We start from the raw sequence: 115,343 nt of genomic DNA, 5'->3' as shown, positions 1-115,343 counted from the left end.
CGCCAGCGTGGCCGGGGCGAAGCGCTTCGCATAGCCGATTCTGACGAGCGGGATCAGCCGTAGCGATGAATGCGGGCGCGCCGCAGGATCCTGTCTTCCAGTGAATAGTACAGCCAGATGTCTTCCCCGATCACCAGACAGGACGCGGCGAAGGCTATGTCGGTAGCGGCCCTGTCCTTCGCGGGCGGCGGCATCAGGATCGGCTCCACGCCGCGCCCGGTCACTCGGCTGAAGTCCGGCGCAAAGCTGATCCACCCGATCCGCCATCGCGCATCGGCGGTGGCCCCGTTGTAGAACATCACCGGGTCCTGCCCGTCTATCTGGACGATGGGCCCGGTGGAAAGGTGCCAGTTGTCCCAGCCATCTTCACGCACCGTAAAGGGGTCCTCGGCGACCTTCCAGGGGCCTTCCTCGGTGGGCCCGACAGCCATGCCGATGCGCGAAGCATCGTTCTTCGCGTATTCGTAGAACAGCCGGAACCGCCCGTCGGTACCCCGCGCAAGCGTGGCCTCCTTGATGTTCCCCTCTCCGGGCGGCGCCTTGAGCATGACGCGGTTCTCCCGCAAGTCGGTGAGCTTGGGCCCCTTGGCGACCAGCAGTGAACCTTGCGAGCGGGCCGCATCCACGCCCGTGTAGAAGATCAGATAGCCACCGTCCTTTCCCTGAACGACAGTCGGATCTTCACAGCCTCCGGCGTCGTCGGGGTTGGGGCCCGGCACGATCGCGGGCGCATCGGCGATGTGAAAGCAGACGCCGTCCGTGGAACTGCCGGGCCAGATCACGCCGGTTGGATCGTTCGGCCCAAGCGGATTGGGCAAGACCCTGACGAGCAGATGATAGATGCCCTCTTCCGTCCAGACGAACGGGCTCATGAGGTCGTGGCCCGCCAAGCGGCCATCGGGAGCCGCCGCATCGAGCGTGACGTCCTGCAAATCCTCCACCACATAGGCCGGCACGCGATCAGGCTCCTTGCGCAACCGTCAGCGACAGGGCACCGTCGATCGTCACGGTGGTTCCGGTGATATAGTCCGTCGCAGGTGAAAGCAGGAACAGCGCAAGTTCCGCCACTTCCTCCGGCCGCCCGGCACGGCCCCACGGAATGGCCGCCTCCTTGGCGCGCAGCTCCGCCGGATTGTCCAGCGCGCTCTGGTTCATCGGCGTAAGGATCATGCCGGGAGCGATGCCGTTCACCGCGATCCTGGCCGGCGCAAGTTCAAGTGCAAGCGTGGCCGTCAACTGCGCGAGGCCGCCCTTGGCCGCGTCGTAATCGGCGCCGCCCGCGCGCGGGGCCCGCTCGTGTATGGAGGAGATATTGACGATGCGCCCGCCCCGCCCGGCGGCCTCCAGCGCGCGCACCATCCGCCGGCAGGTCAGGAAGGGGCCGTAGAGATCCGCGCGGATAACGCCATCGAACTGCGCCAGCTCCATGTCGCGCAGCATCACGCCCGACATATTGCGTCCGGCAGAATTGACCAGAAGATCGACAGTGCCGAACGTCCTTTCCGCCAGATCGAACAGGGCCTCAACTTGCCGTTCGTCCGCGACGTCAGTTTTTGCCGCCACAGCGCGGCCACCCCCCGCCTGCACTTCGGCCAGAACCGCGTCGGCGGCCGCCTTGTCGTTGTGATATGTGATGACGACCGGCACACCGGCCTGCGCAAGCCTGACCGCGACCGCCCTGCCGATCCCGGATTCGCCCCCCGTCACGATGGCTACGGAATGTTCGGGCAGCGCTATGTTGAGAGTGGTCATACCCGCTAAACTCTCCAACGAGACAGCGGTGCCAGACGATCCTCCACCAAACCGCCTTGCTTTCCTGATCCTCCGGATGCCAAGTGGGGGCATGTTAGCTCACACTCGCGCGATGGTTGCTGCGGCGGCCTATGCCTTCATCACCGGCAAGAAGGTTGCAGGTATCTACGATCATTCGGCCGGACGGGATCTGCGCATCGCCGCCGAATGCCGGGGAGATCAACTGCAAGGCTTCGACGGCGGCCGCATGGCAAAGTTCGGCGGCACGCTTCCCGAACTCTACGATGCCGGCGACAAGACTTTCGTGTCTTTCGAGATCAACGGCACCATGGCGCAAGGCTACGACCGGGCCACATCAAGTGCCTATACGGCGCACGTCACCGACCGCGTCGTGCAGTTGTACGACCACGGCCAGGGCACATGGTTCCCGTTCGACATCCAGGACGTTGAGGCCGGCTACGATTTTGATCGCGACGCTCAGGCAAGCCGCTAACGCCGGCCCCGGCGTCAGGATTTAGGGCCGGAAAGAGCGAGCTGCCGATCATCGCAGCCCGCAAGAGGTAGTAGCTGGGCCGGGACGATCGTCACCTTGCGCAGATCGCTGCCCCGCGACACCAAAAGCGCGACGGGGCGCCCCGGCGGCACCAGCTTGAAGTAACTGCGCCAGTCGGACAGCGAGCGGTCCACGGCGCGCACGTTCGCGATGCGTTGTATGACATCGCCGTTCCGGAGCCCGGCCAAGGCGGCAGGTCCTCCCGTCATGATATCCATGACCTGAACGCCTTCTTTGGCGCCATTGATCCACATTCCGGCCCGGTCGGCCAGCGCCGTATCAGGATCGGGATTGCGCAGCGATGCGAGGTACATTGTCCGGTTTCCGTAATCGAACGTGACCTTGTAGCGCTTGAGCAAGCCGCTTCCGACATTCCCCTCGTAGTTCGGATCGCTGAAGGCCCCGCGCCGTGCCGAACTCAGGCCCGCGATCGGGCCGCAGACATCCACCGGACCCAGCGTCAGCATCGCAGCGCGCGTTACCGTCGATCGCGAAGGCCCGCCCACGCCCCACCCGTCGGTAACGGAGACCGCACCCGGATAGGCTGAGAGAAGCGCCGCTTTCTCGACGAAAGGCGCCGTCAGCGTAACGTCCGAGCGAGAGCCCGTATCGATGTTGAACCGCGCCGCCCTGCCATCGATGCTGCCCTGCACTTGCGGCATGTGCTCGTAAAACGTGAAAGGCACCGGAGTCCCGGCCCCGCGCCGCTCCTGTTCCGCGAAACAAGTACGGTCGATGATCGTCATGGTCTTGGCACCGTAATCCAGAGTGACCACGAAGCGCTCGAAGAACCCGACCCCCAACATGCCGCCCAGCCGGATCCCCTCGACATCCAGCGGACTGAAATCGAGCACGACGGCCAAGGGATCGTGCACTACCGCTCCGCCGGCGTCGAGCGTGGCAATGCGCGTGTAACCGGTCGTCACGGTCTTCTCACCGGCACCCGACGATTTGCTCTGACCAACAGCCGTCAGTCCCAATTCCTGCGCGAGCCAGGGCGTGACAATCTCATGCCCGCCGGTGTCGATGAGGAATGAAAACGGCCCGCGACCGTTCACCTTGATCTCGGCAATCACGTGATTGTTCAGCAGGCGGAAGGGGACGACCACACGTCCGGATGGGGGCAAGGACCAATCGGACGGCTGTTGAACCGGCATCGCGTAATAGGCAGAGCCCAGCGCGGCGGCGGGCTTCACCTCCAACAGGTCCATGGTCACGGGCGAAGCCTCGTCGCCATCGGTGATCGTCTCGATCCGCTGCGGGACCATCAGGCCGTTCGAGAGGGCATAGGCCGAATAGCGGACCTCTGCCGAATGTCCGAAAGTCGTTTGCTCAAGGACGGCGCGCAGCAGATGCGTCTGCGGATCGGAGCTGGCCTCAAACGGAGCGCCGCCCTTCGGCGTGATGCGCAGCCGGTCGCAGCCCAGCGATTCCACAACCGCTCCCGCGCGATCACTGCGCCACCACAGGCCGGCATTACGATAGGCCTCGTTCACCGCGAGCGGCCGCTTGTTCCCGCCGTCCTGCGGCAAGGCAAACCCGGTGAGATCGCGCGCCCATGCGCGCGCCCCGTCGAACCCCTCGGTTCCGCCGACCGGACCGGACCGGCTTTCCTCGATATACATGCCGGAGGCCCGGTCCACGGTAACGGTCGCCTCGCCGTCCAGCCCGGCATCGCTTGTGCGGTACCGGGAAACCACGGTTTCAGGAGCCGCCGTGCTCAGCAGCGTGGCTTGCCGGTTGGCATCCAGCAGTGCTGCGGGATTGGAAACGCAAGCGATTGCGGAAGCGGCAGCGAGAAGAAATTCCAATATTCGTCTCCAAACGGGCTGCCCAACTGGTAAGGTGGGGACGATGTCCGGTCTTGAACGAAATTCACCTGCACCGTGCACCTGCCTGCGCAACGCGCCGGCAGGACGAATGCGCCACCCTGCGCACCAATCGCTGGCCCGCCACCGGCACGACGCGCCCTTTGCCGCCGTCGTGATAAGCGGCAGATACGTCGAGGCGGGCGATACCGGGCGGCACGAAGTCGGGCCTGGAGAGGTCATCGTCCACCGGGCCTACGAAAATCATCTGGACCGATTTGCCGAGTGCGGCGCGGAAGTGCTGGTCCTTCCCTTGCCGCACGGCTGGAATGCGCCAGTATTGGGATCTATCGACAATATCGATGGGATCGTCCGCCTTGCCGAACGCAGCCCCGCCATGGCGGCGGAAAAACTGAAGGCGGAATTCGTCCCCAAGCCCGCAGTCGATCAAGACTGGCCGGCCTTGCTCGCCGCCGCTCTTCGAACCAGCCCGGATCTTTGCCTGCGCGATTGGGCCGAGGCGCACGGCCTGCATCACGGCAGCCTCAGTCGCGGCTTCCGGCAGGAGTTCTCCGTATCCCCCGCCCGGTTCCGGCTCATCTCGCGCATGCACAGAGCCTTGCAACTCATCGATCGCAGCACCGACAGCCTGGCGAATATTGCATGCGACGCAGGGTTTTCCGATCAGGCCCACCTCACCCGGACGGTCAAAAGCGAGACCGGCATGACTCCAATGCAATTGATGGCGCGGTCCGGAAACACTGCGGAACTTCTCGCAAAGTAGAGCAACTTGCGCCGCCACCGAAAAAAGTTTCGAGGGATCCGCCAAGCCGCCGCGTAAGCGGATCGCAACTTCGGGAATCGATTGCCATGGACGACATCGACACCATCCTATCCCGCCTCGGCAGGCTGCCGCTCGATCCCCGGCTGGGCGACATCGACGACGCCGTGCTGACCGGCCTGGCGGCGCGCGCGGCTTCGCGGGTGTCGGCACGAACCATGGCGACGGTGATTGTGCTGTCACTGGGTGTCGGGATCGTCGGCTCCGTGGTGCCCGCGCCCCCGATCCGTGCCGCCACCACGTTCCCGCTCGGCGCGCCGGCGGCACTGGCCCCGTCGACACTGCTCGGGGGCGATTGATGAACGAGCGCCTTCGTCTTGTCCTGATGGTTCTGCTGGCCTTCGGCGCGGCGATGGGCGGCGTGCTTGTCGGCCGCGCATGGATCGCGCCGCCCACGCCGGTAGAATCCGAACTGCATACCCTGCTTCATGCGCAGCTCGACCTCGACCCCGAACAGACCCGCAAGATCGACGCAATCGAGCACGAGTTCGCCTTGCGCCGTCAGGCACTCGAACTGGAACTGCGTGCGGACAATGCCCGGCTGGCCAGCGCCATCGAGGCAGAACGCGGCTACGGCCCGCAAGTCGCCGCCGCCGTCGATGCCTCGCACAGGGCGATGGGCGAGTTGCAGAAGGCCACGCTGGAGCACATCTTCGCCATGCGCAGCGTGCTGCGCCCCGATCAGGCGGCGCGTTTCGACGCGGCGGTCGTCAAGGCGCTCACCGCGAAGCAGCGCTAATGATCGATCTCGCCGCCTGCACGGACGGTGAACTGGCCGCGCTCGCGCTGGGCGGACGGCAGGCCGCCTATCGCGCGCTGATGGATCGCCATCGCGGCGCGGCGTTCCGCCTCGCCCGGCACCACTGCGGCGATGACGACACCGCGCTCGACGTGACCCAGCAGAGCTTCATCGCCGCGTTCGCCGCATTGCGGCGCTACGACGGCGCACGGCCGTTCGCGCACTGGCTCGCCCGGATCGTCATCAACAAGAGCCATGACTGGGCGCGGCGGCGCAAAGTACGGCAATTCTTCACTTTCGCGGTGCCGCTGGATAGCGCGCATGGCATAGCCGAACCCACGCCCGATGCCGAGCGGCAGACCGCCGACCGGCAGGAACTGGAACGCACGATGCACGCCATCGCCGCGCTACCGGCCAAGCTGAAGGAGGCGCTGATCCTGCGCGCCATCGAGGGGCTGAGCCAGACCGAGGCGGCCGCCGTGCTAGGCGTGAGCGAGAAAGCGGTCGAAACACGCCTCTATCGCGCCCGTGCACGGCTATCCGAAAATTTGAGCGAAAAATCAGCCGGAAAAATCTGAGGGGATAGGTGCCCGGTCGCGTATTGGGTGACGAACCGACTTTCAGGGGCATCTCTCGGCATGGAATTTCCACAAGTGACCCGCCGCAACCTCATCCGGGCGGGCGCGATCGGCGGCGGCGCGCTGGCGCTTCAGTCCTGGCTGCCGGCCTGGGCGCAGCCGGTCTCGGCCGGGCTGACGACGCTCAGCGGCGAGGACATCACCTTGCGGGTCGCCCGCGACACGCTCGACATCGACGGCAAACCGGCGCGCGCGATCAGCATCAACGGAACCGTCCCGGGCCCTCTCCTGCGGCTGAAGCAGGGGCAGAACTTGCGCCTGACCGTCGAGAATATGCTGGACGAGGACACTTCACTGCACTGGCACGGGCTCATGCTGCCGTTCCAGATGGACGGCGTTCCGGGCGTTTCGTTCCCCGGCATCAAGCCGCGCTCGAACTTCACTTACGAGTTCCCCATCGAGCAGGCGGGCACCTACTGGTACCACAGCCACTCCGGCTTGCAGGAACTGAAAGGGCTATATGGCCCGATCGTGATCGATCCGGCGGGCGCCGAGCCGGCGCCGTTCGACCGCGAGCATGTGATCCTACTTTCGGACCACAGCTTCGTCGATCCGGCGCGGATCCTGCGGAATCTCAAAGCCGAGCCGGGGTACTACAACTATCAGCGCCAGACGCTGGCCGGGTTGCTGGCCGGCAAGGACCAGGCACCTTCCGACCGGCTGGCCTGGGGCCGCATGCGGATGGACCCCACCGACATTTCCGACGTGACCGGCGCCGTTCTGCGCTATCTCGTCAATGGGCACGGGTCCAAATCCAACTGGACCGCGCTATTCAAACCCGGCGAACGCGTGCGCCTACGCTTCATCAATGCTTCGGGCATGACCGTGTTCAACATGCGCATTCCCGGCCTTGCGATGTCGGTGGTGAGCGCGGATGGACAGGACGTTCGCCCGGTCACGGTTGACGAATTCCAGTTCTCCCCGGGCGAAACGTACGACGTGATCGTATGCCCGACCGAAGACCGGGCCTTCACCATCGTCGGCGAAAGCGTCGATCGTTCGGGCATGGCCCTCGCCACACTGGCCCCGCGACCGGGCATGACGGCACCCGTTCCGCCACTGCGCGAACGCCCCGTGCTGACCATGAAGGATATGGGCATGGAAATGGAAGGCATGGACATGTCCGGCATGTCCATGCGCGACGGTACCCATGCCCCCCAAGTCAGGCTTGGGCCCGGCGTCGAGATGATCAACCCGATGCCGATGGACCGCACCGGCGATCCGGGGCTGGGGCTCGACAAAATCGGCCACAAGGTTCTCGTTTACCGCGACCTTGTAGCGCTCGACCCCAACCCGGATCCGCGCGCCGCCGAACGCGAGATCGAAGTCCATCTGACCGGCGCCATGGACCGCTACATGTGGTCGATGGACGGCAAGACCATGAGCGACGCCCATGATCCTTTGCCCATGCACACCGGCGAACGGGTGCGCATTACCCTGATAAACGACACGATGATGGCGCACCCCATCCACCTGCACGGACACTTCTTCGAATTGGCCACAGGCCACGGCGACCATTCGCCGCGCAAACACACGGTCAACGTCCTTCCCGGCGGCAAGGTCAGTTGGGACGTCACTGCGATCACCGGCGACTGGGCATTTCACTGCCACCTCGCCCTGCACATGGCGATGGGAATGATGCGCATCGTCTCCGTGCGGCCCATGGAAGGACATTCGGCATGAGGCGGTTTCTGACCATCCTGCTGCTGAGCCTTCCCGGCACCGCGCTAGCGCAAATGGCAGCCCCTCACGCGGGCCACCACATGGAGGGCGGAAGCATGCCGGGCATGTCCATGCCGGAGATGCCCATGCCGAAGACGTCGATGGCGCAGGACGGTGAACCTGCCGGCACCGACCAGTCTCCGGGCAGCGCGGCGCCGCCGGCAATGGCACACGATCGCCTTGCCGACCGCTATTGGGACCCCGCCGAGATGGCCGCCGCCGAGCGCACCGCAATGGGGGCATCGGTCACGACTTACGCCAAAGTCCTTTTCGATCTGGCCGAATACCAGATCCGCGACGGCAAGGACGGCTACCGCTGGGAGGGGGAGGCCTGGCTCGGTGATGTCGACCGCTTCGTCATCAAGAGCAAAGGTGAAGGCACTTTTGGCAGCGGCATCGACCATGCCGAGCTGCAGGCACTCTACGCCAGAGCGCTCGATCCCTGGTGGAACCTGCAGTTCGGCGTGCGGCAGGATCTCGGGCCCGGAGCCCAGCGGTCATGGGCAACAATCGGACTGGAAGGCCGCGCGCGCTATCAGTTCGAGTCTCAGGCCGCAGCCTTTCTTTCGGAAAAAGGCCAACTAACCGCACGGATCGAAACGGCCTACGATCAGCGGATCACCCAGCGCCTGATCCTGCAACCACGCGCCGAAGTAAACCTCTCGGCACAGGACATGCACGCCGAGCGCATCGGCGCAGGGCTGACCAGCGCGGAACTGGGCCTCAGGCTCCGTTATGAAGTGAAGCGCGAATTCGCCCCCTATCTGGGCATGAACTGGACATGGCTTTCGGGCCGCACCGCCGATTATGCCCGCGCCGATGGCAGAGACGCGAACGAAGCCAGCGTGGTTGCGGGCATCCGCGCGTGGTTCTGATCCCGATCCGCGCGGTGCACTGCGCCGCCGGATCAGAAGGCGTCAGAGCACTTCCCGCTCGCGTGTCTCATCGGCAATTTGCGCCAGACGCGCCGCGTGCGAGGGCATACGCTCCACCGCGCCAACAATGTTCCGCCGCAGATCATTCAGGGCAGCTTGCAATTGCGGCTTGGGCAACATGGCGGGCAACTGGTGATGCCTTTCAGGCCACACGCCCTGCCCCGTCAGCACGGCGACCCACGAATCCACCCGGAACAGATCATCCTGGCTCTGATAGGCAATGGCCGCCTCACGGAACAACTGAATGCGCGCGGCAAGGCTGTCCGGGATGGCCGCCGCTGCGCGTTCGCGCCAGAATGCCGTGTCGTCCCGATGGGTCATCGCATAGTGAAGCACGATGAAATCGCGCACATGCTCCCACTCATGGCGTGAGCGGGCGTTGAACCAATCGGCCACCGCCGTATTGTCCGGCCCGAACGGGAAGTTCTGGATCAACCAAGTCACCGCCACCATGACCAGATGGATACTCGTCGATTCCAGCGGCTCCACAAAACCGCTGGCAAGGCCGAGCGACAAGCAATTGCGATTCCACACACGCTTGCGCATCCCGGCGGTGAAACGCAGCAGGCGCGGTTCGAACAGCGGCGGCCCGTCCAGCGACTGTAGCAAACGATCGCGCGCTTCGTCGTCGGACAGGAAATTGCTGTCGTAAACGATCCCGTTGCCGACGCGGTGTTGCAGCGGGATCCGCCAGCGCCAGCCCTCTCCGTGCGCGATGGCTCGGGTATAGGGAACCGGATCGCCTGTCGCTTCGCTCTGAACGGCAAAGGCGCTGTCGGTAGGGAGCCAATGGCTCCAGTCCTCGAAACCGGTCTTCAGCGTCTGCTCGATCAGCAGGCCCCGAAAACCGGTGCAATCGATGAACAGATCGCCTTCGATGCGCTCTCCCGACGCCAGCACGAGAGCGGTGATATCGCCGCTTTCGCCATGCTGTTCGACGCTGGCGATGCGCCCTTCCACGCGCCGCGCCCCGGCCCCTTCGGCCACGCCGCGCAGGAACCGGGCATAGGCGCTGGCATCGAGGTGATAGGCATAGCCGAGCGAATTGTCTCCGGACGCGCCGAACCGGCCCGCCATCGCCGCCTGCTGTTCCAGCGAATAGTCACCGTAATCTCCGCCGAAACCGGCCTTTCTTCCTTCAAGCCAGAAGTGCTGGAAATCAGCCACGAACGTGGAGCGGCCAACCGAACCGAACGGGTGGAAATAGTGGTCGCCGAGCCGGTCCCAGTTTTCGAATCCAATGCCCAGCTTGAACGTGGCATGGGTGGCGCGAACGAAGTCATTCTCCTGCACGCCAATGAACTCGTGGAACGTGCGGATCGTGGGGATGGTCGACTCGCCGACGCCTACAGTGCCGATCTCCTCGGATTCAACCAGCGTAACATCGGTCAACCCGCTCAACTGGCGCACGAGTGCGGTGGCGGCGAGCCATCCGGCAGTGCCGCCACCGGCGACGACGACACGTTTGCGCGGTGTGTTCATCGGTTGATCCTGTTGGTAATCAGCGCCCGTAGCCGGCGGGCTATCAAAGGGTCGAGCGGTGCGAGAGGCCCGCGCGCCGCTTCCGGCAAATGGGCTGAGGCAGCCTCGGGCGGTCCGAACACGTAGTGATCGAACATACTGCGCCACGCAGCCTTCTCATGTGGGGGCCGTTCACGCAGGCTGAGCAAGCCGTGCAGCAAGGTCGTCATCGGATCGTCGACAAATGCCGGCACGGCGTTCCACCAGTAATTGATCAGCACATTGAAATCGCTCAGGCTTTCAACCTGATGCCACCACAATGCCGGATAGATGAGCACGTCTCCGGGCTCCAGTTCGGCCACTTCGCCGGCTGCGAGCGCATCCGCAAAACGCGAGTAGCGGGCAAAATCCGGAGATGCCGGGTCAACCATGCTGACGATCTGCCCGGCGGGGGTCGGTTCGATCGGCCCTGGATAAAGATTGCTCACCTGATCGGGCGGAAACAGCGTGAACCGCCGCCGGCCGGCAACGCACACGGCCATGTTGTTAGACATGTCCCAATGCGCGGCAGCGACGGTCCGGTTGCCGATCCAAATGCTGGCAATGGGAGAATGACGCGTGAATGTATCGTCGCCCAGCACGGCATCGTGCGACGCGCGGAGGCCGGGAAGATACGTGTCGAGATCGGTCGAGCCGATATAGAGCGACGGTGCATTCCCCGAGCCCCGCATGGCCAGAAGCCTGTCGAGAAAAGCCGATAGCGTGCCGCGCTCGGTGGTGAAATTCAGCCCCGTCAGTTCGGAATTGTAATGGTATCGTCCGCGAATTGCCGGATCCCCGACATAAGCGACTACGGGATGACCAGCATCGTGCTGCTTGAGCAATTCCGCGGCGTCTTCGGCGGACGCCAAGCCTGCCCTCGCAAGAGGCCAATGCAATGCGGCGCCCCGGACGATCACGGGCCGCCCGGCCTCGATCAATGCAGTCACGCCCAGCGTATTCAGCGGCAGGTCGTCGATCACCTGCGTGCGCCGCATCGACGCAGCGCCTGTCACGCGCTGATCGGCGTCAGCCACCACGGGCCAGCTTGCGATCAAGCAGCGCCGAAAGATTGTCCAGCGAAGACATCAACCACACGGCGCAGCGCAGGAAATCGCCCGCGTTGAGCCGTGCCAGTGCTGCGCCGTCCAATGCCGCAAAGCGCTCCTGCGACAGAGTCCAGACATCGGGAACCACGAAGCATCGGCCATCGGGTGCCTCCATCCGCAAAGTCACCGGTTCAAGCAGCCCGGCCTCGTCGAACGCCTCGATCATCGCCGGACCTATCTGCGTTCCGGCGTAAATCGAACGCAGCATGCCTGCGGCATAGTCGAGGTAGGGCGTATTGCCCCCATGGTCGAGGAAGATGCGCTGGCCTCGCTCACGCGAGATTCGGGGGTGATCCGGCGTGATATGGATCATCGCTTCGCCCGGTCCGCCGGCACTGGGCAGGCCGATCGAAAAGGGACCGCGAGTCATCAGGGCCGGGATGGCGCGTGCATCCCATTTTTGCCCGTCGAGATAGAGATTTTCGTCTGCCTCAAAGCCCAGCAGCGCAACAGCTCGAAAGGCTCCGGCCGCATCGCGCCGAAATACGATCGGGTATTCGCGAGACAGCGCCTCGAATTCGGGGGCGAAGACCGTGGTCTGGTTGACCGCGTCGCCCCATTCCGCGCCAAAATCCGTGATGACCCGCAGATCGTGATGATCGACATTGTTGAGAAGCACGGGGCCGGAAAGCACGGAATCGGACATTTTCAATCGCCAGTATCAGGTTCGGTATAGGCATCCTACACGAAGAAGACCGTGGCAAAACGGCCTTCTTCGCGCGGATGTTCAGGTTTTTAGAACTTGTAGCTGGCGCCCAGCAGGTAGCGGGCCGAACCTTCGGCTTCGTACCAGGTGTCCATCTTGTCGCGACCGTAGGTTCTCACGCCTTCTTCAAAGATATTGATGCCTTCGAAGCTGACGCTGATCTTCGGCGTGATGTCGTAGCTGACGCTGAAGTCAACCTGACTGTAGGGTGCCGTGAAGACCGGGTTGTGATAGCTGTCCCGGTTGAGCTGGCTGAGGTACTTGGCACGCCAGTTCCAGGCTGCACGGGCGGAAATCCCGTACTTTTCGAAAATCAGCGTCACGTTGGCCGTATCCGAGAGACCCACCAGCGCGAACTGGTTCACGGTCGGATCGGCAGCCACATCGATCCCCACGTTGCCGCGTACCAGCGTATAGCTGGCGGCAATGCCAAGGCCGGTCTCACCAAGGAAGTACTGACCGGCAAGCTCGACACCGTAGATCTCGGCGTCCTTGTTGTTGATCGGCGTATTGACCGAGAAGTTAAACAGCGGGTCGCTGCCATCGGCCGTGATATCGACCGCGGCGAGCGTGCTGTCCACGAAGCCCTGATCCAGAGCGCGGGTCTGGGTGTTGTAATGCGCCTGGAACTGGGCATCGGCGGCCGCAACGTTACCATTCGCCTGCTGGAGCAGCGCGGTATAGGTAAACAGGTTCACGTCGGTGATATCTGCACCGAACCCCTGCAATTGCGTCTTCGCGGTCCCCGAACGCGTCCCCGGCTGCCCCGAAGTCGGATCGGCCAGCCCGAACAGCGAACGGTTGACCAGGGTATTGCCAATGAAGTTGTGGACGCGCTTGTCGAAGAAGCCGATCGAGAGATAGACATCCTTGCGCGGATACCATTCGAGCGACAGATCGAAGTTATCCGAGCTCAAAGGATCGAGATCGGTGTTGTTTGCATTACCCGTCGCAACACCGCCGATCGCCGTGGGGCGAGGTGGTGAACTGACGGTGGTCGATGCGAACAGATTGCTATAAGGCGCACGCGCGATCGACTTGCCGTAGGAGAAACGCCCCTTCAGCTTCGGCGTGATGTCGATCGAGAAGTCGAACGCCGGCAGCAGGTTGTTGTAGGCACCCCGGTTCCGAACTTCCTGCTGATCGGGCGAATACTGGACATTGAAGTCGTTGTCAGCCTGCCACACGATCGCCAGCGGAATGGGCTGGAGCGAAACCGCCCTGACCTTCGTGCTTTCAAAGCGAGCACCCGCGACGAGTTGGGCGGTATGATCGCCGATCTCGCCATTCCAGGTCACCTGGCCATAGACCGACCAGATGTCTTCCTTGACGCGGTTGTCGTTATTGGCGTCGATGTTGTTCTGGTGGCCAACCTTATCGTTAGTGATGCCGCTGTAGTAGTCGTAGAGCGTGTTATAGAGCTTGGCCGCGTTCTCGGTCCGCCATGCCACTTGGGTATTGGCGTCCGCGTTCGGATTGTTGTGGTGGAACTGGCAAGCCGTGCAGAACTGGAAGACCTGGCCCGGTGCCACGGCGGCGATTTCAGGCGGAAGCGAGTTGCCCCAGTCGCCCAGAACCTGACGCGTGTTGTACTGCGTCTGGCGAGTGTCCGTGGTGCGGTAGTTGGCACCGAAATCGAAGTGGCTGTTGCCGCCCAGATCGTAAGCACCGTCAAGACGGAGTTCCTTGACCCGCTGGCTCTGCTCGGAGTCGAACTGGCGCTGGACAGCGCCGGACAGGTCGCCCTCGTCCAGCTTACCGTCGCAGTTACCCTTGGTGTAGGGGGTGCCATTCGGCGTGACGCTGTGCGCGCAATCGTTGAACGTGAATGCCTGCTGCGGGAAGCCGCCGGTCGTCCAATTGAGCGACTGCGACGTCACGACCGGCATGTTGAACGCCACTGTCGTGGAGGTCTGGCCGTTGGGGTTATCCCCTTGGCTATCGCCCTTGCCGAAGTGACCGTCGAGCGTGAACGCCAGCTTGTCAGTGGCCTGCCAGGCCACATTGGCGCCGATGTCGTAAAGGCGGTTCTTCTGGGCGCGATAGGCCTGTTCGAACGCCGTGTCCTTCACACCATTGATCGTCTCATGCAGGAACTGCGTGGTGGCGATCCCGTTCGATGCGTCGTCGAAGCCCACTTCGTCGAACGGACGGTTGAACCAGTTCGACTGGGTGGAACGACGCTCAGATTCGCGCAGCTGTGCGTAGAGGCCGTCCACCGTCACCGTCAGCGTGTCGGTCGGCTTGTACTGGAGTACAGCCTGACCGTTGATCCGCTCACGGCTGTCTTCGGAGAAGTGGTAACGGCTGTCGTTCGGAACGGCGACGAGCACGTTCGGATCGGTCGGCATGTTGGTATATTTGGTGGCCGCGTTGACGAAGCCGTTGGCCGGATTGAGAAAATCCGACAAAGTGCGGATGTTCCAGTCGTCGTTGGCCTGGCTGGGCACCGTAAAGTTGCGCTTCTGGTAGCTGCCGAACACAGTCACGCCGAACCGCTGGTCCTGATCCGTCCAGCTGGCGATGCCCGAAACTTCGGGCGTTACGTGCGAGCCGCAGCTGATGCAGTCGTCCGCGCTCGTGTCATAGCTTGCCTTGGCGCCGATGGACCCCTGAAAACCGCTGTCAGCGTTGTCGAACGGACGGCGGCTCTGGATGTCGATCGTCGCGCCGATGCCGCCCGAAGGTACCGCGGCGCGCGCCGTCTTGTAGACCAGCAAGGTCTTGACGCCTTCCGATGCCAGGTTCGAAAAGTCGAACGAACGACCAGTGCCCGATGCACCGTCGCCGCCCTGGTCACCGCCCACCGCAACGATATCCGAAGTCGCCAGCTGGCGGCCGTTCAAAGTGACGAGGTTGTACTGCGCGCCGAAGCCGCGGACCGTCACGGTCGAACCTTCGCCGTTGACGCGGTCGATCGAGACGCCCGGAATGCGCTGCAGCGATTCGGCCAGGTTGGTATTCGGGAACTTGCCGATGTCTTCGGCCGAAATGGCATCGACCACACCGTTCGAATTGCGCTTGATCTCTGCTGATCGCATCAGTGAGGCGCGCACACCGGTGACGACGATTTCATTGGCATCGACAGCACTATCCGGCGCAACCGCCGGTGAGGAAGCCGCCGCTTCCTGTGCAACGGCAACGCATGGCGCGACCAATCCCGTCAACAACGCGATTGCTGACGTCGAGCGCGCAAGCGTCGACACAAGGCCTGAACCCTTCATGATACTCTCCCCTGTTCTACTGCGTTTTATTCAGCAGCCGTCACGCAGCTTTGCACCGTCTGACGGGCGCATTGCTACAACTACCGACATCGATGTCAATTACTCTTGGTGATAGTCGCGGTTACAATTGATCCACTTTGGCGCCCGGATGGCCAATGGCCGCCATCGAGATGCACGAGTTTTTCGGCAATCACGTGTTCGGCATCAGTCGCAAGCGTCAGCTTGTAATCCCCAGCGGGCATCTGCCAGCCCTGCGCCGTCCAGCGTGCCAGCATGCGCGGATCGGCATCGATCGCGAGCGATGCACTCTCACCGGGTTTCAAAACGCGGCGAGACCAGCCGACAAGTCGGGGCGTCGCGGTGCCGGGAACCGTCGCGTAAAGCTGCGGAACGACCGTTGCCGGGCGCTTGCCATCATTGCGGACATCCACACTCGCGCGGGCAGCGGCGCCGCCGGAGAACCCGGCATTGGCGAAGGCAGGCCGGCCGTAGCTCAGCCCGTATCCGAACGGAAACAGCGGCTTCTGCTTGCTGGCGGCATACCAGCGATAGCCCACATCCGCGCCCTCCTGATAGGTCACTGGATAAGTTGGAAGCTTCGCAGCGTCGCCCATGGCGGCGTTGGCGCCCGCACCGTTGTCGGCAGGGCCGGTAGCGGCAAGCACAGGTTTCGTGCGCGGCAATTGCGCGGCTGCGACCGGGAAACTGATCGGCAGGCGGCCCGATGCATCGACTTCGCCAAACAGCACGCGCGCAATAGCCTGTCCGCCACGCTGCCCCGGATACCATGCCTCTACCACGGCCGGGACACGCTGTATCCACGGCATCAGAACCGGGCCGCCGGTCTCGAGAACGACGACGGTCCGCTTATTGGCGGCGGCGACCGCATCGATCAGCGCGTCCTGCCCGTCCGGAAGCGACAGTGACGGCGCGTCCTGCGCCTCGGTCTGCCACTGGGTGGCGAAGACGATCGCGATATCCGCTTCTTTTGCCGCCTGCGCCGCTGCGGCCGGATCGCTGCCGTCAACGAAGCGGACTTGTGCGCCCGGTGCCAATTCCTTGATGGCCTGCAACGGTGACGAGTTGTGATAGGTCACCCGCGCGAAGGACGCCGCGGCGCCGCTTGTCAGCGGAATTTCAATCGGCACGCCGCCCACCGAGCGGACCTGCGAGGACCCGCCGCCCGATAGCACGCCGACATCGGCGTGGCCGCCGATCACCACGATCGACTTCGCCTCACGCGCGAGCGGAAGGATATCGCCTTCGTTCCTGAGCAGGACGATGCCTGCCTCCGACACCTTCTGCGCGACTTGCGCATGCGCGTCATAGTCGATCGGCTGCGCGCTCACCGGCGTGGGGTGGTCGTAAAGGCCCGAGGCAATCACGCCCGTCAGAATGCGGCGAACCATCTCGTCCAGCCGTTCGGACGGAACCCGGCCTGCGGCAACCGCATCGGCGAGCGGTTTTCCGAAGAAGATGCTCGAATCCAATTCCTGTCCCGATTCCTGATCGAGTCCGGCGTTGGCGGCCTTCTCGGTCGAGTGGACCGCGCCCCAGTCCGACATCACGAAACCGGGATAGTTCCACTCCCCGCGCAGGACGTCGGTCAGCAGGAACTTGTTCTCACAGGCGTAATCGCCATTGATCCGGTTGTATGCGCACATCACCGAGGCCGGCTTGCCGTCGGCGATCGCGATCTCGAACGCGAGCAGATCGCTTTCCCGCAGCGCCACCGGATCGATCCGCGCATCGAGAACCATGCGGCCGGTTTCCTGGCTGTTGAGCGCAAAGTGCTTCACGGTCGCGACGATATTGTTCGACTGGACACCGCGAACCGAGGCTGCCGCCATCTTCCCGGACAGCAGCGGATCTTCGCCGTAATATTCGAAATTACGCCCGTTCCACGCGTCGCGCGTCAGGTTCATGCCCCCTGCCAGGAGGACATTGAAGGTCTTGGCGCGGGCTTCCGCGCCGATCATGGCGCCCCCGGCATAAGCCAGATCAGGATCGAACCCGGCAGCGGTGGACAGGGCGGAAGGCAATGCCGTTGCGACATCGCCCTTTCGCTGTTCCACCTGATTGGCGACGCCCAGAGAGGCGTCGCTTTCGCGCAGGATCGGAATGCCGAGGCGCGGCACGCCCGGCACATATCCGGCCGACGGGATCATGTCTGCCGGCGGGTTCTTGGTGTTCGGCGGGAACAGCCCGTGGACCAGCGAGAGCTTTTCTTCGAGCGTCATCGCCTTGACCAGCGCGTCGGCGCGCTCGGCCGGCGTGCGTGCGGTGTCTCGCCAGATCGGCATGGCAACGTTCCCCTGTGCTGGCGACGAGGTAGCAGCTGCCTGGGGAACAGTGGTCTTGGCCAATACGGACACCGGCGCAGCCGTGGCGAGCAGCGAGAGCGTGAGCCCTGCGAGCCGCGTCGACGTTGCAATAGTGCGCAGACGGCTACGCCGCCCCTGAGCTTTCGCTTGAGCTTTCATGATCCTCCCCGCCGCATCTTGGTCGGCTTGAGGGTCTGATCGCAAAGTCTGACATCGATGTCAACACGGTGTCCGTCACCCGGCTGCCACGGATCCGGTGAAAATGTAGTCATCCTGGAATTGGCGCGCGCGCGTTGCCGCGAACTTGCTTATGATTGACGCTCAAAAATAAAAATGAGGGTGCCCTTCATGACCATACAGTCCGGCGTGGCGGCGCTGGCTACGCACGCCCCGCAAACGGCCGCGCAATCGTCTGTTAAGGCCGCAGAACAATTGCGCGCTGCGCGGGTGTTCAACCTGTCCATCGGCAACTGCTTTATGGGAGGCTTCGTCGTATCGCTGGTGAGTCTGCTGGTTCCCCGGCTTAAACTTCTGATGGGGCTTGATTATACGCGCGCCTCGCTGGTGCAGTTGGCGTTCCATTCCAGCTATTTGCTGTTTGCCTTGCCGGTCACGGCATGGCTGGTGCGAATCGGCTACATGCGGGTGATGGCGCTGGGATGTGCGATCATGGCGGCCGGATGTCTCGGGTTCATCGCGGCGGCGGCGCTACACAACTATCCGCTCGTGCTGCTGGCATTGCTGGCGCTGGCGGGCGGCATTACGTTTTTGCAGATCGCCGGTAACGTCATGGTCACGCTTGTCGAACCCGCCGACCGGGCCGTGCCGCGCATTACCCTGCTGCAAGGCTTCAACTCCATCGGCACCGTTCTCGCTCCGTTGCTGGGTGCGTCGTTCCTCCTGAGCGACCGTAGCGTGGGGCACGATGCCGAAGCCTGGTTGATGGTGGCCCTTCCCTTCATCGGCTGCGTCGTCATCCTGCTCGGGATTGCATGGGCCTATGCGCACAATCGCAATCTTCTGGAAGGAACCGAGCCGCCGCAGCGGGTGCCACTGAATGCCTTGCGATGCGTGGTGGCCACGCCCCGTCTTCTGGCCGGCTCCATCGCGATGTTCGGCTATGTCGGCGCGGAAGTGACGATTGGCACGCTGTTGACCAACTATCTCGTGCTGCCGGAGATCATCGGCGCCGAGCCCGTGACGGCAGGCCGTCTGGTCAGCCTTTACTGGGGCGGCGCCATGGTCGGCCGCTTTTTGGGTGCGGCGGCACTGAGCCACTGGCCTCCTGCCCGCGTGCTCACCGCCACGGCGCTTACGGCAACGGGCCTCGTGGCCATCGCCGCTCTCGGGCACGGCATGCTGGGGGCGGCGACCCTGATTGCGGTCGGCCTGTGCAACTCGATCATGTACCCCACGCTTTTCGCACTTTCCCTGCCCGATGAGCAAGGCGCCGCACCCTATGCCTCGATGGCGCTGTGCATGGCGGTTGTGGGCGGAGCCATCGTCCCGATGATTACCGCAGCGCTTGCGGACAGCATCGGCCTCTTGCCGTCGCTGGTGGTTCCCGGCATCTGCTATGTCGTCATCGCGATGTTCGCGCTCGTCCGGGGCGGCTATCCCGCTGCGCTGGCAAGGAGAATGGCTTGAAGGTTGTTACGATCAAGGACGTTGCGGCGCGTGCGGGCGTGTCGCCCAAGACGGTGTCGCGCGTGATCAATGGCGAGCAGCATGTCCGCGCCGAGATTCGCGAACATGTGATGCGCGTGGTCGATGAACTGGCCTACAAACCCAATGCCTTCGCGCGCGGATTGTCGAGTTCGCGGTCCTTCCTGATCGGCCTTTTCGTAGACGATCCATTCTCTGGCTATGCGGCCGATTTGCAGCGCGGCGCCATCGACCAGTGCCGGATGTACAGCCACCACCTCGTCATCGAGGCGGTCGAGCGCGAAAGGCCGGATTGGCTTGCGCAGATCGATGCAACGCTGCGCGAACTGCGCCTCTCCGGCGCGATCCTGGCCGCGCCGGTCTGCGACTGGAGCGAAGTGCTGGAACTGTTCGAGAGCCATGACATCCCGGTCGTAAGGCTTTCTCCCGCCACCGATCCCGGCAGGGCGCAGCAAGTGCAGATCGACGACCGGGCGGCGGCGCGCGAAATGACCGAGCGGCTGATCGCGCTGGGCCATCGAGACATCGCCTTCGTCAGGGGCCATACCGCGCACGGTGCCGCGGCACTGCGCTGGCAGGGCTTCGCGGACGCCTGCGCGGATGCCGGGATTACCATTCCCGCGCGGCGCGTGCTGCAAGGCGATTTCAGCTTCAAGTCGGGTCTGGCCGCAGGTGAGGCCATCCTTGCCGACGATGACCGGCCGACCGCCATTTTCGCCTCCAACGATAAAATGGCATTTGGCGTCCTCATGGTCGCGATGCGTCACGGCATTGCCGTGCCCGGCGCGCTTTCCATCGCGGGCTTCGATGACGACGAAATCTCGCGCATGGCGTGGCCGCAGCTGACCACCATCAATCAGCCCAATGCCGAAATGGCGAAAGTGGCGGTGGACCTACTGATCGGCAACAATCCGCAGGTCAAAAAGGAACCGGGCGAGAGCGTCGAACTCAGCTATTCGCTGGTCGAGCGCGAAAGCTCCGGGCCAGTCATGAACGGCATGGCCTAGACGCCCTCACGTGTTCAGCAGCAGCGGCCACCGTTTCGGCCGCCGTAACGTGCCTCCTGCCGGTCGCGGAAAAATGCGGTGCGGTTCATGACCGGCCGGTCGGGGTGATGGTCGCGCATGTGGGCGAGGTAATCCTCGTAGGCGGGCATCCCAACCATCAAGTGGCACATCCGGCGCGCGGTCGAAAGCAGCCCGCTCATGCCGCCACCGCCGGGCCGACGACTTCCCGTACAGTGGGTACGGCGCTGCGACGCGAAACGAGACATGTGCGCAGCGCAAAGACCAGCAGCGCCACAACCACCGCCAGAAACGCGCCGACAAGCGCCGCATCGATACGGTCGTTGAAGATCACCTGCCGCATTTCCGCGATGGACTTGGCTGGGGCCAATAGCTGCCCCTCGTCCGCCGCCGCCGCGAACTTGGCCGCGTGGGCAAGGAACCCCACTTTCGGATCGGCGGAGAACAGTTTCAGCCAGCCGGCCGTACCCGTGCAGATCAGCAACCAGGCCGCCGGCAGCGCCGTCACCCAGACATAGCGGTCCTGCTTCATGCGGAACAGCACCACCGTCCCCAGCATCAGCGCGATGGCCGCGAGCATCTGGTTGGCAATGCCGAACACCGGCCACAGCGTGTTCACCCCGCCCAGCGGATCGGAGACGCCCTGATGCAGGAAGAATCCCCAGGCCGCGACGCATAACCCGGTCGCGACAAGGCCCGGAACCGGCCCCTCGTTACGACCGAAGCGCGACGATGGCGATGAGGTCCTGGAGCATGAACCGTCCGGCGCGGGTCCCGGCGTCGACCGCCGTCAGGATGAACAGCGCCTCGAACAGGATGGCGAAGTGATACCAGAACGCCTTCATCGCCGGTCCGCCGACAACGTGCGAGAAGATCTCCGCCATGGCGACCGCCAGCGTCGGCGCACCGCCCGCGCGGGAGATGATAGTATGCTCGCCAAGGTCACGCGCGGTCTGCACCAGCACCTCGGCGGAGAGAGGATAGCCCATTGCGGTTACGGTGTGCGCCACCTGCTGGGGGTCGGTTCCGATCACGGCGGCGGGGCTGTTCATCGCGAAATAGATGCCCGGATCGAGGATCGAGGCACCGATCAGCGCCATGATCGCAACGAACGCCTCCATCAGCATTGCGCCATAGCCGATCATCGCCGCGTCGGCCTCGGTCGCGATGAGCTTCGGTGTCGTGCCGCTGGCGATCAGGGCATGGAAACCGGACACCGCGCCGCAGGCAATCGTGATGAACAGGAACGGGAACAGTCCGCCCGCCCAGACCGGCCCGCCGCTAGCTGCGAACGGCGTGAGTGCGGGCATCCTGAGCGGCGGCGCCATGATGACGATGCCCACCGCCAATGCGCAAATCGCACCGATCTTCAGGAATGTCGAAAGATAATCGCGCGGAGCAAGCAGGAGCCAGACCGGCAGCACCGAGGCGACCGCGCCGTAGACGATCAGAACCCAGCAGAGCTGAATGGGCGTGAGCGTGAACAGGGGCCCCCAGAACGGCGACTGCGCAATCGCCTGTCCGTAGATCAGCGCCAGAACCAGCCCGACCAGCCCCAGCAAGGAGACTTCCCCGATCCGTCCGGGCCTGATCCAGCGCGTATAGGCGCCCATCGCCAGCGCCAGCGGAACCGTGGCCGCCACGGTGAACAGGCCCCACGGGCTGGCCGCCAGCGCCTTGACAACGATCAGCGCCAGGACCGCGAGAATGATGATCATGATGAGAAACGCGCCCAGCAGCGCGATCACGCCTGCTGCCTGCCCCATTTCCATGCGGACCAGTTCGCCCAGCGAGCGCCCGTCGCGCCGCATCGAGATGAACAGGATCATGAAGTCCTGCACCGCACCTGCCAGCACCACGCCGACGATGATCCACAGCGTCCCCGGCAGATAGCCCATCTGCGCGGCCAGCACCGGGCCGACCAGCGGACCAGCCCCGGCAATCGCCGCGAAGTGGTGGCCGAACAGCACCCGTCGGTCGGTCGCCACGTAGTCCAGCCCGTCCGCGCGGTAGACTGCCGGTGTCGGGCGGGCGGGATCGAGGCGGATGACCTTGCGCGCGATGAAACGCGCATAGAAGCGATAGGCGACAAGGAACGAACAGACCGCCGCCACGAGAATCCAAAGTGCGTTCACCGGCTCACCGCGCGAAAGCGCCACAACCGCCAGCGCCACCGTGGCCGCGAGTGCCATGGCTATCCAGCCAATTCGATGCATGGCCTGCTCTTCTCCCTCAAATCCTCGATTGCGGTTTGCGCAGGATTGTAGCGCGCCTGCAAGACCTCGTGTGCCCGGCCCGGGGGTTTCGAATCAGGGCGAATGCAGATGCATCCGCCCCACTCCACTCGGCGGGGGGAGTCGGGTGAGCCGGAAAAATGAGACAGAGCACCCCTTTTGCCCCTTCGGCCACTCCCTATGATGGGGTCGTGCCGGGCTGGCCGGACGGTTAACTTCTTTGCGGGTAGGTAATATCGAGGTCCGCAACAGCAACGATGAGGTCGCAAGGGCAACTCCGTGCCTTGTTTGTCATCAACTCCCTTGCCGGGGGCGGGGCGGAGCGTGTCTTCACCACGCTGGTCAAGGAACTGAGCGAGCGCGAATGCGGCCTTGCGATTACCGTGGTGCTGCTCGACGACGAATCCGAGGAAGCCTATAGCCTGCCGCAGGATATCCCGGTCGAGCGGCTGGGCACGCGGGGCGGTATGCTCCGCAGCATCACGCAGTTGCGGCGGTTGGTCGCCCGGCTGCGCCCCGATGTGACCGTGTCGTTTCTGTCCCGCGCCAATGTCGCGGCGGTGGTCGCCATGCGCCGGATCGGACGGCCCGCGATCATCAGCGAGCGCGTCAATACGACTGCCCATCTGCGGTCCGGCCGTTTCGGCTTCCTGAGCCGTCTGCTGATCCGCAGCACTTACCCGTCCGCGCGGCAGATCATCGCCGTTTCCGAGGGCGTCGCCCGGACTCTGGAGACCGACTTTGCCATCGAGCGCGAGCGGATCTGCGTGATCTACAACCCGGTGGATCTCGACAGAATCCAGCGCCTTGCCGCTGCGGAACCCGAGATCCCGGTATCCGCGCACGATTTCGTGACCATGGGCCGCTTGGTCGCCAACAAGAACACGGCCATGGCGATCCGGGCCTTGGCAGCCTCGCAAACCGATGGCCGGCTGATCGTGATGGGCGATGGTCCCCTGCACGGCGAACTGGAGGCATTGGCCCATTCGCTGGGCATCGCGGACCGGGTCCACCTCGCGGGCTTCCTTGCCAACCCTTACGCCGTGCTCGCACGCGCCGGGTGCTACCTGCTGACGTCCGACGCGGAAGGGTTTCCTAACGCCATGCTGGAGGCCATGGCCTGCGGGTTGCCGGTGGTCGCGACCGACTGCCCCTCGGGCCCGGCGGAAATCCTGCAAGTCGCGCTTGGCGGCAGCGAGCCCGCCTTCGGCGCGGGCGGCGCGCTGGTCGCCATGAACGACCACCGGGCCATGGCCTACTGCATGGACCGCCTTGTCACGCCGCCCGCGCGCGAACGGGCCGCGCAGGAGGGCAAGGCCAGAATCGATGCCTTTTCCGTGGAGCGGGCCGTGGACGCCTTCCGCGAGACCATCCTAAAGGCGGCGGCTGGCGCCGGAGTGCCCCCTGAATGAAAGTTTGCGTAACAGGCCTTCGCGGTATTCCCGGCGTTATCGGCGGCGTCGAAACCCACTGCGAGGAACTGCTTCCGCGCATCGCCCAGATCAATCCCGATATCGAGATCGAGGTATGCTGCCGCGCGCGCTACGTCGATCCGGAGCTTGTCAGCTTCCGCCGGCTCAAGCTCATGGCGCTCTACGCCCCGCGTACGAACGCGAGCGAGGCGCTGGTTTCCACGCTGATGGGCGTGATCCATGCCTGGCGTGAGGGCGCGGACGCCGTCCATATCCACGCTGTTGGCCCCGCATTGCTTGCGCCTATTGCTCGGCTGCTGGGCATGAGCGTGCTGCTGACCCATCACGGCGCAGACTACAATCGAGGCAAATGGGGGCTTTTCGCGCGGTCCATGCTCAGGCTTGGCGAGTGGGTAGGCATGCACTTCGCGGACCGGGTCATCTGCGTCTCTCCTTCGCTCGCGGCGACCATGCGCGATCGCTATCCCGGGGCGGCCGGGAAGGTCGTGTTCATCCCCAACGGCGTCAATCCGCCCGAACCCTCCTCCGCCCCCGCCGAGGAAGTGCTGGGCAGTCTTGGCTGCGCGCCGGGCAATTTTGTGCTCTGCGTCGCGCGTCTGGTTCCGGAAAAGGGGCTCGATTACCTGATCGACGCATTCCGGATGAGCGGCGACAACCGCATCCTCGTCATCGCCGGAGCAGGCCGGAAGGGCGACCGGCATGCAGAACAGCTCATGGCGCGCGCCGACGATAAGGTGCGCATGCTGGGAATGCAGCCGCGCAGCGTTCTGGGCGTGCTCTATCGCCATGCATCGCTCTTCGTGCTGCCCTCGTTCCATGAAGGCCTGCCGATTGCCGCGCTGGAGGCACTGGCCTGCGAGTGCCCGGTGCTGCTCAGCGATATTCAGCCCAATCTCGACATCGGCCTGCCGGAAGACTGCTACTTCCCGGTGGGCGACGTGGATGCTCTGTCCGCGCGGCTGGCTGCGGGCGGCGAAGTGCCCGATGAAGCCGCCCCTTTCCATCTTTCGCTGATCGACTGGGACGAAGTGGCGATCCGCACGACCCCCTATTACCGCGAACTGGTGAAGCGGGCGAAGCTTGCCCCCGAACTGCACAATGCCGGATAAAAATCCGTTCGAAAAATGCGCTGGAGCGCATTTCTGGCGCGGCGCCGGCCCGGTCCCCCATCCCGTGGAGGTGTCCCTTTGCTTGCATTGACCGCAGGAAGCCCGCCCCTCCCCGCCTACATCGTGCTTCCGGCGCTGATGGTTTACCTCGTGCTGATCCTGCTCCTTGCCATGCGGGCCAGTGCTTCCACCAGCTTTCTGGTGGCCACGTTCGGCATCCGGCTGGCAATGTCGGCCCAGCCCCATTTCTCCTATTCCTCCTCCCCCGCCGGGTTGAGCTGGAACGCACTGGCATCGGTGCTGATCGTGGTGACCGGCGGCCTGCTACTGCACCGTACGCGGGCCGTGCCGCTCATACTCATTCCGATCATCCCGTTGACGCTGGTGGTCATCGCCAGCCTGCTGCTCAACAAGGACGTGTCGGGCGGCATTGAAAGCCTCGTCAAATATGCGTTTTTCGCCACCATCGCGCTGACCGCCTATGACGCCTTCGTCGCCGACGGGGCGGGCAAAGTGCTGTCCCGGCTGGTCTTCACGTTCACGCTGCCGCTTGTCCTGCAATGCGCCAGCCTCGTGCTCCATATCGCCAAGGCCACCGAAAGTGATGGGTCAGCCTCCTACATCGGCGGCTACAACCATGAGGCCAGCTTCTCCATCATCCTGCTCACCGGATTGCTGATCGCGCTGCTCCATCCGGCGCTGCGGTCGGGCTACAAGCTGGGCATCGCCGCCGTGTGCGTTGGCGGCATTCTCGCTGCCAATTATCGCACCGCGATCATCGCCGCCGCCCCCTTGCTGCTGGGCCTGATAATGGCGGCGATCCTGTCTGCCGTTCCCCCGCGCCAGCGCCCGGTGGCGGGCATTCTCGGCGTCCTGCTGGTGCTTTCGGTCGTGCCCGTGATTCCCAAGCTGGCGGGAGATCGCTTCGATGCCGTAACCGTCGTCGCCGATGACCCCGACGTCCTGACCAAGGCGCCGGACGAATTCCGCAAGACCGACCGCGCGCTAATGTCCGGCCGGCTCTTCCTCTGGAGCGAGTACATCGATGACTGGCGCCACGGGACCAAGCGCCAGCACGTTCTCGGCTTCGGCGCCAATTCGTGGGAAGGCCGCTATCGCTACTACGCGCACAACACGCTGATCTCCACGCTTTACGAACTCGGCACCCTCGGCGTGGCATCCATGCTGCTGCTCTGGTCGTGGATGTTCGTGATCGCGCTGTCGACGGCAGGGTCCGTGCGCATGACGCTTGTCATCGCGCACCTCAGCTTCTTCATCCTCAACATGGCAACGATGCCATTCTGGATGATCGAGGGGATCCTGTTCTACGGCCTGCTATGCGGTTTCACGGTCTATTCGCGGCTGAATCCACCGCCCAGGCCTCAACCCGTCGCAAATGGGCTTCGTCCCCACCCGGTGTGAGCGGCGCACCGGCCTCCAACGACATTTCCCCCGCGTGAGGTGCCAATCGATACGATATCGAGGAACCAGATGATCAAGACGTTCGGTCTCGTGCTCCCGCTCCTGTTTGTCGGCCCCGCCGTCGGCCCTCAATACCTTGCGGATTCGCCCGCTTCGATGGCGATGGCGCCTCTGGCCCTGACGCAATCGGCATCGTCACTCGCCTCGTTCCGGATGCCGGCGATTCTCAAGCCCGCAGTCAAATCCGCGGACTGCCCGACGATGCCCACCATCCGGCTCGGGCCAGGTACCCCGCCGCTACGGAAAGTCTGTGCCTCAAACGGCAGGATTCTGGTGAATGGCGGCAATGCCCAGGGGTTCGAAATCTCGGATGTCATCGCGAAGAACTATGGACCGGTGCTGCGCGGCGTGAACGTCCCCGGCCTTCAGGTCCTGCGCGTGTCCGCGACCGGCGCCCGCGACGACCCGAAACTTGGCCTTGGCCTCGTCAACGTCAGCAATGGGATCGGTCATGCCGTGTTCCGCAACCTCGTCTGGATTGGCGACCCTGCCTCGCCCGCCGTCAACGGCGACGACGCATGGGCCGCCATCGCGCTCAAGGGCAAGGACGCCAATGACCTCGGCACGTTCGAGATCCGGAACTTCGACTTCCAGAACTTGATCATGGCCGAGGGCGCGCATTACCGGAACGTGGACGGCATTTCGACCGAGAAAGGATATACCGGCACGATCACCGACGGCCGCGTGATGAACGCGAGCGATGCCTGCCTCGACCTCAAGGGCGACGTGCATGTGGACAACGTCTACCTCGCCGGGTGCCGTCAGGGCCTCAAGATCTGGCATAGCCAGAACCACGGCCTGATCGAGCTTGGCACCAATCGCTTTGCCGGGATTCTCGGCAAGGGTACGCCGTCTGAAACCCGGACGATCAATATCGATACGCTGATCGTATCCGGCGATCCGACGATACCGCTGTTCCGCGCCGAAGAAGGCCGGGTGGACCTCCATATCGGCCGCCTGATCGCCAAGCCCAATCAAGTCCTGCGCGGCAGCGGCAGCTATGCGGGATCACAGGTTATCGTGGATCGGCGGGTCAACAATTAGCGCCCGCAAGGCAGATCTATTTCGTGATCGGAACGCGGAGTCTGCTCAACCAGACCCGTCATCCCCGCGCAGGCAGGGATGTGGATTCACATTCGAAGTGCAACGGTTGAAGAGAGCATGCCTCGGCGGGTGTTTTGAAGTCGAGGCATTTTCGCGGTGTATTGTTGTAGCGTTGGATGATGTCCTCAAAGTGGGCAGGCGAGAGATCCTCGATGTTGGTCTTGCGCGGCAGGTCGCGTCTGAGGCGGCCGATGGCGTTTTCGACGCCGCCCTTTTGCCATGGGGCATGGGGGTCGCAGAAGAACGTATCGATGCCGAGACGGTGCAACCTGTGGTGCTGTGCAAACTCGGTGCCGTTGTCGAGGGTCAGGGTTTGGCGCAAGGCGGCGGGCCAGGGCCGCAGCATGGCGGCGAGCAGGTCGGCGGTGCGCCGGGCCTTTCGGTCGGGCGGATGGCAGATCAGGGTGTAGCGCGAGGAGCGTTCATGGGCGACGAGGATGGCCTGGCCGTATCGGGCGAAGAGCATGAAGTCGGCCTCCCAGTGGCCGGGCCGGGACCGATCCGCGGCCTCGTCCGGGCGCATGGCGATGGGTTGGCGCTTGGCGATGAAGCGGACCGAGGATCCGCCGGGCTTGCGGCGCCATCCGCGGCGGGCCTTGGCGCGGGGCAGATAATGGCGCCATGATCGATCGTTCGTCCGCCTGATCTGGGCATGGATGAAGCGATAGATGCTCTCGTGACTGATGATACGCACGCCGGCCTCGCGGGCCATGCGGCCGGCGATCTGCTCGGGTGACCAGCCGGCCGCGAGGCGGCCCAGCACGCCCTCGCGCAAGGCCTGATCGCGTTCGAGGCGCATGCCCGACCAGCGCCGGGCGCGCGCCTGCTCTTGCGCATAGCCGGGCCGATAGCCCACCGTGCTGCCGCTGTTGCGCTTCAGCTCCCGAAAGATCGTCGATGCCGAGCGATCCAGAGCTGCCGCGATCTGGCGCAGCGATTGCCCGTCTTCATGAAGACGGGCAATCGTACACCGCTCTTCCAGATCAAGCTGTTCGTAAGCTCTTCCCATGACAACACCATAACCTGGTGTTGCACTTCGTTTGTGAACTTGGCGGATCCCGCTTCTGCTGTGCAGGGCGGAACGTCGCCAAGAAGCGGGGCCCCCGCCTTCGCGGGGGCGACGAAGTTTGGAACCGGGAACCTACCATACGCACATTCCGGATCGAATTTTCCGACAGCTTAGACCGTCAGTTCGTCGTAAAGCGCCAGCATGCGCTCTGTATGGTGCCGCGCGCTCAGGGCGTCGCGGGCTTGCCGACGCGCTTCATCCCATTGCCCGGAATCGGGCGCAGACAGACCTTGCAACACGGCCTGCGCGAAAACCTCCGGCCCGGCCTCACGCGGGACAAGGAGGCCGCCGCCGAACCGCCGCCCGGTCTCGCCAAGCCCCGCATCGTCGGTGGCGACATAGGGTACGCCCAGCATGAGCGCCTCCAGCGGCGTGCGGCCGAGCGGCTCCTCGATCGCGGTGATCGCCAGCAGGTCGAGCACGAGAATGTTCTCCTCCACCGGCATCCGGAATCCCGCGAAAATCACACGCGCGGCGATGCCCAGTTCGGCGGCATGGCGTTCGAGTGCCTCCTGCGTGTCGTCCACCGCGCGCCCGAACACCACGAACGTCGCATCGGGCCGCTGTTCCAGCACCACTTTTGCCATGTCGAGGAAGAAACGCGGCCGCTTGCGATGGGCGAAATTGCCGATGAACCCGATCAGCGGTCCGCCACCGGCGGCTTTCGGATGACGCGCCTGGAACGCACGCCGCAGCGCCGCCCTGTCCTGCCCGGTCTCCAGTTCGAAAGGATTGTCGATCCGCACCGAGCGGCGCGCCAGCCGAGGCGGCAGGCGCTGCTCGACCGCCTCCGAAATGCAGACGATCCGGTGCGCGAGGTTCATCACCATGACATTGGGCAGCGCGGTCCGGTTGAATGCGCGATTGTGGTAGACCACAGGCAATCTGCGCAGCCGCGCAGCCGGACCCCAGCTCTGCAGCGCCGACAGGTCGTTGTTGTGCACCACGGTTCCCGGCGGCTGCTCCGCCAGCAGGCGCAAGTGCCCCGGCAGCAGCCGCGCCTCCGCAACAAGGCCGTGGCGAAACGCCGGCGGCTCGGGCAGCGGCCAGACCGTGAAATCGCGCTCCCGCGCCACCTGTTCGATCAGGCTGCCACGCGGCGCGGCGATGATGACCTCGACATCGTGCTCGCTCTGAAGGCATGCGCCGAGCGTGAAGGAGGAGACATGGCTCCCCCCGATCTGCGCATTGGTAAAGGGAAAGATGACCCGGCGGGCCGACATCACTGGCAACTCCACCGGCCTGGACAGCGCTATTGTGCAGTGCAACCCAAGCACCTATCCAGTGCAATTAGGTATAGGCGCCAAGTGGCACAGGACGGGGCGAATCGCCGATGGCCGTAATCTGGTCCTTCCCGGGCGAAGAGAACCGCAGGAGCAACCCCTACACGGCCGCCCTTGTCGCGGAATTGCGCAAGCTTGGCCATTCGACAACGGTTCCGAGGTGGAGCGGCCGCCTCTTCAGGCGGTGCGACATCATCCATCTCCACTGGCCGCAAAAAGTCATTCAGCAGAGCCTGCCCGCCAGCCTGCGTTCGATCACCGCGTGGCTGGTCTTTCTTGCAGTGCAAAAGGCGAAAGGCGCGCGCATCGTCTGGACCGTGCACAACGTCGCCTCGCACGAGGGCCTGCGCCCCCGCCTCGAACGCTGGTGGATGAAGCGGCTGATGCGCCTGCTCGACGGCGTGCACGCGCTCTCAGATTCCAGTCTGCGCGAGGCCGGTGCCGCCTACCCGGCGATCCTGCAAAAGCATCCCCTGGTGGCGCCGCACTGGACCTATGACGGCGCCTATCCCGCCCCCAAGCCCGCCACCGGGCCACGATCGATCGCATTCCTGGGCGACCTCAAGGACTACAAGGGGCTTGACCTCCTCCTTGCCGCACTCGAAGCGGCCGAACCCGATGACCGCCGCTATGTCGTTCACGGATTGCCGGTGGACGGGCTCGACGCCGATGCCCTCCGTGACCGATTGCAGGCGCTGCGCGAGCGCGGATGGCATCTTGAATTCGTTCTGGAACGCCTGACCGAGCAGGAACTGGCGGACCGGCTGGCGGAAACCGGGCTTCTGGTGCTGCCATACAGGAAAGGCCAGAACAGCGGCCTTGCCATTCTTGCCGCCGAGCGGGGGACGCCGGTGCTGGTATCGCGGCTGCCCGCATTCCAGCCGCTGCTGGATGAACTGGGCCCGCCGCGTGCCGTGGCGATCGATTCTCCCCTCTCCCAAGCCCAGATTGCACACTCTTTCGACGCCGCAACGGCCGTCGCCGGATCGATAGACAGCGATTTCGTCGCCCGGCGGACGCCCGCACGGATCGTGTTGGAGATTTCGAATTACTACCTGTTTCTCATGGAACGGGGGGGTGGTTCTACTTCAAGATGACCCCTGCGACCCTGCGTTTCAGGAGCATGTGGACTTGAACATAGGATCCCAGCCCATCGATCTCCAGCTAGCGCATGACGGCAAGCCCCCGGCCGCCGAAGGGCGGCAAGGCAGTGACAAATTCATCGACCTTGCCTGGATCGCCACGCTGGCGTGGCGCTACAAATGGTTCATGCTGGGGGTGATCGCCGCGGTTCTGGCTGCGGCCATGATCGCCTATCTGCTGGCCCCGAAAGTCTATCAGGCCAATGTCGTGCTGGCGCTGGACCGGAACGACCAGCAACTGGTCCGCACCGCCCAGACCGACCCGACCGATGTGGTCGATTCGCCCGCTGTCGATACCGAAGTGCAAGTCCTGCTCTCACCCGAAATTGCCCATGCGGCGGTGGAGCGGTCCAAGCTGAATACGAACGCCGCATTCCTGCAGGCCAAGGCGCCGAAGGCAACGGCCCCCCTCACTGTCGAGCAAGCGGCCAATCTGGTCAGCTCCGGCCTCGTGGTCGAGCGCAAGGGTCTTTCCTTCGCCATCAACCTGGCCTTCAGCTCGAACGATCCGCAGGTTTCCGCGCTGGTCGCCAATGCCGTGGCCGATGCCTATGTCGGCGGGCAGGTCCAGGCCGCCCAGAACGCGCGCGGCGAAGACATCCAGCAGCTGCGCACGCGCCTCGACCAGCTGCGCGGCGATGTGCTCAAGGCCGAAGCGGCCGTGGCCGACTATCGCGCCAAGGCAGACCTCGTGGCCGTCAGCAATGACAGCACGATCCCCCAGCAGGAAATGGCGACGCTGAATACCGAACTGGCCTCGGCCAAGGCGGAACTGGCCGCCGCGCAAGGCCGCGCCAGCGCGAACGCAGGGACCAACGGCTCGCTCGTCAATTCCAGCCCGGTGATCGCCGAGCTTCGCCGTCAGGAAGCCGAGCAGGAGCAGAAGCTGGCCCAGCAATCCGCCTCGCTCGGGCCCAACCATCCCGACCGGGTCCGCACGCAGGCTGAACTCGCCTCGACGCAGGCCTCGCTCAGCCGCGAAGTGGCGCGCGCCAGCACCGGCGTGGGTCAGGACGTGCGGGTCGCCAGCGACCGCGTCGGCGCGATCGAGGGGGCCATCGGCGGCGCCAAAGGACGGCTGCTCGCCGGCAACAATGCCTCGGTTCGCCTTGGCGAACTGGAGCGCGTGGCCGAAAGCTCACGCCAGCTTTACCAGACTTTCCTCGACCGCTACCGTGTGGAACTGGCAACCCGCGGGACCGAGAAGAGCAAGGCCGACATCATCTCGCGCGCGCAAGTGCCCATCCTTCCCACCTCGCCGGACCTGCTGGTCTACCTGCTCGCCGGGCTGATCGGCGGCGTGGTTGCCGCCGTCCTGCTGGCGCTCGCGCTGGAATGGCGGGAACGCGGCATCCGCACCCGCGCCGAGGCCGAGGAATTCACCGGCCTCAAGGTCATCAGCAGCCTGCCCGACATCGCAACGATGGACGAACCGGGCTTCCACAAGGGCGAAGTCCTCGGCGTGCCGGACTTCCTAATCGACCACCGGGATTCGCCCTTCGCGGAATCGGTGCGCGCGATATGGACGGCACTGCGCATCGGCCAGAAGGGCCAGATGGCGCGCACGATCGGGCTGACATCCTCGATCCCGGACGAGGGCAAGACCAGCACCGCCATCGCGCTCGCCCGGTCCGCCGCGATGGCCGGTCGGCGTACGCTGCTGATAGACTGCGATTTTCGGAGGCTAGGTACGACCCTCGCACTTGGCCTCAGCGGCAAGCCGGGGCTGGTCGAAGTGCTTTCGGGCGAAGCCCAGCTTGAGGATGTCATTCTGCTCGACAAGGCCTCAGGCGCGCATGTCCTGCCGCTCAACACCGCCGCCGGCAACAATTTCGACGTTGTGCAATCCGATGCCACGGTCGTCCTGCTTGACCGCTGCAAGCATCTCTACGACTTCATCGTGCTCGACATCGCCCCCGCCATTCCGGTCGCCGAAGCGCGCGCGGTGGCGGCCATGGCCGATGCCGTGCTGATGGTCGTGCGCTGGCGGACCACGCCGCGCAGCGTGCTCAAGACCGCGCTGCGCGAACTCGAACGCGCAGATGCCAAGATCTTCGGTGTCGTGCTGACCCAGGTCGACACTCGATCTGCCGCCGTACTGGGCGAGGAAATGGCGTATTATCAATACTATTATACGCGCACGGCGACGACTTGATCGGCGCTACAGTTCCTCGTTGAGATCGTAGCCGAAGAATTCCAGCACTTCGCCGGCGCCGGAAAGTTCCTCCGCCACCATTCCGCGCTCATGCTCGGAGAGCAATTGCGCGTGCTCGGCATTGAGGTTGACGATGCCCTCCAGCGCCGCTTCGCCGGAATGGATGGTGGGTTCGAGGCCGAAAGCCTCCAGAATCGCATCGGGCCTCGCGCAGAAACGCTCATAGGTCACGCAAGGGTAGCCGGACTGCCGCGCTGCCGCCATGAGCCGCTCGCTCCGCCATTGCCAGATCCGGGCGAGATGCCGGATGACGAGCGCCCGGCGCGCGCCGTGGTATTCCTTGATGAGATAGCGCCGCAGTTGCGAGGCGACATTGGCCATCGGCGCGCGATTGTTCACGACCGCGCGGTGCTGCGAAAAATAGCCGAAAAGCTGCTCATGGCGAACGAGGTTGGGCGGGCTCTTCTCCAGCCAGTAGCTATAGCGCCCTTCCGCATCGAGTTCCGCGATCCGCCCGTTCCACGCGCCGAGGACGGCCTCGAAATCGATGAACTTCTCGGGCCACCAGCGGTCGGTGTCCATCAGCCCCTTGATCAGCCGCTGTCCTTCGAAATTGTGATAGAGCCCGCCAATATCGCCGCGCCGCACCATGTGCTGGGCGATCTCTGTGGACCCCGAATTGGGCGGTGTCAGCAGGAACAGGAACATGTGATCGACACGTTCCGCCCGTCCGCGCGGCCAGTAGGGACGCTCATCCAGTGCGTTGGCGCCGGCCCCCAGCGGCTTGAACAGCTTGTTGATCCATAATTTGCGTTGAGGCGTTTCGCGCATACAGCAAGCCGGTTTAACCTTTTGAATTCAGTTAGGGCGGCCTGTGCACCACAACTCCGATCCAGGGCCCAATTCCTCCAGGGACCGGGCGGCGGAGTATCACAGCATATCTGGCCAAGGATCGCTGAGCGTTCATCATGTCAGCCGCGCTCACTGCCGCAATGGCTAAAAAGGGCTAGGCGATCTTGGCACGGTGGCTGGGGCGGATTCGGAGGGACGCCGTGCCCTTCTCATCGCATCGGACCGACAGCCGGGGCAACAGGCTCGTTATCGACGGTTCCGGTTCGTCTGCGCTGCTTCAGGCGCGCCCACTTGTACGGAAATGTCATGGCTATTGTTGCCGCGCCTGACTTTCAGGTTGAGCGCTGTCCCGATTGCAGTTCGGCCAATCACGTCGCGCAGGGATGCGGCGGTGGGCGTCGCATGTCCTGAGACTTCGACGACCACATCGCCTTCCCGCACGCCTGCGCGTGCCGCAGGGCCGCCCGGCGTGACCCCGGCGATCAGCGCACCCGGTAGCGGCGCTTCGCCGCCCGGCCCGGGCACGGTATCGGTGATGGCAACGCCAATGCCGCCTCGCCGTACGGTGCCGTGGGCAAGGATTTGCTCCATCACAAATCGCGCCGTGGCAGAGGGCACGGCAAAACCGATGCCCACATTTGCACCGGGTCCGTAGATTGCACTGTTGATGCCGATGATCGTGCCATCCATCGCGATCAACGCGCCCCCCGAGTTACCCGGATTTATGGCCGCGTCGGTCTGGATATAGCTCTCGTAGCCATCCTGGCTTTGCCCTCTGCCAAGCGCACTGACGATGCCGGATGTAACCGTCTGGCCCAGCCCAAAGGGATTGCCGATGGCCAGCACCTGATCGCCCACGTTTACCGCATCGGAATTGCCGAGCGCGAGCTGAGGCAGATTGGTCGCACGAAGCCGCAGTACCGCAAGATCGGTTGGCGGATCGGTCCCCACCAGATCGGCTGCGAAAGTCCGCCGGTCGGTCAGCACCACCTGAATAGCCCGGGCATTTTCTATCACGTGATTGTTGGTGAGCACGAGCGCGCGGCGCCCATCGATGATCACGCCGGAGCCGGCCGCGAGACGGGTTTGCTCTCGCGGAGGGCCGAAATAGCGGCGGAAGAAGGGATCGCGCAGCAGCGGATTGTCGGTTGCCGGTGACGCCTGCAAGACGGCAATATTGACCACGGCCGGCGCAGCGGCCCTGACCAACGGCGCGAAGCTGGCTGTCCCCGCCCTGCCCGATGGGAGCGCGGGCGCTGGGGCAGGAATGCCAACCTGCTGTTGCTCCTTCTGAGGATCCTTGTCACGGCACCCGCTCATCATGACAAGGAGCGCAAATCCGACGGTTGCAATGGGAAATACTCTACGCAAGGTAGGCTTCCTTCCAACTGACATCGCCTTGCGCAAACCGGACAACGGCATGCGCGCCGGAACGGCATTTTCAAACGATCCGGAAGCAAGCTAACAAGAAATAGCCACTGTTCCTATTGGAATAATCCCGATTTCGGCAAATCACTTCGCCGAGCATCTTTGCCCCGTGAATTGGCTTCCTGCTACCAATCGACCACGTCGTCGCTGCCGCCGAACGCCGCCGGCATCCGCTTGTAGTGCGGGAGATCGTCGACGACCGGCAGGACCGCATCCTCGCAATGAAGATGGAATTGCGGCGCGAACTGCTCTTTCGGAAGAAGGTAGGCATTGAGGCTGCGCAGGCCCGCCACCGAGACTTCGGTGTACAAGTGCGTTCCGCAACCGCCGCACCGCATCCGAGGCGTCGTTCGCACCCGACCTGATGCGGGAGCGCCTCTGATTACCTGCACCGCGTCGGCTGCATAAACCGCGTTGAGCGCATAAGCTGCGCCGTGGGCCAGCTGGCAATCGCTGCAATGGCAGTAGACCTGAAAGACAGGACTTCCCTCGATTTCCAGCCCTACCGAGCCGCACCGGCATTCCGCTTCGATCACGTCTATCCCTCTCATTGCCCTGCCCCGTTCGGAGGAACTGTAGCAGAGCGGGTGCGCGCCGATATGACCGACCCCGCGCAGGGAGCACTATTCGCCGGTGCGCGCGCTCAGCCGGGGCTGACAGCCTCCACCCGGAACAGGAATTCGGAGACCGCACGGGTCTGGAAGTGCAACACCGCCGCGTCAGCGCGGTCCAGAGCATCGACAAGCCCGGCCGTCCGATCCGGCCCCAGCGTCAGGTCGATCTCAATTCGGTCTTCATAAATGCGCCCGCCGCCAAGAATGCCGTTGTCGAACGCGGTATCCGGCGGGTCCAGAAAGATCGTCACATCCGCACCTGCGCGCATCCACGGATTAGACGCATCGTCATCCGGAATATGGCCCTGGATCGCGGACGGGGAAACCTGCGTGACACTGACCTTGAGATCGGGACGGTTCATTTGCCCTGTTATTTCCATCTTCGCAGGTCACGCTCAAATCTCGGGCGCTTGGCCGCTGGCGACGCAGCCGCCTAGCAATCCCCACAGGATCGAGGAAGGCCCCATTTTAAACAAATCTGGTAAATGAATCCCTGCAACGCCGCCGAAAGATCACGCGGGCTCGGCCGGGAATTCCGGTTCGGTTGCCTGCGGAATACCGCATCCCGTCCGTTCAGCGGGAGATCAACGCCGGCGGCGCGCCTCGATGGCAGCGAGTTCGGCCTTGTCCACGAAGCCGTCGTGGTTCGTATCGGCCCTGTTGAAGGCGCGAGGCGGCGAGGCATCGAGTTCGGCACGGGTCACCACGCCGTCGTGATTGGTGTCGCTCTCGGCGATGAAGGCGTTGAGCTTGCTCTCCATCGCCGGATTGTGGCTGGCGCGCGGAAAGTCCGCCTTCGAGACGCCGCCGTCGCCATTGCGGTCCATGTTTGCGAAGCGCTGGCTGCGTGCCTTGATATATTCGTTACGACTGATGCGGCCGTCCTTGTTCAGATCGGCATTCGCGAAAGCGGCATCGACGCGCCCGGCGCCCTGGGCCAGAACCGGCACGGGGCTGCACAACAGCAGGATGCACACACCCCAAGCCGGGGCCGACAGGTTTTTCACAAGGATCATGACCGTTCCTTTCTCTCGATTGTGTGAGCGCCTCTCCGCGCTTCAGAAAGCCTCGCCAATGCCGAAGTAGAAGGCCGGGCCGTCCTTGCCCCAGGCAACATCGGCGCGCAGATTCACATTGGCGTCCTTCGATGCCAGATAGCGCAGCCCCACCCCGCCCGAGGTGAGCACGGTGCTGTGCTTCCAGATCGACCCGGTATCTTCGGCAATGCCGCCCACGCCGGCGAAGGCAACGCCCCCGATCCGCCAGAACAAGTGCTGGCGCAGTTCCGCCTGAAGCGCCCAGCTTGCGCCGTCGCGATAGCGGCCGGTCTCGTAGCCGCGCAGGTCGCCCTGCTGTCCGAACAGGCACAAGTCGTAATAGGGCGCGTCCTTGGAAGCGCCGCAAAGCTGCTGGCGAAGCGCCAGAACGGTCTGCTTGCCCAGCGGGAGATAGGTGTTCGCGCCCAGCTGGAACTTGTGGTGCGTGAAATCACTGCCCAGCCAATTCGCTCCCAACTCGGTAAGGGCAAAGCGCCCGCTCATAGCCATCTTCCGCGCCAGCCTCCCGGTCCAATGGAACTCTGGCGATCTTCCTCCTTGTCGGACGCGGATGGGATAGGGGAAACGCTGGCCTTGCGCGGGAGGAAACCCTTGCTCTGTCGATCCGCCGTGGCTGTGGGCATGCGGTCATGGCGGCGTTGCGCCCGAAAGCCGCGCCGCTATGAGACCGTCATGGGGCAGGCGGCCTGCATCGGCCGATCGCTTCCGCCCACGGGCCATGGGCGCTATTCGAGGATCTGATGAGCGACCTGTTCGATACCGCGACACCCCTGGGCAAGGCGCCGCTGGCGGCGCTGCTGCGCCCTGCGACGCTGGACGACGTGATCGGTCAGGCGGCTCTGGTCGGACCGGGCTCGATCCTGCGGCGGCGTATTGCGGCGCGGGCGCTGGGCAGCGTGATCCTCTACGGCCCGCCGGGCATCGGCAAGACCTCCATCGCGCGCGCGGTCGGCGCGATGCTGGGCAAGGAGTTCCGCCCGCTCAATGCGACGCGCGCCGGCGTCTCGGACTTGCGCCGGATCGCCGACGAGGCACGGATCCGACCGGTCCTGATCTTTGTGGACGAAGTGCAGCGCTTTTCGGCCACGCAGGCGGACGATCTGCTGGCGCTCTGCGAGGACGGCGTGGCCGATTTCATCGGCGCGACCACCGGCAATCCCTATCACGTGTTGCCTCCGGCGCTGGTCTCCCGCTCGACGATCCTCAAGCTCGAACCGCTGACCATTGAGGAAATGGAGCAGGTGGTCCGGCGCGGGATCGCGCATTTCGCCGCGCAGGACGTGCATGTGGAACTGACGCCCGCGCAGTTGCGCATAATTGCCGGTCGCTCCGGCGGTGATGCCCGCCGCGCGTTGACCACGCTCGAAAGCCTCGCCGTGGGTCACGAGACCGATGGCAAAGTGACGATCACTGACGAGATGCTGGCGGAAGCCTATGCCTCCGCCCCGGTCAATCACGACCGCTCGGGCGACGCGCATTACGACGTGGTTTCGGCCTTCATCAAGTCGATGCGCGGATCGGACCCGGACGCCACGCTCTACTGGCTGGCGCGCCTGATCCACGGCGGTGAGGACCCCCGCTACATCGCCCGGCGGATCATGATCCACGCCTCGGAAGATATCGGCCTGGCCGACAATACCGCATTGCAGACGGCAGTCGCCGCCGCACAGGCGGTCGAGAAGATCGGCTATCCCGAGGCGCAGATCGTGCTTGCCCACGCCGCCCTGCACATCGCCCGCGCCCCGAAGTCCGGTTCTGCATGCAGCGGCATCTCGCAGGCGATGCAATTCGTCGCCTCGCATCCCCCGGCCAGCGTGCCGCTCCACTTGCGCGATGCGCACTACAAGGGCGCAGCGGCGCTCGGCCATGTCGGATACCGTTTCCCCCACGACGATCCGCGCGGCTGGGTCGAACAGGAATATGTGCCGGGCCTGAAGAGAGGCGCCTTCTACCAGAGCGACGCCCGCAGTGCCCCGACCTTCGAACGCCGGGCCGACGAGTATTGGGAACGCACGACCGGCCAGCCCCAGCCGCGCCGGATGCCCAAGCCGGACGGCGCGGCCGATTGACCTGCAGGCAACCATCGTTTCCCGGTTGCCCCCATCGATTGTTAGCGCTATCTTTCTTCCCATAAGCTCACACGACCGGGAGATAGATGTGTCGAGGCGAATTTACGCTGCCCTTGCAGCAACGGCTTTCTGCGGCCTGATGGCCGCTGGCAACAGCAACGTGGCTTCCGCCGAAGCCACTGCCCAGTCTTCGACGCAGGCCCCTGCCCCTAATGCCGCTGCGGCCAAGAAGTACCTTTCGCAGCCGCTGGTCACCGAAATGTACACCGCCGACCCCTCGGCCCACGTGTGGAACGGCAAGTTCTACATCTACCCCAGCCACGACATCGACGGCCCGACGCCCGAGGACGACCTTGGCAGCCACTTCGAGATGCGTGATTACCACGTGCTTTCGATGGACAATGTCGGCGGCAAGGTCACTGTTGGCCCCGTCGCGCTCGACGTGAAGCAGGTGCCCTGGGCCGACAAGCAGATGTGGGCACCGGATGCGGCCTACAAGAACGGCACGTACTACCTCTACTTCCCCGCCAAGGACAAGCAGGGCGCGTTCCGCATCGGTGTTGCCACCTCGAAAGACCCGATGGGCCCGTTCAAGCCGCAGGCCGCGCCGATCAAGGGCAGCTACTCGATCGATCCTGCCGTTTTCACCGATGACGACGGGCAGAGCTACATGTACTTCGGCGGCATCTGGGGCGGCCAGCTCCAGCGCAACACCACCGGCAAGTACGATCCCAACGGCTCGAAGACCGACCTTCAGGCCGACGACAAGCCCGCCCTGCTCCCGCGCGTCGCGCGCATGAGCGGCAACATGCTGGAATTCGCGGAAGCCCCGCGCGAGATCAAGATCGTCGACGAAAAGGGCAACCTGCTGCTCGGCGGCGACCATGACCGCCGCTTCTTCGAAGCCTCGTGGATGCACAAGTACAAGGGCAAGTACTACTTCAGCTACTCGACCGGCGACACGCATTACCTGGTCTATGCCATCGGCGATTCTCCCTACGGTCCGTTCACCTACAAGGGCCGTATCCTTCAGCCGGTGGATGGCTGGACCACGCATCAGTCGATCGTCGAGAAGGACGGCCGCTGGTGGCTGTTCTATGCCGACACGCAGCTCTCGGGCCAGACGCGCCTGCGCAACGTGAAGGTTACCGAACTCCACTACAACGAAGACGGCACGATCCAGACGATCGATCCGTTCGTTCGCTAAGCGCAATTCGAGGACCGGGGGATGGCAAGACGATCCGCACGCCTGCTGATGGCGGCACTGCTCGCCGCCATCCCCCTTCCCGCGCTGGCGGACGCGGCGCCGCAGATCGCGCTGACGTTCGACGATATTCCCGCGCACAGCCTCCTGCCTCCGGGCGAGACCCGGGTTGCGGTGATCGACAGGATCATTGCCGAGTTGAAAGCCGCCAAGGCGCCTGCGTTCGGCTTTGCCAATGCCGGCAAGGGCGAGCCGGGCGAACTCGATGCCGTGCTCGCCCGCTGGAGCGCAGCAGGGCTGCCATTCGGCAATCACGGCTATAACCACCTCAATCTCGATGCCGTGGGCGAGCCGACGTTCGTCGCCGAGATCGACCGCAACGACGCCGAACTGGCGCCGCGCGGCATGAAGCGCTGGTTCCGCTATCCCTTCCTTGCTGAGGGCAAGAACCCAGCGGTCCGCGACGCCGTGCGCAAGGCACTGGCCGATCGGCACTACCATATCGCAGGCGTGAGCCTCTCGTTCGACGACTGGGCGTGGAACGAACCCTATTCCCGCTGCGTCACGCAGGGGAACCAGAGCGCCATCTCCGATCTCGAAACCCGCTACCTCGATGCCGCGCGCGCCGACGCCGAAGCCGCGCGCGCCGCGTCCAAGGCGCGCTTCGGGCACGACGTACCCTATGTGTTGCTGCTCCACATCGGCGCATTCGATGCGCGGATGCTTCCGCGATTGCTCGATCTCTATCGCGGCATGGGGTTCCAGTTCATCACGCTGGAACAGGCGCAGCGCGACAAGTTCTACGCCGCCACCGATCCGCGTGAGCCGGGCCCGACACCGGCTTTGCTGAGGACTACACCGCTGCCGCCGAAGCCGGGCGCCGAGGTTTGTCCGAGCTAAGCGTTCTTCGATCTAATCCTGCTTCAATAAGATCGCCTCGGCCCAAGCTCGCAATCAGTTCGATTGCGGGCAATGCTGCCCAGTGCCAATACTCCATCATGAAGAACATCCAGATCATCGACAGTGCTGCGAACGCCGCCTTCAGCGTATTTCAGGCGACAGCGGAGGAATTCGACAGGATCTTTCCGGATGGACGCGACATGGAGTTGATCGAAGACCTGATCGACCGGCTTGGGGAAGACGCCGCCGGGGCCATATTGACGCCTCTTTGGGACCGCCCGATCCTGAAGAGCGATGCGCTCGGCATCCACGGCACCCTGTTTTACGAAAATGAGGATCGGCGGGATTACATCCCGCCGTCAAAACGCGAAGTCGATTGGGACAGCGGTTCGATCAATCAGGCGCAGCGGGATTTCTTCGCCAAGCATCGCTAATTTGCACCCGCCCCCTATCGCAGCAATTCCAGCGGCACCGCCTCGCCCATAGCCTTGTATCCGGCCGGATTGGGATGGATCGCATCGCCGCTGTCGTAGGCCGGGTTGAGGTGGTCAGGACGCGCCGGGTCGCGCATGACTTTGTCGAAGTCGATCACCGCATCGAAATGGCCGGGCGTGCGGATCCAGGCATTCACCGCCTGCCGGTCCGCCTCGTTCGCGGCAGTGGGGTGGTAGAACTCCATGCCCATGAACGGCAGCAGCGTCCCGCCGTAGACCTTGACGCCATGCGCATGCGCACGCGCGACGATCTGGGCGTAAGCGCCGGTGATCTGCTCGACCATGGCGGCGTGCTGCTCGGCCGTAGCCGGGTGCTCGCGCGTCAGGTTGCCAAGGTCGTTAATCCCTTCCAGCACGATCAGGTGGGATACGCCGGGCAGCGCCAGAACATCGCGGTCAAGCCTGGCCATGGCGTTCGGGCCAAGGCCGTCCAGCAGCACGCGGTTGCCGCCGATGCCCTGATTGATGACCGAGCGCTTGCCGCCAAGGCGCCGGGCGAGCACGTCTGTCCAGCGGTCGTTTCCGTTGGTGGTGGTGCCGCGACCATCGGTGATGGAGTCGCCCAGCGCCACCACCGCTCCGGTACCACAAGCGTGTGCCTCGATGCCGGAGAGCAGGAACCAGTGCTCCATGGTCTTGGCCGTGGGCAGATCGGCCTCGCGCACATGGTCACCGGGGATCCAGTAAGACGTAGTGCGCGCGCCGGGGTGCGAGGTCTGGCGCTGCGGCACCGCCTCCACGTGGAGCGAGATGGCCAGATCCTCGAACGCCTTTACCGGCAGCTCCACCGGCTCGGAGAGCCAGTCGCTGCCCGGCGGGATCACCACGCGGGTCTTGCCGGCAAAGCGCAGCGGCGTGAGCGAGGCGGTGTCGATCCCGGGCTTGCCCACATGCGGCGCCCGCGCCAGCGTGGCCGCCTCGATCACCAGCGGCGTATCGCCGAAAGCATTGGAAAGCCGCACGCGCAGCCCGGTGCCGCCGATGGAGGTGCGCACGATCTGGCGCAGCGTTACGTCGCTACGGGCCTCGGCGGGCAGAACATTGTCTCCATCCGGCTGCATTTGGGACGATCCCCACGCCGGGATCCAGGGGCAGGAAGCCGCCTGTGCGGGCGCGGAAATTCCGGCGCCCAGCAGGGCGACGGGCAGAGCGGCGGTCAGGGCAAGATAACGGACTTTCGGCAGCATCGCGTGAACCCTTGAAAAGAAAAAAGCCGGCGCCCTAGGTACGGGGCGCCGGCTCGAAGTTTACAGGGAGGAGGAGGGGTTCCCTGGAAAGAACGATCAGAAGTTGGCGCGCAGACCCAGCAGGACCTGACGGCCCGGATAGTAGACCGAGTACGCAGCGTTGTCGTACTGGAAGGTGGTGCGGATCGGCGCGTTGTTGATGTTCAGCACGTCCAGCGTCAGACGCAGACGGTTGTCGAGGAACGGCAGCTGGTAACCGGCCGAAAGGTCGAGCTGACCGCGGGCATCCGAACGCAGCGCGGCGCCCTGGATGTTGTTCTGCGGACCGTTCAGCGCGATCGACGCGTCGTTCCAGACGTAGTTCAGGCTGACCGAAACGCCGTGGCCCTCGTAGAAGCCCTGAAGGTTGTACGAGTAGGGCGAGACGCCGGTGGCGACGAGGCCCGAGGACGACGACTGCTTCAGGTACGTGCCGTTGGCCGAGAAGCCGAGGCCCTGAACCAGGAAGTCGAGCGGCTGGACCCAGGTAACTTCGATGCCCTTGATGCGCAGGTCGGACAGGTTGATCGGACGGTTCACCGTGATTGGCAGATCGTTGATCGCCACGCCGGATGCGGCAGCGCGGTTGCGCAGCGCGTCCTGCTGGGTAGCGATCAGGCTGTCGAACGGAATGTTCAGCGAACCGAAGCTGGCGCTGGTCACCTGCGTGCTGGTGAAGCCCTGGATGTTCTTCAGGAACGCCGAGACGCCGACATAACCGATGCCGCCTGTGTAGAACTCACCGCCGATATCGTAGTTGTCCGAGGTGTAGGGCGTCAGATCCGGATTACCCGCAGTCGCCACCAGCGCCGACGGGTCGGAGAAGGTGATGCCCGGCAGGATCAGGCCCGCATCCGGACGGGTCATGGTGCGCGAAGCCGAAGCGCGCAGCTTGACGTTGTCCATCACGTCGTAGGTCAGGTTGATCGACGGCAGGAAGTTGTCGTAGTTCGCCCGTGAGGTGATATCGATGATGCTCGTGCCCACCTGGCTCGGGCCGGTGACGACCTGATTGGTGTGGGCATAGCGCATGCCGGAATTCATGTGCAGGTCGCGGCCGAAGATCTGGGTCACGCCGTTCAGTTCGAAGTAGGCACCCCAGACGGTCTCGTCCATGTCGCCGGTGGCGCCGCCGGTCACCGCACCGCTCGCCTGCGGCGCGCTGTCACGGTAGCTGGCGTAGTCGGTAGCCTGCCTCAGTGCATCGAAGTCCGGAACGACGAAGGCGTTGTAGCCGACGCTACCGCTGGCGAGATGGCCGAAGTTGTTGACCGGGAACTGCTTCAGATACTGCGAGATCGCCGAAGTGGGCACCGAACCGGTGGCGCCGGTGCAGCCGACGCCGCAGACCGAAAGCTGGTAGGCCGGGCTGTTGTCGTAAGCGCGGATCGAGCGCTCGGCGCGGTCATAGGCGCCGCCGAACTTCACGTTGAAGTCGCTGTCGCCGATCGTGGTGTCGAGGTGTGCGCCCTTGGTGTCGGTGCTGCGACGAACCAGCGCCACGTTCTGGCGGTACCACTGCCAGCCGAGGTTCGGATCGTTCAGGTTCGCGTTCGACGTGATGATCGGCTGGTTGGAACCGCCGGTGTTGTCGTAATAGACGTCCACGCCCGAATTCGGTGCGGTCTGGAAGGCCCAGGTCGGCTGTTCGCGGAAGAACGAGCTCTTCGACCAGTTGGCATTCGCCTCAACCTTGATGTTCGAGGCCGGCTGCCAGGTCACGCTGGGGTTGATGTTCCAGAACTTGGTCGTCTGCTTGAACTGGCTCGCCTCCAGGAAGAACGAGGAGTTCGCGAACGTACCGCTGGTGACGACGTTGTTGTCATCCACGGTGAGGTCGATCGGAACCATGCCGCCGGTCGCCTGCGCGCCGGTGCCCGGGCCCGAGTTACGGACCTGCCAGTTCATGTTGACCTTGTCGTAATTGCGCTCGGACTTGGCCCACATGGCGTCGAGAGCGAAGTGCAGCTCGTCGCTCGGGCGCCATTCCATCGACGCTAGCGCCGAAATGCGCGAGCGCGTGCCGGTGGTCAGGCTGTTGCGGCCGAGGCGCGGCAGCAGCGCGGTGCTGAGCTGGTCGCGGGTGAGGCCCGAGGTGGCAACGGGGTCCACCGGCTGCCCGGCGACAAGGCCGTGACCGGCATTGGCCGGAACGGTCGAAGCCCAGTTCCAGTTGTTGTTGCCGGCATCGGTGCAGCCCGTACCGCAAGGCAGGTTGCCGTCGCCCCAGCCCACGGATTCGAAGGCGTCGACGCGGGTCTTGGTCTTCACGCCGGCCACGCCGACGAGAATGCCGAAGGTATCGCTGGTGTGGCTGGCGACGATGGCGCCGCGCGGGCCGAACTTGTCGTTGCTGTCGGTATACTGGCCCTGCGCCACCACGGTAACGTGGTCGCCCGGCTTATCGAACGGACGGGCGTTGTGAAGGTTGACGGTACCGGCAATGCCGCCTTCGAGCGTCGAGGGCGTCGGGCTCTTGGCCAGGTCGAGGCGCGTGAAGAGTTCCGAAGGGAAGAAGTCGAGATCGACTTCGCGGTTGGCGCTGCCGCCGTTGGTGCCCCCGTCCGAGGCAACCTGAAGCTGCGAACCGTTGAGCAGAACGCGGGTGAAGCTGGGGCCGAGGCCGCGAATGGCAACCTGCGTGCCTTCGCCGTTGATGTCGCGGTTGAGGCGCACGCCGGGCATGCGGTTCAGCGTTTCGGCAAGGTTGGTGGCGGGCAGCTTGCCGATGTCTTCGGCGAAGATCGAGTCACCGAAGGCCACCGCATCGCGCTTGGCATTGGTCGCGCTCTGGAGCGAGGCGCGGATACCGGTGACGACGATATCTCCGCCCGACGGTTCAGCATTGGCATCCTGCGGGGCCTGGGCGGCGTCGGCAGCCGGTGCGGCGTCCTGTGCATGGACGGCAGGCGCGACAAAACCCTGGAGCGCGGCAGCACTCAGAAGAACGGCACGAACGGAAATACGGCTGGAACGCATTAAAAATACTCTCCCATGTAGGACATGTCCGCTTCCAAGCGGATCACGGGTCGCGCCACCGCTGGTAGCGCTATCATTAACCCCTACATATGGAGAGCACCGACCCGCGTCAATACCAATGTTAGCGGTATCTCTATTTGTAGGAGTAGAGCTTTACCCGCTGAATCTGCCACTTTCCGGCGTCCAGCCGGATATGACGGCCCTGATGGGTCTGGTCGCCATTGAGCAGTCGGCCGGGTATCCACGTGCCGGTCGAATCGAATTCGCCCTCGAATGCCGAATCGATTCCCGCCAGCGCGGCGGCGTCCGATTTGGGCTTGAAGGTCACCGTGATGCCCTGCCCGGCGATCAGATATTCCTCGGGGCCAATCTGGATGATCATCCCGCCCGCCGCAGCGATCGCGGCAGTCGTTCCCGGAATCGACGCATCGGCGCCGGGGTTCGCCACCGGCTTCTGGATATCGGCGTAGGCAATCGTGAAGCGATAGGGCCCAACGTCGCGGGTTTCCGGCTCGTAGACCAGCGTTTCGTCATAGAGCTGGCGCGGCTTGAAGCCCACCATGCGGTCGGTGCCCTGCGCATCGAGGATATAGGGCTTCAACTGCTGAAGCACGCCATAGGCGTCTTTGAGCGCGCCCGGATTCTCGTCGACGGAGTCGATGGAGAAGGGACCGAAGCCGATCGCGTCGAGCTGGCCGATCGCATAGAACGCGTTCGCCGGCGTCACTGGGTTGTTGGAATTGTGCGCCTCGGGAATGAACAGCACGTTATCCGGCCGCTTGTAGCCGTTCACGATCTCCACGAAGTTCGGGAAGTAGATGTCCGGCGACAGGAAATCGAGATGGGTACCGCCCGCCTTCCACACGTCGAGCAGGTGCGGGAGCGGGCCGCCGCTCGGATATTCGCCGGGGATGCGGCCCGGGCGATTGAGCGCCACGTTGACGTACATCGGGATCGGATAGGCCGCCTTGCCCGCCGCCGCGAGCTGGTCGGCGAAGCGGGCATAGTGCCACGCGGTGAAGACTTCGGCCGAGGCATCGCCGCCGCCGAACAGGTCTTCCCACGATCCGCTGGTGCGCGCGCCGTGCTCGAGCCACATCCGGCGCATGCCGGGGACAAGGCTGTCCTTGTGGGCGACGAGGTAGTTCACCAGTTCGGCCGGAACCGGCTCGCGGTAGGCGGCATTGGCGGCGGCGCTATAGTCGCGCGCGACCGGCAGCATGCCGATCTCGTTCTCCACCTGCACCATGACGACGGTGTTCTGCGTGGAATCGACCGCCTTCAGGTGCGCCATCAGCGCGGCATAGGCGCGCTCATCGGCCTTGAGCGTCTCCCCGCCGAACGTGGAGAGGATTTCCACGCTCTGCCCGTTGGGGAGCGCCGCACGCGGGAAGCGCTGCTGATCGCGCTTCACCCAGGCCGGAACGTACGTGGACATGGAGTTCTTCCACGCGCCGAACCACAGGATCACCAACTTGAGATCGTTCGCCCGCGCCGCCTTGATCTGCGAATCCACCGAAGACCAGTCGAACGTGCCCTCGGTGGGCTCGATCAGTTCCCACGACACCGGCGTCAGCACGGTGTTGAGGTTCATGGCCTTCAGCCGCTTCCAGTGCGGCGCCATGTAGGTCGCGCTGGAGGAGGCCGAATTGCTCAGCTCGCCCGCGATCATCAGCATCGGCTTGCCGTTCACGATCAGCTGCTTGGTATCGCCCTTGGCTTCGAGGCGAGGCGCATCGGCGCGCGCGGGAGCGGCCAGGCTCACGCTTGCGCAGAGAGCCGTGACCGCCATGAAGGCAGCGCGGAAGGTCATTTTACTTCTCTCCGAGGAACTGGGTAATGGCGGCGCGGGCGCCGGATTGTTCGAGCCGGGCCAGATGCGCTGCCACGGCAGCCAGCGCTTCCTCGTCCGGTACGAAGCCGAGCACGCCCAGCGCCGCCACGACGCGTTCGCGCGGGGTTTCGGCGGGGGCCAGCGCGGCGGCCAGAGCGGCAGCGGCGGGATCGTCAATGGCGAAGGTCTCGCCCGCGTCGGTCGTGCCCGCCTGCCAGCGCACCCATGCTGCAATGCCAAGCGCGATGGCAGCGAAGGAACCGCCCTGCCCGCGCACGGCGGTCAGCGGCGCGAGCAGGCGCTGCGGCAGCTTCTGCGATCCATCCATGGCGATCTGCCGGGTACGGTGCTGAAGCGCGCTGTTGGCGAAGCGCGCCAACAGCTGCTTGCGATAGGCCGCCACATCGAGCCCGGCAGGCGGATCGAGCGAGGGCACGACTTCGTCCCACAGCCGCTCGACGAACAGCAGCCCCTGCGCGGTGCCGACGAAATCATGCACGAACGCATCGCCCGCAAGACCGCCGAGATAGGCGATGGCCGAGTGCGCGCCGTTGAGCAAGCGCAGCTTGGCTTCTTCCCACGGGGCGACGGCATCGGTCAGCTGGACGCCGAATGCCGCGAAGTCCGGGCGCTCGCCCGCAAACGCGTCCTCGATCACCCATTGCAGGAAGGGTTCGGCCTTGACCATCGCGCGATCCTCGGCGCCGATCAGGGCGGCCAGACCGGCAATGTCCTCGTCCGTCGTCGCCGGAACGATGCGGTCGACCATGGTGGCCGGGAATGTGCAGGTCTCCGCGATCCACGCAGCCAGCGCCGGGTCGTGCGCCTCGGCCATGGCAAGCACAGCGCCCTTCAGCAGCGCACCGTTGTGCGGCAGGTTATCGCACGAAAGGATCGAGAGCGGCGCCAGCCCCTGCGCACGCCGACGCGCCAGCGCGGCGACGAGGAAGCCCGCTGCCGTGCGCGGGCGCTCCAGCCCGGCGAGATCGGCCGCCACGTCCGCATCCTCAGCCATGAGCTTGCCGGTCTTGCGGTCGAGGCAATAGCCCTTCTCGGTGATCGTCAGCGTGACGAGGTGCGTATCCGGTGAAGCCAGCGCGGCGATCACTGCCTCCGGGTCTTCCGGAGCGACCAGCACGCGCTGCACCACGCCCATGATCTGCGGCGTCTGCACCTCGCCCTCGCGCACGAGCAGCGTGTAGAGCCCGTCCTGCGGCGCCATCTGGTCCCGCACCGAGGCCGAGCGCAGCGAAACGCCGATCACGCCCCAGCGGAGGTCACCCGAGGCCAGCGCGGCCTCGAACACAGCGGCCTGATGCGCGCGGTGGAAGGCGCCGATGCCGAGGTGGACGACACCCGCCTTGACCGCCGCGCGGTCATAGGCCGGGCGGGCGACCGAGGCCGGAACCTCGGCGAGAGTCTCGTTCGAAAGCCTCACAGCTTGCCTCACAGTTTGTACGCCGCCTTGACCAGATCATAGGCGAGCGCGCGCGCCACTTCGTGCGCCTCGTTCTCGGGCAAGCGGTGTTCGGCCACGAGCTGCGCCAGCCATGCGCAGTCCATACGCCGTGCCACATCGTGCCGGGCCGGGATCGAGAGGAAGGCGCGGGTGTCGTCGTTGAAGCCGACGGTGTTGTAGAACCCGCCGGTCTCAGTTGCGCGCTCGCGGAAGCGGCGCATGCCTTCGGGGGAATCGTGGAACCACCACGGCGGCCCGAGACGCAGCGAGGGATAGTGGCCTGCCAGCGGGGCCAGTTCACGCGAATAGACTTCCTCGTCCAGCGTGAAGAGGATCAGCGTCAGGCGCGGATCGTTGCCGCAGCGGTCGAGCAGCGGCTTCAGGGCCTCCACGAATTCGCCCGGCATGGGAATGTCGCCGCCCTTGTCGCGCCCGAAGCGGTCGAGCACGGCCTTGTTGTGGCTGCGGTGGACGGCTGGGTGGAGCTGCATGACCATGCCGTCTTCCACGCTCATCCCGGCCATTTCGGTCAGGAGCTGGGCGCGGAACAGTTCGGCGTCTTCCTTGCTCGCGCCCGAAAGCACGCGCTGGTAGAGCGCCTCGCAGTCCTCGGGCGAAAGGTCGGCGGTCAGCGCGCTGGGATGGCCGTGGTCGGTCGAAGTCGCGCCCGCATCGCGGAAGCGCGCACGGTGGAAGCGGTGCGCGGCAAGGTAGCCCGCGTAAGTCGAGACGTCCTCGCCTGCCATTTCGCCAAACTTCGCGACCTTTTCGGCAAAGCCCGGCGTTTCGGGATCGACGACCGGATCGGGGCGATAGGCCGTGACGACGCGGCCGTTCCAGCCGCTTTGGCGGATCGCGCGGTGATGGGCCAGCGGGTCCAGCGGCCCTTCGGTGGTGGCGATCAGTTCGATATTGAACCGCTCGAATAGCGCGCGCGGGCGGAACGCCTCGGTCTTCAGCGCGGCGTCTATCACCTCGTAATAGTGGTCGGCCGTCGTCTCATCGAGCAGCACGTCAAGGCCGAAGACTTCGGCGAAGACCCAGTCCAGCCACATGCGCGAGGGCGTGCCTCGGAACAGGTGGTAGCTCTTCGCGAAAATGTTCCAGATCTTGCGCGGGTCCTGCTCCACCGGGCTGCCGTCGACGCTGGGCACGCCGAGCGATTCCAGCGCCACGCCCTGCGAATAGAGCATGCGGAACACATAGTGGTCCGGCACGATCAGCAGCGAGGCGGGATCGCTGAAAGCCTCGTCATAGGCGAACCAGGCCGGGTCCGTATGGCCGTGCGGGCTGACGATCGGCAGGTCCTTCACGCCCTCGTAGAGCGCGCGCGCGATGGCCCGGGTGCCGGGATCGGCAGGGAACAGGCGGTCGGGATGGAGAACGAGGGGACTAGTCATGCAGTAACTCTCTCACCGTCGGGATCGGCGACTTGATAGCGGGGAAGGATCAGGTGAATGACGCCAAGGGCCACGAGATAGGCGCAGGAGGCGACCACGAAGATCGGCTCGTAGCTGCCCACCCGCTCCAGGATAGTTCCGGCGAACTTGGCCATCAGCATGCCGCCCAGCGCGCCGGCAAGCCCGCCGAGGCCGACGACCGAGCCGGTCATCCAGCGCGGCATCGTATCGCCCGGAAGCGCGTAGAGATTGGCCGAGAAGCCCTGATGCCCGGCGCAGGCAAGGCCGATCAGCGCCACGGCGGTCCACAGGCTCTGCGCGCCCGGCGCAAGGGCAATCGGCACGGCGCAGAGCGCGGCAAGGAACATCGCCGTCTTGCGCGAACGGTTGACGCTCCAGCCCCGGCCGATGAAGCGCGAGGATGTCCAGCCGCCCAGCACCGAGCCGATATCGGCCAGCAGGTAGACGGCGATCAGCGGCGGTCCGAAGTCCAGCATCTTCACGCCGAACTGCTTGTTGAAGAAGTCCGGCAGCCAGAACAGGAAGGTCCACCAGACCGGGTCGATCAGGAAACGGCCCAGCATATAGGCCCAGGTCTGGCGATAGCCGAATAGCGCGCGCCACTTGACCGGGCGGACCGGCTCGACCGGATCGGCTTCGATCCAGGCCAGTTCCTCGGCGCTCAGGGACTTCTTGTCGCGCGGGCGGCGGTAGAAGCCGAGCCATGCGACCAGCCACACCACGGTCAGCAGGCCGGTGAGGATGAAGGCCCAGCGCCAGCCGAGCGTCATCGCGATGATCGGCACCACCAGCGGCGTCAGGATCGCGCCGACGTTGGAGCCCGCGTTGAAGATGCCGATGGCCAGCGCGCGCTCGCGCTTGGGGAACCATTCGTTGGTGGCGGCGATGGCGGCGGGGAAGGTCCCCGCCTCACCGATGGCCAGCGGGATGCGGGCGATCAGCATGCCGCTGGTGGACGTGAACAGCGCGTGCGCCATGTGCCCCACCGTCCACAGCGTCACCGCAAGGGCATAGCCCGCGCGTGCGCCGATCCGGTCGATCAGGCGGCCGAACACGACATAGGCAATGCCGTAGCCCGCCTGGAACCAGATCGCGAGGTCGGCATAACCGCTCTCGCTCCAGCCGTAGCGGGCTTGCAGTTCGGGCTTGAGCGTCGGCAGGACCAGCCTGTCGACATAGCTCAGGACGACCGCCGCGAAGAGCAGCGTGCAGACGATCCAACGGATCCGGCCCGCAGGTTTGCGCGGGCCGGTTTCGGTTTCGACTACTTTCAGCGTGGCGCCGTGCACAGTGCTCACCAGTTGTACATCGTGCCGTCTTCGAGGCGGTTCACCGGCAGGAAGGCGCGCGTATATTCATAGCCTGCCGCCAGTTCCTCGTCGATGTCCACGCCCAGACCCGGCGCTTCGCCCGGGTGCATCATGCCGTCGTCGAAGGTGTAGGCATGGGGGAAGACCGCGTCGGTCTCGGGCGTGTGGCGCATGTATTCCTGAACGCCGAAGTTCGGCACCGAAAGGTCGAAGTGCAGCGCGGCGGCCATGCAGACCGGCGAAAGATCGGTGGCGCCGTGGCAGCCGGTGCGGATCTGGTAAAGATCGGCCAGCGCCGCGATCCGGCGCAGATGCGTGATGCCGCCCGCGTGGACGACCGTGGCGCGGATATAGTCGATCAGCTGGTTCTGGATCAGGTCCTTGCAGTCCCAGATCGAGTTGAAGATCTCGCCCACGGCCAGCGGCGCGGTGGTATGCTGGCGGATCAGGCGAAAGGCTTCCTGATTTTCGGCAGGGGTCGCGTCTTCCAGCCAGAACGGGCGGTAGGGCTCCAGATCCTTGCCGAGGCGGCCGGCCTCGATGGGGGTCAGGCGGTGGTGGATGTCGTGCAGCAGGTGCACGTCCCAGCCCAGCGCCTCACGCGCGGCCTTGAACAGTTCGGGCACCACGCGCAGATACTTCGCGGTGTTCCAGACGTTCTCGGTCGGCAGATCGGCATCGGCCGGCTCGTAGAAGTACTTGTCCTTCGAGACGCCGTAGGTCGAGGCCATGCCCGGCACGCCGCACTGGAGGCGGATCGCCTTGTAGCCCTGCTTCTGGTATTCGAGCGCGACCTCGATCGTGTCCTCGATGCTGGTGCCGTTGGCGTGGCCGTAGACCATCACGCCCTCGCGGCTGGCGCCGCCGAGCAGCTGGTAGACCGGCAGGCCCGCGATCTTGCCCTTGATATCCCAGAGCGCCATGTCGACGGCGGCGATGGCGGTCATCGTCACCGGACCGCGGCGCCAGTAGGCACCCTTGTAGAGATACTGCCACACGTCCTCGATGCGATGCGCGTCGCGGCCGATCAGGCAGGGGATCACGTGGTCGGTCAGGTAGCTGGCGACCGAAAGCTCGCGGCCGTTGAGAGTCGCGTCACCGACGCCGGTGGTGCCGTCGTCACAGGTGATCTTGAGCGTGACGAAGTTCCGCCCCGGGCAGGTGATGATGACTTTGGCGTCGACGATCTTGGGCATTAGGGGAATCCTCAGGCGATTTCGAGGGTTGTGGTCTTATGATCGACGCTGCTGGCGCCGACCATGATATCGAACAGGCCGGGTTCGACGACTTCTACCATATCCTCGTTCCAGAGGCTGAAATCGTCGGGGCCGAGAGTGAACTCGATCTTGCGCGTCTCGCCGGGCTTCAGGGTGACGCGCTTGAAGCCGCGCAGTTCCATGACCGGGCGCGTGACGCTGGCGGCCTGATCGTGGACGTAAAGCTGCACCACCTCGTCCCCTTCGCGCTGGCCGCTGTTGGTCACGTCCACCGAGACGGTGACATTGCCCGCAACGCCGATGCGCGGGGCTGAAAGGCTGGGCGCGCCCACGGTAAACGTGGTGTAGCTGAGCCCGAAGCCGAAGGGATAGAGCGGCGCCGTCTCGGTGAAGAGATAGCCGCGCTTGGCCGATGGCTTGTGGTTGTAGAAGAAGGGCACCTGCCCCACGTCCTTGACCACGGTGACCGGCAGCTTGGCGCCCGGATTGACGTCTCCGAACAGCGCCTCGGCCATGGCAGTGCCGCCTTCCTGGCCGAGATACCAGCATTCAAGGATCGCGTCGGCCTGCGCGGCGACTGTGGGCCAAGAGGGCGGACGGCCATTGAGCGCGACCACGATCACCGGCTTGCCGGTGGCCTTGAGCGCGAGGAACAGTTCGTTCTGCTCGCCCAGCAGATCAAGGTCGGTACGGTCGCCAAGGTGGGTGCGGGCATAGCCCTCGCGGCTGGTCTGCTCGGTATCGCCGATGGCGAGCACCACCACGTCGCTACCCTTGGCCACGTCCACGGCCTCGGCAATCAGCGCGCGGTTCTTTGCGGGATCGGCCAGCAGCACTTCGTTGGCGGAGCGGTCCTCGCTGCGGGTGATGAACACGCCCTGCGCGAAGACGACTTCGGCCTTGCCCGCCACGCGCGCGGTGATGCCCTGCACCAGATTGACCGTGGTGCGCGGCTCCGACGAATAGCCGCCAAGGCGCGTGACATTGGCGTTCGGGCCGATAACCGCGATGCGCTTCTGGGCACCGGCGGTCAGCGGCAGGACACCGCTGTTCTTGAGCAGGCAGATCGACTTGCGCGCCGCTTCCAGCGCCAGCGCGCGGGCTTCGGCATTGGCGGTAAGCTTGGCCGAGACCTTCGGATCGATCGGCGCTTCCTCGAACATGCCGCCGCGGAACTTGAGCGTGAGCATGTGGCGGCAAGCGGAATCGACGGCGGCCAGCGGCACCAAACCCCTGCGGACCTGATCGGCCAGCGTGCGATAGGCATCGCCGTCCGGCAGATCGCAATCGACGCCCGCGTGCAGCGCAAGGCGAGCCGCGCCCTCCAGATCGCTGGCAAGGTGGTGGAACGTCGCCAGTTCCGGGATCGCCGCATAATCGCTGACAATGGCGCCATCGAAGTGCCATTCGCCGCGCAGCACGTCCTGAAGCAGCCAGTGGTTGGCGTGGCTGGGAATGCCGTCGATCTCGTTGTAGGAGGGCATGACCGCGCCAATACCGGTGCGGCGCACCACTTCGCGGAACGGCGGGAAGAAGGAATCGCGCAGTTCGCGCTTGCCGAGCGGGGCCGGGGCGACATTGTTACCCGCTTCAGGCTGGCCGTGGCCGGTCATGTGCTTGAGCGTGGCGAAGACTTTGCCCGGGGCCAGTTCCTTGCCCGGTCCCTGAAGGCCCAGCACGGCGGCAACACCCATTTCGCCGCAGAGATAGGGATCCTCGCCGAAGGTCTCCTCGATGCGGCCCCAGCGCGGATCGCGGGCAATATCGACCACCGGAGAGAGCGCCAGCGTGGAGCCGTGCGCGCGCACCTCGCGTCCGATCACCGACTGCACGCGCTCGACAAGGTCGGTGTCGAAACTGCCGCCCATGGCGATGGCCTGCGGGAAGCTGGTCGCCTCGGGCGCCATGTAGCCGTGGAGCGATTCCTCGTGGAAGAGGATCGGAATGCCGAGGCGGGTCTGCTCGCGCGCCCACTTCTGCGCGGCGTTGACGAAAGCGATGGTATCGGCGGGCTTGCGCCAGCGGCCGGTGACTTCGGTGCCGGTGTTGTTGGCGGTCGCCGCGCCGCCCCGGTCGGACGGGCGAGCGATCTGGCCGATGCCGTCGGGATGGTTCCTGCTGGCAAGCGCCGGATCGAAAGCACGCGAATCGTTCATCACCTCGCGCTTGCGGGTGGACAGCGTGATGAGCTGGGCGACCTTCTCGTCCAGCGTCATGCGGACCATCAGGTCCTTCACGCGCAAGTCGATGGGAACCTTGGGGTCCTTGTAGAGCGCCGTCGCGGCGCGCGCGGCTACTGGCATGAAAGCCAGCAAGGAAGCCCCCGCGCTCCAGCGCAGCAGTTCGCGGCGGGCGATCATGCGGACGTAACCTTGGCGACACGGCGCGAGGCCGCAAGCTTCAGACAAACCGGAAAAATCATCGTCCTACCTGCATCCCCGAGCCGCTCGCGGCCATTCCTAAGAAGCCGCTTGCGGCCATTTCCCAATTAGGCGGCAAACTGTGTTGCCTGCCCCGACTTTTATGTGGTAGCGCTATCATGCGCGACAACGAACAAGCTTGTCAATGGCGACGCCGCGTGAATTGAAATTCGATAATCTGGGACATTGGGCAGGATGATGAAGAAGCGGCTTCTGACGATTGGCGTGTGCATGATCGCACTCGGGGCTGCAAGTGCGCCGGCGCTGGCGAATGACGGCTACGATCTCTGGCTCACGCCCGCCGCCACCGGTACCGCTGCGCCCGATATCCGCGTGATCGGCCAATCCGAAACACTGACGTCTGACACACTGGCGCTTGCCGCCGGTGAACTGCGCCGCGACCTTGCCGCCTCGCCGCTGCCGGTAGTCCTCGCCCGCGCCGACGACCCGGCGCTGGCCGCCCTGCGCCTGTCCACCGCCACGCTGGGCGAGGAAGGCTACATCGTGCGCACCGCCACGATCGACGGCCGCCCATCGCTGCTCGTTACCGGCAAGACCGACCGCGCGGTGCTCTACGGCGCCTTCGCGCTGATCCGCGCCCAGAAGACCGGCGTGGACCTTGCCGCGATCAACCTCACCTCCGCCCCGAAGATCGGCCTGCGCGTGCTCAACCATTGGGACAATCTCGATGGCTCGGTGGAACGCGGCTACGCCGGCCAGTCGCTGTGGGACTGGTGGACGCTGCCTGACTTCAAGGACCCGCGCTATACCGACTATGCCCGCGCCAACGCCGCGCTGGGCATCAACGGCATTGTCATCAACAACGTCAACGCCAAGCCCGAAAGCCTCACCGCGCCTTATATCGCCAAGGCCGCCGCTCTGGCCGATGTGTTCCGGCCCTGGGGCATCAAAGTCTATCTCTCGGCCCGCTTCTCCGCGCCGATCGAGCTGGGCCACCTCAAGACCGCCGATCCGCTCGACCCCGAAGTACGGGCATGGTGGAAGGCCAAGGCCGACGAGATCTACCGCGCGATCCCCGATTTCGGCGGCTTCCTGGTCAAGGCCAACAGCGAAGGCCAGCCCGGCCCGCGCGACTATCACCGCAGCCATGCGGACGGCGCCAACATGCTCGCCGCCGCCGTGGCGCCGCATGGCGGCATCGTGATGTGGCGCGCCTTCGTCTATGCAGAGACCGACCCGGACGACCGCGCCAAGCAGGCCTATACCGAGTTCCACCCGCTCGACGGCAAGTTCGCGGACAATGTGCTGGTGCAAGTGAAAAACGGCGCCATCGACTTCCAGCCGCGCGAGCCGTTCCATCCGCTGTTCGGCGCCATGCCGAAGACGCCGATGATGCTGGAACTCCAGATCACCAAGGAATACCTCGGCTTCGCCACCCACCTCGCCTACCTTGGCCCGCTGTTCGAGGAAGTGCTGAAGGCGGACACCCGCGCCAAGGGCACCGGATCGACCGTGGCCAAAGTAGTGGATGGCTCGCTCTACGGCCACAAACTCAGCGGGATTGCGGGCGTTGCCAATGTCGGGCGCGATCGCGACTGGTCGGGCTCCACGTTCAACCAGGCCAACTGGTACGCCTTCGGCCGCCTCGCCTGGGATCCAACGCTCTCTTCCGAAGCCGTCGCCCGCGAATGGGCGCAGCAGACCTTCGGCAACGATCCCCAGGTGGTCGATACCGCCGTGCGCATGATGATGCAGTCGCGCGAGGCGGTGGTCGATTACACCGGCCCGCTCGGCCTTGCGCACCTCATGGGCACCGGCCACCACTACGGCCCCGGCCCGTGGATCAGCGACCTTGCCCGGCCCGAATGGAACCCGGTCTATTACCACAAGGCCGACAAGTCGGGCATCGGCTTCGATCGCACGAAGACCGGCAGCAATGCCGTCGCCCAGTACGAACCGCCGGTCGCCAAGCTGCTTTCCGATCCGCGCACCACGCCGGAAAGCGAACTTTTGTGGTTCCACCACCTGCCGTGGGACTGGAAGATGAAGTCCGGCCGCACGCTGTGGGAAGAGATGGTCGCGCACTATGATCGCGGCGTCACCACGGTGGCGCAGATGCAGGCCGAATGGCAGGGCGTGAAGGGCAGCGTGGACCCCGAACGCTGGCAGAAAACCGCGACTTACCTCGAAATCCAGCACCGCGAGGCCAAGTGGTGGCGCGATGCCAGCCTGGCCTACTGGATGTCGGTCAACGGCCTTCCGCTGCCCGCCGGGGCCGCCGCGCCGGAGCACGACCTAGCCTGGTACAAGGCGCAGGACTTCCCCATGGCGCCCGGACACCCTCACTGAAGTCATCCTCACCGATTGCAGTTCGATGGTTGCGCTAACGCCGGGAATTGTGGAGTTAGCGGACTGGCCCCGGCGTTCCACCCGGAACCCGGGGCACCGCCAGGGAACCAGATGACCACAAATACCAGAGGCCCGCGCAAGCAGCGCTCCAGCGCCAAGATCGACGATGTCGCACGCCTTGCCGGCGTTTCCCCGATGACGGTCAGCCGGGTCATCAACAAGGGCGCCAATGTCCGCGAGGAGACTCGCCTCAAGGTGGAAGCCGCCATCGCGGAGCTGAACTACGCCCCCAGCACCGCCGCGCGCGTGCTGGCGGGGGGCGAGGATCTGCGGATCGGCCTGCTCCACTCGAACCCGAGCTTTGCGTACCTGAGCGAATTCCTGGTCGGCGCGCTGGACGAAACCAGCGCCGCCAATGCGCAGTTGCTGGTCGAACCTTGCAACGAGGAAGGGCGTGAGGCCAAGGCCGTCGAGCAATTGCTCCGCACCCGGATCGACGGCGTGATCCTGCCCCCGCCGCTCAGCGATTCGCCTGCCGTGCTGGAAGCGCTGAAGAACGCCGACGTGCCGGTCGTGGCGGTCGCCACGGGCCGCGCGCCGGAATGGGCGCTCTCGGTCAGCATCGACGACCGCGAGGCGGCGTTCACGATGACACATCACCTCGCCACGCTGGGTCATCGCCGGATCGGCTTCATCACCGGCCACCCCAACCAGACCGCCAGCGCAGAGCGCCTTGACGGCTATCGCGAGGCGCTGGCCGCGCTCTACATGCCGTTCGACCCGGCACTGGTGGCGCAGGGCTACTTCACTTATCGCTCCGGGCTGGAAGCGGCGGCGCAATTGCTGGACCTTCCCGAGGCACCGACCGCGATCTTCGCCTCCAACGACGACATGGCCGCCGCCACGATCACCATGGCGCTCCGGCGCGGGATCGAAGTGCCGCGCCAACTGACCGTCTGCGGCTTCGACGATACGGCACTGGCCGTCTCGGTCTGGCCCGAACTGACGACGATCCGCCAGCCCACCACCGAAATGGCGCGTAAGGCCGTGCAATTGCTGATCTCGGAAATCCGCGCGCGCAACGCCGGGAAATCGCAGATCGGCCATCCCCATACGGTGGCCGAGTTCAAACTGATCCGCCGGGATTCGGACGCCAGCCCGGTAGCCTGAACGCACGAAAACGCCCCCTTGCGACGGATAGTTGCAAGGGGGCGTTTTCCCATTGCGAGCATAGCGAAGCAATCCAGGACAGTTTTACGCCGCTCTGGATTGCTTCGCTATGCTCGCAATGACGAGGAAGGTTACACAGGCGCAACGTCGCCCAACCGGAAGCCGCCGATGGTGACGACCTCCACGGTGAACCCGCCGATCAGCTGTTTGCGAGGTGAACCGGCAAGCCCGCAACGCCCGGATCGAATGCAAAGACGTTACCCGCCAGCGGCTGCGCTTCCAATTCTGCCGCCGACAGACCCTTGCGCGCCGTGGTGGCATAGGCCGTGCGCAAATCAGGGCCGCCGAACGCGATCTTGGTCACATTGGCGACCGGGAAGCGCACCGTGGCCATCAGCTTGCCCGACGGATCGTAGCGCCTGACGCCCCAGCCGCCGAACAGGCCGGTCCAGAAGCAGCCCTCGGCATCGATCACCGAGCCGTCGGGCCAGCCCGCTCCGTCCTCGATTGTGACGAAATGCTCGGGCGTGCCGAGAGTGCCGTCCTCGCGCACCGGCACGCGCCAGATCGTCTTGCCCAGCGTGTCGGTGTGCCACAGCGTCCGGCCATCGGCGCTGATCGCGGGCCCGTTGGTGATGACCACCTTGGGCAAGCCGGAATCGGTGCAGTGCCCCTTGTCGAGGCGGTAGAGCGCGCCCGAAGCCTCGGTTTCCGCGTCATCCATCGAACCCAGCCAGATACGTCCGGCGGGATCGGTGGCGGCATCGTTGAGCCGGTTGTGCGGGCGCGTGGGTTCGGGGTTGTGGAGCAGCGCGAACTGGCCCGTTTCCGGATTGAAACGGTGCAGCCCGGTCTTGATCCCGGTAATCATGTCCCCGCGCGCCGCAGGCAGAACCCAACCGATCTGGTCGGGCGCCTGCCACGTATCGAGCGCACCCGTCGCCGGGTCATGCCGGTAGAGCCGGTGCTCCTTGATATCGACGAACCACAGGCGGTCGCCGGCCCAGACCGGCCCCTCGCCCAGCGTGGCGCCGACCGAAAGGACGGATTCGGGCGTCATCTCAGCGCCACCCGGCGTCGATGAAGTAATCGTGGCCGGTGCACATGGCGCCGTCGTCCGAGGCCAGGAACATCGCCAGCGCCGCCACGTCGGCGGGCTGGATGCGGGCCTTGAGGCACTGCGCGGCCATGATCTCGGCCTCGCCCTCGGGCGTGTACCACTGCTTCTGGCGCGGGGTTTCGACGTTGCCCGGAACGATCGTGTTGACGCGGATATTGTCCGCACCCAGATCGCGCGCCATCGCGCGGGTCATGCCTTCCACGGCCGCCTTGGCGGTCTGGTAGAGCACGAGGTCGGGCAAGCCGAGGTGCCAGCTGATCGAACCGAAGTTCAGGATCACGCCGTGGCCCTGCGCCTTCATCGCGGGCACAACGGCCTGCGCGGCGAAGAACTGATGGCGCAAGTTGGTGGCCATGCGCTCGTCCCAATAGGCGGGCGTCACGTCCTCGATGGTGTGACGGTCATCGCGCGCGGCATTGTTGATGAGCACGTCGACGCCGCCGATCGCCTCGGCCAGTTCGGCAAGCACGGCAGCGGTGGCACCAAGGTCGCGCAAATCGCAGGCGCGGAAATGCGCGCCCGGCAGCGATGCGGCCAGCGTCTCACCGGCAGGCGCGTCGATGTCGAGGAAACCGACATGGGCGCCCTGCCCGGCAAAGGCCTCGACCAGGCCCGCGCCGATACCGGTGGCGCCACCGGTAATCAGGACGCGCTTGCCCTTGAGGCTGGGATAGATGGCGGAATGGTTCGTCATGGATGTGATCTTCATGATGCCTTGAGCAGACCGCGCGACAGCAGGTTGGCGTAGAGCGCGGAGATTCCGGAGCGCCAGGGCGCGGCATCGCGCGACGTGACGACACGGTTGCGCAGCTGGCCGAGCTTGTCGCTCTCGATGGTGACGGTGTCGCCCACCTTGTGGGTGAAGCCGCGGCCTTCCTCGTCGCGGTCCTGAACGGGCGCGAAGAGAGTGCCGAGGAACAGCACGAAGCCGTCGGGATACTGGTGCTCGCTGAGCGTCTGGCGCACGAGATCGAGCGGATCGCGGCTGATTTCGGCCATGTTGCTGGTGCCGTTCAGCACGAAGCCGTCTTCCTCGCCGGTGATCGAGAGGCGCACTTCGGCGGCGCGCACGTCGTCGATCGTGAAGCTCTCATCGAAAATGCGGACGAGCGGGCCGAGCGAGCAGGAGGCGTTGTTGTCCTTGGCCTTGCCCAGCAGCAGGGCCGAGCGGCCCTCGAAGTCACGCAAGTTGACGTCGTTGCCGAGCGTCGCACCCACGGCCTTGCCGTCGCTGCCGACCAGCAGGGCGATTTCGGGCTCGGGATTGTTCCAGCTCGAATCCGAACGCACGCCGATCTCGGCGCCGGCGCCCATCGTGGAAAGCACGGGCGACTTGGTGAAGACTTCCGCGTCGGGGCCGATGGCGACTTCGAGGTACTGCGACCACAGGCCATCCTCGATCAGCGCGGCCTTGAGCTGCGCGGCACTTTCGGAGCCGGGCACGACCGAGCGGATCTGGCCGCCGATGCGCGCTTCCAGACGCTCGCGAATGGCGGCGGCGGCGCTCCAGTCACCCCGGGCGCGCTCTTCGATCACGCGCTCGATGGCGGAGGTCGCGAAGGTGACGCCGCAAGCCTTGACGCACTGAAGGTCCACCGGGCTGAGGAGATTGACCTGTTCGGCATCGAAAGTGCCCAGTCGCGCGCCGCCCTGGCCGGAGAAATCGCCCGCTTCCACCAGCGCCGTAACAGTGGGCACCACAGCGGACATGTCGATCAACTCGCCGCGAACGACAAGAATCGGGCTTGGCCCTTCGCCGAAATCGGCGCGACCCAGGAAAGTGCCGGAAATCCAGTCAGCAGGCATCAACGACATGCAGTATCGGGATTCGTCACGAATTCCCCCTCCCACGTTTCTTCAGTGATAGCGCTACCAATTGGCAGATCAGAGGCCGTTGTCAAGGCCGATTGCGCGCAGGTGCCATGGTTCCAATATCGGCCCGGCATACCGAATGGCTTATGCGCCGGATACCGCGCGGTTCCGGACCGGAAAACTCCAGCCCCGCAGCCTCGCACGAAAACACGGGAAGACCTGAAAACAGGGAGGATTTCGGCGGGCGCTTACGCATGCGGAGAAGCACGGTCGGTCCGGACAAGGCCCTCCGTAACGGCAGCGCCGTTGCTCGAAAGCGGTTATTTATACTCGATCAACTGCGTCTTGCGCGCACGCAGAGTGGTCCAGCAGAAGCCGAGTTGCCCGAAACAATGGGGCACTTTGCCCAGTACGATGTGGGTGGCATAGCTCGCGCCCGAACGGCGATAGACCCGCCACCACAGGACCGGCCACAGCAACCAGAACGGCGGCAGCGCCCACAGCAGGTTGCTCAGCAGGTAGCGGATCATCCGCGGGTCTTCCGAGCCGCGCCGGTACCATGCCTCGGCGCCCGCATGGCCGCTGCGCCGGTTCCGCTGCCACCATTGCCACCACGTGGTCATCGCCGCGTCGTGCAGCGTCATCTCGTCGGGCAAGCGGACGATGTTCCAACCGCGACGGCGAATCCGGTGGCACAGATCATTGTCCTCGGCCGCAATCAGGCCCGGGTCGTAGCCGCCGACCGCCGAGACGGCCTCCACCCTCATGAGCGCATCCCCCCCGCAGCTATCGGTGGGACCCGGCTTGCCGTCCCATTCGATGTCGCAGACGCGGTTGAAAAAGGTCTGGTCGGGATAGCGTTCGCGGCGACGACCGAAGACCACTGCGGTACGCGCATCGTTTGCGAGCCCGGCCAATCCTGCCGCGATCCAGTGGGAATCGAGTTCGCAGTCGCCGTCGATGAACTGGACGAACTCGGTATCCGGCCAAAGCTCGCGCACACGCGCAAAGCCGGTATTGCGGCCGCGCGCGGCGGTGAATGGCGACGAAGTGTCCAGTTCGATCACCTCGATACCGTAAGTGCGTGCCAGCGCCGCGCTGCCGTCTTTCGAACCTGAATCCACGTAGACAACGCGGTCGCTCGCCAATCTTGCCGATTGCAGGCAGGGCGGCAGCCGCTCGCCTTCGTTGCGCCCGATCACCACCACGCCAACGGCTGCATTCCGTACCGCACCGCCGTTGCCGCCCACATCTTGCATAATCGACATCGCCTGGTCTTCCATGACTTCAAGCCCGGGGTCCGACAGATCGGTTCAGATCGGGGCCGGGGGGATCAGTTTCAGCCACGCGGGGAGCCCCTCTTGCCAGAGCGCGCTGGCGCGCTGGCGCGGCGACATGCCCTGCACCAACTCCGCGATTTCACGCCGTTTCAGGCCCGACCGCTCGCAGAAATAGGGGTGCCGCGTGCTGTTCGCGAAATAGCCGTAGAACAGCGCGGCGCGGTCCTTGTCGTGCGCCGGTGCGCCGCGATGGAAGAAGCGCGCAGTGTCGGCGAAAACCACCGTTCCGACCTGACCGGTGCAACTGACGACATCGCGCGAATAGTCGGCACCCAATCGTTCGTTGAGCACTTCCGGAGTGCCGAACTCGTAGACGTAGCGGTCGTCGACACCTTGCGACGGGTCTACCCGGCTGATGAGTTCGAACGGGCCGCCCCGGTCGGTCACGTCGCTGCAATAGACCGCCAGCTTGATCATCTTGCGATCCTCGCGGTCGCGGTGCCATTGGCGCGGGCCCAGTTCGGTGCCGTCCGCAACGGTATAGATCAGCGCCATGCCGTCATAGGCGGCGGGCAGCCCGATATATGCCTCGGCAATGTCGAGCAGACGGTCGTTGAGGCCCCAGTGGAATATCTCCGGATTTTCGACCGTGGCGGACGCCGGCGCACACGTGAACTCGCGCCCAGCACCCGCTTCACGCCGTGCGTCCTCGGCGCATTCGCTCGCCGCCTTTTGCGCCGCGCGCAGCATTTCCGCCGAACCCGACAGGCCCAGCGCGTCGAGCGAGGTGATGAATACGCCGTCGCGCTCCAGCCCTTCCACGATCTGCCGGTCGATCCCCTCAAGCCGGGGCAGCAACGGGCGATGGGATGCCAGCGCTTCGTTGTAGCGCCGCCCAAGCTGCCGCCGCATCAGCGTCGTGTTCGAGAGGTTGAAAGCCAGTTGTGCCGGTTTGTCGCCAAGGCGGTTCAGTATTTTCTGGGAAATCGTCTTCGACATGCCGGCTCCATCGATAGGCAGACCTTTGATGATGCCGCGGCGTAGACTCGGATTTGGGCAGGCCCGTATTTTCGACGTGCCTCCTCTTCAACGAGCAAGATGCCACCCCGACATCAAGAGAAGTCTCGAACCCTCAATTCATGATCTGCTATGTCCGGGTTCGGCAAACAATCCGGAGTTTCCGGTCCCCATTTCCCAAACTTCCGCGAGCGCGAGAGCGCATTATTCTCATGGGATCGTTTTGCCGGGAGTGTGCCCTCACCATGTCATCGCCACAATTTCCGGAGAGCGCGGAGGCGCGGCGCGTTCTGGTGGTGGGCGGCACCGGTTTCGTCGGCCAGCACCTTGTCGCGCGGCTTGCCGAAAGCGGCCGTGCAGCGCGCGTGCTCACCCGCAATGTGCTGGCCGCGCCCCCTGCCCTGCGCGGTGAACGGGTCGAACTGGTCGAGGGCAACTATCGCGATCCTGCCGCGCTCCATGCCGCGCTGGAGGGCGTCGATGCGGTCTGCCATCTCGCCAAGGGCGAGGGGCGCAACTGGCAGGAATACCTGGACAACGACGTGGAGCCGACGCGGCAGGTGGCCGAAGCGGCGCTGCGCCAGGGCGTGCGCCGGTTCATCTATGCCGGATCGATCGATTCCTATGCCTCGGCCTGCCCCGACGACCGCATCGACGGATCGACCACGCTCGACCCGCGGATAGAGCGGCGCAACCACTACGCCCGGTCAAAGGCCGCTTGCGAGGAAATGCTCCGCACGATGGCGCGCGAGCAGGGCCTGCCGCTGGTCATCCTGCGCCTTGGGATCGTGATCGGCGCGGGCAGTTCCCCCGTCCACTACGGCGTCGGCCGATTTACCGAGTGGAACCGGCTGACCTATTGGGGAGACGGCAGGCACAAGCTGCCCTTCGTGTTGGTAGAGGATGCCGCCGATGCGCTCGTCCGGGCGCTGGACGTACCCGCCATCGAGGAGCGCAGCTTCCTGATCGCCGATGCTCCGCTGCTCTCCGCGCGGGACTATGTCGCGGCGATGCAGGCGCGTTCGGGCGGCAGGGTCCACGCCGCGCCGCGCGCCATCTGGCGTTATTGGCTGACCGATCTGGCGCGCGGGCTGGTCAAGACGGCGATCCGCCATCCCAACCGCCACCTTTCCAGCCTGCACGACTGGCGCTGCCGTTCCCACCGCGCCACGTATGACGCCGCCCAGAGCATTGCCGCCCTGGGCTGGCACCCCGCCGGCACCCGCGAGGCGCTAATCGAGCGCGGCATCTACCCGGCGGTAGAGGCCATGCTCTGACGGCGAGCCCCGCGCGTTATTTGGCGTCCAGAAATGCGACGATCGCGGCGGTCGTCGCCGCTGGCTGTTCTTCCATCAGCCAATGTCCCGAACCGTCAATCACCGACTGCTGGACATTGGAAAAGGCGCCCTGCGCAACGGCCGCCATCGTCGGCCCGAAGGACTTGGCGCCGCCGATGGCCAGCACCGGATTGGACAGCTTGCCCTTCGCCATAAACGCACGGTTGTCGATCACGTCCTGATCGAACGCGGCAAACTGCGCAAAACCGGCGTGCATCGCGCCGGGCCGGGCATAGAGCGCGGCATAGTGCTGGCGCGAAGCCTCATCGAAATGCGCCGGATCGGCCGAGAATTCGTTCCAGAAACGGTCGAGATAGATCCGCTCGCGCCCGGCCACCAGCCGTTCCATATCCGGTCCGCCGAAGCGGAAATGCCAGAGCATCGGGCTCTTGAGGATCTCGTCCCACGGACCGACGCCGGGGATCGGCGCGTCCATGAGCACCACCTTGCCGACGCGCTGCGGGTTTTCGGAAATGAAGGCGAAGGCGACCATGTTGCCGATGTCATGGGCGACGACATCCACTTTGCCGACCTTCAGACTATCCAGCAGCCCGGACATGTCCACGCCCTGCGTCTTCTTGTCGAACCCGCTTTCCGCCCGGGCCGAAAGCCCCATACCGCGAAGATCGGGGATGATGACCTGATGGTTGCGCGCCAGCGCGGTTGCCAGCGGGCCCCACATGTCGCCGCTTTCGCCATAGCCGTGGATGAGCAGCACCGCCGGGCCCTTGCCGCCTACGCGAACATGCAGGGTAGTGCCGTTGGTGGCGATGTCCTTGACCGCGAAACTGGCGGGAAGCGGCACGATATCGGCCAGCGCCGGAGTCGCCGTGGCAAGCAATGTGGCAGCGGCAACGACAAGAAATTTCAACATCCTGTTCTCCTGTGACATCGCCCGGCGCAATCGGCCCGGCATACATTCGATCTGGGAAAGGGTCTGGACGTCTGGCACCGTTCGCGGCGCAGTAATGCGGACTATCTACTTCGCTTGAGACACACCTCAGCGGGCCGTGAAAGATCCTGTTTGTCGCTACGGCCAGAAATGGCCGCATCTTGTTCTTGAAGGATAGCCGCCAAATGGCCCCGACCGGCGGCGTAGTCGGCGCGACTGTAAACCAGATCCGCACCGCGAGAAAGCATTCGTGCATATCTGGCAGTGACATACGGAAGATTTCTCATGCCGCCCTGACATCGCGCTGCCCGGCAAGGACCAGACGCGCGCAAACGCGTGATCTTTTCCATTTCATAGAACGTATACAGAGGTTTTATCGGGATTTTTCCAAACCGGGTTTCCTCATAGTGTCCATTTACCGCAGCAAACGCAGCGACTTACACCTTTTTACCGGCCCTCCCAGCAAGGATCAGCATCATGGCATATGTGACCACCACCGACGGCACCCGCATCTTCTACCGCGACTTCGGACAGGGCCGTCCGATCGTCTTCTCGCACGGTTGGCCGCTCAGCTCGGATGCCTGGGACGGCACGATGCAGTTCCTTGCCAACAACGGCTTCCGGGTCATCGCGCATGACCGCCGCGGCCACGGCCGCTCGGACGCCAGCGCCACCGGCAACACCATGGATACTTATGCCGACGATCTGGCAGCGGTCATCAAGCACCTCGATCTGAACGATGCGATCCTTGTCGGCCACTCGACCGGCGGCGGTGAAATCACCCGCTACATCACCCGCCACGCCGGTTCGAACGGCACCGGCCGTGTCTCCAAGATGGTGCTGCTCGGCGCGGTCACGCCGCTGATGGGCGCGGTGAACGGCAATGACGACGGCGTGCCGATCGAAGTGGTCGACGGTGTCCGCAAGGCGCTCATCGACAAACGCTCGCAGTTCTTCCTCGACTTCCCCGACGTGTTCTTCGGCATGCACAAAGAAGGCGCGCCCAAGAGCGAAGGCTGGCGCATGGACTTCTGGAGGCAGGGCATGGCGGCCGACATCAATGCACTTTATGCCTGCGTCGAGCAGTTCTGGGCCTCGGACTTCCGCGAGGAAATGAAGCACATCGAGATCCCCGCGCTCGTCATCCACGGCACCGGCGACGAAGTCGTGCCCTTCGAGATCACCGGCAAGCGCGCCGCCGAAATCCTGCCCAATGCCACGCTGATCGCTTACGAGGACGCCCCGCACGGCTTCCCCAAGACGCATCAGGACCGCCTCAACGCCGACCTGCTCGCCTTCGCCCGCGACTGACGATCATCTTGGCGAGCAGGCCTGCCTGCTCGCCAAGCCACTCAGACCAGCGTCACTTCGCCGCGCGCCTGCAAATCCTCGGCCACCGCATCGATGCCCTGCCCGATACCGCGCGTGAGTGCGGCGGGAAGCGCCACGGCAAACCCGCGCGCGATCAGACCGTCTGCCGCCCAGCGAACGCAGTAGTCCGCCGCCACGCCGACCACCGTCACGTTGCGCACGCCCGAAGCGGCCAGCCGCGCGAAGAACGCGTCGCGGTCCACGCCTTCTCCGCCGCCGAGCGGACAGATCGCGATCCCCGGCTCCGCCCACATGTCGAACACGCCTTTTTCCAATGCATGCACCGAAATCGCCGGATCGATGAGCGCGGGATCGAGCACGGTTTCCCACCCCGCCGTGCCGCGCACGCAGTGGATCGGAAACGCCTCCGCCTCCGGCGAACCCACGTAGGCTTCCGGCACATGGGTATCGAACGTCATCAGCACGCCCGCCGTATCCTGCGGATCGAGCGCCGCCAGCCATTGCTGCATGGGCGCGACGATTGCCTCGGCATCCGGCACGGGCAGTGCGCCCAAGGCCATCACGAAGTCGCGCTGCATGTCCACCACGATCACGAAACCGGCCATCGTCACGACTCCCTACGCTGAGCCCATTGACTTATATTCAAATCGCGAATAAGTAAAGTGCAACCTGAACATAAGGGTGCATCATGGCTTTGAGCGAAGCCGAATTCCTGACGGGATACGATCCCGGCGCCTATGACCGGCCTTCGGTTGCGGTCGACCTCGTGCTGATGTCGGTGATTGGCAGAGCCCCCGCGGCGCTGCTGGTCCGGCGCGAGGAACCGCCTTTCGCCGGCCGCTGGGCGCTTCCCGGCGGCTTCGTGCGGATGGACGAGGGTCTGGACGAGGCCGCGCGCCGCGTGCTGGGAGACAAGGCGCACATGGCGGGCGCCTATGTCGAACAGCTCTACACATTCGGCGCCGTGGACCGCGATCCGCGCACGCGGGTCATCTCGGTGGCCTATTTCGCACTGCTTCCCGCCGACTGTTTCGCCGCTGCGCTGAAAGCCGACAGCAGCCTCTCCCTCGCCCGTATCGCCGTGCCGCGCACTTCGGGAGACGTGCCGGGCGAAGCATGGAGCGAGAACGGCACACTCCCCCTCGCGTTCGACCACGCGCAAGTCCTTGGCCTTGCCGTGCAGCGTCTGCGCGGCAAGATCGACTGTTCGCCGGTTGGTTTCGCGCTCCTGCCCGAGCGGTTTACCCTGCGCGCCTTGCAGGACGTACACGAGGCGATCCTGGGCGTGCCGCTCAACAAGCCGGCCTTCCGCCGCCGCATGCTCGACCGGGGCTGGCTGGAGCCGACCGGAGAGCGCGAGACCGGCTCCTCCTTCCGCCCCGCCGAACTCTTCCGGTTTCGCAGTCTTCCCATTTCCGGCTGAACAGGTTTCCCATGGTCTATACCGACATCGCCACGCGCACGTACAACCACAACTGGCGGCTCGATCCGGTCGTGCGCAGCCTGCTCGATACCGATTTCTACAAGCTGCTGATGTTGCAGATGGTCCGCCAGCTTCATCCGGACGTGCACGCGACGTTCGAGCTGATCAATCGCACGAAAAAGGTCCGCCTTGCCGAGGTGATCGACGAGCAGGAGCTGCGCGCCCAGCTCGATCATGCGCGCTCGCTGCGGTTCGGCAAGAAGGAGCTGATCTGGCTGGCGGGCAACAGCTTCTACGGCAAGCGGCAGATGTTCAGCCCGGATTTCATCGCTTGGCTCGCCACGTTCCAGCTTCCCGAATACGATCTCCGCAAGGTCGACGGGCAGTACGAACTGCGCTTCCACGGCCCCTGGACGCACACGATGATGTGGGAAATCCCGGCGCTGGCGATCATCAACGAACTGCGCTCGCGCGCGGCGATGAAGGGACGCGGCCGTTTCGAGCTGGACGTGCTCTATGCACGCGGCAAGGCCAAATTGTGGGAGAAGGTGGAACGGCTCAGCAAGCTGCCCGACCTTGTCATCTCCGACTTCGGCACGCGCCGCCGCCATGGCTTCCTGTGGCAGCGCTGGTGCGTCGAAGCGCTGAAAGAGGGCCTTGGCGAGCGTTTCATCGGCTCCTCCAATGTGCTGCTGGCGATGGATGCGGATCTTGAGGCAATCGGCACCAATGCCCACGAACTGCCGATGGTGCTCGCCGCGCTGGCGCCCGACGATGCGGCGCTGGCCGAAGCGCCCTACCGCGTGCTGCGCGACTGGCAAGACCACTATGCCGGCAACCTGCTGGTCGTCCTGCCTGATGCGTTCGGCACTGCCGCTTTTCTGCGGAACGCGCCTGCATGGGTGGCTGACTGGACCGGCTTCCGCCCGGACAGCGCGCCGCCCATCGAAGGCGGCGAGCAGATCATCCGCTGGTGGCAGGAACAGGGCCGCGACCCGCGCGAAAAGCTGCTGATCTTCTCGGACGGGATGGACGTGGACAGCATCGAGGCCACTTACCGCCACTTCCACGGCCGCGTGCGCATGAGCTTCGGCTGGGGGACCAACCTCACCAACGACTTTCGGGGCTGCGCGCCGTTCCAGACCGACGGGCTCGACCCGATCTCGCTAGTCTGCAAGGTGACCGAGGCCGAGGGGCGGCCCGCCGTCAAACTGTCGGACAACCCCGCCAAGGCCACTGGCGATCCGGCCGAGATCGAACGCTACCTGCGGGTCTTCGGAGAGGCGGGACGTCAGGCCGCCGAAGTGACGGTCTGACGCCCGGCCCACCGATCAATCTGCGGCGATCTGCTCCAGTTGCGCCATCACCTCGGGCGTGAGTTCGAGTTCGGCTGCCGCAAGGTTCTGCGCAAGGTGCGCCGGGCTGGAGGTTCCGGGAATCGCCAGCATGTTGGGCGAGCGTGCCAGCAGCCACGCCAGCGCCAGTTGCAGCGGTGTCGCCTCCAGTTCCGCCGAAAGGTCCGAGAGGGCCTGCGACTGGATCGGCGTGAAGCCGCCGAGCGGGAAGAACGGCACATAGGCAATGCCCTGCGCCGCTAGGCTATCGACCAGCGCCTCGTCCGTGCGGGTGACGAGGTTGTAGAGGTTCTGCACGCAGACGACCGGGGCGATGGCCTGTGCTTCCTGGATCTGCGCGGCGGTCGCGTTGCTCATGCCCAGATGGCGGATCAGGCCCTTCTGGCGCAGTTCCGCCAGCGCGGAGAACTGCGCCTCGATCGATCCCTCGCTGGGCGCATGGACATCGCCCATGACGCGCAGGTTCACCACATCGAGCACGTCGAGCCCGAGATTGCGCAAGTTGTCGTGAACCGCCTGACCCAGCTCCGCCGGGCTCTGCGCGGGCATCCATGAGGCGTCCTCGCTGCGAACCGCGCCCACTTTGGTGACGATGACGAGATCGTCGGCATAAGGATGAAGCGCCTCGCGGATGATCCGGTTGGTTACGTGGGGTCCGTAGAAGTCGCTGGTGTCGATGTGGTTGACGCCGGCCTCCAGCGCGTCGCGCAGCACGCGCACGGCGGCGTCATGGTCGCGCGGCGGGCCGAAAACGCCGGGGCCCGCGAGTTGCATGGCGCCATAGCCCATGCGCCGCACGCTGCGATCGCCCAGAACGTAGCTGCCGGCCTTGCTGATATCGGTCATGTACGGATGTCCTTGGATGCACGCACGGGCAGCAGGCGTTCAAGAACCGCCTGCGCCGCACAATAGTGCCTCCGTCCCACCCATCAAATAGGGCGAAGAGAAGCACCTGGTCAAGACGCGCGCGGCGCCAATCCCTCGGCAACCGGAATCCGCACCGGCGCGGCGCGGCCGAGCAGCAGGATCATCGCTGCCCCGGCCAGCACCGCACAGCCGACGATCACCAGGAACGTCTCGTAACCACCCGTACGGGCCAGCGTATAGCTCAGCAGCGCCGCGCCCGCGGCGGTCGAGAACGACATCGCCGCCGTCAGCAGGCCAAGCGTCGAACTGTAGATCTCGACGCCGAAGTGGCGGGCAACGAGGAAGGCGACAATGTCACCCTCGGCACCGAATGCGAAGCCGAGGCAGAACACGGCGGCGGTCAGGACCGCCGGCGCGTCCAGGCTCGAGGCGATGATGAACAGACCCAGGCTTGGCAGCGCGAGGCTGACGAAAGACACGAAATAGGGCGGGAACCGGTCCAGCGCGACGCCGGTGACGAAGCGCCCGGCCAGCATGCCCACCGACACCGTGCTGAGCATGACCCCCGCGCCTTCGCCCGTAACGCCGTTGGCCAGCAGCAGCAGCTTGAGCTGAACGAGGATGATGGTCTGCGGCAGATTGCAGAGCAGCATCGCCCCCAGCAGGATCCAGAAAGCGGGCATGCGGAAGATCGCCGGATAGTCCTCACGCGCGCGGCGCTTGGGCGCCGCCGTGCCGGACTTTGCGGGCGCGCTGCTGGCAGGGATCAGCAGGAATGTCGCCAGACCGGCAATCGCGGTGAAGATCGCCACCGCCTGATAGGCCGCACGCCAGCCGTGAAGCTCGACATAGTCGTTGAGCAGCGGCGCGATGACGATGCCCGCCAGCGCCGGGCCGGACGCGACGATCGCCAGCGCCAGACCACGCGCGTTCTTCACATATTGCACCGGCAGGCGCGTGTAGACGGTGGACGTGGTCGTCACGCAGATCACGCTCTGGACCGCGAAGATCACCATGTAGACGCCCAGCCGACCGTCCATCAGGCTATAGGCCAGATAGACCAGCGGCAGCACGACCTGCCCGATCAGCGCCGTGCGGCGAACGCCGAACAGATCGGTCAGCCGCCCGATGAACGGAAAGACGAACGACATGATCAGCGCAAGGCTGCCCACCATTGCGAAATCGGCCTTCGACCAGCCCACGTCCGCCACCAGCGACGGCGCGATGGTGCTGGTGATAACGCCCACCAGCGACATGCCGCTACCCATGCCGATCGTTGCGGCCAACAGCGGTCGCCAGTTACGGCGCAGCTCACCCAGATATGTCATTGCATCCTCTCGCGGCCTCAGTGCAGTGCTGGTGCCAATTCCCGTAATACCTCAAGCGCCGGCGCCATATCGAGGCCGGCTCCGGTGATCGCCTGAATGCAGACATGGTCCGCTCCGGCGGTGAAGTGTTCGTTCACGCGCGCGGCGATGGCCTCCGCATCGCCCCAGGCGAACAGCGTATCGATTAGGCGGTCGCTGGCCGACGCGATTTCCTCGTCAGTAAAGCCCAGTCGCCGCCAGTTGTTCTGATAGTTCGGATAAGTCTGGTAATTCGCGAGCGCCGCGCGGCCGATGGTACGCGCGCGCTCGGGATTGGTTTCGAGGATCACGCCCTGCTCGGGCGCGACCAGCCTGTCCGGACCCACGGCTTCGCGGGCAATGGCGGTGTGAGCGGGCGTCACCAGATAGGGATGGACGCCGCGCGTGCGCGCACCTGCAAGTTCCAGCATCTTCGGCCCCAGCGCGGCAAGACAGCGCGCCTCGGACGGCAGGCCGGCTTCGTCCAGCCGGTCGAGATAGTCCCGCATCACCGCAAGCGGCTTTGCGTAAGCCTCACCCACGATATGCGCATGGCTCACGCCGAGGCCGAGCAGCACGCGCGCACGCCTGTCTTCAGGCAAGGCCTTCCACCAGTCGGCAATCTCTACGGGATCGTGCTTCCAGATATTGAGGATTCCGGTCGCAATCGTCGCGCGCGTGGTGGCGTCGAGGAGATGGTCGATATCGCCGGTAATGTCGCCGCCAATGCCGCCGGGCACCCACAGCGCCGAATAGCCCAGCGCCTCAAGTTCCGCAGCGGCGGCACTCGCCGCGTCGCGATCTCCGAAACGCAGTTCGAGCGACCACACGCCAACCCGGCCGATTCCAGCCGTCATCGCGCCAGATCCTTGACCGTAACGGTGCCCCGAAGCGCGGCATGCTCGCGAGTCTCAGCGTCTCCGATCGCGGGAAATTCCATGCGTACGACCTTGTCCGGTTTTTCGCCTTTCGGCGTCAATGCGTGAGCCTAGCCCACCATCGGCCCGATCCCGAAACGCCGGGGCGTTATCGCGCGGGAAGTCGGAACCGCTAGACCGCCCGCTTGGCGATGCCGATGAAAAGCAGGATGCCCAGAACCGACATGATCGCCGCCATGACCAGCACCGGGCGGCCGAGCCGGAATTCGCCCACTTTCTGAAGATCCTTCAGTGTCAGCCAATAGCCGAACGAGCCCAGAAGGATCGCCGTGACGCCCAGACCCGCCAGCACCAGCCCAGCGGTCTGCGCGCTTCGGGACGAGGCGATGGTCCCGGCCTCCGCCATCGACTGCAAGACCTTGTAGATCGTGAAGCCGAAGCTGAACATCGACAGCGCGGTTCGTATCCACGCCATCAGCGTCCGGTCCGCCGCCATGACCGTGCGCAGCTCGCCCAGATCCGACGGGCGCATGGGCTTGTGAGCGGACTCCGTCATCGCGGTTCTCCCCGCAGTGAATTCGTCCGGTGGGCACGGCCTTCGATGATCTTCATCGGACACACGGTGGCGGGCATCGTTTCCTCCTTCGGAGACGAAGGAAAACTAGCGACAAGGCAGCGCGCTCCCATCGGTATAAACCCTCGGTCGCGCGGGACGCGAGCACCGAGGGCCTAGCCCAAGGCAGGCGCGATCTCTATCGGAATGCCAGTGTAGCGCACCATCCCGGTCGTCCGGTCGACCTCGCTGGTACTGGTCAGGAGATTGACATTGGCCGTCTCGTGCCCGTGCGGGATCGAGGCGACGCCGGGGCGGATCGTGTCGCTCACATTGGCGGTCAGCACGATTTCGCCGCGCGTCGTGGACACGCGCACGGGATCGCCATGCACGATCCTGTAGGCTTCGGCGTCGCGCGGATGGAGAATGATGTCGGCCGGGCTGCCCAGGAAACTGAGCGCGGCATTGAGCTTGCGCCGCTGACGCCGGGAAATGAAGCACAGCGGGTGCGCGCGCCCGATCCGGGCCTCGTCGTCTTTCAGCAACGCGTGCCAGGTAGCCACGAGAACCTCGGGCGCCAAACGCCAGCCGCCCATGCGATCGACATGGTCGTCCACCCATTTTCCGGGGAATTCCAGCGGTTTCGTGATCGCGCCCTCGCGCGCGAGTTCGTCGAAACCGGCGCGCGCATAGGGCATCAGCGATGCCAGCATCGCATCGTCCGCCCCCGCGTCGAGATCGCTGGCAGGCACATGCGGAGCGACGGGCATGCCAGCGCGCTTCATGAGCTGCGCGATCACCCACCACGCCGAGCGCCGCTCCCCCTGCGGCGCCACGACCGGCGGCGTGTAGAGTAGCGAAACGCTGCCCGCGAGCGTATCCCAGAACGAGATATCCGCCCGCTCAACCTGATCCTTGGTCGGCAGGACATGGGTGGAAAGCGCGGTCGTCTCGTTGGCGATGATCTCGAACGTGACATTAAGGTCCAGCGTTTCGAGATTGCGCCGGAGCAGATTGGTATCGGGAAATGAGCGCAGCAGACTGCCGCCGAAGTTCATCATCGCCCGGATATTTCCGGCGGCGATCTCGCCCGGCAGCGCGGCGCAGGGCCAGTCGCCGATCATCCCGTTCACTTCCGGCATCGTCGGTGCGCCGGGCGTGAAGGGATGCTCCATCACCGGGAGTTCGAAACTGTCGTAACAGGTGATGAAGCCGGGATGGAACCAGGCCCCGCCCTTGCGGTTCATACGGCCCGTCAGGATCATCAGCACCCAGGCCAGCCACTGCGTGACATTGGCGGAATCCGCCATCGTCACCCCGGTACCGGTCTCGACCACGACATGCCCCTTGCGCCGGATCGCCGCAAGCAGATCGGCCAGATCCTCCTCCGGCACCCCCGCGATAGCCGCCGCCTTCGCCCGGTCGAACCCGGCGAGTGCCGCGCGCAGTTCCTCCTGCCCCTGCACCGGCTGCGCAAGGTCCATCGGCCCGCCATCCAGAATTTCGCGCACCAGCCACGCCAGGATCGCATAGTCCCTGCCCGGATAGGGTGCGATGTGGCGGGTGGAGAACTTCGCCGTCTCGGTGAAGAGCGGATCGATCGTCCAGACCTCGCCCCGCTTCGCCGCCGCGCGGATCGGGCCTGCCGGATTGAACATGCCAGTGTTGTGGCCGTGGCTGACCATGGGATTGACGCCGACATAGAGCAGCATCTCCACATCGTCGTTGTCGGTCTTAGGAGAAAGGCCGGGGAAGCCGCCGACCATGGTCGCCACCAAGACTTTGGCTGTGCCATCGATGGTCAGCGGCGAGAACTTCGGCGCCGTGCCGAGCGCCTTATGGAAGGCATCGACCATGTGATAGCCGGAAGCATCCATGCCCAGCCCGCTGCCGAAATAGACGCCCACCGCGCCGGGGCCGTGCGCATCGATCACCGCGCGCAGCCGCTGGGCGATGTCGTCCAGACATTCCTCCCAGTCCACTTCCACCAGCACGCCCTGCTTGCGCATCATCGGCCGGGTTATCGCATCGGGATGGTGGTGAATGCCGCCGAGCGCGCGCCCCTTGGGGCAGCTGTAACCCTTGCTGAGCGGGTGGTCCCGGTCCGCCCTGACCTTGACGATCCGATCGTCTTCCAGTTCCACCACCATGCCGCACTGATTGGTGCAGACGCGGCAATAAGTACGCTTGCTGCTGGTGTCCTGCACGTAACCTCTCCCGGCTTTGGCAGCATGCGAAGCCGCATCGACGAACGCGATTCCGCATAAGTGGTCAGTCGGCCACTTAGTGCATCTTGTCAACGCCCGGGATGATGGATAGGCCGTCCGCAATGGACAAACCGATCGTTCCGAAGCGCCGCAACCTGGCCGCGACACAGGAGCGCATTGTTACCGTCGCCGCCGCGACGTTTGCACGGCTCGGCTATGCGCAGGCCAGCCTGCGCGAAATTGCGGAACGCGCCGACGTGGCGCCATCGCTCATCAGCAAATACTTCGGCACCAAGGCCCGCCTGTTCGAACATGCGCTGATGCATGTGGTGCGGGCCAACACGGTATTCAGCCAGGAAAAGGCCGGGTTCGGCGAAGCAATGGCCCGGCTGATCCCCGATCGCAGCAATGCCGACATCACCGTGATGCTGGTGCTCGCGCTGGCCCATCCCGAATCCCGCGAAGTGGCCATGCGCGTCTCGCGCCGGGAGATGATCGAGCCGCTGATGGAATGGCTGGGCCCTCCCCATGCCGCCGAGCGCGCGATGGACATGTTCGCGCTGCTCAGCGGCTTCGCGATCCAGATGCAGGGCCTGCACGAGGGGCCGATTCCCGAACACTCGCTGCGCTGGCTGGCGCGATCGCTGCAAGCCATCGTCGATGGCAGCGGAGACGCCGCCGACGATCGCTGAGCGCCGCCGAAATTTCCGCTCTACATCAACAACCCACGCCGCCTCATGGTTAATCCGGATGCACAGGCCCGCCGGATAGGGACATATGCTGAGATAGTCACCGGGACCGCCAGGAAAACGCCATGCGAAAGAGCCCGCCAGCCGACCTTACCCGCAGCGAACTCCGCCGTTCGGGCCGCCTCCGTATCGCGGCCCTGATCCTCCTGACGCTGGCCAGTTCCTGTAACCAGAAGAAATCGGCCACCCCGTCCGAACAACAGAAGCAGGAGCAGGCCGTCAAGGACGACGTTCCGCGCTCCGAAGTGGCCCTTCCCCCCGAATTGCGCTCCCTAGTCGACAAACCCTTCACCGGCGACCTCGACGAAATGATCAAGCGCCGCATCATTCGTGTGGGCGTCACCTACAACCGATCGTTCTACTTCATCGACAAAGGCTCCCAGAAGGGATTGTCCTACGAATACATTACCTTGATGGAGGACCGGCTCAACAAGCTATACGGGCCGCCCAAGAACCCGGAAGTGCACGTCATCCCCATTCCGATGCAACGGGACATGCTGCTCCCGGCCCTGCGCGACGGGAAAGTGGACTTCGTCATCGGCCAGCTGACCACTACGCCGGAACGCCAGAAACTGGTGGACTTCACCGATCCGACGCGCCGGAACGTCAGCGAACTTCTGGTCACTGCGCCCGGCACCCCGCCGGTCCGTTCGCTGGAAGACCTGTCGGGACGGCAAGTCTTCGTGCGGAAGAGTTCCAGCTATTTCAACAGTCTGGAAGCGCTCAACCAGCGCCTTGTGGCGCAGGGGAAAAAACCGGTCGACATCAAGGCGGCGCCCGAGACGCTTGAAGACGACGATATACTCGAAATGGTCAATGCCGGCCTCGTCCCCGCGACCGTGGTGGACGACTATCTCGCGAATTTCTGGCATCAGGTCCTGCCCAAGCTGGATATTCACAAGGATATCGCCTTGCGGACCGGCGGAAATCTGGCCGTCGCCGTGCGCAAGGGCAATCCGCAGCTGCGTACCGCGCTCAACGGCTTCATCGCCAAGGACGGCCTCAACTCCGTCATCGGCCGGGTGCTGAGCAAGCGTTACCTCCAGAACACCCAGTTCGTCACCGACGCGACATCGACGGACCAGCGCCAGAAATTCCTGTCCATGGTCGATCTGTTTCGCAAGTACGGCAGCCAGTACAAGTTCGATTTCCTGCTGATGGCCGCGCAGGGCTATCAGGAGTCCCACCTCAACAACGATGCCAAGAGCCATGTCGGCGCGATCGGCGTCATGCAGCTCATGCCCACCACGGGCGCCGAGCAGGAAGTCGGCGACATCCGCAAGCTGGAGCCGAATATTCACGCCGGCGTGAAATACATGCGCTTCATGCGCAACCGTTACTTCGAAAATGAGCCGATGGACGATCTCAACAAGGGACTGTTCACGTTCGCCGCCTACAACGCCGGCGCCGGCCGCATTCGCCAACTGCGCCAGATCGCCGCGGAGCGGGGCCTCAACCCGAACGTCTGGTTCGGCAATGTCGAGCGCGTCGCCATGGAGAAGATCGGCGTCGAGACGCCCACTTACGTCAGCAATATCTACAAGTACTACATCGCCTACCGCCTCGTTCTGGACGAACGCACCCGTCGCGACGCGGCCAAGAAACAACTCGAGAAGACGCTGCACTGAACCCGACTGCCCCGGCGACGCCTCCACCGCCGGGGGTCGGTTCACGGATCAGGGAATGAGCAGCAGCTTGCCCGTCGTGCGGCGACCCTCCATGTCCGTGTGAGCCCACGCCGCATCGCGCAGCGGATAGGTCGCGCCGATGTGGATCTTCAACTTGCCTTGCGCGATCCAGTCGAACAGCTGCGCCGACTTCTCGCGCAGTAGCGCCGGGGTTGCGATGTGGTCGGAGAAGACCGCATAACCCAGCTTGATGCTCCTCGGCAGGCTCATCACGTCGATGGGCCCCGGCCCGCCCAGCACCGGGCCGTACCAGCAGAACGTCCCCGAACGGCGCAGCACTGCCAGCGACCCGGCAAAAGTGGCGGGGCCCGACCCGTCGAATACCACGTTCACGCCCTCCCCGCCGGTCAGCGCCAGTACCTCTTCGGCGAAATTCCCGTCCGCATCGACGACGACATGATCGGCCCCGGCCGCGCGCGCGGCGGCGACCTTGTCCGCGCGGGAGACGCGGCCGATAACCGTGCCGCCGCGCAGCTTGACGATCTGCGTCAGCAAGAGCCCCAACCCGCCCGCCGCGGCATGGACCAGCGCCACATCGCCGGGCTGCACCGGATAGAAGTCCGTCGCGAAGTGGCTTGCGGTAAGGCCCTGCATCATCACGGCAGCAGCGGTTCGGCCGTCTATCACATCCGGCACGCGGACCAGCGCATCGACCGGCGCGACCACGCGCTGCGCATAGCTGCCGGGAAGGTAGACCCACGCCACCCGGTCACCCACCGCGAAATCACCGACGCCCTCGCCCAGCGCGATCACCCGGCCCGCGCCCTCGACGCCGAGCACCTTGGGATCGGGCGTCTCGTTCCAGGCCATGCCCTGCCGCACGCCGATGTCCATGAAGTTGACACCTGCGGCCGCCACTTCGACCAGCACTTCGCCGGGGCCGGGCACCGGCTCCTGCCATTCCACGAATTCCAGCCGGTCGGCGCCGCCGATGCCGTTCATCACTACTGCCTGCATCTTGATTCCTTTCTTGAACGATCGTTCCATAATAAATCAAAGAAAGGGGCGGCCGGATCAGCGCAGCGCGCGCATGACCAAGCCGCCGAGCGCATCCAGTTGCGCACCCTCCGCGCCGCCCCGCGCGGCAAGGCGGATACCGGCAAAGCTGGCGATAAGGTAAGTCGCCGCCGCATCGGGATCGAGCGTTGCGGCCAGATCGCCCTCAGCCTGCGCGGCCTCGATCCGCTCGATCAACCCGGCGCGCAAGGCACGGTCGGCAGCGGCATTGATCGTGTTGAGTTCGCGATGCGAGCAGCCGAATTCCGCAATCGAGCCCACACCCAGACAAGGCACCGCCGCCTCGCGCACCACGCGCGCTACCATCGCCTCGATCCCGTCGACCGCGCGAGGCCCAGTGCGCAGGGCGGCGCGGTGGGCCTGCCCCTCCGCCAGGACGTAACGGCGCAGGACCTGCTGGTAGAGCTGCCACTTGTCCCCGAACGTATCGTAAAGGCTCTGCCGCCCGATCCCCATCGCCGCGACCAGCATCTGCGCCGAAGTGCCTTCGAAGCCATGCTCCTGAAATACAGCGATGGCCGCATCGAGGGCGGCGTCGACATCGAAAGTGCGGGGTCTTGCCATGCGCCGCATATAAGGTTATTGGAACGACCATTCAATAACGAACTGACGAGAGATTCGCCGCATGTGATCCGCCCCTGACCGCAACGCCCCAACCGCCTTGCCTTCAGGGAATCCCCATGCCTGCGCCTTCCAGAATCGTATCTTCGCTTTCGCTTGCCGACGTCTCGTGGTCCACGCCCGACGGTCAGCCCGTGCTCACGCACCTTTCCATCGACTTCAGCCGCGAGCGCGCGGGGATCGTTGGCCGCAACGGCGTGGGCAAGAGCACGCTGCTGCGCCTGCTGACCGGCACGCTCGAACCCGAGCGCGGGCAGGTGATCCGTTCCGGAACCATCGGCACGATGCGGCAGATCGTCCAGGTCTCGCCCGAAGAGACCATTGCCGATCTCATGGACATCGCCCCGGCCCTTGCCGTGCTGCGGCGCGCGGAGGCGGGCACCGCCACGCTCGACGAACTGGCCGAGGCCGACTGGACGCTGGAGGCGCGCCTTGCCGAAGCGCTGGCGCAAGTGGGTCTCGACATGGCGCCCGAAACCCGGCTTGCCGCGCTTTCCGGCGGGCAGCGTACGCGCGTGGCGCTGGCGGGCGCGGTCTTCGCGCGGCCTGATTTCCTGCTGCTGGACGAACCGACCAACGACCTCGACCGCGAGGGGCGCCGCGCGGTGCGCGAATTGCTGGAAGGCTGGCGCGCGGGCGCCGTGGTGGTCAGCCATGACCGCGAACTGCTGGAAGCGATGGATGCCATTGTCGAGATAACCACGCTGGGCGCCGCGCGCTACGGCGGCAACTGGAGCGCCTATCGCGAGCGCAAGGCCGTGGAACTCGCCGCCGCCGAACAGGATCTTGCCGCGGCCGAACGGCGCATTTCCGAGGTCAAGCGCAAGGCGCAAGTCGCTGTCGAGCGCAAGCAGCGGCGCGATGCGGCGGGCAGCCGCAAGGCCGCGCGGGGAGACATGCCCCGCATCCTTGCCGGCGCCCGGCGCGACCGGGCGGAGAAGAGCGGCGGCGACAATGCCCGCCTGGCCGACCGCATCGAACAGGCGGCCTCGCAAGGGCTGGAGGACGCGAAAGGGCGCGTCGAGCGGCTGGAGACGCTTTCCGTCACACTGGCGCCGACCGGGCTTGCCGCCGGGCAGCGCGTGCTGGATGTGCGCGGCGCGACATTTGGCCATGAACCAGGCGTGCCACTGCTCAAGGGCGTGAACCTTGCCCTCACCGGGCCCGAGCGGGCTGCCGTCACCGGGCCGAACGGGGCGGGCAAGTCCACCCTGCTCGCGCTCGTTGCCGGGCGCAGTGCGCCGTGGTCGGGCAGCGCCGGGACTCTGGTGCCGTTCGCCTTCCTCGACCAGCGGCTCTCGCTGCTCGATCCCGCTGCATCGATCGTCGAGAACTTCGCGCGGCTCAATCCGGGCATGGACGACAACGGCCGCCGCGCCGCGCTGGCACGCTTTCAGTTCCGCGCCTCGGCGGCGGACCGCGTGGTCGGCACGCTCTCCGGCGGCCAGACCCTGCGCGCGGCGCTGGCCTGCGTGCTCGGCGGGGTTCAACCGCCGCCGCTGCTGATGCTGGACGAGCCGACCAACCACCTCGATCTCGATTCCATTGCAGCCGTGGAGGCGGGCCTGCGGGCTTACGACGGCGCGCTGCTGGTGGTGAGCCATGACGAGGCGTTCCTCGATGCCATCGGCGTTTCGCGGCGGTTCGGGTTGGGGTGAGCTGAGATCCCCCCGCCGGGGAAGGTGACAAGCCCCCGTTTTCCTCCCCCGCAAGGGGAGGTGGCAGCCGGTTAGGGCTGACGGAGGGGTGTCCAGCTTTCGGCGTGGCTCTCTACTGAGGGCGCGACACCCCTCCACCACCCTTCGGGCGGTCCCCTTCCCCTTGCAGGGGAGGAGCTTGGTTGCGCGCGCCCTCAGAACTTCATCGAAAACGGATCGCGCCGGTCGCCCGAAAAGTCGATGAACACATTCTTCGTCTGGGTGAACTCCAGAATCCCCGCCTCCCCGCGCACGCGCCCGAAGCCGGAATCCTTCATCCCCCCGAACGGTGCCTGGGGAGCGGCCACACGGTAGGTATTGACCCAAACCACGCCCGACTGGATCGCCCGCGTCATCCGCATGCAGCGGCTGATGTTCTCGGACCAGACGCCGCTCGCCAGCCCATAAGGCGTGTCGTTGGCAATCTGGACCGCCTCGTCCTCATCCTCGAAGGGAATGATCGACAGCACCGGGCCGAAGATCTCCTCGGCGGCGACTTTCATGTCGTTGCGCACGTCCGCAAAAACGGTCGGCTCGATGAAGAAGCCCTTCTCCAGCCCCGGACCCTCGGCCCGGCCACCGCCCGCAACAAGGCGCGCGCCGTCGCCCTTGGCGGCTTCGATGAAGGAGAGGATCTTCTCGAACTGCGGCTGGTTGGCGGCCGTGCCCATCTCGGTCTCGGGCAGGCGCGGGTCGCCCATGCGGATCTGCGCCGCGCGTTTGGCAAGGCCGTCCACCATGCGCTCATAGATGCCGCGCTGGACCAACAGGCGCGATCCGGCGATGCAGGTCTGCCCGGTGGCGCCGAAAATGCCCGCCAGCGCGCCGATCAGCGCGCGGTCGAAGTCGGCATCGTCGAACACGATGTTGGGTGACTTGCCGCCCAGTTCCATCGTTACCGGCTTCAGGTTCGCGCCCGCCGCCTGCGCAATCAGGCGGCCGACGCCGGGGCTCCCGGTGAAGCTGATCTTGTCGACCCGCTTGCTCTCGCTCAGCACGCGCCCCACGTCCCCTGCGCCGGTCACGACTTGCACGACACCGGCCGGGAAGCCCGCCTTCTCGCACATTCTGGCCACTTCCAGCGTGGTGGTGGAGGCATGTTCGCTGGGCTTGAGGATCACGCAGTTGCCCGCCGCCAGCGCCGCGGGCAACGTGTTGGTCAGGATCGCGACGGGCGAGTTCCACGCGGTGATCGCGGCCACCACGCCGAACGGCACGCGGATCGCGAAATCGAGCGTGTCCTTCTGGTCCAGCGGCACGACATCGCCATGCATCTTGTCCGCCCAGCCCGCGTAATAACGGAAGATGCGCGCGGCATAGCCCATCTGGTTGTGCGTCTCGCGGATCACCTTGCCGTTGTCAGTGGTCTCCAGCAGCGCCATGCGGTCTGCATCGGCATCAAGCAAGTCGGCCACCTTGTTGAGCAGTTTCGCCCGCTCGCCGGGCGTGGTCTTGCTCCACACGGTATCGAAGGCGCGGCGCGCGGCGGAGATCGCATCCTCGACATCGCCGGACGTGGCGACGGCGATATGGGCATGGACCGACTGGTCGTAGGGATTGATCGCCGGAAGCGCGCCGCCGTCGGAAGCCGGGCGCCACTTGCCGTCTATAAAGAGGCCGTAAGTCTCGGTCATGATGCGCTCCCGGCCAGAACCGACGTACGTACGGTGGCGACCATGTTCTTTGCCTCACCCTGCTGCGTCCAGACTTCGGCGCCGCTTTCCGTCGTCTGTCCGCAGACGTGGAGCGGCACGCCGTCGAATGCGGGCTGCTGGCCCCGGAAATCGAAGCCCGTGACCGGCGCGTCGAGGCTGCGCGCGGCGAGCGCCACCAGCAGCGTCGCCTGTAGCGGCCCGTGGACGACAAGGCCGGGATAGGCCTCTTCCTCCATCGCATACGTGCGGTCGTAGTGGATGCGGTGGCCGTTCATGGTGAGCGCGGAGTAACGGAACAGCAGCACGGAATCCGGGTTCACCTCCTCGCGCCAGGCCACATCCGGCGCAGGCGCGGCGACCGGCGCGGGCAGCATGGCAGAGGCCGGTTCGCGGTAAACGAGATCCTGCTCCTCGCTGACGGCAATGCCCTCACCCGCATCGAGATCGTGGCGGACCGTGACGAAGACCAGCTTGCCGGTGCTGCCGGTCTTCTCCTTGATCGCCGTGATCGTCGAGGTCTTGGTGACGGTCTGCCCCAGCAGCAGCGGCTTCACGAACGAGACACGCCCGCCCGCCCACATGCGGCGCGGCAGCTGCACCGGCGGCAGGAAACCGCCCTTGGCTGGATGCCCGTCCGCACCAAGGCCTTGCGGCGGCTTCACGTCCCAGAAATAGAGCCAGTGGTGCAGTAGCGGCAGCGGGTCGCCCGCCTTGCCGGCCCCGTCTCCACCCAGCGCCACGTCGAGGGCATTGCTGCGCGCGGGTTCCAGCACGTCGGTCACCGAAACGCTGCGGCCGATCCAGTCTTCGAATTCGCTCAAGTTCAGTTCCTTTGATGGAGCAGAGGCAGGCCCGCGCGCGGCCAGTCGACGGCGACCAGCAGTCCGTGGCCGGATATGGTGATCCACGCCGTCTTCATGTCCGGCCCGCCGAAACAGATGTTGGTGCAAAAGGGCTCGGGCCCCTGCCAGTATTCGAGCTTCTCACCCTCGGGAGAGAACACGGTGATCCCGCCCGTCACCAGCGTGGCGACGCAGATATTGCCGTTCGCCTCCAGCGCCATGGAATCGAAGCGCTGGTAGCCGGTCGCCTGCCCCAGCATCGTACCGCCATTGGGCGAAGGCCACGCCTTCTTGCCAAGCTCACCGCCTGCCAGGATCGGCCATTGCCACAGCCGCCCGGTCTCGGTCTCCGAGACATAGAACGTCTTCTCGTCGGGCGAGAGGCCGCAGCCGTTGGGCGTCATCAGCGGGAACGCCGCCTGCCGGATCCACGAACCGTCCGCCGCCGCATGATAGAGCACACCGCAGTCCATCACGCGGTTGTAGGTCTTGCCGTGATCGGTGAACCACATGTCGCCCTGCGCATCGAAGATGATGTCGTTGGGGCCGTTGATCGGCACGCCGTCGCAATGGGTGTAGAGCGCTGTCACCTCCCCGGTTTCGAGGTCCACGCGCTGGATGCCGCCGCCGGTATAGTCGGCCGCGCGGCCGTGCGGGCGGTTGTAGCCCTTCACGCCCTGATTATCCTCGGTAATCCAGTGGAAGCCGCCGTTATTGGCGATATAGCAGGCCCCGTCCGGCCCGATCGCGGCACCGTTGGGCCCGCCGCCCAGATGCGCGATGACCTCCTTGCTCCCGTCCGGCTGCACGCGGATCAGCCGCGTCCCCTTGATTTCCACCACCAGTACCGAGCCGTCGGCCATGGCGATGGGGCCTTCGGGAAAGATCAGCCCATCGGTGACAACGCGGTATTCCAGCTTGCGCAATTCCATCGCTCAAGCCCCCTTTGCGGTGCGCGGATCGACCACTTCGATGATCCCGGGGAAATAGCTTTGGCCGATCCCGGCATCGATGGCGGCCTGATAATACTCGGCGGCAAGACGCGGCAAGCGCGGCTCCACGCCCATCTGCTCGGCGAGTTCGATCGTGTAGCCCAGGTCCTTGACCGCATAGGGCATCGGAAAGGCCTTCTCCGGGAACTGGCGCGGGACCATCGCCTTCAGCCCATGGTTGCGCAGCGCGAAGCTGTCCCCGGACCCCAGCGAAACCGCCTCCACCAGCTTGGCGGGAGCGACGCCCGCACGCTCCGCCACGACGAACATCTCGGCCAGCGCGGCCACTTGCTCGAACAGCAGGGTGTTATTGATGAGCTTCACCACTTGCCCGCAGCCCACATCGCCGCAGAGCGTCACGTCCGATCCCATGTAGCGCAGCAGCGGCTCGATCCGCGCGAACAGCGCCTCATCCGCGCCAACCATGATCGAGAGCGTGCCGTCGATGGCCGCCTGCCGCGTGCGCGCCACCGGCGCATCGGCGAAAGCGATGCTCTTGGCCGCCAGCAAGCCCGCCACCGCGCGCGCCTCGGCCACGCTGGTGGTGGAGAGATCGACGACGATGGTGCCGGGCGCGGCATGGGCAGCGATCTCCTCGCACACCGCATGAACCTGCTTGCCGCCGGGCAGCGAGAGGAAGATGACGCGCGCCGCCCGCGCTACATCGGCAATCGAGGCGGCCGCCATCGCTCCGTTCGCGACTTGCGCGGCCAGCGCCTCCGGACTCACGTCGAAGGCGTGGAGCGGCCCGGCATGCTTGCGCGCCGCATTCGCGCACATGCCGCTGCCCATCACGCCCAGCCCGATGAAACCCAGTACGGGTATCGTTTCAGTCATCTTCCCAAGGTCCTTGCTTCTTGCGTTTCAGGTACCTGCGATCAGGTCTTCAATAGATCACTTCAGCCTCTTCCAATGCATTGCGCTCCGCCCGGCCCATGCCAAGCAGTTCGCCGTAGACATAATCCTCGTGCTCGCCGAGCGCGGGGGTGCCCCGAACTATGCCGATATCTTCGCCCTTGGACAGCCGCATCGGCACGCCCACCGCAGCACGGCGCTTGCCGTCCGGCTCGGTGACTTCGACCACCGCCCCGCGCGCGCGAAGGTGGGGGTCTGCGGCAATCTCGGGCGTGGTCCACGAGGCATGGGCAGCAACGCCCGCCGCCTGCAACCACCGCGCCGCATCCTCGGCCGGGAGCGTCGCGGTCCAGGCCGAAACCAGTCCATCCAGTTCGCGGCGATGGGCATGACGACCCGCCTCGCTGGCAAAGCGCACATCCGGCGCGATTCCGGTCACAGCGCAAAGTGCCTGCCACTGCGCGTCATCTTCCACGGCAATCGAGATCCAACGATCCTCGCCCAATGCAGGATAGACGCCGTGCGGCGCCATGCGCGGATGGTCGTTGCCGGCACGCCGGGGCTCTCCTCCCGCGGCGGCCAGCAACAGCGCCTCGCCCACCAGCGAGGCGGCAACCTCGCGCGCGGCCACATCGACATGGCCGCCCTCGCCCGTCACCCGGCGGCGATGGAGCGCGGCCATAACGGCAACAGCAGCGTTCATGCCGACGGTGTGGTCCATCACATGGCGCATCTCGACCGGCGGCCCGTCCTCGTAACCGGTCAGTTCGCCCAGCCCGCCCCATGCACCGAACAGGGGCGCATAACCGGCGAAGTGGCTGTCCGGTCCGGTCTGGCCGGAGGAGGACACCGACAGCATCACCAGATCGCGGCGCACCGCCTGCAAGGCCGCGAAACTCAGCCCCAGCCGGTCCATCACGCCGGGCCGGAAGCTTTCCGCCGCAACGTCCGAGACGGCGACGAGCCGCTTGGCCAAAGCCGCGCCCTCGGCCTTCTTCAGATTGATGCGCACCGAAAGCTTGTTGGAAGCGACCTGATCGAACGTCGCCGGGCCCATGCGGCCATAGACCGGGTGCGGTTTGCGGAAGGCATCGAGCCGCATCGCGCTTTCCACTTTCACCACTTCGGCGCCGAGCTGCGAGAGCAATTGCGTGCAGAACGGCCCCGCGTTGTGCACGGTGAAATCGGCGATGCGGATACCCTTCAAGGGGAGCGTCATGACAGCACCTCGGCCGGGATGTGGTTCATTTCGCCAAGTTCCGGCGGACCGCCACGCAGCGAAAGCGGCGTGCCATCGACGTGGACGGGAGAGACCAGCATGTTCACCAGCCCGGTTCCCGAAACGGGCACCGGCTGGAACAGGCGGCGATGATGTTCCTGACTGCCCCGCAGGATTTCGGCGGGCGTCTTGTAGCGGGCGATGGGGACCGAGAGCTTCTGCCCCTCCGCCACGATATCGTCGACCTTGCGCACGATGGCCCATTCGCGGATGTGGCGGTTGATCTCGGGTCCCCGGCGGCTGCGATCAAGGCTATCCACCAGCGCCGGATCGAGCGCCCATTGCGGGCTGCCAAGCAGCTTGACTAGACCATCCCACTGCCGCTGCTCCAGCGTCAGCAATTCCACGAAACCGTCCGCGCAGGGGACCACGCCGCCGTAACGGAACGAGCGTTCGACGCGGTGCTCGATGGACCCGTCTCCCAGCCGCTGGATCGCGAAAGCGCCCACGGCCAAGGAGGCATCCTGACTGGCAATGTCCACGAACTGGCCGCCCAGATCGTCCCGCACCCAGAGCGCCGACAAGGCGCCAAGGGCAGCGGCGATGCCGCCCTGCATCTCAGCAAAGTGCCCGGCGATCTTCACCGGCGCGCGGTCCGGGAAAAGCTCCACCGAGAGGCCGTTGGGCAGCAAGTTGCCCTCGCCCGAGGCGTGCTGGAGATTGAGCTCGCTCGCCTTCCAGTGCGCCTTGGGACCATGGGCGCCGAACGGCAGGACCGAGACGTGGACGAGTCGGGGATGGCGTGCGGAAAGCGCCGGGTCGTCCAGTCCCAGGTCCTGCCTCCCCGCGAGCGGGGAATCGTCGATGAAAATATCGCTCTCGCTGAGCAGGGCGCCCAACGCGGCCTGCCCCTCGTCCGCCGTGAGATCGCAGACCATGCTGCGGGCGCCTGCGGCGAGATAGGCGAACAGGGCCGAAGTGGGCTTCGCTCCCTCCCCTGACGGAACGAATGGAGGTTCATCGCGCAGGACCGAACCGCAAGGCGGTTCGACGAAGATCACTTCGGCCCCCTGCACGCCCAGCAGGCGCGCCGCATAGGCCGCCGCCACGCCCGAAGCGTGGACGACGACCCTGAGCCCATCGAGAGGCGCAGTCATCTTGTCCTCCCCGTCCCGGGGAGGTGGCAGCATGAAATGCTGACGGAGGGGAGTCGCGTCCTCAAGCAAGATCGCGTCAGGACGCAAGCCCCCTCCACCACCCACTGCGCGGGCGGTCCCCCTCCCCGTTTTGGGGAAGACATCAGCGTACCACCGGCAGTTCGAGGTCGAGGCCCGAACCGTCCACGAACACCTTGATCTGCGGATCGAGCGAAGGCAGCACCACCGTCGCCAGACCCGGTGTGGTCAGTTCGCCGCGCTGGTTCTCGCCCTTGATCTCGATATCGACGAGAGCGTGGCCGTCCTTGATATACTTGCGCGTCACGGTGCCGCGCGCCCAGGTGCAATCGCCCATGGTGTTGAAGCGGCTCATGCGGGTCTTGATGCGCTTCAGGAAGCCGGCGTCGCCCATCCAGTTGGTGATGAGGCTGGCCATCCATGCCGAACGCTGCGGGCCGTAATCGTAGACGCCCGGAACGCCCACTTCCTTGGCCGTGGATTCGCGGTGGTGGCCGATGCCGGTGTACTCGATGCCGCCGCCCGCTTCGGGGTTGCGGAAGAAGTGGCCCGGGTGCTTCACCGCGTTCTTGAAGATCACGCCGTGGGTATGACCGCGACCGCAGCCGACCAGGAAGCCCATGGTGTCCATCAGGCTGAGCGGGCCGCGCACGATTTCGGGAAGCTGTTCGCCCTCCTGCACTTCTTCCCAATAGCGCACGTTGCCGCCGCGAATGTTCTTCTCTTCGTCAAGAATAGCCTGATCGATGTGCTCGAATTCTTCGGGCGTATATTCGTGGGTCTTGATGTCGGCATACTTGCCGGCCTCGCGCGCGGCCTTGCGCTCGTGGCGGGTGCAGGTGCCGAGCGCGCGGGCGACAAGCTCGCCGCGCTGGTTGTAGTAGCTGGCCTCGACATACTGGAGGACGAGGGTGCCGGAGAACTGGCTTTCCTTCACCTCGACGCCGACGACGCGCTCGATGGCGGTCAGGCGGTCACCCGGGCGGATGTGGCGGAACATTTCCCAGTCGTTCCCGGCGTAGAAGCCGTGGACGCCCGGCAGACCCCAGCGCGTGCGACCGACCCAGCCGAACGCCATCGGAAAGTTCGGATGCGCCAGCATCGAGCCATGACGAGTCAGGCGGCCGACTTCGAGATCGCGATAGAGCGGATTGAGATCGCCGATGCCGTTGCAGAAGTTGCGGATCGTGTCCTCGGTCGCGTCCTGAAGGTAAGGGCCTTCAGGGCGGAGCTGCATGCCGATCATGTTCTCGGCCGCCTTGATCGCCTCGGGGGTGATCTTCCCTTCGGCGGGCGCGGCGCCGACTTCCTTCTCGCTGGTAACGGTAGCCATGATTTCGAGATCCCTTTTCCCATCGGGCAAGGGGCTTCCCCTCACCGCATCTGCATCAATGATGGATAATGCATTATTTTCGGGTGGGGTCGAGGTCCAGCGGCGGCGAAGGACGGATCGCGATTGATCGCGGAGGCGGTAACTGCCCGCTGACGGCAGGCGCGCGTAAAGGCTGCGCAAAGGGCGCGCAGGTATGTCCCATGTCACGTTAGGTGTCGTTCAGGTCACGCCCCGAAAACGGGCGTTTTCAGGTCATTCCGACCAGTCGAACGCGCCGCTTTCGACGATCCGGGCAAAGCGGCCAAGGCAGGCGAGAGCATGCATATGCTCGTCCGCGGAGACGCCGGCGCAGCAATCCTCAAGGATGACCACTTCGTAGTCGCGGTCATGCGCCTCGCGCGCGCCGGAATGCACAACGCCATTCGTGGAAACGCCGGACATCACGATCCGCTCGACCTTGTGCGCGCGCAGAATCGCTTCAAGCGCGGTGGCGTAGAACGGGCTGACGCGGTGCTTGACGATGTCGAAATCGCCCGGCTGCGGCGCGATCGCCGGATGGACTTCGGTGCCCGGCGTGCCGAGCTGAAAAATCCCGTTCTTGCGCGCGCCGGAGAAGATCGGCGAGCTTTCGGGCGCCTCGCGGTAATCGGGCGAAAACCCGACGCGCACGTAGCCCACCAACGCGCCTGCCGCGCGGGCCGCGGCGATGGCGGCGCGGGTATGCTCCAGCACACCGCGCCGGCGCACTTCGGCGGCATAGGTCTGCATGCTGAAGCCATCTTCGGCGACAAGGTCGTTCATCATGTCCATAACAAGGAACAGAGTCGTCTTCATCGCGAGGCCAGCCTTCCCTTTAAGCACCTGTTTTCATGATTCTTTTCCGCCGAAGCCAAACATGGCGACAACAAATGGCGTGAAAGTCAGGTAGATCGCCCCCCCACGTCGGGTCAATCTCGGATATGCCATCCAGCGCTCAGGCGCGCAGGATGACGGCCGCCGGATCGTGGAAGAAGCTGCCGATGCCGATCAACGCCGATTGCGCGCCGGGGACCTGCCGATTGCCCAGATTTCCGCGCAGTTGCCGCGCGGCCTCGGCATAGAGATTGGCCCCTCCCGCGCGGCCGTGCGCAAGCCCGCCGCCATCGGTCAGAACGGGCACGCGGCCGTCGAGCATCAGGATATTGCGGGTGCTGTCCCACGATGTGCTGAAATAGTCGGTCGCCTCGCCGATGCCGCAGTAACCGGCAGCTTCGGTGATGGCGATGGCGTCCATCGTATATCCGTCATAGGGATAGAACAGGTCGATATCCGGCAGCCGCAGTTCGCTGCGGTCCCACAGACCGGACATCGAAACCTGGAACGAATTGTCCCGCCAGCCCGCGAAATTCTCGTAATATTCGCCGATGCGCGTGCCGCCCAGGGCCACGGCATGCACGAAAACCGGCTTCACATTAAGATCGCGCGCACGCTCGGCCGTGGTGATGACAAGCGCCTCGGCGCAGTCGCACGGCACGTCCATGTCGGCCACCTGCATCGGGTCCCAGATCATGCGCGAGGCGTGATAATCCTCCAGCGAGAGCGCCGACTGAAACACCGCCTCGGGATTGAGCGCACCATAGCTGCGGGTGTTCACCGCGAGCATGGCGAAAGCGTCCTTGTTGACGCCGAAATCGTGGCAATAGCGCCGCATGATCGCGGCATAGGGTTCGCCCGAGTGGATCCAGCGCTTGGCGAAATCCCCCAGCCCCACATCGCCGCCGATGCCCGCAAACTGCGCCGCACGGGCGCGGAACGGGTCGCGGGCGGCCGCGCGCGACATGCCGGGCGAGCGCACATTGGCCTGCACCAGCAGCGCCATGTCGCACAGGCCGGAGAACACCGCCTCCACCGTGTAGACCAGTGCCGAGCCGAGCCAGCCATTCTTGCCCCATGTGCAGCGCTCTATCCCCAACGCGCCCTGAAGGCTCAGGAATCCGGCATTTCCCATCGCCAGCGAGGTCATGCCGGAACCGCAAATGCCGTCGATCTCCTGCCGGTCTATGCCCGCGTCGGCGATGGCCTTGACCGCCGCTTCAAGCCCCAGCGAAAGCTCCGAACGCTGCAAGTCGCGCCCGTAAGGGCTGGAGCCGATGCCGACTATCGCGACCCGATCGCGAAGAGGATTGCGTGCCATGGTATCCCCTCAGCCGGCCGGTTCGAAAGCGGGCCAGTTTCGACCGGCTTCCTCGATCCACTTCAGGCGCAGCGGCATGTCGTGGCGCAGCGCGTCCGGCGGGCATCCCACCACACGCGACAGATAGCGGAGCCCCGGCTGCTCGGCCAGTTCCACCGCCACCGTCAGGATCGGCTCGTAGAGCGGTGTGTCGGGATCACGCGATTGGTAGATCAGCGTCCACATATAGAGGCTGCCCCGGCCGCTGACTTCGGTCGGCACCACGTTCCACGAAAGGCAGGCCGGGCACAGCGGGCGGTGCGGATAGATCCAGTGGCCGCAGTCCGAGCACCGGTTGATGAGCAGCCGTCCGCACATCAGCCCCCGGTAATGGGCGATATTGTCCCGATCGATGTGGACGTCGGGATAACGGGCAAAGACCTCTGCATCGTCCGGTTCGCTCATTCTGCGCCCTCCCGGCGGAATAGCGGCACGCTGGCATTGGCGGCCGGCTGCCAGACCACCTCGACGCGGTCTCCGATCGCCACGTGCGCCGGATCGGCATCGACCAGCACCGACACCAGGCGAACGCCCGGCGCCGCATCGAATTCCACCAGCGCGGGAATGCGCCATGCAGGCGGCGCGTCGGGCTCGGCGCCGCGAACGGGCAGGATCGTGAACGAATAGAGCCTTGCCTGCCCAGCCGCGACCCACTCGACCGGCTGGGTGTGACACTCGGGACAGAACGGCCCCGCCGGCCAGCGGAACGTGCCGCAGGCAAGACATCGCGGCATATGCGTCTCGCCGCGCGCACCGGCCTGCCAGAACGGCTCGCTCCATGCGTCCATGGGCACTTCGAAAGTGGAGAAATCCGGGGTGATGCTGCGGGTCATAGGGCGTTCGTCAGAATAGCGGCGGTCATCGGAGTGGGCGCGGGACCGCCGGTTACCAGCGCCGTTCGGGCTTCGGAGACCTGATTGACGGCAACCCCGCGCAATTGCTCCACGGCCTCGCGAATGTGAGTCATCCCCACGACATAGGCCTCGGACAAATGCCCGCCATGCGGATTGACCGGGATCCTGCCGCCAAGCCGGATGGCCCCGCTCTCCACGAACGGGCCGCCTTCGCCGCGCGCGCAAAAGCCGAAGTCTTCCAGTTGCATGACGACCAGGGGCGAGAAGTGATCGTAAAGGCAGGCCACATCGATATCGTCCGCGCCCATGCCGGTACGTTCGTAAAGCCGCCGCGAGACATCCATGCCGCCAGCCGAGACGAACGCTTCGGCGGTCTGGCCAAGCCAGAAGAACGCGCGGCCCCAGTCACGGCTGCCGTGCTGCGCGGCGCCGGCAATGTAGACGGGCTTGTGCGGCAGGTCCCGCGCGCGTTCGGCGCTTGTCACCACGAAGGCCAGCGCGCCGTCGGTTTCGAGGCAGAAATCGAACTTGCACATCGGATCGGCCAGCATCGGCGCGGCCATGTATTCATCGAGCGTGACAGGTTTGCGACGAAACGCGGTCTCGCGCGTGGCGGCGGCGGCACGCGATGCCATGACCACTTCGGCAAAAGCCTCGCGCCGGGTGCCGAATTCGTGGCAATGGCGCCGTGCCTGAAGCGCCAGCGCCTGCCCCGGCCCCTGAAGCCCGGCAAGCCGATGGAACACGTTGTCCGGGCTGGCCGCGAAGTTGCCCAGTGCCTGCCCGACGCGGCGCCCGATCTGTTGGGTCGCGCCGATGCACACCACCGTCCGGGCGCGGCCGGTCTCGACCGCCATCTCGGCCAGATCGAGCATGCCCGCCATACCGCCGCCGAACGCCGAGACGCAGTGCGCGAACGTGACGTTCCTGAGCCCGAGCTGCTCGATAATCATGCCGGTGTCGAAGCCGAAGGCGAAGAAGGCTAGGCCGTCCACGTCATCGATCCCGAGCCCGGCATCGGCCAGCGCGGCGAGGACGGCCTTGTCGATCAGTTCGATCAGCGTCTGCGGCGCGCTTTCGCCGCGAAAGTAATAGGGCGTCGCTCCGCTGCCGACGATTGCCGCCGTGGGGCCCGCTGTGGGTTTGCGCGCCATCACCCGGCCTCCGCGGCGAGTTTGGCGGGCAATCCGCCCGGCACATCGCCCTCATCGCCAATGCGCAAGGCCGGGCCCTTGTTCGGCAGCAGGAGGAACAGCAGGCTGCCCGCGAAGACCGCCACCGCCATCAGCCCCAGAAACGGAGCGAAGGTATTGCTCAGCCGCAGCGAAATGCTGAGCGCCAGCGCGCCTAGCGCCGAGGCGGCGAAAACGCCGACATAGACGCAGCTGAGCGTCGAGCTGAAGATGCGCAGGCCGAAATGGCGCGCCACCAGAAACGACTGCAAATCTCCCTCCGCGCCGACGGCGATGCCGATCATGGCCATGGACATCCCGATCACTACGGTCTGGTCAAGCGGGCTGGCCAGCAGTGCGTAACCGATCGACGGCACGATCATCGAGACGGCCGCCACGTAAGGCGCCGGAAACCGGTCCAGCGCCAGCCCGCAGGCGATCCGTCCGACCACGGTCCCCAGCCCGTAGACCGAGATCATCGCCGCGACCGACCCGCTGCCGAGGTGATTGTCATGCAACATCATCCCCATCTGCGAGGAATGAAGCGGGGTCTGCAATGTGCAGAGGAACATGGCGGCGAAGATCACCCAGAACGTGCTGCTCGACAGGATCAACCGATAGTCGCCACGCGGCGCCGGCGTCTGGACATGCACGGAAGTCGGGGTCATTCCCGCCCCCTGCTCCGCCGGGATCAGTGCGATGGCGAGAAGGCTGCACGCGAATACGCCGGCCGCCAGCAGACGATACCCCACACGCCAGCCCCACGCGTCGATTGCCGTCGTCAGCACAGGCGCGGCGATGGCGCCCAGGATAGCCGGGGCAATCGTCACGATCGTCAGGGCAAGCCCCCGCGCCCGCGTGAAATTGGCCGCGATCAGCCGCGTGTAGACCACCGGACTGGTGAAGCTGCCCAGCATCAGGATCGAGCAGGAAATCGCGAAATAGACCAGAAACACCCCGTTCATCAGGCTGTAGGCGACAAGGCAGGCCGGAATGCCGAACGCGCCCACCAATGCCACGCGCCGAACGCCGAAACGGTCCGCGAAGCGCCCCACGAACGGCAGGGCGATCAGCGTCGTCAGCATCGACAGGCCGATCAGCGCAAATTGCGAGCGCGACCAGGCGAATTCCTTGACGAGATAGGGCCCGAAAATCGTGGTCGTATAGCTCATCAGCATCAACCCGGCCCCGGTGCCGAGGCTTGCCGCGAACAGCGTGCGGGCATTGGTCCTGAGTTCACCGAGGTAGGTCATCGCGTGCATCCTTCGGCCGATATCCCCTGTCGGCCGCCGCAGCCGACAAGATGACAAGAACTCAACGACTTCCGATCGCAAAGCGAGCGGTAATGCCCACTTCGCGCTCTGCGGTCATGCTGATGTTCCGATAGGCGCTTGCCGGCGCCACTCCGCCCACCACCGAAGCGCCGCTGACGGGCGCCGTCGCCGTGCGGGACAGGACGCGGTCGGTATCAAGCATGTTCTTGGCATAGATCCCGATGTCCCAGCTATCGTCCTCCGCACGGATGCCGGCGAAGAGATTGATGAGCCCATAGGCGGAGATGTCGTCGATCGGGTTGGTGGGATCGTTCTTCGACTTGCCGTAGAAGGTGACCAGACCGCGCAGATACCCGTCGATGGAGCTGCTCAGCCCGGTTTCGTAACTCGACTGAAGCGTGGCGACGAACGGCGAGTTCGTGCCCGAGCGCAACTTGTCGACCTGGCAGACGGCCACTTGCTGGCCGCCCGTGGCAGCCAGAATATCGGCCGCCGTGGGAATACCGGCGTAGGGATTGCACGGGATCGTGGCGTTGGTGATCCGGCCGTTGGCATAGCTCAGATTCGCCCCGATATCCCAGCCCCGCATCGGCGTTCCGCCCACTTCCAGTTCAATGCCGTCCACCTTGGCGGGAACGCCTACCGTGAGCGTAGTGATCGACCGCACGCCCGTCGTGCCGCCGACGTCGGAGATGTAGAAGATGTTCGGTGCCGCGTAAGCGAAGTTGTCGAACGTCTGGTGATAGCCGGTCAGGTTCACCCGCAGCTTGCCGTCGAGCCAGAGAGACTTGATGCCCAGTTCGTAGGACTTCGATTTCTCGGGGTCCGGGTAATAGAGGCTGGCAAGCAGGCCATAGGGCTGGGACTGGTTGCGCAGTTGCACCGGGTTGGTGGCCGAACCCGGCCGCCATGAGGTGCCGAAGCTGGCATAGGCCATCAGGTTTCGCGTGAAGTTGTGCTTGAGCGAGGCGGAATAGATGGTCGCGTGGAGCACCCGGTCCTCGTCGGCAGCGGGGATATCGACGCCATTGGTGCTGAGGCCGCCGGTCGAATGATAGCGGATCCGCCGAATGCCGCCGGACAGTTCGGTGGACGCGCCGATATGCGCGGTGAGGTTGCCGAAGAACGACCGCTCGAACGATCCCCCCGTGCGCAGCACCGACGTGTGATTGAGCAGCAGCGGCCTGGCGGTGCTCCCCGCGAACACCGGCGTCTGGATGTCCAGCAGCGTGGGATTGTCGTTCTTGTTCCACAAAGCGCCGACCACGTAATCGAAGATCCCGGCGATGCGGGTGTCGGACGAGAGGCGCAATTCGTGGTTGGTCTGCGTCGCGGTGATATCGGCCACTTGCGCCGCGTCGAGGAACGCTTGCGGCACCGTTGCGGGCAGCGCCGCGCCAAGGTCGTTGGTCTGGCTGGAGTGGATCTCCTGCCGGTTGTGCGAACCGACATAGTTCACCGACTGTCCCCACACTTGCAAGTGCGCGGACCAGTTGTAGACCGTGAAGGCCTGCCGGTAGGTATAAGGCGCGTACATCACCGAAAGACGATCCCCGGGCGCGATGGGGATCGGGGACGGCGCCGCCGTCGGGTCCGCGTAGTCGAGCGATTCCGCCTGCACGAACGTCACGGCCTTGCGCAAGGTCGTTGTGTAGGACCCGTCAAGCGTCAGGGCATCGAACGGCACGGCCCGCAACGACACGCGCCCGCCTTCGGTGCGGCGCGATGGATCGGTGGAATTGTTGATGCTGGAGATGCGGTTGTCATCCCCTTCGTCAAGGATGCCGGCAAGGCGGATACCCAGCCTGTCGTTGATGAGCGGAATATTGAGCGCGGCCTGCCCGTTCACGTCGCCCCAGGTGTTCACCGTGCCCGAGATGCTGCCACCCACCTCGATCAGATCAGGGCGGCGCGTGGTGACGGTGATCGATCCCGAGGGGGACGCCCGCCCGCGCAAGGTCCCCTGCGGCCCGCGCAGGACTTCGATCTGGCCGATGTCGAACATCGACTGGAACAGGATCGGCGCCGAAGTGGGGGCATCGTTGAGATAGAATTCGATGGTACCATTGTTGCCGCTGGCGTTCACGTCGTAGGCAATGCCGCGCAGCGTTGCCCGCGTGGCAATGCCGTTCGGGTCCTGCGCGAGCGTCAGGCCCGGGACGAGGCTCTGGATTTCCTTGAACTCGCGGACATTCAGCTTGCTGATTTCCGCCCCTGTCACGGCCTGAACGGTGAGCGGAACGTCCTGCAACGTCTCCTCGCGGCGGCGGGCCGTGACGATGATCTCGCCCACGCCGATGGCGGACTGCGACGACGAATTCTCTGCCGTTTCCTGCGCGAGAGCGGGATCGACAAGACCCATAAAGCTGACTCCCGCGAGCAGCAGCGTACCAATTCCCCTCATTATGTCCTCCCCAGGCATGTTGTTTTTGTGAATTGGAATGGCGTAAAATCAGGGTGTTATGCCGGTGTTTTCTCCTGCGCCCAGGCTGCCAGAGCGATACGATCGAGCTTTCCGCTGCCCAGTCTCGGCAAGTCGCCCACGAAGACCACATCACGCGGCAGCTTGAAGTGCGCGAGCCGGGGTTTCAGCCATGACAGCAGGTCCTCCCCGCTGAGCGGGCGGTCCGTCCGGCAGACGATGTAGATCCGCACGGCTTCCACCTTGCGCGCGTCCTCGACGCCCACGGCGGCGCAGTGTTCGACGGCCTCGTGCTCGCAAACGGTCCGCTCGACTTCTTCAAGACTGACGTTTTCGCCGCCGACTTTGGCCATCAGCTTGATCCGGCCGCGATAGGTGACGAAGCCCTCTTCATCGACCGAGACGAGGTCCTCGCTGCGCACCCAGCCCTCGGCATCCAGTGCCCGTGCCGTCTCCTCGGGCTTGTTCCAGTAGCCGATCATGGTGTTGCCCCGCACCCATGCCTCGCCGATCTGACCGGGCGCGACGTCGAGCCCGGTTCGCGGGTCGATCACGCGCACCTCGTTGCCTGGCAGCGGCCGACCGCCGCTGGCGTGCTTGTCCCGCGGATCGGCCGGTCCGGTGATGGCGCAGGGACCGTAAGTCTCGGTCAGGCCGAAGGGGGAGAACGCGAATTCGACGTTTGGAAGCACCGTGCGCGCCGCCTCGTTGTGCACGTGGGCCAGCCGCAGGCTGTCCAGCACGATGCCGCGCGCATGCGCCTCCATCACGGCTTCCTTGCCCAGCACGCCGATGAACACGGTGGCGCGCTCCTGCTGGATCAGGCGGATCGCCAGATCGACATCGAAAGCCTCGGTGAACACCAGTGTACCGCCCTGCGGCAGCATGCTCATCAGCCCGTAGATGCTGCCCCCCGCGTGGAACAGCGGCATCATCGAGAAATAGGTGTCGCCCTGCCCCATACCCGTGCGCTGCGCATGCAGGATACCGTTCGCCACGAAGCCGCCCTGCTGGAGCATCACGCCCTTCGGAAAGCCGGTGCTGCCCGAGGTGTACTTGACCATGATGAGGTCTTCGGGCGTGGCCGCGAGCGCCATGCGGTCGGCGATCGCCAGCCATTTCTCGCGCGTTTCGGGGGCCGCATCCTGAAGCGCAGACCAGTCGTAGGCGCCCCGATGCGAAGATCCGGAGCGGCTGTAGACCACCACATTGCGCAGATCGGGCAAATCCCGCGAGCACAAGGCACCCGGCGCCGTCGTCTCACCAAACTCCGGGCAGATCTGCGCCAGCATGTCCGGCATGTCGAGCTTGCGGAAGCGGTCGAGCATGATGAGGTGCCGCGCGCCGGACTGGGCGATGCAGTACTTCACTTCGGGCGGCTTGAGGAACGTGTTGATCGGCACCACCGCCGCGCCGAGCCGGACCGCCGCGAAGCACGAGACGACCCATTCGAGGCGATTGGTCATCCACAGCACCACGCGGTCCCCGCGCGCCACGCCTATGCTGGCGAGGCCTGCCGACATGTGGCGCACGCGGTCGAGCAACTGGGCATACGTCAGTCGCCGGACGACGCCTTCATCGTCGGCGCCGACAATGGCATCGCGCTCCGGATCGAGCGCGGCGGCATCGACCAGCGCCTGCCACAGCGTGCGGGAACGGGCTGCCTCTAGCGCCGCGCGGTCAGCGTCGCTGGCGGGAATCCAGGCGATCGGCCGGGCCTCGGTCATGGTCTCTTCCGGCATCAGGCCACCGCGAATTCGGGATGGTTCAGACGGAACAGGCGCGCAGCGTTGCCGCCGACGATATCCGCCTTCTCCCGTTCGGAAATGTCGATACCGTCAAACAGATGCGCGATGACCTCGCGTGAACGCGGGAACGTGCCTTCGTGATGCGGATAGTCCGCGCCCCAGAGCAGCGCCGATGTCCCCGTGACCGAGCGGGACATGATGCAGGCCCGGTCAGTCTGAAACGAGCAGGCCACCTGCCGCGCGATGATTTCGTGCGGCAGCAGCGATAGCTTCGGGCGTACGAACGTCTCATGCGCCTCATAAACTTCGTCCATCCGTTCGGCGAGCGCGGCCAGCCAGCTGGCGCCGCCCTCGATCACGCAGACCCGGGCGCCCGGAAACCGATCGAGCAGGCCGCCGGCGACCATCGCGCCGATAGTGATCATCCCGTCGGTCGCCTGCACCATGTAGTTCATCACGGCGCCGCCCGCGCCCCGAAAGCTGCGGACATCGTTGCGCCCGGTGCCAGTGTGCAGTGCGAAAACGATGCCCAGCCGCTGGGCCGCGTCGAACACCGGGTCCCACGTATCGCTGGTATAGGCGGGCAGGCCGGAATCGCGCTCGATCAGGCTCGGCAGCATCGCCGATGTGAAGCCGAGCGCCGCCAGCCGCTCCATCTCCGCAACCGTCTGCGCGAAATCGCGCACCGGCAGGATCCCGCATCGCACGAAATAACGGGTGTGGTCCTTCAGCAGGCCGTGCAGCCAATCGTTGTAGACTTGCGCCGTGGCCAGTTCGGCCTCGGCATTCTCGATCATGTAGGCGGTCAGCCCCAGGCTGGGAAACACGATCTCGGCATCGACGCCGTCCAGCGCCATGTCTTTCAGGCGATATTCGATCTCCCGGTTTCCGCGCCGGTCGGGGCGGCCGAACGGCTCGCCATCGGGGCCGATGCGCGGCGGCCCGCGTTCGATGGGCACGCGCTGGAGCACTTTGTCTCCCGCCTTCGACAGGATGAAATCCCCGTCCTTTTCAGCATGCAGGCCGAACTTGCGAAGCGAAGGGGGCAGGCCCTCGCTGAACAGGTCGTTGGGTTCGACGATATGCCCGTCCGCGCTGAAGACGAAAGTCATGGCTGCTCCTCCGGGGGCAGGGGCAGGAGCAGCCGCGCGGCGCCGGATTTGAAGCGAATGCAAGGCGCCCTCCGGCAACGACGATCCGTTGCCGGCAGAACTGATCCCAAGCACCCTTCCCGTACGCGGCGCGGCTCTGCGCTGCCTCTTGTTGTAACGGGCTCAGCCTATGTCAGGAGAAGCGCACGGAACATTCGCTATTGCCATATATCTCCCATCGAATTTTCCGATGGGTTCATTCGTGCTCGAACAGGAAGTGGTCGAACGCCGCGACCAGACGGCTGCGGCGGATCGAGGAAGGCCGCGCCAGACTGAACGCACGGGTATAGGAAAACCCCGCGACATCGAGCTGCACCAACCGCCCGTTGTCGAGATCGAACTGGACCAGCGCGCGTGACAGGCAGCCGATTCCGCCCCCGGCAATGACGGCATGGCGCACGGCCCAGTTGCTGGTGGATTCGAACGCGACCGGCAACTGGCCAATCTCCTCGTGCATGTAGTAGCGCAGGCGCGCGGTTTCCGACGAGTTCGCCTCGCGCAAGCACCAGTGCGCGTCCCTCAGGTCGGCGATCTGCAATGGCCCGCGCCGGGCGAGCGGGTGATCGGCACTGACCACCAGCACCAGCTCGTCCGTCTTCCACCGCGTCAGCTCGATACCCGGCACATTGGGGAAATTCTCGATCAGCGCGGTCTCGATCTCGAACCGGCCGAGGCGTTCGAACAGAGTCAGCGTCGATTCCGATTCCACCCGGATCTGGACTTTGGGATGACGGCGCATGAACTCCACACAAAGGCGCGGCAGTTCGGTTTCCGCGATCGTGGCGGTCGCACCGATCACGAGCTGGCCGCTCAGTTCCCCCTGCCCGTCGCGCTCGATATCTTCCAGTTCGCCCAGTACCGACCGCACCATCGGATGCAGGCGGCGGCCTTCGTCGGTGATCTGAAGCGGGCGCCCCTTGGCATGGGCGAACAACTGGCGGCCCAGCACGATCTGAAGATCGCTGATCGCGGTGCTGGCCGCGCTCTGACTGACATTGAGCTTCGCGGCGGCGGCCGTCACGCTGCCCAACGTGGCCACCGCGTCGAATACCTGAAGCTGGCGAATGGAGATCTTCATGATGGCAAGCGCCTCATCCCGGCCTGTTTTGGCACATCGTAGGAGTCATCGGAAAAACCGAAAAGCCCCCTCAGGACTTTGCGGGTATTTCGCGGTGCTCCCGGTCGTATCATCGCCGCATCAAAACAGAGAGGATGCCATGAACACCGCCACGCTGGAGCGCTCGCAGACCGGTTCGTCGATCAAGGTCATCGATGCCGACACCCATCTCACCGAACCGCACGACATGTGGGTAAAGCGTGCGTCGGCGGCCATGCGCGACAGGGTGCCGCAAGTGAAGATGCTGAACGGCACGCGCAGCTGGGTGATCGACGGGGACAAGTCCATCGGCACCGGCGCGCATCCCAACAGCGCGATCCTCAAGCAGGGCGGCAAGGTCCGCGACCTCGACACGTTCCTGAAATTGCAGTTCGAGGACGTGCACACCGGATCCTCCTCCGTGAAGGAGCGTCTGGCGGTGATGGACGAGGCGGGCATCTACGCGCAGATCGTCTATCCCAATATCCTCGGCTTCGGCGGGCAGGCGGCGGCCAAGGTCGATCCGGAACTGCGGCTCGAATGCGTCAGGATCTACAACGACGCGGTGGCGGAATTGCAGGAGGAAAGCGGGCAGCGCCTGTTCCCGATGGCGCTGTTGCCCTGGTGGGACGTGAAGCAGGCCGTGCGCGAGACCGAGCGCTGCATCGCGATGGGCCTGCGCGGGATCAACATCAATTCGGACCCGCACACCAGCACGGATGCGGACGGCAAGCCGCTCCCCGATCTCGGCCATGAACACTGGTATCCGCTCTGGGAAGTGTGCGAGGACAAGGACCTGCCGATCAACTTCCACATCGGCGCCTCGGAAACTGCGATTGACTGGATGGGGCAGCAGGGCTGGCCCTCGCTGCCGCGCGACTTGCGCTCCGGCATCAGCGGCGCGATGCTGTTCTTCAACAACGGCAAGGTGGTGTCGAACCTGATCTATTCGGGGCTGCTCGACCGGTTCAGGAAGCTGAAGTTCGTCTCGGTGGAGAGCGGGATCGGCTGGGTGCCGTTCCTGATGGAAGCGCTGGACTACCAGTTGCAGGAAATCGCCGAGACCAAGAGCTTCGACAAGAAGCCCTCGGAATACTTCAAGAGCAACTTCTACGCCTGCTTCTGGTTCGAGGAAGGCCGCAGCGCCGCCGAAACCGCGCGTAAGGTGGGCATGGACAACGTCCTGTTCGAAACTGACTTCCCGCACCCCACCAGCCTCTATCCCATCGATCACCTGGAAAACCGGCTGGACGGCTTCACGTTTGAGGAGAAGTCGAAAGTCCTCAGCCTCAACGCATCGAAGCTCTACAAGATCGAAGTCTGACCGGGGAGGTCAGCGCAGGCAGCAAGGGCACGTTCCTCGCTGCCTGCTACTTATATTCCAATAAGATCGGGGCGCCGGGGCCCGGGGAGAGAAAGCCTTGAAAATCTGTCGCTTCACATTGGCCGATAGCCCGGAAATCCAGCGCCTCGGGATTGTCGAAGGCAGCTTCGTTCACGATGTCACGGCCAGCACGGACGCATTGCCTGCCTTGCGATGGCCATTCCCGCCGGGGGACCAATTGATCGGCCAGTTGCCGCATCTGCTTCCGGTCATGGCGGATCTTGCGCAGACCATGCCGCCCATCGCGCTGGATGCGGTGCGCCTGCTCTCGCCGGTGGCCAACCCTTCCAAGGTAGTGTGCGGCGCAGGCAACTGGAAACACCACGGCGCCCCATTCGGCATGATCGGTTTCATGGGCAAGTCGGCAACGGCAATTGTCGGCGCCGGTACCCCCGTGGAAATCCGCTGGCCGGACCGCACCACCCTGCACGAGCCCGAACTCGCCATCGTCATCGGGAGCAAGTGCACGAACGTCTCGCAAGCCGAAGCGCTCGATTATGTTGCCGGCTATGCCTGCGCCTTCGACACCACGCTCAAGCCCGAGCGCGAGGACTGGGCCTTCTGCAAATCGTTCGACACTTACGGCACGCTGGGCCCATGGCTGGTCACGAAGGACGAGATCCCCGATCCCTCGGCGCTGTCCTACAAGTTCTGGGTGGACGACGACTTGCGCGGAGAGCGTAGTTTTGCGGACCTTACCGGAGCACCTGCGGAAATGATCGCATTCGCCTCTACCGCGATGACGCTCTATCCGGGCGACATCGTGCTTTCGGGCGCCGCCGATGTCGGCCCGATCCGGCCGGGAGAAACGATGACCATCGAAATCGGCGGGATCGGCCGGATGTCGGTGCCGATCGTGCTCTCTCCCCATGCGCGCGCCGGGCAATAGGCGCCGCCTCAGGAAGCGGGAAGCATACCCTCGACAAGGATAGCTTCCCGCCTCGTGAAAAAGGGCGCGTCAGGCGCCGAGCAGTTCCGCCATCTCGACCACGCGCTTCTCCCGCGCGCTCAGTTCCGCCGCCGCGCCGATGGCAACGGCCAGCAAGCCGTCGCGCGCGGTGACCTGAACCTCGCCCTCGCCGCGAACCGCGCGGGCGAAAGCCTCGTGCTGGTAGAACGTCGCGCCGTGGTGCGAGCCGGCATCCATCGCCGCCTCGTCCACCGCGACATGCCAGCGCTCGACCGCCTTGGGTCCAGGCCAAGGCACGCGCGGCGACCAGACGAGATCACCGGGCGGGATCAGCACGTCGAGACGGCCCTTGTCGCCGGTCGCGCTCATCTCTTCCTGATGCTCGGCGCCCTCGGCAAACATGCACAGATCGAGCAGCGCACGGGTGCCGTCTGCAAAATCGACAGTGGTGAAGCTGTTGTCGATGATGTCGGGCTGGCGGCCGTCATAACGCTCATCAATGTGGTTCACATCCATTGCGCCCGAGCAGTAGACGCGCACCGGCTCCGAACGGGTGATGAGCCGCATCAGGTCGAAGAAGTGACAGCACTTTTCCACCATGGTACCGCCGGTATTGGCCGAGAAACGGTTCCAGTCGCGCACCTTGACGAGGAACGGGAAGCGATGCTCGCGGATCGAGAGCATCTGCAAGCGGCCAACCCTGCCGCCGTGGATTTCGTCGATGAAAGCCTTGGCGGGCGGCATGAAGCGGTATTCCATGCCGGTCCAGAACACCGCCTTGCGGGCCTCGGCGCGTTCGACCACCCAGCGGGCATCGTCCATCGTCGTGCAGAGCGGCTTTTCGCAGAGGATCGCCACGTCGCTGTCCAGCAGCGGTTCCAGCACCGCCCGGTGCGTGAAATTCGGCGAAACCACGACGACCGCATCGAGGCCCGCGTTGGCAATCATGCTGGCGCTGTCGGCATATTCGGCCACGCCCTCGGCCTCGACTCCCAGCGCGTCCTTGGCCAAGCCCAGCGAGGTCGGCTCAGGATCCGCAATTGCAACAACTTGGGCGCCTTCAAGGATTTTAAGGTTGTGGATGTGTTCCACACCCATCATGCCGGTACCGACGATCCCGTACCGCAAAGCGTCTTTCATTTCGGCAATCTCTATTATATCGGTTGAGAATATGACCCTCCCCCTATCGACCCAATCCGTCCCGCTCGGCAAGAGTGGAATTTCCGTTTTTCCGATTGCCTGGGGCATGTGGCGGCTCGCCCGAGCCGACGGCAATGACGATATCGGCGCCATTGTCGCGCGTATCGAAGCCGCTCTCGAAGCGGGCATCACACTGTTCGACACCGCAGATATCTACGGCTGCGACGCCGCGCTCGGCTTCGGCGGTGCGGAGCTGCTGCTCGGCAAGGCGCTCGCCGCCCGGCCCGACCTGCGCGCGCGTATGGTGATCGCCACCAAGGGCGGCATCGTGCTGGGCGTGCCTTACGATTCGAGCCCGGAATATCTGAACAAGGCGCTCGAAGCCTCACTGGAACGCCTCGGCCTGCCGTCGGTCGAACTCTACCAGATCCACCGCCGCGATTTCCTGGCCCACCCGCGTGACGTGGCCGCAGCCCTCTCCGCCATGGTCGAGAGCGGTAAGGTCAAGTCCATCGGCGTGTCCAACTACAGCCCCGCCGAGTTCGAGGCGCTGCAAGCCTTCCTGCCCTTCCCCATCGTCTCCACCCAGCCGGAATTCTCGGCCGCGCGTTATGCGCCGCTCTATGACGGCACGCTCGATCAGGCGATGGCCCGCGATGTGGCAGTACTGGCATGGTCGCCGCTCGGTGGCGGCCGCCTTGCTTCGGGTTCGGAAGAGCCGGTCGCGAAACTGCTGGCCGCGCAGGGCGAACGCTTTGGCACCGATGCCGCCGCTGCCGCGCTCTCGTGGGTCATGGCGCATCCCTCGCGCGCGATCCCCATCGTTGGCTCGCAGAACCCGGAACGCATCCTCGCCTCGCGCGATGCGCTCAAGGTCGAATGGACCGCGCCCGAATGGTATGCGGTGCTGGAAGCCTCGATGGGAGCACGCCTGCCGTGACGTTGCCCCCCTGCGAGATCAGCTGGTTCTCGGCGCTCTGCGACGACGACTACGAGTTCCTCGGCCAGCCGGACCCGATGCTGCGCTCCAGCTGGGAGCACTGCCGCAATATCGTGACCGCCGCCGAGGAGGGCGGTTTCGACAACGTGCTGCTGCCTTCCGGCTATGCGCTCGGCATCGACACCACTGCCTTTGCCGCAGCCATCGCCACGCAAGTCCGCCGCATCAAGCTGCTGATGGCCGTGCGCATCGGCGAGATGTGGCCTGCCCAGCTTGCCCGCCAGATCGCCACGATTGACCAGATCTTAGGCGGCAGGCTGAACATCAACATCATTTCCAGCGAAATGCCGGGCGAAACGCTCGACGGCGGCGCACGCTATGAGCGCACCACCGAGGCCATCGAGATCCTGCGCACCCTGCTCTCGGGCCAGCCGCTCGATCATCAGGGCCGGTTCTGGAACCTGAAGCTCGACGCGCCGCGCATGATCGCGCCGGGTTCGAAGTGTCCGCCGCTTTACTTCGGCGGCCTGTCGGAGCCCGCCCGCGAAGTCGCCGCCAAGGGCTGCGACGTCTACCTCATGTGGCCGGATCGCATGGAGGCGGTGAAGGAAACCATCGCCGACATGCGCGCCCGCGCGGCGAAATATGGCCGCAGCTTGCGCTTCGGCTACCGCGTCCACGTCATCGTGCGCGAAACCGAAGCGGACGCACGCCTTGCCGCCAACCGCCTGCTCTCGCGCCTCGACGCGGCCGAGGGTGCGGCGATCCGCGCGCGTTCGCTCGACTCCCAGTCGGTCGGCGTGCAGGCGCAGGCGGCTTTGCGCGAAACCGCGAGCGATGACGGCTACGCCGAGGACAATCTGTGGACCGGCATCGGCCGTGCCCGCTCGGGCTGCGGCGCCGCCATCGTTGGCGATCCGGATCAGGTACTGGCGAAGCTTCAGGCCTATCGCGAAGCCGGGATCGATGCCTTCATTCTCTCCGGTTATCCGCATGCGGCGGAGGCGGATCTATTCGCCCGGCATGTGCTGCCTAGGATCGATCACGGCCCATTGTCGCTCTGATTTCAGGCGTTTCCCGGTTCCTCCACTGCAAGGGGAGGTGGCAGCGGCAAAGCCGCTGACGGAGGGGTGAAACGGGCTCGGGCGTGGCGCCACGCCGAGAGCCCGACACCCCTCCACCACCCTTCGGGCGGTCCCCCTCCCCTTGCAGGGGAGGATTTTGGGGCGTCCCGGATGTGGACCGGCGCGAGTAAACGCGTACGAATTCCTTGCGCCATCGTGGCCTCAACAATGCCGTCGCCCCCGCGAAGGCGGGGGCCCCGCTGCCTTTCCTCCACGCTCGCCAAGAACAAGCGGGGTCCCCGCCTCCGCGGAGACGACGGAGAGTATTTGGGCGGATCTCAACGCCATTCCGCCGCCCCCAATCGCATCCCGGAGACTAGAATTTCTTGTTCGCGCACGTCTGGCCCCACCGCTAGACCACAGGCTCAGAACAGAAGGTCCGCGATGTCGATTTCCCCCCGAGCCCCGATGAACCGCCGCAAGGCGCGCCGCGCATGACTCTCTCTCCGCGCCGCCGCTGGCTGCTCTTCACGCTCGCCCTGACGGCCGGCGTGCTCAATCTCGTCGACCGCCAGATCATCTCGGTGCTCAAGCCCACGATCGCTGCCGACCTTGGCTGGACGGACAACGATTACGGCACACTGGCGGCATGGTTTCAGGCAGGCGCGGCATTCGGCTTCCTTGCGGCAGGCTGGATCGTTGACCGGCTGGGCGCGAAATGGGCCAATGCGGCAGGCGTCGCCGCCTGGTCGCTGGCAGCGATGACCCATGGCTGGGCCAGCAGCTTCAGCCAGTTCGTGCTCTGCCGCATCGGCCTTGGCGCCACAGAATCGATGGGCACTCCGGCCGGCGTGAAGACCATCGCGACGATCTTCCCGCCCAATCTGCGCTCGCTGGGCTTTGGCCTTACCAACATGATGAACAGCATCGGCGCGATCCTTGCGCCGCTGGCGATCCCGGTGGTCGCAGCGTTCTGGGGCTGGCGCGCAGCGTTCGTGATCGCAGGCCTGATCGGCCTTGCGTGGGTGCTGGCATGGCTCACCGCCTCGCGCGGCGTGGATTTCGGCGACAGCCAGCCCGCCGCCCCCGGCAACGTCCTCTCCGGCGACAAGCTGTTCCTCAAGGAAGGCCGCACCTGGACCATCGCCCTCGCCAAGGTCCTGTCGGACGCGACCTGGTGGCTGATGCTGTTCTGGATGCCGGACTACTTCCACCGGCAGTTCGGCCTTTCCGGCACCGAACTCGGCCCGCCGCTGGCGCTGGCCTATTGCGGATCGGCGGCGGGTTCGCTGCTGTCGGGCTATGCCGCCAATCGGCTGCTGTCGAAAGGCTGGAGCGCCAACCGCACGCGCAAGACGCTGATGCTGATCTCCGCGCTTTGCGTGGTGCCGGTGCCGCTGGCACTCCATGCGCAGGAATACTGGATGGCAGTCGGCCTGATGGCGCTGACGTTGGCCGGGCATCAGGGTTTTTCGACCAACCTGTTCGGCCTCATCGCCGACGTCACCCCGCGTCACAAAGTCGGCCGCGTAACCGGCTTCGGGGCATTCTGCGGCAACCTTGGCGGCACCGCGATCAGCAAGATTGCCGGGCTCGTGCTGGCCGCCGGGCTCGGTTACGGCCCGCTCTTCGGCTTCGCCTCGGTATCGTACCTGCTGGCGCTGGGGTGGATCCAGATCACCATGCCCAGAATCATCCCTGCCGAGGATACGTAGGATCACCTCGTCTCCCGCATGGGGCGACTAAAGGAAAACTATCTTTCTCAACTGAATTGGTTGACTATGGTCCGCGCGGTTCAAGGGAGACAAGAATGACCATGACACCGCTCCGCGCCGCCCGCACTCTGCTGCTGGCATCCGCGGTTCTCTTCCCGGCAGCGGCCTATGCCGACGAGGCTGCCGACCGAAGCGCCATCACCCCGCAGCCGGGCGAGATCGTCGTTACCGCGCGTTATCGCGATGAATCGCTCCAGCAGGTTCCGATCGCGATCACCGCCGTCAGCGGCCAGTCGCTCAACGACCGCGCGATCCACACGCTGCAGGACCTCTCCAACACCGTTCCCTCGATCGACTTCCGCAACGGCGCCTCCAACAAGGACCGCACCGTCTTCATTCGCGGCGTCGGCACGATCAGCACGTCTCCGGGCGTCGAATCCTCCGTCTCCACCGTGCTAGACGGCGTCGTGCTCACCCGCCCGGGCCAGGCGACGCTGGACGTGGGCGAAGTGGAGCGCATCGAAGTTCTGCGCGGCCCGCAGGGCACGCTGTTCGGCAAGAACGCCTCGGCCGGTGTCATCAGCATCGTCACTGCCGCGCCCTCGCAGCAGTTCCACGCCTATGCCGAAGGCTCCGCGACGACCGACGAGGAATATCGCATCAAGGCCGGCGTCACCGGCGGCATCGCGCCCGGCATTTCGGCCCGGATCGACGGCCTCTATGCCAATTATGACGGCAATGTGCGCAACGTCTACACCGGCAACGAGGTCAACGGCTACGAGCGTTACGGCGTGCGCGGCAAGATCCAGGCGCAGGCGACCGACACGCTGAAGCTGACGCTCGCGGGCGATTACCTGCACTCGCACGACACCACGCCGAGCGGCGTCTACGCCAGCACCAGCCAGATCGCCTATCCCACCGGCGCGGTCACGCAGTCCCCGGCGCTCGCCGCGTTCCTGGCCAGCCAGGGCATCACCGCCGGCCCGGAGAACCGCAAGGTCAGCACCAATTTCGACACCGATGTGCGCGACCGGAACTACGGCGGATCGCTGACGGCCGAATGGGGCATCGGCGACTACACCGTCACCTCGATCACCGCCTATCGTGAGTGGAAGAACGAGCAGCATCAGGACTATGACGCCCTCTCGCAGCTTTCCGCCACGTTCCCCGAGGGTGAGGACTTCGGCACGGTCGACAACCACCAGTTCTCTCAGGAACTGCGCCTGACGTCGCCGAAGGGCAAGTTCATCGACTATGTGGTGGGCGCTTACTACCTCCACACCAAGACCGATGAAGTCTACACCCGCGCGCTCACCCGCCTGATCTCCGGCGCCGAGAACACCGTGACGGGCGTGGCGAATTACGGCGTCACCGGCGATAACTACGCGGTGTTCGGTGAGGCCAATATCAACTTTACCTCGTGGCTGCGCGCCATCGCTGGCTATCGTTCGACTTGGGACGATCTCAGCTACTACCACGTGCGCACGTCGACCAACGACCCGACCAATTCGGGCTCGCCCTCGCTCGATGTCGCGGGCATCCGCGCCTATCACAACTCGGCGGATTCGACCTCGACACGCGGCGATTCCTATCGCGGCGGCATCCAGGCGGACTTCCTGACCAACAATCAGGCCTATTTCACCTATTCGCGCGGCTACAAAGGCCCGGCCTACAACGCCTATTTCAACATGCGCTCGCTCAACGCGACCACGCCGCTGGATGAAATCGCGCTGAAGCCGGAAACCTCTGACTCGTTCGAAGGCGGAATCAAGGGATCGGCGCTCAATCGCCAGATCACCTATGCGCTGGCGGTCTATTCCACCAAGTTCCACAACTATCAGGCCAATTACAACGATGTGGTGGGCGGTGCGCAAGTCACCCGCCTGATCAACGCGGGCACCGTGCAGACCAAGGGCGTGGAGTTCGACTTCGGCCTGCACCCGATCCCGGGCCTCTCGCTCGATACCTCGGTCGCCTATACCGACGCCAAGGTGATCCACTTCATCTGCCCGGCCGGTGCGCCGTCGAGCTGCGATATCGACGGACAGGTCCTGCCGTTCGCGCCGAAGTGGAAGCTCTACAGCAACGCAGCCTATCGCTTCGCGCTGTCGAACGCGCTGGACCTCGAAGTGCAGTCGGACATCACACTGAAGAGCCGCACGCAGTACCAGTTGACCGAAACGCCGGGCACGGTGCAGCCGGGCTACTATGTGTGGAATGCCAGCGTCGCGCTGATCGGCACGACCGGCGACTGGCAGCTGCGCGGTTTCGTGAAGAACATCACGAACCAGAGCTACTCGAACTACCTCGCCAACGGCACGCTGGCCGGGATCGTCCGCTACGTGCCGCGTGACGACAAGCGCTATGCGGGCATTCTGCTGCGCAAGGACTTCTGATTGAGCGGGCTGCGGGGGGGGGGCGGAAGCCCATCCCCCGCAGTTCGTCATCTGGACTTCAAGCATCTTGGTGAGCCTGCCTCAATCTCCCTGCGCCCCGAAGGACAATGTACCGTTTCAGTTTCAGTGCGCACCCTGAATTTCATTACGGGCGGCTTCCACGATGAAGGCACTGCGGGTCAATCTGCGAGCCGCCGCTGCTGCGTCGATCGCGTCGAGAATACCGCGATCAAGGGAGAGGTTCACCCGCACCGATTTGCCAGCAGCAGTCAGACGAGGAACAGCGAGCAGAAACGCACCGGCGGCCAGATCATCGCTCACTTCAGCAGCGATCGTCGCCATATCGCGCGGAGTCGCTTCTTCAGCATCTTCGAACCAGAGTTCGAGCGCTTCGCAGGCATTGGGCAAAACGTCTTCCATGTGATCCGCTGCGGAAAAGCAACCCGGAAGATCGGGAAAGGTTACGCCAAAGGCACTGTCAGCGTCTTTGTGGACGAGTGCAAAAAAGGTCTTCATAACTGTTACTCCCGGAGCCGCCTCAGAGCCAACCCACCATCTTGGCTATGCTGCGCGCCGTGCCCAACGGCAGGTCTTTTTTGGGATGGGGAACGATCACCATTTGGTCACCCTTACGGAACTTGTGATGCGAGCCCTTGCACGAAACGAGTTCCCACCCTTCCGCCTCGAGACGCTTGACGATCTTCTTGCTATCCCGCTCCATGCGTAAATATATACACACTTACCGTGTGCTCAGCAAGTTTTTTGCGCACATATTTGCGCAATTTAGAGGTGGGCGACACAAAACGCGGCAAGCGAAGTGAAAATCCACGCCGATCAGCCCTTCAAAGGCCCTCGCCACCCACCCAATGGGCGTCGGCCAAATAGCGCGCAAGGTTCCAGACCTGCCGCCGGATATCCGGCACCGCCACGATCTCCCAGGCCTCGCCCTTGGTCACCGGGCCGACGGCGAAAAGCGTATCCTGCGGCTTGCCCTCGGCATCGCGCACGCGGCCGAGATGTTCGACATCCAGCCCCAGCCGGTGCTCGTCCGGCCGAACCCGGCCCTGTGCGAGCAAATCCTGCACCAGCGGCAACCCGCTGCGCAGCAGGTCGCCCTCGGGCCCGGTGCAATTGATCACCCGGCAGACTTCCAGCCTTTCCAGCCGGTCCTCGCCGCGCGGACGATAGTCCACCGCAACGCCCCGATTCGTCGCCTGCGAGCCGGCCAGCTTGCCGGCAACGAAGTCCAGCCGTCCTTCCGCTTCCAGTTCCGCCAGCCGCTTCGCCACATCAGGCGCGAGGCGATGCCGGTGGACATCCCAATAGGGCCGCAAGTGCCGCAAGAAGCGGCGCTGGGCGGCAGCATCATGACGGCGCCAGAGGTTCTGCGTGTGCGGCCGCTGCTCGTCCACCGCCGCGCGCCAGCCAATCGCCTTGGCACGCTCCCGGATCTGGCGGACCAGTGCGGAACCGCGCGCATCGGGCGCCGGGACGTTCTCGACCGCCGGGCCCGTCTCGGCGTGGGCGTGCGGCTTCAATCCGCGCCGCGACAGCGCGGTGATCCGCCCGTTGAACCCTGCCTTGTCGAGCGAGAGGATCATGTCCGCCGCCGTCAGCCCCGTGCCGATCAGCAGCACATGGCCCAGCGCCTTGGCATCGGCGACCGCCCCCGGATTCCACGGATCGGCGAAGCAGCGATCCTCGGGCAGCGCCGCCAGTGCCGAGTGCGGCGCGGGCGGGAAGTTGCCCAGCGCCAGAACCAGCGAACGGGCCTCGATCTCGCTGCCGTCGTCCAGTTGCACAGTGACCTGTCCGTCTCCGAAACGCGCCGACAGCGCTTCAGCGCTGACGATCTGCGCCCTCGGCCCGGCATCGGACAGCGCCTTGATCAGCAGTTCGCGTAAGTAGAGGCCATAGGTCAGGCGGGGCACGAAGCGATTGGCCTGTTCCTCCCCCGTCTGGCCGATCCAGCGCAGGAAGTTCGCCTGATCGTCGGGAAAGGCGCTCATGTTGGCGGCGCGCACGTTGAGCAGGTGCTCCGGCCCCCGCGTGCCGAACGCGAGTCCCTTGGCAAGCTGCGTCTGGTTGCGCTCGATCAGCACCACCCGCACGCCCTGGCGGATCAGGTTGATGGTCAGCAGGGTGCCACTGAACCCGGCGCCGACTACGGCTATGGGAAGGTCGCTGGGTTCGACTTTGGGGAGCATCTGATTCATGTCGCCTCCAGCCTATCCGCATAGCCGCCCATTTATCAACCATTTTGGTTGAGAATAATGCCGGTATTATGGGGAAAGGCGCAAAACCGGGAAATTACGCGGCACGAGATGCCAGTTCCTCGCCTGATAACGCCCTGTAGCAACGCTTCATGGGCCCGCGGGCGACGACCGGTGCATGGCTTACGACGACGCCCGAATGATAGCCTGACGAGCAAGCGAATCCCCGTTGACAGAACATTGTCCACCGTTATGGTTGAGAATGTAAGGCGCACCACGAGTCCGCCTTTCCCAGGCCTCCGCGCAAAGCCCGCGAAGCCTTCCGTGCAGGTCGTCAACGACAGCACTCCCATCCCGTAATTTTCGATGCTGCACGCCACCCGCGCCGCAGCCGATGAGGAGATTGTGCGATGAATGCCGTCACCCATGCTACCCGCCCTGCCGAAACCCATGCCGTCGGCGATTTCGAAGTCATCCGCGTAGAGGCCAATCTTGGCGCAGAGATCCGGGGCCTCGACCTTACCGGCCCGGTCACCGACGAACTGGCCGACCTGCTCCGCAGTCTCTTGTGGGAACATCAGGTCCTGTTCTTTCGCGACACCGGAATCGATGATGCCAAACAGGCCGAAATCGGCCGCATCTTCGGCCCGCCGGTGGCCGACAGCATCGCCAAACGCCGGGGCGTGAAGGACGAGGACATCGTCCCCTTCAACACCGGCCCCTATTCCAACGGCTATTACGGCACGCCCTGGCACGCCGACGCCACGTACCTCGAAACGCCCTATCAGGTATCCATCCTGCGCAGCGTGATCGCGCCGGAATTCGGCGGCGACACCGCCTTTTCCAGCGGCATCTCCGCCTACGAAGCGCTCC

General features: G+C 65.0%; 96 protein-coding genes and 1 pseudogene (2 of these 97 running past the window's edge). 36 read left to right on the top strand and 61 right to left on the bottom strand.

All coding sequences use genetic code 11. The features are described 5' to 3' along the window. On the top strand, positions 1–34 hold the 3' portion of the coding sequence (locus AC1VVM_RS17915; protein WP_482906691.1) for a DMT family transporter. 830 nt of this gene lie to the left of the window's left edge; only the last 34 of its 864 coding nucleotides appear in the window; its start codon lies beyond the left edge, outside the window; its stop codon occupies positions 32–34. A gap of 19 nt (positions 35–53) precedes the next feature. On the opposite strand, the gene AC1VVM_RS17910 is transcribed toward AC1VVM_RS17915, so the two are convergent. Both AC1VVM_RS17910 and AC1VVM_RS17905 read right to left on the bottom strand, forming a co-directional pair. Then, the gene (locus AC1VVM_RS17910; protein ID WP_482906690.1) at positions 54–956 is read right to left on the bottom strand and encodes a glycoside hydrolase family protein; all 903 of its coding nucleotides are present in this window, start codon (positions 954–956) and stop codon (positions 54–56) included. 4 nt (positions 957–960) lie between these two features. Next, entirely contained in the window at positions 961–1,752 is a 792-nt protein-coding gene (locus AC1VVM_RS17905) for an SDR family oxidoreductase (protein WP_482906689.1), read from the bottom strand. Positions 1,753–1,843: 91 nt separating this feature from the next. Here AC1VVM_RS17905 and AC1VVM_RS17900 point away from each other — a divergent pair, with 91 nt between their 5' ends. Next, the gene (locus AC1VVM_RS17900; protein WP_482906688.1) at positions 1,844–2,245 is read left to right on the top strand and encodes a hypothetical protein; all 402 of its coding nucleotides are present in this window, start codon (positions 1,844–1,846) and stop codon (positions 2,243–2,245) included. A gap of 14 nt (positions 2,246–2,259) precedes the next feature. On the opposite strand, the gene AC1VVM_RS17895 is transcribed toward AC1VVM_RS17900, so the two are convergent. After that, positions 2,260–4,116 carry an aspartyl protease family protein gene (locus tag AC1VVM_RS17895; RefSeq protein ID WP_482956981.1) on the bottom strand — a complete coding sequence of 619 codons (1,857 nt, stop codon included), beginning with the start codon at positions 4,114–4,116 and terminating at the stop codon, positions 2,260–2,262. On the opposite strand from AC1VVM_RS17895, the gene AC1VVM_RS17890 reads away from it, so the two are divergent. From AC1VVM_RS17890 to AC1VVM_RS17865, 6 genes are all read left to right on the top strand, one after another. Continuing rightward, the gene (locus tag AC1VVM_RS17890) at positions 4,070–4,897 is read left to right on the top strand and encodes a helix-turn-helix domain-containing protein (RefSeq protein WP_482906686.1); all 828 of its coding nucleotides are present in this window, start codon (positions 4,070–4,072) and stop codon (positions 4,895–4,897) included. The two genes, AC1VVM_RS17895 and AC1VVM_RS17890, sit on opposite strands and share 47 nt — an antisense overlap. Before the next feature lie 86 nt (positions 4,898–4,983). Then, on the top strand, positions 4,984–5,253 hold the full coding sequence (locus AC1VVM_RS17885; protein ID WP_482906685.1) for a hypothetical protein: 270 nt from the start codon (positions 4,984–4,986) through the stop codon (positions 5,251–5,253). Next, a complete protein-coding gene (locus AC1VVM_RS17880) occupies positions 5,253–5,693 on the top strand; it encodes a periplasmic heavy metal sensor (protein WP_482906684.1) in 441 nt (146 codons plus the stop codon). The genes AC1VVM_RS17885 and AC1VVM_RS17880 overlap by 1 nt, the downstream gene beginning before the upstream one ends. Next, positions 5,693–6,271: an RNA polymerase sigma factor gene (locus AC1VVM_RS17875; RefSeq protein ID WP_482906683.1), complete on the top strand. Its 579-nt coding sequence runs from the start codon at positions 5,693–5,695 to the stop codon at positions 6,269–6,271. The genes AC1VVM_RS17880 and AC1VVM_RS17875 overlap by 1 nt, the downstream gene beginning before the upstream one ends. Positions 6,272–6,331: 60 nt before the next feature. Beyond that, positions 6,332–8,014, top strand: coding sequence for a copper resistance system multicopper oxidase (locus tag AC1VVM_RS17870; protein WP_482906682.1), 1,683 nt, complete (start codon positions 6,332–6,334; stop codon positions 8,012–8,014). Further along, positions 8,011–8,928 (top strand): copper resistance protein B, encoded by a 918-nt coding sequence (locus AC1VVM_RS17865; RefSeq protein WP_482906681.1) that lies wholly within the window; start codon positions 8,011–8,013, stop codon positions 8,926–8,928. Before AC1VVM_RS17870 ends, AC1VVM_RS17865 begins: the two co-directional genes overlap by 4 nt. Positions 8,929–8,970: 42 nt before the next feature. Here AC1VVM_RS17865 and AC1VVM_RS17860 read toward each other — a convergent pair whose 3' ends face one another. The 5 genes from AC1VVM_RS17860 to AC1VVM_RS17840 form a co-directional block, all read right to left on the bottom strand. Further along, on the bottom strand, positions 8,971–10,470 hold the full coding sequence (locus AC1VVM_RS17860; protein WP_482906680.1) for a tryptophan halogenase family protein: 1,500 nt from the start codon (positions 10,468–10,470) through the stop codon (positions 8,971–8,973). Next, positions 10,467–11,486 (bottom strand): cupin-like domain-containing protein, encoded by a 1,020-nt coding sequence (locus AC1VVM_RS17855; RefSeq protein WP_482956980.1) that lies wholly within the window; start codon positions 11,484–11,486, stop codon positions 10,467–10,469. Before AC1VVM_RS17855 ends, AC1VVM_RS17860 begins: the two co-directional genes overlap by 4 nt. A gap of 31 nt (positions 11,487–11,517) precedes the next feature. After that, positions 11,518–12,243, bottom strand: a complete 726-nt coding sequence (locus AC1VVM_RS17850) for a SapC family protein (RefSeq protein ID WP_482906678.1) — start codon at positions 12,241–12,243, stop codon at positions 11,518–11,520. A gap of 89 nt (positions 12,244–12,332) precedes the next feature. Further along, positions 12,333–15,527 (bottom strand): TonB-dependent receptor, encoded by a 3,195-nt coding sequence (locus AC1VVM_RS17845; RefSeq protein WP_482906677.1) that lies wholly within the window; start codon positions 15,525–15,527, stop codon positions 12,333–12,335. A gap of 95 nt (positions 15,528–15,622) precedes the next feature. Continuing rightward, positions 15,623–17,830, bottom strand: a complete 2,208-nt coding sequence (locus AC1VVM_RS17840) for a beta-glucosidase (protein WP_482956979.1) — start codon at positions 17,828–17,830, stop codon at positions 15,623–15,625. Between the two features lie 369 nt (positions 17,831–18,199). Between AC1VVM_RS17840 and AC1VVM_RS17835 the strand changes: the two genes are divergently transcribed. After that, positions 18,200–19,498: an MFS transporter gene (locus tag AC1VVM_RS17835; RefSeq protein WP_482906675.1), complete on the top strand. Its 1,299-nt coding sequence runs from the start codon at positions 18,200–18,202 to the stop codon at positions 19,496–19,498. Further along, complete coding sequence (locus tag AC1VVM_RS17830; protein WP_132385985.1) at positions 19,495–20,523, top strand: LacI family DNA-binding transcriptional regulator; 1,029 nt, start codon at positions 19,495–19,497, stop codon at positions 20,521–20,523. The genes AC1VVM_RS17835 and AC1VVM_RS17830 overlap by 4 nt, the downstream gene beginning before the upstream one ends. A gap of 14 nt (positions 20,524–20,537) precedes the next feature. On the opposite strand, the gene AC1VVM_RS17825 is transcribed toward AC1VVM_RS17830, so the two are convergent. Both AC1VVM_RS17825 and AC1VVM_RS17820 read right to left on the bottom strand, forming a co-directional pair. Then, positions 20,538–20,723 (bottom strand): YbdD/YjiX family protein, encoded by a 186-nt coding sequence (locus AC1VVM_RS17825; RefSeq protein ID WP_482906674.1) that lies wholly within the window; start codon positions 20,721–20,723, stop codon positions 20,538–20,540. Then, positions 20,720–22,757: pseudogene (locus AC1VVM_RS17820) on the bottom strand (carbon starvation CstA family protein). Before AC1VVM_RS17820 ends, AC1VVM_RS17825 begins: the two are co-directional and overlap by 4 nt. A gap of 302 nt (positions 22,758–23,059) precedes the next feature. Between AC1VVM_RS17820 and AC1VVM_RS17815 the strand changes: the two are divergent. From AC1VVM_RS17815 to AC1VVM_RS17800, 4 genes are all read left to right on the top strand, one after another. Next, positions 23,060–24,187, top strand: coding sequence for a glycosyltransferase (locus AC1VVM_RS17815; protein ID WP_482906672.1), 1,128 nt, complete (start codon positions 23,060–23,062; stop codon positions 24,185–24,187). Beyond that, positions 24,184–25,317: a glycosyltransferase family 4 protein gene (locus AC1VVM_RS17810; RefSeq protein WP_132385981.1), complete on the top strand. Its 1,134-nt coding sequence runs from the start codon at positions 24,184–24,186 to the stop codon at positions 25,315–25,317. The genes AC1VVM_RS17815 and AC1VVM_RS17810 overlap by 4 nt, the downstream gene beginning before the upstream one ends. 78 nt (positions 25,318–25,395) lie before the next feature. After that, positions 25,396–26,739, top strand: coding sequence for an O-antigen ligase family protein (locus AC1VVM_RS17805; RefSeq protein ID WP_482906671.1), 1,344 nt, complete (start codon positions 25,396–25,398; stop codon positions 26,737–26,739). A 69-nt stretch (positions 26,740–26,808) separates the two neighbouring features. Continuing rightward, a complete protein-coding gene (locus AC1VVM_RS17800; protein WP_482906670.1) occupies positions 26,809–27,843 on the top strand; it encodes a hypothetical protein in 1,035 nt (344 codons plus the stop codon). Between the two features lie 58 nt (positions 27,844–27,901). Here the strand turns inward: AC1VVM_RS17800 and AC1VVM_RS17795 are convergent, their stop codons facing one another. Then, the gene (locus AC1VVM_RS17795; RefSeq protein WP_482956978.1) at positions 27,902–28,912 is read right to left on the bottom strand and encodes an IS30 family transposase; all 1,011 of its coding nucleotides are present in this window, start codon (positions 28,910–28,912) and stop codon (positions 27,902–27,904) included. A 170-nt stretch (positions 28,913–29,082) separates the two neighbouring features. Beyond that, positions 29,083–30,195 (bottom strand): glycosyltransferase family 4 protein, encoded by a 1,113-nt coding sequence (locus AC1VVM_RS17790; RefSeq protein WP_482906669.1) that lies wholly within the window; start codon positions 30,193–30,195, stop codon positions 29,083–29,085. A gap of 110 nt (positions 30,196–30,305) precedes the next feature. On the opposite strand from AC1VVM_RS17790, the gene AC1VVM_RS17785 reads away from it, so the two are divergent. Both AC1VVM_RS17785 and AC1VVM_RS17780 read left to right on the top strand, forming a co-directional pair. Beyond that, positions 30,306–31,352: a glycosyltransferase family protein gene (locus AC1VVM_RS17785; protein ID WP_482906668.1), complete on the top strand. Its 1,047-nt coding sequence runs from the start codon at positions 30,306–30,308 to the stop codon at positions 31,350–31,352. Between the two features lie 34 nt (positions 31,353–31,386). Next, a complete protein-coding gene (locus tag AC1VVM_RS17780) occupies positions 31,387–33,552 on the top strand; it encodes a GumC family protein (RefSeq protein WP_132385976.1) in 2,166 nt (721 codons plus the stop codon). A gap of 6 nt (positions 33,553–33,558) precedes the next feature. Here AC1VVM_RS17780 and AC1VVM_RS17775 read toward each other — a convergent pair whose 3' ends face one another. The 6 genes from AC1VVM_RS17775 to AC1VVM_RS17750 form a co-directional block, all read right to left on the bottom strand. After that, positions 33,559–34,383, bottom strand: a complete 825-nt coding sequence (locus tag AC1VVM_RS17775) for a hypothetical protein (protein WP_482906666.1) — start codon at positions 34,381–34,383, stop codon at positions 33,559–33,561. A gap of 267 nt (positions 34,384–34,650) precedes the next feature. Beyond that, positions 34,651–35,775, bottom strand: a complete 1,125-nt coding sequence (locus tag AC1VVM_RS17770) for a trypsin-like peptidase domain-containing protein (RefSeq protein WP_482956977.1) — start codon at positions 35,773–35,775, stop codon at positions 34,651–34,653. Between the two features lie 182 nt (positions 35,776–35,957). Further along, positions 35,958–36,368: a GFA family protein gene (locus AC1VVM_RS17765; RefSeq protein WP_482906664.1), complete on the bottom strand. Its 411-nt coding sequence runs from the start codon at positions 36,366–36,368 to the stop codon at positions 35,958–35,960. A gap of 107 nt (positions 36,369–36,475) precedes the next feature. Further along, positions 36,476–36,808 carry a hypothetical protein gene (locus tag AC1VVM_RS17760; protein WP_482906663.1) on the bottom strand — a complete coding sequence of 111 codons (333 nt, stop codon included), beginning with the start codon at positions 36,806–36,808 and terminating at the stop codon, positions 36,476–36,478. A gap of 222 nt (positions 36,809–37,030) precedes the next feature. Further along, positions 37,031–37,462: an EF-hand domain-containing protein gene (locus AC1VVM_RS17755; protein ID WP_482906662.1), complete on the bottom strand. Its 432-nt coding sequence runs from the start codon at positions 37,460–37,462 to the stop codon at positions 37,031–37,033. 42 nt (positions 37,463–37,504) lie between these two features. Further along, on the bottom strand, positions 37,505–37,987 hold the full coding sequence (locus AC1VVM_RS17750) for a BamA/TamA family outer membrane protein (RefSeq protein WP_482906661.1): 483 nt from the start codon (positions 37,985–37,987) through the stop codon (positions 37,505–37,507). 257 nt (positions 37,988–38,244) lie between these two features. On the opposite strand from AC1VVM_RS17750, the gene AC1VVM_RS17745 reads away from it, so the two are divergent. From AC1VVM_RS17745 to AC1VVM_RS17730, 4 genes are all read left to right on the top strand, one after another. Then, a complete protein-coding gene (locus AC1VVM_RS17745) occupies positions 38,245–39,573 on the top strand; it encodes a replication-associated recombination protein A (RefSeq protein WP_482906660.1) in 1,329 nt (442 codons plus the stop codon). Between the two features lie 139 nt (positions 39,574–39,712). Beyond that, a complete protein-coding gene (locus AC1VVM_RS17740; RefSeq protein WP_132386328.1) occupies positions 39,713–40,780 on the top strand; it encodes a glycoside hydrolase family 43 protein in 1,068 nt (355 codons plus the stop codon). A gap of 21 nt (positions 40,781–40,801) precedes the next feature. Beyond that, a complete protein-coding gene (locus AC1VVM_RS17735; RefSeq protein WP_482906659.1) occupies positions 40,802–41,677 on the top strand; it encodes a polysaccharide deacetylase family protein in 876 nt (291 codons plus the stop codon). Between the two features lie 98 nt (positions 41,678–41,775). Next, positions 41,776–42,111: a hypothetical protein gene (locus AC1VVM_RS17730; RefSeq protein WP_482956976.1), complete on the top strand. Its 336-nt coding sequence runs from the start codon at positions 41,776–41,778 to the stop codon at positions 42,109–42,111. A 14-nt stretch (positions 42,112–42,125) separates the two neighbouring features. On the opposite strand, the gene AC1VVM_RS17725 is transcribed toward AC1VVM_RS17730, so the two are convergent. The 8 genes from AC1VVM_RS17725 to AC1VVM_RS17690 all read right to left on the bottom strand — a co-directional run bounded on the left by AC1VVM_RS17725 (position 42,126) and on the right by AC1VVM_RS17690 (position 55,977). Next, entirely contained in the window at positions 42,126–43,358 is a 1,233-nt protein-coding gene (locus tag AC1VVM_RS17725) for an SGNH/GDSL hydrolase family protein (protein WP_482906657.1), read from the bottom strand. Positions 43,359–43,454: 96 nt separating this feature from the next. Next, the gene (locus tag AC1VVM_RS17720) at positions 43,455–46,376 is read right to left on the bottom strand and encodes a TonB-dependent receptor (protein ID WP_132385968.1); all 2,922 of its coding nucleotides are present in this window, start codon (positions 46,374–46,376) and stop codon (positions 43,455–43,457) included. 133 nt (positions 46,377–46,509) lie between these two features. Continuing rightward, on the bottom strand, positions 46,510–48,189 hold the full coding sequence (locus tag AC1VVM_RS17715; protein ID WP_482906656.1) for a GH35 family beta-galactosidase: 1,680 nt from the start codon (positions 48,187–48,189) through the stop codon (positions 46,510–46,512). A gap of 1 nt (position 48,190) precedes the next feature. Next, positions 48,191–49,648, bottom strand: coding sequence for a mannitol dehydrogenase family protein (locus tag AC1VVM_RS17710; protein ID WP_482906655.1), 1,458 nt, complete (start codon positions 49,646–49,648; stop codon positions 48,191–48,193). Between the two features lie 8 nt (positions 49,649–49,656). Beyond that, positions 49,657–51,069, bottom strand: a complete 1,413-nt coding sequence (gene uxaC, locus AC1VVM_RS17705; protein ID WP_482906654.1) for a glucuronate isomerase — start codon at positions 51,067–51,069, stop codon at positions 49,657–49,659. Beyond that, on the bottom strand, positions 51,066–52,388 hold the full coding sequence (locus AC1VVM_RS17700) for an MFS transporter (protein ID WP_482906653.1): 1,323 nt from the start codon (positions 52,386–52,388) through the stop codon (positions 51,066–51,068). Before AC1VVM_RS17700 ends, uxaC begins: the two co-directional genes overlap by 4 nt. Continuing rightward, entirely contained in the window at positions 52,385–53,596 is a 1,212-nt protein-coding gene (gene manD, locus AC1VVM_RS17695) for a D-mannonate dehydratase ManD (protein ID WP_482906652.1), read from the bottom strand. Before manD ends, AC1VVM_RS17700 begins: the two co-directional genes overlap by 4 nt. Positions 53,597–53,607: 11 nt before the next feature. Next, positions 53,608–55,977 carry a glycoside hydrolase family 3 N-terminal domain-containing protein gene (locus tag AC1VVM_RS17690; RefSeq protein WP_482906651.1) on the bottom strand — a complete coding sequence of 790 codons (2,370 nt, stop codon included), beginning with the start codon at positions 55,975–55,977 and terminating at the stop codon, positions 53,608–53,610. Positions 55,978–56,232: 255 nt separating this feature from the next. Here AC1VVM_RS17690 and AC1VVM_RS17685 point away from each other — a divergent pair, with 255 nt between their 5' ends. Continuing rightward, on the top strand, positions 56,233–58,347 hold the full coding sequence (locus AC1VVM_RS17685) for an alpha-glucuronidase family glycosyl hydrolase (RefSeq protein WP_482906650.1): 2,115 nt from the start codon (positions 56,233–56,235) through the stop codon (positions 58,345–58,347). Positions 58,348–58,458: 111 nt separating this feature from the next. After that, the gene (locus AC1VVM_RS17680; RefSeq protein WP_132385961.1) at positions 58,459–59,517 is read left to right on the top strand and encodes a LacI family DNA-binding transcriptional regulator; all 1,059 of its coding nucleotides are present in this window, start codon (positions 58,459–58,461) and stop codon (positions 59,515–59,517) included. A gap of 199 nt (positions 59,518–59,716) precedes the next feature. Here AC1VVM_RS17680 and AC1VVM_RS17675 read toward each other — a convergent pair whose 3' ends face one another. From AC1VVM_RS17675 to AC1VVM_RS17655, 5 genes are all read right to left on the bottom strand, one after another. Beyond that, a complete protein-coding gene (locus AC1VVM_RS17675; RefSeq protein ID WP_482906649.1) occupies positions 59,717–60,577 on the bottom strand; it encodes an SMP-30/gluconolactonase/LRE family protein in 861 nt (286 codons plus the stop codon). Position 60,578: 1 nt separating this feature from the next. Next, positions 60,579–61,331, bottom strand: coding sequence for a D-xylose 1-dehydrogenase (gene xylB, locus AC1VVM_RS17670; protein WP_482906648.1), 753 nt, complete (start codon positions 61,329–61,331; stop codon positions 60,579–60,581). A gap of 11 nt (positions 61,332–61,342) precedes the next feature. Further along, positions 61,343–62,452: a fumarylacetoacetate hydrolase family protein gene (locus AC1VVM_RS17665; RefSeq protein ID WP_482906647.1), complete on the bottom strand. Its 1,110-nt coding sequence runs from the start codon at positions 62,450–62,452 to the stop codon at positions 61,343–61,345. 317 nt (positions 62,453–62,769) lie between these two features. Further along, positions 62,770–63,717, bottom strand: a complete 948-nt coding sequence (locus AC1VVM_RS17660) for a glycosyltransferase family 2 protein (protein ID WP_243652431.1) — start codon at positions 63,715–63,717, stop codon at positions 62,770–62,772. 45 nt (positions 63,718–63,762) lie between these two features. Continuing rightward, complete coding sequence (locus tag AC1VVM_RS17655) at positions 63,763–64,728, bottom strand: beta/alpha barrel domain-containing protein (RefSeq protein ID WP_482956975.1); 966 nt, start codon at positions 64,726–64,728, stop codon at positions 63,763–63,765. 263 nt (positions 64,729–64,991) lie between these two features. On the opposite strand from AC1VVM_RS17655, the gene AC1VVM_RS17650 reads away from it, so the two are divergent. Next, positions 64,992–66,023, top strand: a complete 1,032-nt coding sequence (locus AC1VVM_RS17650; RefSeq protein WP_482906645.1) for an NAD-dependent epimerase/dehydratase family protein — start codon at positions 64,992–64,994, stop codon at positions 66,021–66,023. A 16-nt stretch (positions 66,024–66,039) separates the two neighbouring features. Here the strand turns inward: AC1VVM_RS17650 and AC1VVM_RS17645 are convergent, their stop codons facing one another. Further along, positions 66,040–66,957 carry an alpha/beta fold hydrolase gene (locus tag AC1VVM_RS17645; protein ID WP_482906644.1) on the bottom strand — a complete coding sequence of 306 codons (918 nt, stop codon included), beginning with the start codon at positions 66,955–66,957 and terminating at the stop codon, positions 66,040–66,042. 495 nt (positions 66,958–67,452) lie between these two features. On the opposite strand from AC1VVM_RS17645, the gene AC1VVM_RS17640 reads away from it, so the two are divergent. Then, positions 67,453–68,286 carry an alpha/beta fold hydrolase gene (locus tag AC1VVM_RS17640; RefSeq protein ID WP_482956974.1) on the top strand — a complete coding sequence of 278 codons (834 nt, stop codon included), beginning with the start codon at positions 67,453–67,455 and terminating at the stop codon, positions 68,284–68,286. A 41-nt stretch (positions 68,287–68,327) separates the two neighbouring features. Here AC1VVM_RS17640 and AC1VVM_RS17635 read toward each other — a convergent pair whose 3' ends face one another. Next, a complete protein-coding gene (locus AC1VVM_RS17635) occupies positions 68,328–68,912 on the bottom strand; it encodes an isochorismatase family protein (protein ID WP_482906642.1) in 585 nt (194 codons plus the stop codon). Between the two features lie 83 nt (positions 68,913–68,995). On the opposite strand from AC1VVM_RS17635, the gene AC1VVM_RS17630 reads away from it, so the two are divergent. Both AC1VVM_RS17630 and pncB read left to right on the top strand, forming a co-directional pair. Further along, positions 68,996–69,730 carry an NUDIX hydrolase gene (locus tag AC1VVM_RS17630; RefSeq protein ID WP_482906641.1) on the top strand — a complete coding sequence of 245 codons (735 nt, stop codon included), beginning with the start codon at positions 68,996–68,998 and terminating at the stop codon, positions 69,728–69,730. A gap of 11 nt (positions 69,731–69,741) precedes the next feature. Next, entirely contained in the window at positions 69,742–71,046 is a 1,305-nt protein-coding gene (gene pncB, locus AC1VVM_RS17625) for a nicotinate phosphoribosyltransferase (RefSeq protein WP_132385954.1), read from the top strand. Positions 71,047–71,061: 15 nt separating this feature from the next. On the opposite strand, the gene AC1VVM_RS17620 is transcribed toward pncB, so the two are convergent. From AC1VVM_RS17620 to AC1VVM_RS17600, 5 genes are all read right to left on the bottom strand, one after another. Continuing rightward, on the bottom strand, positions 71,062–71,931 hold the full coding sequence (locus AC1VVM_RS17620; RefSeq protein WP_482956973.1) for an aldo/keto reductase family oxidoreductase: 870 nt from the start codon (positions 71,929–71,931) through the stop codon (positions 71,062–71,064). Positions 71,932–72,041: 110 nt separating this feature from the next. After that, complete coding sequence (locus AC1VVM_RS17615; RefSeq protein ID WP_482906639.1) at positions 72,042–73,280, bottom strand: MFS transporter; 1,239 nt, start codon at positions 73,278–73,280, stop codon at positions 72,042–72,044. Positions 73,281–73,297: 17 nt separating this feature from the next. After that, a complete protein-coding gene (locus AC1VVM_RS17610; protein ID WP_482906638.1) occupies positions 73,298–74,155 on the bottom strand; it encodes a TIGR03620 family F420-dependent LLM class oxidoreductase in 858 nt (285 codons plus the stop codon). 193 nt (positions 74,156–74,348) lie between these two features. Beyond that, positions 74,349–74,732, bottom strand: a complete 384-nt coding sequence (locus AC1VVM_RS17605) for a YidH family protein (RefSeq protein WP_482906637.1) — start codon at positions 74,730–74,732, stop codon at positions 74,349–74,351. A gap of 173 nt (positions 74,733–74,905) precedes the next feature. Further along, a complete protein-coding gene (locus AC1VVM_RS17600; protein WP_482906636.1) occupies positions 74,906–76,936 on the bottom strand; it encodes a molybdopterin-containing oxidoreductase family protein in 2,031 nt (676 codons plus the stop codon). A 122-nt stretch (positions 76,937–77,058) separates the two neighbouring features. Here AC1VVM_RS17600 and AC1VVM_RS17595 point away from each other — a divergent pair, with 122 nt between their 5' ends. Together AC1VVM_RS17595 and AC1VVM_RS17590 are read left to right on the top strand one after the other, a co-directional pair. Further along, positions 77,059–77,628 (top strand): TetR/AcrR family transcriptional regulator, encoded by a 570-nt coding sequence (locus AC1VVM_RS17595; RefSeq protein WP_482906635.1) that lies wholly within the window; start codon positions 77,059–77,061, stop codon positions 77,626–77,628. 122 nt (positions 77,629–77,750) lie between these two features. After that, positions 77,751–79,313, top strand: a complete 1,563-nt coding sequence (locus AC1VVM_RS17590; RefSeq protein WP_482906634.1) for an MltF family protein — start codon at positions 77,751–77,753, stop codon at positions 79,311–79,313. 48 nt (positions 79,314–79,361) lie between these two features. Here the strand turns inward: AC1VVM_RS17590 and AC1VVM_RS17585 are convergent, their stop codons facing one another. Together AC1VVM_RS17585 and AC1VVM_RS17580 are read right to left on the bottom strand one after the other, a co-directional pair. Continuing rightward, entirely contained in the window at positions 79,362–80,330 is a 969-nt protein-coding gene (locus AC1VVM_RS17585; RefSeq protein WP_482906633.1) for a quinone oxidoreductase family protein, read from the bottom strand. A gap of 57 nt (positions 80,331–80,387) precedes the next feature. After that, positions 80,388–80,954, bottom strand: coding sequence for a TetR/AcrR family transcriptional regulator (locus AC1VVM_RS17580; protein WP_482956972.1), 567 nt, complete (start codon positions 80,952–80,954; stop codon positions 80,388–80,390). Between the two features lie 116 nt (positions 80,955–81,070). Between AC1VVM_RS17580 and AC1VVM_RS17575 the strand changes: the two genes are divergently transcribed. After that, positions 81,071–82,669, top strand: coding sequence for an ABC-F family ATP-binding cassette domain-containing protein (locus AC1VVM_RS17575; protein ID WP_482906632.1), 1,599 nt, complete (start codon positions 81,071–81,073; stop codon positions 82,667–82,669). Between the two features lie 194 nt (positions 82,670–82,863). Here AC1VVM_RS17575 and AC1VVM_RS17570 read toward each other — a convergent pair whose 3' ends face one another. The 17 genes from AC1VVM_RS17570 to AC1VVM_RS17490 all read right to left on the bottom strand — a co-directional run bounded on the left by AC1VVM_RS17570 (position 82,864) and on the right by AC1VVM_RS17490 (position 102,690). Then, positions 82,864–84,342 carry an aldehyde dehydrogenase gene (locus AC1VVM_RS17570; protein ID WP_482956971.1) on the bottom strand — a complete coding sequence of 493 codons (1,479 nt, stop codon included), beginning with the start codon at positions 84,340–84,342 and terminating at the stop codon, positions 82,864–82,866. After that, positions 84,339–85,184: an HTD2 family dehydratase gene (locus tag AC1VVM_RS17565; protein WP_482906630.1), complete on the bottom strand. Its 846-nt coding sequence runs from the start codon at positions 85,182–85,184 to the stop codon at positions 84,339–84,341. Before AC1VVM_RS17565 ends, AC1VVM_RS17570 begins: the two co-directional genes overlap by 4 nt. Positions 85,185–85,186: 2 nt before the next feature. After that, a complete protein-coding gene (locus AC1VVM_RS17560) occupies positions 85,187–86,137 on the bottom strand; it encodes an SMP-30/gluconolactonase/LRE family protein (protein WP_482906629.1) in 951 nt (316 codons plus the stop codon). A gap of 3 nt (positions 86,138–86,140) precedes the next feature. Further along, positions 86,141–87,034, bottom strand: coding sequence for an NAD(P)-dependent oxidoreductase (locus tag AC1VVM_RS17555; RefSeq protein WP_482906628.1), 894 nt, complete (start codon positions 87,032–87,034; stop codon positions 86,141–86,143). A gap of 49 nt (positions 87,035–87,083) precedes the next feature. Further along, positions 87,084–88,271, bottom strand: coding sequence for a CaiB/BaiF CoA transferase family protein (locus tag AC1VVM_RS17550; protein WP_482906627.1), 1,188 nt, complete (start codon positions 88,269–88,271; stop codon positions 87,084–87,086). Then, a complete protein-coding gene (locus AC1VVM_RS17545; RefSeq protein WP_482906626.1) occupies positions 88,268–89,428 on the bottom strand; it encodes a CoA transferase in 1,161 nt (386 codons plus the stop codon). Before AC1VVM_RS17545 ends, AC1VVM_RS17550 begins: the two co-directional genes overlap by 4 nt. 142 nt (positions 89,429–89,570) lie before the next feature. After that, a complete protein-coding gene (locus tag AC1VVM_RS17540) occupies positions 89,571–90,779 on the bottom strand; it encodes an FAS1-like dehydratase domain-containing protein (protein ID WP_132385939.1) in 1,209 nt (402 codons plus the stop codon). Positions 90,780–91,031: 252 nt separating this feature from the next. Continuing rightward, positions 91,032–91,613, bottom strand: a complete 582-nt coding sequence (locus AC1VVM_RS17535; protein ID WP_482906625.1) for a cysteine hydrolase family protein — start codon at positions 91,611–91,613, stop codon at positions 91,032–91,034. A gap of 139 nt (positions 91,614–91,752) precedes the next feature. Then, positions 91,753–92,952 carry a thiolase family protein gene (locus AC1VVM_RS17530; protein WP_482906624.1) on the bottom strand — a complete coding sequence of 400 codons (1,200 nt, stop codon included), beginning with the start codon at positions 92,950–92,952 and terminating at the stop codon, positions 91,753–91,755. A 9-nt stretch (positions 92,953–92,961) separates the two neighbouring features. Then, entirely contained in the window at positions 92,962–93,396 is a 435-nt protein-coding gene (locus AC1VVM_RS17525; protein WP_482906623.1) for a Zn-ribbon domain-containing OB-fold protein, read from the bottom strand. Beyond that, the gene (locus AC1VVM_RS17520) at positions 93,393–93,824 is read right to left on the bottom strand and encodes a Zn-ribbon domain-containing OB-fold protein (RefSeq protein WP_482906622.1); all 432 of its coding nucleotides are present in this window, start codon (positions 93,822–93,824) and stop codon (positions 93,393–93,395) included. The genes AC1VVM_RS17525 and AC1VVM_RS17520 overlap by 4 nt, the downstream gene beginning before the upstream one ends. Continuing rightward, the gene (locus AC1VVM_RS17515) at positions 93,821–94,999 is read right to left on the bottom strand and encodes a thiolase C-terminal domain-containing protein (RefSeq protein WP_482956970.1); all 1,179 of its coding nucleotides are present in this window, start codon (positions 94,997–94,999) and stop codon (positions 93,821–93,823) included. The genes AC1VVM_RS17520 and AC1VVM_RS17515 overlap by 4 nt, the downstream gene beginning before the upstream one ends. Further along, a complete protein-coding gene (locus AC1VVM_RS17510) occupies positions 94,999–96,270 on the bottom strand; it encodes an MFS transporter (protein WP_482906620.1) in 1,272 nt (423 codons plus the stop codon). Before AC1VVM_RS17510 ends, AC1VVM_RS17515 begins: the two co-directional genes overlap by 1 nt. A 61-nt stretch (positions 96,271–96,331) precedes the next feature. After that, a complete protein-coding gene (locus AC1VVM_RS17505; protein WP_482906619.1) occupies positions 96,332–98,695 on the bottom strand; it encodes a TonB-dependent receptor in 2,364 nt (787 codons plus the stop codon). 56 nt (positions 98,696–98,751) lie between these two features. Then, complete coding sequence (locus AC1VVM_RS17500; protein WP_482906618.1) at positions 98,752–100,440, bottom strand: class I adenylate-forming enzyme family protein; 1,689 nt, start codon at positions 100,438–100,440, stop codon at positions 98,752–98,754. A gap of 14 nt (positions 100,441–100,454) precedes the next feature. Next, positions 100,455–101,573, bottom strand: a complete 1,119-nt coding sequence (locus AC1VVM_RS17495) for an amidohydrolase family protein (RefSeq protein WP_482906617.1) — start codon at positions 101,571–101,573, stop codon at positions 100,455–100,457. Between the two features lie 235 nt (positions 101,574–101,808). After that, positions 101,809–102,690 (bottom strand): LysR family transcriptional regulator, encoded by an 882-nt coding sequence (locus AC1VVM_RS17490; RefSeq protein WP_482906616.1) that lies wholly within the window; start codon positions 102,688–102,690, stop codon positions 101,809–101,811. Positions 102,691–102,829: 139 nt separating this feature from the next. On the opposite strand from AC1VVM_RS17490, the gene AC1VVM_RS17485 reads away from it, so the two are divergent. Beyond that, positions 102,830–104,032, top strand: coding sequence for an amidohydrolase family protein (locus AC1VVM_RS17485; RefSeq protein ID WP_482906615.1), 1,203 nt, complete (start codon positions 102,830–102,832; stop codon positions 104,030–104,032). Between the two features lie 97 nt (positions 104,033–104,129). Further along, positions 104,130–104,981: a fumarylacetoacetate hydrolase family protein gene (locus AC1VVM_RS17480; protein WP_482906614.1), complete on the top strand. Its 852-nt coding sequence runs from the start codon at positions 104,130–104,132 to the stop codon at positions 104,979–104,981. A gap of 69 nt (positions 104,982–105,050) precedes the next feature. Here the strand turns inward: AC1VVM_RS17480 and AC1VVM_RS17475 are convergent, their stop codons facing one another. After that, positions 105,051–106,142 carry a Gfo/Idh/MocA family protein gene (locus tag AC1VVM_RS17475; protein ID WP_482906613.1) on the bottom strand — a complete coding sequence of 364 codons (1,092 nt, stop codon included), beginning with the start codon at positions 106,140–106,142 and terminating at the stop codon, positions 105,051–105,053. Positions 106,143–106,173: 31 nt separating this feature from the next. Here AC1VVM_RS17475 and AC1VVM_RS17470 point away from each other — a divergent pair, with 31 nt between their 5' ends. The 4 genes from AC1VVM_RS17470 (at position 106,174) to AC1VVM_RS17455 (ending at position 112,257) form a co-directional block, all read left to right on the top strand. After that, positions 106,174–107,082, top strand: coding sequence for an aldo/keto reductase (locus AC1VVM_RS17470; protein ID WP_132385926.1), 909 nt, complete (start codon positions 106,174–106,176; stop codon positions 107,080–107,082). 2 nt (positions 107,083–107,084) lie between these two features. After that, positions 107,085–108,146, top strand: coding sequence for an LLM class flavin-dependent oxidoreductase (locus tag AC1VVM_RS17465; RefSeq protein WP_482906750.1), 1,062 nt, complete (start codon positions 107,085–107,087; stop codon positions 108,144–108,146). 494 nt (positions 108,147–108,640) lie between these two features. Further along, positions 108,641–109,861, top strand: a complete 1,221-nt coding sequence (locus AC1VVM_RS17460) for an MFS transporter (protein ID WP_482906612.1) — start codon at positions 108,641–108,643, stop codon at positions 109,859–109,861. A gap of 95 nt (positions 109,862–109,956) precedes the next feature. Beyond that, on the top strand, positions 109,957–112,257 hold the full coding sequence (locus AC1VVM_RS17455) for a TonB-dependent receptor (protein ID WP_132385922.1): 2,301 nt from the start codon (positions 109,957–109,959) through the stop codon (positions 112,255–112,257). Between the two features lie 123 nt (positions 112,258–112,380). Here AC1VVM_RS17455 and AC1VVM_RS17450 read toward each other — a convergent pair whose 3' ends face one another. The 3 genes from AC1VVM_RS17450 to AC1VVM_RS17440 form a co-directional block, all read right to left on the bottom strand. After that, the gene (locus AC1VVM_RS17450; RefSeq protein WP_482906611.1) at positions 112,381–112,773 is read right to left on the bottom strand and encodes a type II toxin-antitoxin system HicB family antitoxin; all 393 of its coding nucleotides are present in this window, start codon (positions 112,771–112,773) and stop codon (positions 112,381–112,383) included. Positions 112,774–112,795: 22 nt separating this feature from the next. Beyond that, positions 112,796–112,978 (bottom strand): type II toxin-antitoxin system HicA family toxin, encoded by a 183-nt coding sequence (locus AC1VVM_RS17445; protein ID WP_482906610.1) that lies wholly within the window; start codon positions 112,976–112,978, stop codon positions 112,796–112,798. 121 nt (positions 112,979–113,099) lie between these two features. Beyond that, positions 113,100–114,473, bottom strand: a complete 1,374-nt coding sequence (locus AC1VVM_RS17440) for an FAD/NAD(P)-binding protein (RefSeq protein ID WP_482906609.1) — start codon at positions 114,471–114,473, stop codon at positions 113,100–113,102. A gap of 407 nt (positions 114,474–114,880) precedes the next feature. Here AC1VVM_RS17440 and AC1VVM_RS17435 point away from each other — a divergent pair, with 407 nt between their 5' ends. Then, a protein-coding gene (locus tag AC1VVM_RS17435) for a TauD/TfdA dioxygenase family protein (RefSeq protein ID WP_482906608.1) crosses the window boundary here: on the top strand, positions 114,881–115,343 show its 5' portion. 413 nt of this gene lie beyond the right edge of the window; 463 of the gene's 876 nt are visible here — the first part of the coding sequence; the start codon lies at positions 114,881–114,883; its stop codon lies off the right edge, out of view.

It is taken from the genome of Novosphingobium sp. BL-S-33, from assembly GCF_056857025.1.
The sequence above is the reverse complement of the archived record's forward strand: the minus strand, read 5'-3'. Positions and strand labels throughout refer to the sequence as shown.

What these genes read in the sequence shown, in the direction of transcription:
- AC1VVM_RS17450 (WP_482906611.1), bottom strand. Translation starts at nt 112,773, where the DNA reads ATGAAGACCTTTTTTGCACTCGTCCACAAAGACGCTGACAGTGCCTTT.
- AC1VVM_RS17860 (WP_482906680.1), bottom strand. Translation starts at nt 10,470, where the DNA reads ATGAACACACCGCGCAAACGTGTCGTCGTCGCCGGTGGCGGCACTGCC.
- AC1VVM_RS17735 (WP_482906659.1), top strand. Translation starts at nt 40,802, where the DNA reads ATGGCAAGACGATCCGCACGCCTGCTGATGGCGGCACTGCTCGCCGCC.
- AC1VVM_RS17785 (WP_482906668.1), top strand. Translation starts at nt 30,306, where the DNA reads ATGGCCGTAATCTGGTCCTTCCCGGGCGAAGAGAACCGCAGGAGCAAC.
- AC1VVM_RS17825 (WP_482906674.1), bottom strand. Translation starts at nt 20,723, where the DNA reads ATGAGCGGGCTGCTTTCGACCGCGCGCCGGATGTGCCACTTGATGGTT.
- AC1VVM_RS17505 (WP_482906619.1), bottom strand. Translation starts at nt 98,695, where the DNA reads ATGAGGGGAATTGGTACGCTGCTGCTCGCGGGAGTCAGCTTTATGGGT.
- AC1VVM_RS17850 (WP_482906678.1), bottom strand. Translation starts at nt 12,243, where the DNA reads ATGTCCGATTCCGTGCTTTCCGGCCCCGTGCTTCTCAACAATGTCGAT.
- AC1VVM_RS17580 (WP_482956972.1), bottom strand. Translation starts at nt 80,954, where the DNA reads ATGGCAAGACCCCGCACTTTCGATGTCGACGCCGCCCTCGATGCGGCC.
- AC1VVM_RS17550 (WP_482906627.1), bottom strand. Translation starts at nt 88,271, where the DNA reads ATGACGCTCCCCTTGAAGGGTATCCGCATCGCCGATTTCACCGTGCAC.
- AC1VVM_RS17605 (WP_482906637.1), bottom strand. Translation starts at nt 74,732, where the DNA reads ATGACGGAGTCCGCTCACAAGCCCATGCGCCCGTCGGATCTGGGCGAG.
- AC1VVM_RS17650 (WP_482906645.1), top strand. Translation starts at nt 64,992, where the DNA reads ATGTCATCGCCACAATTTCCGGAGAGCGCGGAGGCGCGGCGCGTTCTG.
- AC1VVM_RS17630 (WP_482906641.1), top strand. Translation starts at nt 68,996, where the DNA reads ATGGCTTTGAGCGAAGCCGAATTCCTGACGGGATACGATCCCGGCGCC.
- AC1VVM_RS17525 (WP_482906623.1), bottom strand. Translation starts at nt 93,396, where the DNA reads ATGAGCGAACCGGACGATGCAGAGGTCTTTGCCCGTTATCCCGACGTC.
- AC1VVM_RS17880 (WP_482906684.1), top strand. Translation starts at nt 5,253, where the DNA reads ATGAACGAGCGCCTTCGTCTTGTCCTGATGGTTCTGCTGGCCTTCGGC.
- AC1VVM_RS17900 (WP_482906688.1), top strand. Translation starts at nt 1,844, where the DNA reads ATGTTAGCTCACACTCGCGCGATGGTTGCTGCGGCGGCCTATGCCTTC.
- AC1VVM_RS17610 (WP_482906638.1), bottom strand. Translation starts at nt 74,155, where the DNA reads ATGACGGCTGGAATCGGCCGGGTTGGCGTGTGGTCGCTCGAACTGCGT.
- AC1VVM_RS17510 (WP_482906620.1), bottom strand. Translation starts at nt 96,270, where the DNA reads ATGACCTACCTCGGTGAACTCAGGACCAATGCCCGCACGCTGTTCGCG.
- AC1VVM_RS17845 (WP_482906677.1), bottom strand. Translation starts at nt 15,527, where the DNA reads ATGAAGGGTTCAGGCCTTGTGTCGACGCTTGCGCGCTCGACGTCAGCA.
- AC1VVM_RS17905 (WP_482906689.1), bottom strand. Translation starts at nt 1,752, where the DNA reads ATGACCACTCTCAACATAGCGCTGCCCGAACATTCCGTAGCCATCGTG.
- AC1VVM_RS17590 (WP_482906634.1), top strand. Translation starts at nt 77,751, where the DNA reads ATGCGAAAGAGCCCGCCAGCCGACCTTACCCGCAGCGAACTCCGCCGT.
- AC1VVM_RS17615 (WP_482906639.1), bottom strand. Translation starts at nt 73,280, where the DNA reads ATGACATATCTGGGTGAGCTGCGCCGTAACTGGCGACCGCTGTTGGCC.
- AC1VVM_RS17495 (WP_482906617.1), bottom strand. Translation starts at nt 101,573, where the DNA reads ATGACTTTCGTCTTCAGCGCGGACGGGCATATCGTCGAACCCAACGAC.
- AC1VVM_RS17870 (WP_482906682.1), top strand. Translation starts at nt 6,332, where the DNA reads ATGGAATTTCCACAAGTGACCCGCCGCAACCTCATCCGGGCGGGCGCG.
- AC1VVM_RS17540 (WP_132385939.1), bottom strand. Translation starts at nt 90,779, where the DNA reads ATGGCTACCGTTACCAGCGAGAAGGAAGTCGGCGCCGCGCCCGCCGAA.
- AC1VVM_RS17560 (WP_482906629.1), bottom strand. Translation starts at nt 86,137, where the DNA reads ATGGAATTGCGCAAGCTGGAATACCGCGTTGTCACCGATGGGCTGATC.
- AC1VVM_RS17645 (WP_482906644.1), bottom strand. Translation starts at nt 66,957, where the DNA reads ATGTTGAAATTTCTTGTCGTTGCCGCTGCCACATTGCTTGCCACGGCG.
- AC1VVM_RS17725 (WP_482906657.1), bottom strand. Translation starts at nt 43,358, where the DNA reads ATGCTGCCGAAAGTCCGTTATCTTGCCCTGACCGCCGCTCTGCCCGTC.
- AC1VVM_RS17530 (WP_482906624.1), bottom strand. Translation starts at nt 92,952, where the DNA reads ATGGCACGCAATCCTCTTCGCGATCGGGTCGCGATAGTCGGCATCGGC.
- uxaC (WP_482906654.1), bottom strand. Translation starts at nt 51,069, where the DNA reads ATGACTAGTCCCCTCGTTCTCCATCCCGACCGCCTGTTCCCTGCCGAT.
- AC1VVM_RS17750 (WP_482906661.1), bottom strand. Translation starts at nt 37,987, where the DNA reads ATGAGCGGGCGCTTTGCCCTTACCGAGTTGGGAGCGAATTGGCTGGGC.
- AC1VVM_RS17665 (WP_482906647.1), bottom strand. Translation starts at nt 62,452, where the DNA reads ATGTCGTTGATGCCTGCTGACTGGATTTCCGGCACTTTCCTGGGTCGC.
- AC1VVM_RS17460 (WP_482906612.1), top strand. Translation starts at nt 108,641, where the DNA reads ATGACTCTCTCTCCGCGCCGCCGCTGGCTGCTCTTCACGCTCGCCCTG.
- AC1VVM_RS17755 (WP_482906662.1), bottom strand. Translation starts at nt 37,462, where the DNA reads ATGATCCTTGTGAAAAACCTGTCGGCCCCGGCTTGGGGTGTGTGCATC.
- AC1VVM_RS17745 (WP_482906660.1), top strand. Translation starts at nt 38,245, where the DNA reads ATGAGCGACCTGTTCGATACCGCGACACCCCTGGGCAAGGCGCCGCTG.
- AC1VVM_RS17685 (WP_482906650.1), top strand. Translation starts at nt 56,233, where the DNA reads ATGATGAAGAAGCGGCTTCTGACGATTGGCGTGTGCATGATCGCACTC.
- AC1VVM_RS17855 (WP_482956980.1), bottom strand. Translation starts at nt 11,486, where the DNA reads ATGCGGCGCACGCAGGTGATCGACGACCTGCCGCTGAATACGCTGGGC.
- AC1VVM_RS17760 (WP_482906663.1), bottom strand. Translation starts at nt 36,808, where the DNA reads ATGAACCGTCCCGATCTCAAGGTCAGTGTCACGCAGGTTTCCCCGTCC.
- AC1VVM_RS17775 (WP_482906666.1), bottom strand. Translation starts at nt 34,383, where the DNA reads ATGCGCGAAACGCCTCAACGCAAATTATGGATCAACAAGCTGTTCAAG.
- AC1VVM_RS17490 (WP_482906616.1), bottom strand. Translation starts at nt 102,690, where the DNA reads ATGAAGATCTCCATTCGCCAGCTTCAGGTATTCGACGCGGTGGCCACG.
- AC1VVM_RS17520 (WP_482906622.1), bottom strand. Translation starts at nt 93,824, where the DNA reads ATGACCCGCAGCATCACCCCGGATTTCTCCACTTTCGAAGTGCCCATG.
- AC1VVM_RS17440 (WP_482906609.1), bottom strand. Translation starts at nt 114,473, where the DNA reads ATGAATCAGATGCTCCCCAAAGTCGAACCCAGCGACCTTCCCATAGCC.
- AC1VVM_RS17595 (WP_482906635.1), top strand. Translation starts at nt 77,059, where the DNA reads ATGGACAAACCGATCGTTCCGAAGCGCCGCAACCTGGCCGCGACACAG.
- AC1VVM_RS17475 (WP_482906613.1), bottom strand. Translation starts at nt 106,142, where the DNA reads ATGAAAGACGCTTTGCGGTACGGGATCGTCGGTACCGGCATGATGGGT.
- AC1VVM_RS17545 (WP_482906626.1), bottom strand. Translation starts at nt 89,428, where the DNA reads ATGACTGCGCCTCTCGATGGGCTCAGGGTCGTCGTCCACGCTTCGGGC.
- AC1VVM_RS17840 (WP_482956979.1), bottom strand. Translation starts at nt 17,830, where the DNA reads ATGCCGATCTGGCGAGACACCGCACGCACGCCGGCCGAGCGCGCCGAC.
- xylB (WP_482906648.1), bottom strand. Translation starts at nt 61,331, where the DNA reads ATGACGAACCATTCCGCCATCTATCCCAGCCTCAAGGGCAAGCGCGTC.
- pncB (WP_132385954.1), top strand. Translation starts at nt 69,742, where the DNA reads ATGGTCTATACCGACATCGCCACGCGCACGTACAACCACAACTGGCGG.
- AC1VVM_RS17535 (WP_482906625.1), bottom strand. Translation starts at nt 91,613, where the DNA reads ATGAAGACGACTCTGTTCCTTGTTATGGACATGATGAACGACCTTGTC.
- AC1VVM_RS17740 (WP_132386328.1), top strand. Translation starts at nt 39,713, where the DNA reads ATGGCCGCTGGCAACAGCAACGTGGCTTCCGCCGAAGCCACTGCCCAG.
- AC1VVM_RS17585 (WP_482906633.1), bottom strand. Translation starts at nt 80,330, where the DNA reads ATGCAGGCAGTAGTGATGAACGGCATCGGCGGCGCCGACCGGCTGGAA.
- AC1VVM_RS17470 (WP_132385926.1), top strand. Translation starts at nt 106,174, where the DNA reads ATGACCCTCCCCCTATCGACCCAATCCGTCCCGCTCGGCAAGAGTGGA.
- AC1VVM_RS17715 (WP_482906656.1), bottom strand. Translation starts at nt 48,189, where the DNA reads ATGACCTTCCGCGCTGCCTTCATGGCGGTCACGGCTCTCTGCGCAAGC.
- AC1VVM_RS17570 (WP_482956971.1), bottom strand. Translation starts at nt 84,342, where the DNA reads ATGACCGAGACTTACGGCCTCTTTATAGACGGCAAGTGGCGCCCGGCT.
- AC1VVM_RS17885 (WP_482906685.1), top strand. Translation starts at nt 4,984, where the DNA reads ATGGACGACATCGACACCATCCTATCCCGCCTCGGCAGGCTGCCGCTC.
- AC1VVM_RS17660 (WP_243652431.1), bottom strand. Translation starts at nt 63,717, where the DNA reads ATGTCGATTATGCAAGATGTGGGCGGCAACGGCGGTGCGGTACGGAAT.
- AC1VVM_RS17575 (WP_482906632.1), top strand. Translation starts at nt 81,071, where the DNA reads ATGCCTGCGCCTTCCAGAATCGTATCTTCGCTTTCGCTTGCCGACGTC.
- AC1VVM_RS17875 (WP_482906683.1), top strand. Translation starts at nt 5,693, where the DNA reads ATGATCGATCTCGCCGCCTGCACGGACGGTGAACTGGCCGCGCTCGCG.
- AC1VVM_RS17720 (WP_132385968.1), bottom strand. Translation starts at nt 46,376, where the DNA reads ATGCGTTCCAGCCGTATTTCCGTTCGTGCCGTTCTTCTGAGTGCTGCC.
- AC1VVM_RS17445 (WP_482906610.1), bottom strand. Translation starts at nt 112,978, where the DNA reads ATGGAGCGGGATAGCAAGAAGATCGTCAAGCGTCTCGAGGCGGAAGGG.
- AC1VVM_RS17800 (WP_482906670.1), top strand. Translation starts at nt 26,809, where the DNA reads ATGATCAAGACGTTCGGTCTCGTGCTCCCGCTCCTGTTTGTCGGCCCC.
- AC1VVM_RS17620 (WP_482956973.1), bottom strand. Translation starts at nt 71,931, where the DNA reads ATGACCGATATCAGCAAGGCCGGCAGCTACGTTCTGGGCGATCGCAGC.
- AC1VVM_RS17635 (WP_482906642.1), bottom strand. Translation starts at nt 68,912, where the DNA reads ATGGCCGGTTTCGTGATCGTGGTGGACATGCAGCGCGACTTCGTGATG.
- AC1VVM_RS17795 (WP_482956978.1), bottom strand. Translation starts at nt 28,912, where the DNA reads ATGGGAAGAGCTTACGAACAGCTTGATCTGGAAGAGCGGTGTACGATT.
- AC1VVM_RS17500 (WP_482906618.1), bottom strand. Translation starts at nt 100,440, where the DNA reads ATGACCGAGGCCCGGCCGATCGCCTGGATTCCCGCCAGCGACGCTGAC.
- AC1VVM_RS17790 (WP_482906669.1), bottom strand. Translation starts at nt 30,195, where the DNA reads ATGTCGGCCCGCCGGGTCATCTTTCCCTTTACCAATGCGCAGATCGGG.
- AC1VVM_RS17485 (WP_482906615.1), top strand. Translation starts at nt 102,830, where the DNA reads ATGAACACCGCCACGCTGGAGCGCTCGCAGACCGGTTCGTCGATCAAG.
- AC1VVM_RS17865 (WP_482906681.1), top strand. Translation starts at nt 8,011, where the DNA reads ATGAGGCGGTTTCTGACCATCCTGCTGCTGAGCCTTCCCGGCACCGCG.
- AC1VVM_RS17730 (WP_482956976.1), top strand. Translation starts at nt 41,776, where the DNA reads ATGAAGAACATCCAGATCATCGACAGTGCTGCGAACGCCGCCTTCAGC.
- AC1VVM_RS17655 (WP_482956975.1), bottom strand. Translation starts at nt 64,728, where the DNA reads ATGTCGAAGACGATTTCCCAGAAAATACTGAACCGCCTTGGCGACAAA.
- AC1VVM_RS17810 (WP_132385981.1), top strand. Translation starts at nt 24,184, where the DNA reads ATGAAAGTTTGCGTAACAGGCCTTCGCGGTATTCCCGGCGTTATCGGC.
- AC1VVM_RS17640 (WP_482956974.1), top strand. Translation starts at nt 67,453, where the DNA reads ATGGCATATGTGACCACCACCGACGGCACCCGCATCTTCTACCGCGAC.
- AC1VVM_RS17555 (WP_482906628.1), bottom strand. Translation starts at nt 87,034, where the DNA reads ATGACTGAAACGATACCCGTACTGGGTTTCATCGGGCTGGGCGTGATG.
- AC1VVM_RS17690 (WP_482906651.1), bottom strand. Translation starts at nt 55,977, where the DNA reads ATGATCGCCCGCCGCGAACTGCTGCGCTGGAGCGCGGGGGCTTCCTTG.
- AC1VVM_RS17515 (WP_482956970.1), bottom strand. Translation starts at nt 94,999, where the DNA reads ATGGCGCGCAAACCCACAGCGGGCCCCACGGCGGCAATCGTCGGCAGC.
- manD (WP_482906652.1), bottom strand. Translation starts at nt 53,596, where the DNA reads ATGCCCAAGATCGTCGACGCCAAAGTCATCATCACCTGCCCGGGGCGG.
- AC1VVM_RS17675 (WP_482906649.1), bottom strand. Translation starts at nt 60,577, where the DNA reads ATGACGCCCGAATCCGTCCTTTCGGTCGGCGCCACGCTGGGCGAGGGG.
- AC1VVM_RS17835 (WP_482906675.1), top strand. Translation starts at nt 18,200, where the DNA reads ATGACCATACAGTCCGGCGTGGCGGCGCTGGCTACGCACGCCCCGCAA.
- AC1VVM_RS17455 (WP_132385922.1), top strand. Translation starts at nt 109,957, where the DNA reads ATGACCATGACACCGCTCCGCGCCGCCCGCACTCTGCTGCTGGCATCC.
- AC1VVM_RS17680 (WP_132385961.1), top strand. Translation starts at nt 58,459, where the DNA reads ATGACCACAAATACCAGAGGCCCGCGCAAGCAGCGCTCCAGCGCCAAG.